Raw genomic sequence first — 115,343 nt, 5'->3', positions numbered from 1 at the left:
CATCCGGTCTTTCGCTTCCTATTATTAAAATATGCAACTGGAGTGTTAAATGAGCTTTTTCATCTCTTCCGCTTTCGCGGATGCGGCTGCCCCTGCCGCTGCAGGCCCTATGGGCGGCGGTTTCGAGTGGATTTTCCTGGTCGGCTTTCTGGTCATCTTCTATCTGATGATCTGGCGTCCACAGGCCAAGCGCGCCAAAGAGCAAAAGAACTTGCTGGGCAACTTGCAGAAGGGTGATGAAGTCGTCACTACCGGCGGTATCGCAGGCAAGATCAACAAAGTGACTGATGACTTCGTTGTTATCGAAGTGTCCGACACCGTAGAGCTGAAGATCCAGAAGGGCGCAATCGCTGCCACCCTGCCCAAGGGCACTCTGAAAGCCATCTGATTCCAGTCTTTTACCAATCGACGGGGCGCGCAAGGCGCCCCGCGTTATAAGCAGGCGGCGTGATGTTGAACAAATACCCTCTGTGGAAATACATCCTGATCCTGGCAGTGCTGGTGATCGGTTTTATTTATTCCGCACCCAATCTCTACCCTGATGACCCGGCTATCCAAGTCACGGGCGCAAGCACTGCGCTGCAGGTCAATCAGGCTGATCTGGATCGCGTAAGCAAGGCGCTTACCGATGCTGGCATCGCGGTCAAGGGCGCTTCTCTGGCCGAGAATGGCAAGGGCGGTTTGTTGCGTCTGACCAAACAGGAAGACCAGCTGCCAGCCAAAGATGTCGCACGCAAGGCGCTGGGCGACGATTACGTTGTCGCGCTCAACCTGGCTCAGACCACGCCAAAATGGCTGCGCAGCATTGGCGCTACGCCGATGAAGCTGGGTCTCGACCTGTCCGGTGGCGTGCACTTCCTGCTTGAAGTCGACATGGACAAAGCGCTTAGTGCGCGTCTGAATGTCTACGAAGGCGAAGTGAAGAGCCTGCTGCGCAAGGAAAAAGTGCGTTATCGCAGCCTGCCGCAGGACAACGGCGCCATCCAGCTGGGCTTCAGCGATGCTGATACCCGCGAACAGGCCCGTGCGCTGATCCGCAAGGACTACACCGATTTCGATATCACCACGAGCGATCGCGGCGAGATGCCGATCCTGCGTCTGGCCATGACGCCAGCCAAGATCGCTGAAATCCGCGAATACTCGATCAAGCAAAACCTGACCACCGTGCGTAACCGGGTCAACGAGCTGGGCGTCGCCGAGCCGCTGGTTCAGCGTCAGGGCGCCAACCGCATCGTGGTCGAGCTGCCAGGTGTTCAGGACACCGCCGAAGCCAAGCGTATCCTCGGCAAGACGGCCAACCTTGAGTTCCGTCTGGGCGCAGGCCCCGACGACAGCAAAGCCACCACCGAGATGTTCGAATTCCGCGAAGGCGGTCGTCCTGCGGCGCCGGTCGAGCGTGGTCTGATCATCACCGGTGACCAGGTAACCGACGCCAAGGCTGGCTTTGACGAGCACGGCCGTCCTCAGGTGAACATCAAGCTGGACGGCCATGGTGGCGATCTGATGAGCCGCGCAACCCGCGCGAACGTCGGTCGCAGCATGGCGGTGATCTTCATCGAGCAGAAGCCGACCACCACCTACACCAAGCAAATGGTCAACGGCGTCGAAAAAGACGTGCCGGTCCAGACGTTCAAGGAAGAGAAGAAGATCATCAGCCTGGCGACCATTCAGTCGCCGCTGGGTGCTCAATTCCGCATCACCGGCCTGAACGGCGCAGGTGAGTCGTCCGAGCTGGCGCTGCTGCTGCGTGCCGGTGGTCTGGCTGCACCCATGTACTTCGCTGAAGAGCGCACCATCGGCCCGAGCCTGGGTGCCGACAACATCACCAAGGGTATCGATGCATCCCTCTGGGGCATGCTGTTCGTCTCGCTGTTCATCCTCGCCATCTACCGTTTCTTCGGTCTGATCGCGACCGTGGCCCTGGCCTTCAACATGGTCATGCTGCTGGCGCTGATGTCGCTGCTGGGTGCAACGCTGACCCTGCCAGGCATCGCCGGTATCGTCTTGACGATGGGTATGGCGGTCGATGCCAACGTGCTGATCTTCTCGCGGATTCGTGAAGAGATCGGCAATGGCATGACGGTTCAGCGTGCAATCAACGAGGGCTTCGACCGCGCGTATACCGCGATCCTCGACGCCAACCTGACGACGCTGCTGGTCGGCGGCATTCTCTTCGCGATGGGCACCGGCCCGGTGAAGGGTTTTGCGGTCACCATGTCCCTCGGGATCTTTACCTCGATGTTCACAGCCATCATGGTGACCCGCGCAATGGTCAACCTGATCTTTGGCGGTCGTGACTTCAAGAAGTTGTGGATTTAAGGGGCTGCCATGAAACGTACGATCAACTTCATGGGCGTTCGCAACATTGCGTTCGCCATTACCATGCTTCTTACCGTTCTGGCGTTGTTCAGCTGGTTCTATAAAGGGCTGAACTTCGGTCTGGATTTCACCGGCGGTACGCTGATCGAGCTGACCTACGAGCGCCCTGCCGATCTGCACAAAGTGCGCGAAGAGCTGGTTACGTCGGGTTATACCGAAGCGGTCGTGCAAAGCTTCGGTGCGACCACCGATCTGCTCGTTCGTATGCCGGGTGAAGACCCGCAGCTGGGCACTCAGGTTGCTGAAGCGCTGCGCAAGACAGGCGCCGATAACCCGGTGACCGTCAAACGCGTCGAGTTCGTCGGTCCGCAGGTGGGTGAAGAGCTACGCGACCAGGGTGGCCTCGGCATGCTGTTGGCACTGGGCGGCGTTCTCGTCTACCTGGCTTTCCGTTTCCAGTGGAAGTTCGCGGTGGGGGCGATCATCTCGCTGATCCACGACGTGGTGGTGACGATGGGCATTCTGTCGTTCTTCCAGGTGACCTTCGACCTGACCGTTCTGGCCGCTGTATTGGCGATCATTGGTTACTCGCTCAACGACACCATCGTGGTATTCGACCGGGTTCGCGAGAACTTCCGTCTGCTGCGCAAGGCTTCGCTGATCGAGAATATCAACATCTCCACCACGCAGACCTTGCTGCGGACCATGGCCACCTCGATCTCCACATTGCTGGCGATCGTCGCGCTGTGGATCTTTGGCGGCGATAGCCTGCACGGGTTCTCGGTGGCACTGTTCATCGGTGTTCTGGCAGGTACGTACTCGTCGATCTACATCGCCAACGTGGTGCTGATCTGGCTGAACCTGCGCAGCGAAGACTTGCTGCCACCGGTCACGGTCGACAAGGTGGATGACCGTCCGTAACCAGTAATGGTAACCGGCCATCACCTGAAAAGGCGCGAGGGTGAACTCGCGCCTTTTTTTGTGCTCCAAGGCTGGGAGTAGCGCGAGCAATCGCGCTGAATATCGTCAGGAGGTTCACGTGAACAAGTCGTTGCTTATTGGTGCAGTATTGGGTGCCGTCGGTGTTACCGCCGGTGGTGCTTTGGCCACCTATAGCCTCGTAAAACAAAGCGGCCCAGAGTACGCAGACGTACTTGCCGTCGAGCCTGTTAAAGAACAAATCAAAACCCCGCGTCAAGTCTGCAAAGACGTTGCAGTCACTCACCGAGCGCCGGTGAAGGACGAGCATCAGATCGTGGGGAGTGTCATCGGTGCCGTAGCGGGTGGCCTGCTCGGCAACCAGGTGGGTGGCGGTAATGGCAAGAAGATTGCCACGGTCGCCGGTGCGGTCGGCGGGGGTTACGCCGGTAACAAGGTTCAGGAAGGCATGCAGAACCGCGACACTTACACCACCACCGAGTCGCGCTGCAATACCGTCAATGACATCAGCGATAAAGTCGTCGGCTACAACGTGAAGTACAAGCTCAACGACAAAGTCGGGCAGGTGCGTATGGATCGCGATCCGGGCAGTCAGATCCCTGTCAACAAGGAAGGTCAGCTGGAGTTGAGCCAAGCGGGCCAGTGATAGCACTAACCGTTCCTCAAAAAAGCACCTTCGGGTGCTTTTTTGTTGCCGGTGTCATGGAACTCAAGGGTACAAAAAAACCGGCACATGGCCGGTTCTCTTGTACAGCGTGCTTGGCTTAACGCTTCAGCGAAGTCGGCACAAATGGAGCGATCGACGTCAGCACTGCTTTGAAGCATTTGGTGTTGCCAGCAACGATGTGACCTTTTTCAAGGAAGTCGTGACCGCCGTTGAAATCGCTGACCAGTCCGCCTGCTTCCTGAATGAGCAGGGCGCCTGCGGCCATGTCCCATTCCGACAGACCCGATTCCCAGAACGCGTCGAAACGGCCCGCAGCCACGTAAGCCAGGTCCAGGCTTGCGGCGCCGGCGCGACGGATACCGGCCGTCTGGCCCACCAGCGAACGGAACATGTTCATGTAGTTATCGAGGTTATCGAGCTGGTTTTCGCGGAACGGAAAACCTGTCCCGAGCAGCGCGCCCTCAAGGCTCTTGCGCGGACTGACGCGCAGACGGCGGCCGTTCAGGGCAGCGCCACGACCACGGCTGGCGGTGAATTCTTCCTGGCGGACCGGGTCCAGAACAACGGCGTGTTCCAGGCGACCGCGGTATTTGCACGCGATGCTGACGGCGAAGTGAGGAACGCCACGCACGAAGTTGGTGGTGCCGTCGAGTGGATCGATGATCCAGAGGTAGTCGGTACCTTCGCCGCTGCCTTCATGCAGGCCGCTTTCTTCGCCAAGGATGCCGTGGGTTGGATACGCCTTGCGCAGTGCGGTGATGATGCTCTGCTCGGCGGCGCGATCGATTTCGGTCACGTAATCTTTCGCGTCTTTTTCGTCGACCTTGATGGTATCCAGGCGCTCGATGGAGCGGAAAATCAATTCGCTGGCGCTGCGGGCGGCGCGCAGCGCGATATTCAGCATGGGCTGCATGGATGGATCACCTAGGTCGTTAAAGAGAGCCGGCCATTCTATTGGTTCTCTTGGATGATTTCCAGCGCGAGTGCAGACTTTGCCGCGCGGCCGGTCGGCATGGCGCGAGGAAGTCGGGGGTGCCCTGTCTCCTTTTAGTGGCGTATCCGGCGCGTGAGGCGCAAGGTTCGTGGCGTTGCAGCAAGTGCTTCTGTAACATTCGTCCCCCTTTTCACCTGCTAGCGAGACTTCACCAGTGCTGCAAAAAATTCGTGTCGTCCTGGTCGGTACCAGCCATCCCGGAAATATCGGTGGCGCCGCACGTGCCATGAAAAACATGGGCCTTTCACGTCTGGTGCTGGTTGATCCCGCCATGTTTCCCCACCATGAGGCCGATGCACGGGCGTCTGGCGCGGGCGATATTCTGGAAGGCGCGCAGGTCGTGGCGACGCTGGAAGATGCGCTGGTAGGCTGCAATCTGGTGTTGGGCACCAGCGCCCGGGATCGCCGCATTCCCTGGCCGCTGCTCGACCCTCGTGAAGCGGGCGTCAAAACCGTTGAGCACGCCGCGCTGGGCGAGGAGATCGCACTGGTGTTCGGTCGTGAATACGCCGGCCTCACCAATGAAGAGTTGCAGCGCTGCCATTACCACGTACACATCCCATCAGACCCGGAATTCAGCTCGTTGAATCTGGCCGCCGCTGTGCAGGTGTTGAGTTACGAAACCCGCATGGCCTGGCTCGCGGCCGACGGTCAAGCGAGTAAGGTGGAGAAGTTCGAAGTCAATTCGGTGCGAAGTACCGAGCTGGCGACCATGGATGAGATGGAAAAATTCTATGAGCATCTCCAGTCCACGCTGGTTGCCATTGGCTTCCTTGATCCCGAGAAGCCTCGTCACCTGATGGCGCGGTTACGTCGTCTGTACGGCCGCTCTGCGGTCAATCGATCCGAGATGAGCATCTTGCGCGGCATCCTCACCGAGACCCAGAAAGCGGCCACCGGTGAACCCTATAAGCGGAAGGATCAGTAATGTTCGAGCGTTTGCGGGAAGACATCCAAAGCGTGTTTCATCGTGACCCGGCGGCTCGAAATGCCTTTGAAGTGCTGACCTGCTACCCCGGCATGCACGCGATCTGGCTGCATCGGCTGTCTGGCTGGTTGTGGCGCAACGAACTGAAATGGCCGGCGCGCATGGTCTCCAACTTCGGTCGCTGGCTGACGGGCATCGAAATTCACCCGGGTGCGAAAGTCGGTAGGCGCTTTTTCATCGATCACGGCATGGGCATTGTGATCGGCGAGACCGCTGAGATTGGCGATGACGTGACGCTTTATCAGGGTGTGACCCTGGGCGGTACCAGCTGGAACAAGGGCAAGCGCCATCCTACTTTGGAGTCCGGCGTGGTTGTCGGCGCGGGCGCCAAGGTGCTCGGACCGTTCACCGTGGGCGCCGGGGCAAAGGTCGGCTCCAACGCGGTGGTGACCAAGCCTGTGCCGGCGGGTGCAACGGTGGTGGGCATTCCGGGGCGGATCATCGTCAAGTCTGACGACGAGGCCGAAGCGAAGCGCAAGGCGATCGCCGAAAAGCTCGGCTTCGATGCGTATGGCGTTGGTGAGGACATGCCTGATCCGGTGGCACGCGCGATCGGCCAGTTGCTCGATCACCTGCAAGCGATGGACGTGCGCGTGGAGGACATGGGCAAGGCATTGAAGAGCCTGGGCGGCGAGTATCGCGAAAAAGAACTGCCCGAGCTGCGTCAGGAGGTCTTCGACTGCATGAAAGAGCGTTGCGAGGTTAATGCGCCCCGGGAATAAATCAGCGCGCCCCCCTCAGGTCGAGCATGTGCCAATCCCGGCGTGTTTTGCTATGATGCCGCCGCGCTTTTGCGGGTAATCCCGACTGTTCCGCTAGGTCTTATAGTTGACTTAAATACTCGGGAATAGCATACTCGCCCTCATTCCGAACCTCCGCGGTACACGTCATGCGACTGACTACAAAAGGCCGATACGCTGTCACTGCCATGCTCGACCTGGCATTGCATGCGCAGCATGGGCCAGTGTCCCTGGCCGATATCTCCGAGCGGCAAGGGATTTCCCTTTCCTACCTGGAGCAACTGTTCGCCAAGCTGCGCCGCGGCAATCTGGTCTCCAGCGTGCGTGGGCCCGGCGGCGGTTATCAGCTAGCCCGTCAAATGCAGGGCATTCAGGTGGCGCAGGTGATCGACGCGGTCAACGAATCGGTTGACGCGACGCGCTGCCAGGGGCTCGGTGATTGCCATGCCGGTGACACCTGTCTGACCCACCACTTGTGGTGTGACCTCAGTCAGCAAATTCACGAGTTTCTAAGCGGTATCAGCCTGGCCGACCTTGTCACTCGCCGTGAAGTGCAAGAAGTCGCCCAACGTCAGGATCTGCGCCGTTGCGGTAGCAAGACGCAGCCACTGGACAAGATTGAAACATCCGCCGTTGAGTGAACGCAGATGAACGCGCGGCGCGCCTGCCCGATAGGAGATATTCAATGAAATTGCCAATTTACCTCGATTATTCCGCGACGACCCCGGTCGACCCGCGTGTTGCGCAGAAAATGAGCGACTGCCTTCTGGTTGATGGCAACTTCGGTAACCCGGCGTCGCGCTCCCACGTGTTTGGCTGGAAGGCCGAAGAAGCGGTCGAGAACGCCCGCCGTCAGGTTGCCGATCTGGTCAATGCCGACCCACGCGAAATCGTCTGGACTTCCGGTGCTACCGAGTCCAACAACCTCGCGATCAAAGGCGCTGCGCATTTCTATGCCTCTAAAGGCAAGCACCTGATCACCAGCAAAATCGAACACAAAGCCGTGCTCGACACCATGCGTCAGCTTGAGCGTGAAGGCTTTGAAGTCACCTACCTCGAACCGACCGAAGATGGCCTGATCACGCCGGCCATGATCGAAGCAGTCATGCGCGACGACACCGTTCTGGTCTCGATCATGCACGTCAACAACGAAATTGGTACGGTCAACGACATCGCTGCCATTGGCGATATGACCCGCTCCCGCGGTGTGCTCTTCCACGTCGATGCAGCGCAGGCCACCGGCAAGGTTGAAATCAACCTGGCCAACCTTAAAGTTGATCTGATGTCGTTCTCGGCCCACAAGACCTACGGTCCTAAGGGTATTGGCGCATTGTGGGTCAGCCGCAAGCCACGTGTTCGCATCGAAGCCGAAATGCACGGTGGCGGTCACGAGCGTGGTATGCGTTCCGGTACGCTGGCGACGCACCAGATCGTCGGTATGGGTGAAGCCTTCCGCGTGGCCAAAGAAGACATGGCTGCCGAGAACGTTCGCATCAAAGCCTTGAGCGATCGCTTCTATCAGCAGGTTGCGCACCTGGAAGAGTTGTACATCAACGGCAGCATGACTGCCCGTGTGCCGCACAACCTCAACCTGAGCTTCAACTATGTAGAGGGCGAGTCGCTGATCATGGCGCTCAAGGACCTGGCGGTTTCGTCCGGTTCCGCGTGCACCTCGGCTTCCCTGGAACCTTCCTACGTGCTGCGCGCCCTGGGCCGTAACGACGAGCTGGCACACAGCTCGATCCGTTTCACCTTCGGTCGCTTCACCACTGAGGAAGAGATCGACTACGCCGCGCAGAAAGTCTGCGAGGCAGTGACCAAGCTGCGCGCCTTGTCGCCGCTGTGGGACATGTTCAAAGATGGCGTCGACATCTCCAAAATCGAGTGGGCGGCGCATTAATTCAAAGTCGCCACACCTGCGGCACTTTGAAAACAGCTTCCGAGTGCCGCGAGAGCGACGTGTTGTAACTGATGAGGAATTGCACCATGGCTTACAGCGAAAAGGTCATTGACCACTACGAGAATCCCCGCAACGTCGGCAAGATGAACGCGGAAGATCCTGATGTCGGCACCGGCATGGTCGGCGCGCCGGCTTGCGGCGACGTTATGCGTCTGCAGATCAAGGTGAACGAGCAGGGCATCATTGAAGACGCCAAGTTCAAAACCTACGGCTGCGGCTCTGCCATCGCGTCGAGCTCCCTGGCCACCGAGTGGATGAAGGGCAAGACTCTGGATGAAGCAGAGACCATCAAAAACACTCAGCTGGCTGAAGAACTGGCCCTGCCGCCAGTGAAGATCCACTGCTCCGTGCTCGCTGAAGACGCCATCAAGGCGGCCGTTCGCGACTACAAGCAGAAGAAAGGCCTGCTCTGAGCAGAGTCTGTTCCGCTGCGTTAAGTAACTTGCGTGAGGTAAGGAGTTCCGATGGCTATCAGCATGACCGAAGCGGCCGCCAACCATGTACGCCGCTCCCTCGATGGGCGCGGCAAGGGTGACGGCATTCGTCTGGGCGTTCGCACGACCGGTTGTTCCGGGCTTGCCTACGTGCTCGAGTTCGTCGATGAGCCGGAAAGCGAAGACACGGTGTTCGAGTATCACGGCGTCAAGGTGATCATCGATCCCAAGAGCCTGGTCTACCTTGACGGCACCGAGCTCGATTTCGTCAAGGAAGGGTTGAACGAAGGCTTCAAGTTCAACAATCCCAACTCGCGCGGTGAATGTGGCTGCGGCGAAAGCTTCAACGTCTGAGGCTTATTGTGGGTACTCCTTGTCACTTTGCTTTATTCGACCTGCAGCCGGGCTTCGATCTGGACCTCGACCTGTTGGCGACGCGTTACCGTGAGCTTGCCCGGAGCGTGCACCCCGACCGTTTTGCCGATGCCCCTGAGGCTGAGCAACGGGTTGCGCTGGAGCGCTCCGCCAGTCTGAACGACGCCTACCAAACGCTCAAGAATGCGCCGAAAAGGGCGCGTTACCTGTTGGCGCTGAAGGGCGAAGTTCCGCTGGAAGTCACTGTGCAGGATGCCGAGTTTCTGATGCAGCAGATGCAATGGCGCGAAGAGCTCGAAGATTTGCAGGGCGACGCGGATCTGGCGGGCGTTGCGGTATTCAAACGCCGGCTGAAGGTTGCCCAGGAAGAACTGAACGAAAGCTTCGCGGCCTGTTGGGACGATGCTGCACAGCGTGATCAGGCTGAACGGCTGATGCGCCGCATGCAGTTCCTCGACAAGCTCTCCTACGAAGTGCGCCAGCTCGAAGAGCGCCTCGACGATTAACCCCGCGCCGTCCTTCTGGGGCGGCTCGCCAGTGATATCAGAAAAGCAATGGCTCTACTGCAGATCGCCGAACCCGGCCAAGCTCCAAAACCTCATCAGCGTCGCCTGGCTGTCGGGATTGACCTCGGCACCACCAACTCGCTGGTGGCTGCCCTGCGCAGCGGCATCAGTGAGCCGCTCCCCGACGCCAACGGTCAGGTCATCCTGCCGTCCGCCGTTCGCTATCACGCCGATCGTGTCGAAGTAGGCCAGTCTGCCAAGGGTGCGGCCGCGACAGATCCTCTGAATACCATTATTTCCGTCAAGCGCCTCATGGGGCGCGGGATCTCCGACGTGAAGCATTTGGGTGGGCAGTTGCCTTACCGCTTCACCGGTGGGGAATCCCACATGCCGTTCATTGAAACCGTGCAGGGCCCTAAGAGCCCGGTCGAAGTGTCGGCCGACATTCTTAAGGTGCTGCGCCAGCGCGCCGAAGAAACACTGGGTGGCGAACTGGTCGGTGCGGTCATCACCGTTCCCGCCTATTTCGATGACGCTCAGCGTCAGGCCACCAAAGACGCCGCGAAGCTGGCGGGTCTCACCGTCCTGCGCCTGCTCAACGAGCCCACTGCGGCTGCCGTGGCATACGGGCTGGACCAGAACGCAGAGGGCGTGGTCGCGATTTACGATCTGGGCGGCGGCACCTTCGACATCTCGATCCTGCGCCTCACCGGCGGCGTATTTGAAGTCATGGCCACCGGTGGCGACAGCGCGCTGGGAGGTGATGATTTCGATCACGCCATCGCAACCTGGATCATTGCTGAAGCCGGCCTGTCCGACGACCTCGATCCTGCTGCCCAGCGCCGCTTGATGCAGGCGGCATGTGCGGCGAAGGAATCCCTGACTGACGCCGATTCGGTGGAAGTAGTCCATGGCGAATGGCAGGGCGTTCTGACCCGCGCCGCATTCGATGCCCTCATTGAGCCGATGATCGCCCGCAGTCTCAAAGCTTGCCGTCGTGCCGTTCGTGATTGCGGCATTGAGCTGGATGAAGTCGAAGCCGTGGTCATGGTGGGTGGTTCCACCCGCGTCCCGCGAGTGCGCGAAGCGGTGGCCGAACTGTTCGGCCGCCAGCCGTTGACCGAGATCGACCCCGATCAGGTAGTCGCCATCGGCGCTGCGATTCAGGCCGATACCCTGGCAGGTAACAAGCGCGATGGCGGCGAGCTGTTGCTGCTCGACGTGATCCCGTTGTCCCTGGGGCTGGAGACCATGGGCGGACTGATGGAGAAGGTCATTCCGCGCAACACCACGATCCCGGTGGCCCGCGCCCAGGAATTCACCACTTACAAAGACGGCCAGTCGGCCATGATGATCCACGTGCTGCAAGGCGAGCGTGAGCTGATCAGCGACTGCCGTTCTCTGGCGCGTTTCGACCTGCGCGGCATTCCCGCGATGGTCGCCGGCGCTGCGAAAATCCGAGTGACCTTCCAGGTCGACGCCGACGGCCTGCTCAGCGTGTCCGCCCGCGAGCTGGCGTCGGGCGTTGAGTCGAGCATTCAGGTCAAGCCTTCTTATGGCCTGACTGACGGTGAAATCACCCGCATGCTGAAGGATTCGTTCCAGTACGCCAGTGACGACATGGTGGCTCGCGCGCTGCGAGAGCAGCAGGTCGACGCGCAGCGTTTGCTCGAAGCGGTCGAAGGTGCGTTGCAGGCCGATGGCGAACGCTTGCTCGATGCCGAAGAGCGCATGGTGATCGACATGCAGATGGAAGAACTTCGTGAATTGATGAAGGGCGATGACGGTCCGGCCATCGAGCAGCAGACCAAGCGTCTGTCGCAGGTGACCGATGCGTTCGCCGCCCGCCGCCTGGACTCGACGGTGAAAGCCGCGCTGTCAGGGCGCAACCTGAATGAGATTGAGGAATAACTGATGCCGCAGGTTACATTTCTGCCACACGCCGAGCATTGCCCGGACGGGATGGTTGTCGAGGCCGAAGTCGGCAAGTCGATTCTGGAACTCGCCCACGACCACCACATCGAGATCGAAAGCGCATGCGGCGGCGTCTGCGCCTGCACCACCTGCCACTGCATCATTCGTGCGGGCTTCAACTCCCTCGAAGAAGCGGACGAGCTGGAAGAGGACTATCTTGACCGTGCGTGGGGGCTGGAAGCGCAGTCCCGTCTGGCCTGTCAGGCCAAGGTCGGCACCGAAGACCTCACCGTCGAGATCCCGAAATATTCGCTTAACCACGCTGCCGAAGCGCCGCACTGATCGAGAAGCTGTCATGAGTTACGGTTGGAATGACGTACAACGCATCGCTGAAGAACTCGCCGAGACTCACCCCGGCGTTGACCCTTATTCGGTAGGGTTCACCAAGCTGCAACTGATGATCAAGCAGCTCCCGGATTTCGACGACACCTCTGGCCGCGTCGGCGAGAAAGTGCTCGAGGCGGTCCAGACGCTCTGGGCCGGCGAAATCGACTGATCAGATTTGCACGTTAGGCAATAACATCAAACCCGCGTATAATTCGCGGGTTTAATTTTTCGCAATAATCACTGCTTCTGGAGTTACACCATGGCTGTTCAACGTACTTTCTCGATCATCAAGCCTGATGCTGTTGCCAAAAACGTCATCGGCGAAATCACCACCCGTTTCGAAAAAGCCGGTCTGCGCGTTGTCGCTTCGAAACTGAAGCAACTGTCCAAGGCCGAAGCAGAAGGTTTCTACGCTGAGCACAGCGCCCGTGGCTTCTTCGGTGATCTGGTTGCATTCATGATCTCCGGCCCGGTTGTCGTGCAGGTTCTGGAAGGCGAAAACGCTATCGCTCTGAACCGCGAGCTGATGGGCGCTACCAACCCTAAAGAAGCTGCTGCCGGCACCATCCGCGCTGACTTCGCTGATTCCATCGACGCCAACGCTGTTCACGGCTCCGACTCCGAAGCCGCTGCTGCTCGTGAAATCTCGTACTTCTTCGCTGCTACCGAGGTAACCACTCGCTAAGCTATTGCTGCGAGTGAGGGTGAATCCATGACTGAATCAACTGGCAAAATCAACCTGTTGGGTCTGACCCGGCTGGAAATGGAAAAATTCTTCGAGTCTATCGGGGAGAAACGCTTCCGTGCCGGTCAGGTCATGAAGTGGATTCACCACTTTGGCGTCGATAACTTCGACGCCATGACGAATGTCGGCAAGGCCCTGCGCGAAAAGCTGCAGAGCCGTGCCGAAATTCGCGGTCCAGAAGTCGTCAGCGAGGACATCTCCACCGACGGCACCCGTAAATGGGTCGTCCGTGTCGAGTCCGGCAGCTGCGTCGAGACCGTCTATATTCCGCAAGGCAAACGCGGCACGCTGTGTGTCTCGTCCCAGGCGGGCTGTGCGCTGGACTGCAGCTTCTGCTCCACCGGCAAACAAGGCTTCAACAGCAACCTCACCGCCGCCGAAGTCATTGGCCAGGTGTGGATTGCCAACAAATCTTTTGGCAGTGTCCCGGCTACCGTCGACCGCGCCATCACCAACGTGGTGATGATGGGGATGGGCGAGCCATTGCTGAACTTCGACAATGTCATTGCCGCCATGCATCTGATGATGGATGACCTGGGGTATGGCATTTCCAAGCGCCGGGTGACGCTGTCCACCTCCGGCGTGGTGCCAATGATCGATGAGCTGTCCAAGCACATCGACGTCTCGCTGGCCCTTTCGCTGCACGCGCCCAATGACGCGCTGCGAAACCAGCTGGTGCCGATCAATAAAAAATACCCTCTGAAGATGCTCCTCGAGTCCTGCCGCAACTACATGGCGGCGCTGGGCGAAAAGCGCGTGCTGACCATCGAGTACACGCTGCTCAAGGACATCAACGACAGGCCTGAGCACGCGATCGAGATGATCGAGCTGCTCAAGGACACGCCGTGCAAGGTCAACCTGATCCCGTTCAACCCGTTTCCGCATTCCGGCTACGAACGCCCCAGCAACAACGCAATCCGTCGTTTCCAGGATCTGCTGCATCAAGCCGGCTTCAACGTCACCGTGCGTACCACGCGCGGTGAGGACATCGATGCTGCCTGCGGCCAGTTGGTCGGGCAGGTCATGGACCGCACCCGTCGCAGCGAGCGCTATATCGCTGTGCGAGAGCTCAGTGCCGATGCCGACGTGGTGCAGGCCGCTTCCGCTCGCAATTGAATGCGAATTTGACTGAGAGGATCTCTATGTCCCTGCGCGTTGCGCTGCTGCTCTGTTTTGCCACGCTGCTGGTCGGTTGTGTGTCTACCGGCAACGTCGATCCGCTGAGCACCAGCAAGGGACGTGAGGAAGCTCGTCAGGCTTACGTGCAATTGGGTTTGGGCTATCTTCAGCAAGGTCAGATGGAGCGTGCGAAGGCGCCTCTGAAAAAAGCGCTTGAGCTGAACGGCTCCGATGCGGATGCCAATGCTGCGCTGGCGCTGGTGTTCCAGGCCGAGATGGAACCGGAACTGGCGAACCAGTATTACGAAAAAGCGTTGTCGGCACGTTCCAAAGACGCGCGAATCCTCAACAATTACGGCAGCTTTCTTTACCAGCAGAAACGTTACAAGGAAGCCTACGAGCGCTTCGAGCAGGCCGCCGAGGATAATCTCTACGCCGAGCGCGCCCGAGTGTTCGAAAACCTCGGCATGACGGCTGTGATGCTTGGGGATCGCGACACCGCCCGTGAGCATTTCGACAAAGCCCTGCGCCTCGATCGTCAGCAGCCACGCGCGTTGCTGGAAATGGCTGAGTTGTCGTACGAAGACAGGCATTATGTGCCGGCACGCGATTACTACGAGCGTTTCAGCCAGTTGAGCGAGCAGAATGCGCGGAGCCTGTTGCTCGGCACGCGGCTGGCGAAGGTGTTTGATGATCGCAACAAGGCAGCCAGCTATGGGCTGCTTCTAAAAAGACTCTATCCCGGTACGCCGGAATATCAGCAATACCTGTCGGAGCAATGATGAAAGCGGCGCATCCCGAAGTTGTAGCAGCCACTCGCACGAACCCAGGCGAAACATTGCGACAGGCCCGCGAGAGCAAGAACTGGTCGCTGCCAGATGTGGCGTTGAGGCTCAACCTCACCGTGACTTCCCTGACTCATCTGGAAGTGGGCGATTTCGACAAGCTCCCCGGCCATACCTTTGCCCGCGGCTATGTCCGCGCCTACGCCAAGCTGCTTGACCTTGATCAAGCTGCATTGGTCAGCGCGTTCGATCAGTACACGGGCACCGACGGCAAGGGCAGCAGCGTTCATGCGCTGGGCCGAATCGAAGAGCCAGTACGGCTGTCTCACAATATCCTGCGCATCGTCAGCCTCTTGCTGCTCATTGCCTTGATCGGGGGCGGCTTCGTGTGGTGGCAGGATCAAGCCACGCTGCGTGGCAAGGAACCGACCAATCTGGGCATGGAGCACGTCGAAGTCGAAAGCGCCGACGGCACCACCCAGATCCATCCGCTCGACGAGCCGGAAGATCAAGCTGTCGCTCAAGGCCAGACCGCGCTGCCGTTGAACAACGCCGAGCCTGCGTCCGCGCCTGAAGCCCCTGCTGCATCCAGCAGTGCATCCACCAACACGGGCACGGTCACAGGCGCTGCTGTTCCACACAGCACATCGACTACCGCGCCGGTAGCACCCGCACATACCACGTCGACCCCAACCGCGCCGGTCACCACCGTGGCGCCAACGCCTGCGACCACCGCACCCGTCAATACCGCAACGAGTGCAGCGGCTGACGCAGCGCCCGTACCGGCAGGTGCCGGCCGCGTTCAGGTTCAGTTTGTCAACGATTGCTGGACCCAGGTCACCGATGGCAACGGCAAAGTGCTGATGAGCGGACTCAAGAAAAAAGGCGACAGCCTCGACGTCAATGGCAAGCCGCCGCTGACCCTGCGCCTGGGCTTTGCTCGCGGCGCGCAAGTGAGCTACAACGGTCAGCCGGTTGATGTGGCACCTTTCACCAGTGGCGAAACTGCTCGCCTGAAGCTAGGGCAATAAGTCATGCACGGCGAATCTCCGATCAAACGTCGCGAATCTCGTAAAATCTGGGTCGGCTCGGTGCCGGTCGGTGGCGATGCCCCGATCGCAGTGCAGAGCATGACCAACAGCGACACCAATGACGTCGCGGCTACCGTGGCACAGATCAACCGTCTGGAAGCCGCCGGCGTGGACATCGTTCGCGTCTCGGTGCCGGACATGGACGCTGCCGAGGCCTTCGGCCGTATCAAGCAGTTGGTCAAGGTCCCGCTGGTCGCTGACATCCATTTCGATTATCGAATCGCCCTGCGCGTTGCCGAGCTGGGCGTCGATTGCCTGCGGATCAACCCGGGCAACATCGGCCGCGAAGACCGCGTCCGCGCGGTGGTCGAGGCGGCCCGCGATCGCGGCATTCCGATCCGTATCGGCGTCAACGCCGGTTCGCTGGAAAAAGACCTGCAGAAGAAGTACGGCGAGCCAACGCCGGCGGCCCTCGTCGAGTCCGCGCTGCGTCACGTCGAGCATCTGGACCGTCTGGATTTCCAGGACTTCAAGGTCAGCGTCAAGGCCTCCGATGTGTTCATGGCAGTCGAGGCTTATCGGCTTCTTGCCAGGCAAATCATCCAGCCGTTGCACTTGGGCATCACTGAAGCGGGCGGTTTGCGCTCAGGCACAGTGAAATCAGCCGTCGGCCTAGGTATGCTGCTGGCCGAAGGGATCGGCGATACCATTCGGATTTCGCTCGCAGCCGATCCGGTTGAAGAAGTGAAGGTCGGTTACGACATCCTCAAGTCGCTGCGCCTGCGTTCCCGTGGCATCAACTTCATCGCCTGCCCGAGCTGCTCGCGGCAGAACTTCGATGTGGTCAAGACCATGAACGAGCTGGAAGGGCGCCTTGAAGATTTGCTCGTGCCGCTGGATGTTGCGGTGATCGGTTGCGTGGTGAACGGTCCCGGCGAGGCGAAAGAAGCCCATGTCGGTCTGACCGGAGGCACGCCGAACCTGATCTACATTGATGGCAAGCCGGCGCAAAAGCTGACAAATGACAATCTGGTGGAACAGCTTGAACGCTTGATCCGTCAGAGAGCGGCCGAAAAGGTCGAGGCCGACGCAGCGCTGATCGCGCGCGGCTAACCCAGTTTCCAAGGAATATTTGTGAGTAAGTCTCTGCAAGCCATTCGTGGCATGAACGACATCCTGCCGGATCAGACGCCGCTGTGGCGCTACTTCGAGGGTACGGTCTCGCGTTTGCTGGATAACTACGGTTATCGCCAGATCCGCATGCCGATCGTCGAGTTCACCGACCTGTTCAAACGCTCCATCGGCGAAGTCACGGACATCGTCGAGAAAGAGATGTACACCTTCGCTGACCGCAATGGCGATTCGCTGACCCTGCGCCCTGAAGGCACGGCGGCCTGCGTGCGTGCGGTCCTCGAACACGGCATCACCGGTGGCGGTCAGGTGCAGAAACTCTGGTACATCGGTCCGATGTTTCGCCACGAGCGTCCGCAAAAAGGCCGTTATCGTCAGTTTCACCAGATCGGTGTCGAGGTGTTCAACCTTGATGGTCCGGACATCGACGCCGAGCTGATCGTTCTGACCTGGCGTCTGTGGGGCCTGCTGGGTATTCGCAATGCCGTCAAACTGGAACTCAACAGCCTGGGCACCAGTGAAGCCCGCGGCCGTTATCGTGAAGCGCTGGTCGAGTATCTCTCGGCGCGTCACGAGCAACTGGACGAAGACAGTCAGCGCCGTCTGAAGAGCAATCCGCTGCGCGTGCTTGATACCAAACACCCTGAAACCCAGGCGGTGCTGGTTGATGCACCCAAGCTGGCAGATTACCTGGACGACGAATCCCGGGTTCACTTCGAAGGCCTGAAGGCGCGTCTCGACGCGGCGGGCATTCCGTACGTGATCAACCCGAAGCTGGTTCGTGGCCTGGATTACTACAGCAAAACCGTATTCGAGTGGGTCACTGACCAGCTCGGCGCTCAGGGGACTGTCTGCGCGGGTGGCCGTTACGACGGTCTGGTCGAGCAGATGGGCGGCAAACCGACGTCAGGCGTGGGCTTTGCCATGGGCATCGAACGTCTGGTGCTGCTGCTGGAAACCCTCGAGCAGATTCCCGAAGAGATCGCCCGTACGGTCGACGTTTACGTTTGCGCATTCGGCGAGGCCGCCGAGCTGGCAGCGCTGACCCTGTCCGAGCGCTTGCGCGATCAGGCGCCAAATCTGCGTCTGCAAGTCAATGCCGGAGCTGGCAGCTTCAAGAGCCAGTTCAAGAAGGCCGACAAGAGCGGTGCGCTGTACGCGCTGATCCTTGGCGACGAAGAGCTGGCGCGCAAGGAAGTGGGCGTCAAGCCGCTGCGTGGTCAGGGCGAGCAACAAAATATTGCCTGGGATGCTCTGTCCGAGCACCTGGCCACCTGCATTTCGCAGGGTTGAAGCAGATAAAAGCCGATTTAGCGAATAGGAGTATTGGGGTGTCGAGTACCGATGATGATGAGCTGGTTGCCGTAAAGGACTGGTGGCAGCGTAACGGCAAGCCTCTGCTGACCGGCGGCCTGCTCGCGGTGATCGTGGTGTTGGGCTGGCAAGGCTGGCAGCGCTATCAGAACAACCAGGCGCAGGGTGGTTCGGCGCTGTACCAGCAATTGCTGGAAACCGCACTGACGCCAAGCGGCCAGGCTGATGCAGGCCGTGTGGCCGAGATCGCCGGCAAGCTGAAGAGCGAATTCGGTGGCACCGCGTACGCCCAGTACGGCAGCCTGTTCGTGGCCAAAGTGGCTGTGGACACCGGCAAGCTGGATGACGCTGCGAACGAACTGAAATCCGTGACCGACAAGCCGGCCAACGCGACCCTGGGTGAAATCGCCCGTCAGCGTCTGGCTCGTGTCCTCGCTGCACAGAACAAGGCCGAAGACGCGCTGAAGCTGCTCGACGGTCAGGCCGACCAGTCTTTCGCGGCCAGCCGTGAAGAGCTGCGTGGCGACCTGCTGGTTCAGCTGGGTCGCACCGATGATGCTTATGCTGCATACAAAAAGGCCAAGGCGGCGCTTTCCGAAGAAGCGGCTGTTGGCGGTCTGCAAATGAAGCTCGACGATCTGGCGAAAGGGGATGCGTGACGTGATTCGTTGGAAACATGCAGCATTGCTGGCTCTGGCCATTCTGGCCGCGGGTTGCAGCAGCAACAGCAAAAAAGAGCTGCCACCGGCAGAACTCGTCGACTTCAAGCAAGAAGTGACCCTGCAGAAGTTGTGGAGCCGTTCCGTCGGTGACGGTCAGGGCGACATCTACAACATGCTGGTTCCGGCCATCGACGGCGAGAACATCTACGCTGCCGATGCGAACGGCCTGGTCATGGCGATCAACCGCAGCAACGGCGACGTGGTCTGGAAAAAAGAGCTTGAGCAACCGGTATCCGGCGCCGTCGGCGTAGGTTTCGGTCTGGTCATGCTGGGCACGTTGCGCGGCGAAGTCATCGTCCTCGACGAAGCCACTGGCGAGCAGAAGTGGAAAGCCAAGGCGACCAGCGAAGTGCTGTCCGCTCCGGCCACCAACGGCAGTGTCGTGGTTGCCCAGACTCAGGATGACCGGGTTATCGGTTATGACGCCATCACTGGTGATCAGCGCTGGATCTACGAGAGCAGTCCTGCGGTTCTGACATTGCGGGGCACCGGCGCACCGATTGCCACCAGTTCGTTGGCCATCGCTGGGCTGTCGACCGGCAAGGTTGTGGCGCTGGACATCAACAACGGCGTCCCGGCCTGGGAGCAGCGCGTTGCCGTTCCGACAGGTCGTTCCGAGCTGGATCGTGTGGTCGACATCGACGGCGGTTTGCTGCTTTCCGGCAACACGCTGTATGTCGCGACCTATCAGGGCCGCGTAGCCGGCCTGGAACTGCAGAGCGGTCGTGTGCTGTGGCAGCGTGATGCCTCGAGTTATTCGGGTGTGGCGCAGGGCTTCGGCAGCGTTTACGTTTCGCTTGCCAACGGCACCGTGGAAGGCATCGATGAGCGCTCTTCCACCGGTCTGTGGAGCAACGACTCGCTGGCCCGTCGCCAACTCGGCGCGCCGGAAGTGTTCTCCAGCTACGTCGCGGTCGGTGACATGGAAGGCTATCTGCACCTGCTGAGCCAGGTCGATGGCCATTTCGTCGCCCGTGAAAAGATCGACAGCGATGGCCTGCGTGCTCGCCCGCTGGTCTCCGGCAGCACCATTTACGTCTTCGGCAACAGCGGCAAGCTGGAAGCGCTGACGATCAAGTAGTGGCTGTCTATGCTTGAGGCGGTCGAGTATCGGCTTCTTCAGGCGGCCCCGCTTCCATGGGGCCTGCGGCGCTTCGGCGTCGCTCCGAACTCCGGCCGCTGCCTTGCAGCGGCTTTTGTATTTTCTGAAATAACGAAGTGGAGAGCCGCATGGTTCCCGTAATCGCCCTGGTGGGTCGACCGAACGTCGGCAAGTCCACCTTGTTCAACCGCCTGACCAGGACTCGTGACGCCATCGTCGGCGACTTGTCCGGTCTGACCCGTGATCGCCAATACGGTGAGGCCAAGTGGCAAGGGCGCTCCTACATCCTGATCGACACCGGCGGTATCTCCGGTGACGAACACGGCATGGACGAAAAAATGGCCGAGCAGTCGCTGCTGGCCATCGAAGAGGCCGATGTCGTGTTGTTCCTCGTTGACGCCAAAGCAGGCTTCACTGCCGCCGACCAGATGATTGGCGAGCACCTGCGCAAGCGCAACAAGACGTCCTACGTGGTCGCCAACAAAGTCGACAACATCGACCCTGACATGGCCCGCGCCGAGTTCGCACCGCTGGGCATGGGTGACGCGATTCCGGTCGCCGGCGCTCACGGTCGAGGCATCACGCAGATGCTCGAGATCGCCCTGCGCGATTTCCCGAAAGACGCTGACGAAGTCGAAGAAGGCGAAGAAGAGGAAGTCGTTGCCGAAGGTCAGGAAGCCAAGCGCATTCCCGGCCCGAGCGAGAAGGACGGCATCAAGATCGCAATCATCGGTCGCCCCAACGTCGGCAAGTCGACGCTGGTCAACCGCATGCTCGGTGAAGACCGGGTCATCGTCTACGACGAGCCGGGCACTACCCGCGACAGCATTTACATCCCGTTCGAACGCAACGAAGAAAAGTACACGCTGATCGACACCGCCGGTGTGCGCAAGCGCGGCAAGATCCACGAAGAAGTCGAAAAGTTCTCCGTGGTGAAAACCCTGCAGGCAATCAAAGACGCCAACGTGGTGATCTTCGTGATGGACGCCCGCGAAGGCGTCGTCGACCACGACCTCAACCTGCTGGGCTTTGCCCTTGAATCCGGTCGGGCTCTGGTCATCGCGCTGAACAAGTGGGATGGCATGGTGCCGAGCGAGCGCGACTACGTGAAGGTTGAGCTGGAGCGCCGGTTGTTCTTCGTCGACTTCGCCGACATCCACTTCATCTCGGCGCTGCACGGCACCGGCGTAGGTAACCTGTATCAGTCGGTGCAGAACTCGTTCAAATCCGCTGTGACCCGTTGGCCGACCAGCCGTTTGACCCAGATTCTGGAAGACGCAGTCAGCGAGCACGCTCCGCCGATGGTGGGCAGCCGCCGCATCAAGCTGCGTTACGCTCACTTGGGTGGCGCGAACCCGCCGTTGATCGTGATCCACGGTAACCAGGTCGAGAAAGTGCCGAAGTCGTACGTCCGGTATCTCGAGAACACCTATCGCCGCGTGCTCAAGCTGGTCGGTACGCCGATCCGCATCGAGTTCAAGGGTGGCGAGAACCCGTATGAAGGCAACAAGAACACGCTGACCGACCGCCAGGTCAACAAGAAGCGTCGGATGATGTCGCACCACAAGAAGGCCGACAAGAAGCGCCGCGACAAGCGCTGATCGTGTAGAGGTCTTTCTCGGAAAAGGCGCCAGTGGCGCCTTTTTTTGTGCGCGACATCTGGGCTATCCTGCGGGTCCCCGAGCCCTTCAGGTGTCGGGAGTGGAGCAGGAAAACCCCCATGATCACCAGCAAACTGCCGAACGTTGGCACCACCATTTTTACTGTGATGTCTCAGCTTGCCGCCGAAACCGGGGCGATCAATCTGTCTCAGGGTTTTCCCGATTTCGATGGGCCCGACGCACTGCGTGAAGCTCTTTGCCGCCGCGTCATGGACGGCAACAATCAATACGCGCCGATGGCCGGCCTGCCGGTATTGCGCGAGCAAGTCGCGGCCAAGATTGCGCGGTGCTACGGCCGTCAGGTCGGCGTCGACAGCGAAATCACCATCACCCCCGGCGCCACCCACGCCATTTTCTGCGCCATCCAAACTGTTGTGAGCGCCGGCGATGAAGTCATCGTCTTCGACCCGTGCTACGACAGTTATGCCCCTTCGGTAGAACTGGCCGGCGGGCGCACGGTGCATGTGCAGCTCAAGGATGGCGATTTCGCCATCGACTGGGAAAAACTCAGCGCAGCGCTGAGCCCTCGCACTCGTATGATCGTCATCAACACGCCGCACAACCCGAGCGGCGCGTTGATCACCCGCGAGGAACTGGATCGCCTGGCGGCGTTGATCCGGGACCGGGACATCTACGTGCTCAGCGATGAAGTCTACGAACACCTGGTGTTTGACGGCCTGCAGCACGCCAGCGTGCTGGCCCATGACGAACTCTACCAGCGCGCGTTTGTGGTCAGTTCGTTCGGCAAGACCTACCACGTCACTGGCTGGAAAACCGGCTACCTCGTTGCGCCGCCGGCACTGACCGCCGAAGCGCGGAAGATCCATCAGTTCGTCGCGTTCTGCGGGGTGACACCGCTGCAATGGGCGCTGGCCGATTTCATGGCGGCGCACCCTGAACATGTCGACGAACTGCCGGCGTTCTATCAGGCCAAGCGCGACTATTTCTGCGATCGCCTGGAAGCCTCGCGCTTCACCTTCACGCGCGCCAGCGGCACGTACTTTCAGCTGGTTGATTATTCGCAGATCCGCCCGGACCTCAATGACGTCGACATGTCGCTGTGGATGACCCGCGAGCACGGTGTGGCCAGCATTCCGATTTCGGTGTTCTATCAGAATCCGCCCGAAGGCCAGCGCCTGATCCGGCTGTGCTTCCCCAAACGTGAGGAGACGCTGCGTCTGGCGGCGGAGAAGCTATGCGCGATCTGAGTACGCTGCCCAATCTGAATATCGCGTTGGTTCAGACCACGTTGGTCTGGCACGACGCCCCGGCGAACCACGCCCACTTCGAAGAGCTGCTGGCCCAGGCCAAAGGCGCGGATCTGGTGATCCTGCCGGAGATGTTCACCACTGGCTTTACCATGGCGTCCGAAACTCAGGCCGAACCTGAAGACGGCCCGACTGCCCAGTGGATACTGGCGCAGGCCAGGCAACTTGATGCCGTGGTGACCGGCAGCGTGATCATTCGCGCTGCTGACGGCAGCCATCGCAATCGCTTGCTGTGGGCGCGGCCGGACGGCGAGCTGCTGCATTACGACAAGCGCCATCTGTTCCGGATGGCCGGCGAGCACGAGCATTACAGTCCGGGCGAGCGCCAGGTGCAGTTCGAGCTCAAGGGCTGGCGGATTCGTCCGCTGATCTGCTACGACCTGCGTTTTCCGGTGTGGAGCCGTGACGCCCACAACACCGATCTGCTGCTCTATACCGCCAATTGGCCGGGTGCTCGCCGTCTGCACTGGAACCGCTTGCTGCCGGCGCGCGCCATCGAGAACCTGTGTTACGTCGCTGCGGTGAATCGTGTGGGGATTGATGGCAAGGGCTTCGCCTACACGGGCGACAGCCAGGTGCTGGATTTTCAGGGCGAGAGCCTGCTCAACATCGGCGAGGCGGACGGGGTGTTTCAGGTCAGCCTGTCAGCGCAGAGCCTGGCGGCCTACCGCGAGAAATTCCCGGCCTGTCTCGACGCTGATACATTCGAGATACAGTAACGTCATAGAGTTAGTGGGCGAGTGGTCGATAGCGGTTGTACCCAGACAGGAGATCGGTATGACCACCATCAGCACATCCTCATTGAGTTCGTATTCCACCAGCTTCACGGTCGCGGTCAAGAAAGACGCCGCGACAACGGCGGCTGACAGCGACGCCTCCACCACCGACGCCACTGCGGCTTCTGCCTCAACGACAACCACTGCAGCCGGTGGCGCTGGCGGTGCCGGTGGGGCCGGTGGGGCAGGCGGCGCGTCTGATTCTTCCAGCACCAGCGAGCAGGCCATCGAGAAGCTGGAAGAGCAGATCAAGGAAACCCAGAAGCGCCTGCAGGAGCAGCAACAGCAACTCGCTGCCGCTCAGGCAAGTTCGGGTTCCGATGAGGAGAAATCGGCAAGGGTGATGGCCATTCAGGGACAGATATCGTCGACGACCGCCAGCCTGTCCACGGAGCAGGCGGCGCTTCTACAACTGCAGAAGTCCGGCAGCATCAACACCACCGCCTGATTCACTGATTCAAACATAAACCGCTCCATGACCTCGGTCGTGGGGCGTATTTGCGTCTGCAATAAATCCGACTTCAGATGTTTGTACGCTGGCCGATACAAAGTGCACCTCATAAGGAGTTCATCATGACCACCATCAACACCAGTTCGTTGGGCGCTTACTCCAGCGTGTTCACGGCTGCCGTCAAAACTGACGACTCCACCAAGAGCGATGCCAAGACCGCCAGCGTCGAGCTGCGTGGTAACGTCTATGGCGACACCAAGGCGGCCGGAGCCACTGAGTCGGGCGACGCGCCGAGCATGAAGGAGGAGATGATCAAGCAGTTGCAGGAGCAGATTGAGCGAACGCAGAAAATGCTTCAGCAGCAGCAGGCTCAGTTGGCCGCTGTACAGGGCAGCAAGACGCCGGATGAGCTGAAGGCCACGCAGGTCATGGCGATCCAGCAGCAGATTTCCGGGACCATGGCGCAGCTGGGCGCATTGCAGGCCTCTCTGTTGAACTTGATGAAAGTCAAAGTCGACACCACGGCCTGATAATCCGGCGCTCAAACAAAAGGCCCTGAAGCTTGCACTTCAGGGCCTTTTTTATCGTGGGAATGATTGCCGGCAGTTATGCCGCTTTTGTCCCGTCAGCCTGCAGCAAGCCACGATTGAGAGCGCTAAACAGCGCCTTGAAGCTGGCCGTGGTGATGTTTTCGTCGATGCCGACGCCATGCACCGCCCGGTCACCGTTCACACGCAATTCGATGTAAGCAGCGGCCTTCGCCGTGGTGCCTGCGCCGATGGCGTGTTCGTTGTAGTCCATGATCTCGGCCGACACCGGGAGACCAGCGACCAGCGCTTCCAGGGCGCCGTTGCCGGTGCCTTTCCAGCGCAGATTGCTTTCGCTGTCGCTCATTCCGGTCACGACCACTTCGACTGCGCTGTTGCCGTTTTCTTCTTGCAAACGATGGCTGACCAGCGCGTACGGCTTGTTGGCCTGCAGGTATTCACGCTTGAACAGCGAGTAGATCTGCTGAGCGGTCATCTCCAGGCCCAGTCGATCGGTCTCGCCCTGAACCACTTGGCTGAACTCGATCTGCATGCGACGCGGCAGGGAAATACCGTATTCCTGTTCCAGCAGGTAAGTAATCCCGCCCTTGCCCGACTGGCTGTTGACGCGGATCACCGCCTCGTAGCTGCGGCCAATGTCGGCCGGGTCGATTGGCAAGTACGGCACTTCCCACATCGTGCCTTCTTTCTGCTGGGTGAGGCCCTTGCGGATCGCATCCTGGTGGGAGCCGGAGAACGCGGTATGCACCAGATCGCCGACATACGGGTGACGCGGGTGCACCGGAATCTGGTTGCACTCCTCGACGACCTTGCGCACGCCGTCGATGTCGGAAAAGTCCAACTGTGGATTCAGGCCCTGGGTGTACATGTTCAGCGCGACCGTCACCAGGTCGACGTTGCCGGTGCGCTCGCCGTTGCCGAACAGGCAGCCTTCAACGCGATCCGCGCCGGCCATCAGGCCCAGCTCGGTCGCCGCCACGCCGGTGCCTCGGTCGTTGTGGGTATGCAGGCTGATGATCACGCTGTCACGGCGTGAAATGTTGCGGCAGAACCATTCGATCTGGTCGGCGTAGATGTTCGGGGTGGCGACTTCGACGGTTGCCGGCAGATTGAGGATCACCTTGTTCTGCGGCGTCGCGTTCCACACTTCGATGACGGCGTCGCAGACTTCCTTGGCGAACTCCAGCTCGGTGGCGCTGAACGTCTCAGGCGAGTACTCGAACTGCCATTGGGTTTCTGGCTGCAGGGCGGCGTATTTGACGAACAGCTGAGCAGCATTCACGGCGATGGCTTTCACGCCCGCTTTGTCCTGGTTGAAGACGATGCGGCGGAAGGACGGGCAGGTGGCGTTGTACAGGTGGACGATGGCTTTTTTGGCGCCGCGCAGGGATTCGAACGTCCGTGCGATGAGGTCTTCGCGGGCCTGAGTCAGGACCTGAATGGTGGTGTCGTCCGGGATGTGGCCGTCTTCGATGAGCGTGCGCACGAAGTCGAAATCCGTTTGCGACGCAGAAGGGAAGGAGGCTTCGATTTCCTTCACACCGACTTGCACGAGGGTCTTCCAGAAACGCAGCTTCTTGACCGCATCCATGGGCTCGATCAGGGACTGGTTACCGTCACGCAAGTCGGAGCTGCACCAGATCGGCGCCGCAGTGATGGTCTTGGAAGGCCAGGTGCGGTCAGGCAGGTCGATGACAGGAAAGGCGCGGTACTTGGTCGAGGGATCTTTGAGCATGGTCATGTGAATAATCCTTGTTGTACTCAGGGCCGAAAGGAGGCGGCCAGCCGGTTGATGCGAGAGTAGCACTGCGGGAAGAGCGTCGAGGCACCGCGTTCAGCTTTGCAGTCGTGCGCTCACGAGGCAGAGGCAGCGATGTTGACGCATCAGAATGAGGGTGTGAGAGGTTTTCATGTCGCCAAACGTAACTAATGGGGTGAAAGCTGGCAAGCGGTTGGGAAAAATTGAGAGAAGTAACCGGTAAAAGCTTCAGGTTGAGATTCTATTGCCAGATTTTGATGCTGTGCGCGATTTAATTGCTGGTGCGATTCGGTCTGAACGTACCGGCCGCTCCAATGGTAGGACCGGCTTCAGCCTGGAAGGGGCCAGAATTTGCACCACCAGATTTGCGGTGTTGCGCCTGACGCCTTCCCGGATAAAGCGGGTTCTACAGGGGGCCTACAGAGCTACTCAGCCCTCTAGAGCGTTACGGCTGAAACGCATTGATGAAAATGGCCGGATCCACCCGCGCGTCATTCAGGCTGACGTTCCAGTGCATGTGCGGTCCCGTCGCGCGACCGGTCGAACCCACACGCCCGACCACGCCACCACGCGGCACGGCATCGCCGACTTTCACGTCGATCTTCGACATATGGCAGAACATGCTGATAAAGCCCTGCCCATGATCGACGAACACCGTATTGCCGTTGAAGAAGTAGTTACCGATCAAAATCACCTTGCCCGCCGCCGGCGACTTGATAGGCGTACCGGCCGGAACCGCGAAGTCCAGTCCGGCGTGAGGATTACGCTCCTCGCCGTTGAAGAAACGTCGCACGCCGAATTTGCTCGAGAGCGGCCCGTCCACCGGTTTGTCCAGCAGAAGGTTGCTCGGGGTCACGGGACTGAACGTACGGTAGGCGCGGACCTGCACATCGAGTTCCTGCTCAATGCGCTTTAGGTCGTCCGGGTTGGGATTGACCTGGCGCTGGTTTTTCAGGGTAATCCGCTGCTCCGGGTACTTCTTGTTGCCCACCACGAAAGGCAGGTTACGGCCGCCGCTGCTGACCTGCTGCGACGTGCCTGGCTTGACGCTCAGCGGAATGCCGACAATGGCCAGCCAGCGGGCGTCCTGATCCTTGACCACCAGCACCGGCTTGCCCTGCCACGTGGCCTTGGGTGCTTGCGCGGCGGGACCAAGATCGACCACCGCCACGCCGCCCGGCACCGGCTTGTTGAGCAAACGGGAAATGTAGCTGTCAGCGTAGGCGGGCAGGGCAGCGCAAAAGACCAAGGCGGCAGTGGCCAACGAGCGGGATAGAAGAGGGAGCATTGATCAATCCAGAAGTGAAAGGGTGACAGGCGTCAGATGGTTGTCTTCGACGCGCACTTGCAGCTCGCCATCCGCCAGCTTCGCCGTCAGGCGCTGACCCTGATGCGTCTGCTCGGCAGCGCGAATGGCCCTGCCGCGCTCATCCAGCAAAATACTGTAACCACGGCCGAGGGTCGCCAGCGGGCTGACCACGTTGAGCGTCTGCACCTGACTTTGCAGCTGCAGGCGACGGCTCTTGATGTTTTCCTTGATCGCACGGGGCAGCCGCTCGGCCAGTACCGCCAGGCGCTGACGCAGAAACATCAGCGTGCGTCCCGGATGTTGCGCGGCCAGGCGGCTTTCCAGGTGGCTCATGCGCACCTGGCGCTTGTGCATCTGCTGCTCAAAGGCACGACGCATGCGCATGTCCAGATCGTCGAGGCGCTGGGCGCGCTGGCGCAGACGCTCGCCAGGGTGACGCAAGCGGCGGGAGATCCCGTCCAGACGCAACTGCTCACGCATCAGCCGGTCCTGCATGCGGCTGATCAGTCGGCGCTCCAGGCTGTCGACGCGGCGCTGCAAGTCGCTTGAATCCGGCGCCAGCAGTTCTGCAGCGGCGGAGGGGGTCGGGGCACGCACGTCGGCGACGAAGTCACTGATCGAGACATCGGTTTCGTGACCGACCGCGCTGACGATCGGCGTTACGCATGCGTCGATGGCCCGGGCCACGGCCTCTTCGTTGAAGCACCACAGGTCCTCCAGCGAGCCGCCGCCCCGGGCGAGGATCAACGCATCGAAGCCGCGATCGTCAGCAAGTTTCAGGGCGCGCACGATCTGGCCGATGGCCTCGCGGCCCTGCACAGCGGTGGGGATCAGAGTGAGTTCGACCTGGGGGGCGCGACGGCGAAACACGCTGATGATGTCGCGAATCACCGCGCCGGTCGGGGAGCTGATGATGCCGATGCGCTTGGGGTGCAGGGGCAGGGCGACCTTGCGCTCGGCGCTGAACATCCCTTCGGCGCTGAGCTTCTCTTTCAGCGCATCGAAAGCCAGACGCAGCGCGCCATCGCCAGCAGGCTCTACGGTGTCGAGAATCAGCTGATAGTCGCCGCGGCCTTCAAACAGCGAAACCTTGCCGCGCACCTTGACCGCCAGGCCGTCCTTCAACGCCTGACGCACCCGCGCCGCGTTGCTGCGAAACAACGCGCAACGCACCTGGGCGCCGGAGTCCTTCAGCGTGAAGTAAACGTGCCCGGAGGCCGGACGCGAGAGGTTGGAAATCTCGCCCTCGACCCAGATGCTGGAAAAAACATCTTCCAGCAGCACGCGTGCGCGGCCGTTGAGCTGGCTGACAGTGAGGACGTCCCGGTCAAGGCCGAGTCTTGCGAAGGGGTCTTTGATCATGGCGGCATCATAAAGGCATTGGGGCACGGGTCACCAGATGAGATCGCTGACGGCGCGCGCCCCGACGGCCATACTTGACGTCACCGACAGCGCGATTAAGCTGCCGCCCCCGATTACTCGTCAGACAGGCCCGTCATGGACACCCAAAGCATCATCGTCCCGCAAATCTCCAGCTTTCCTGCGCACGAAGCGAAGGCGCGGGCGATCCTGCGCTGGCTGGTGAAGCTGAACGTCGTCGAAGAATCGCTGACCACCTGTGGGCGCAGCTTCAACCGCATGGCCTACGCGGTTGCCCCGGGCGCGCGACGCTTCGTCGAAAACCCGGACGCCTTGCCATTCGGTCAACCGGTCAACGGTCTGGAAATCGTCCTCAAGCGCTGCATCTATACGCCGCAGCAGGGCTTCAAGGAGGAGGCCGGTTGCCCGGAATGCCGGCGCGAGATCGGCGAAGCCCTGTTCGACAGCCTGGAAGACTGGATGCCGGGCCACACCGACAACTTCATGTGCCCCGAATGCCGCCACGAAGACGACATCAACGGGTTTCTGTTTCTTGAGCCGTGCGGGTTCTCGAATCTGGGGTTCATCTTCAACAACTGGCTGGATGCCGGCTTCAAAAGCAGTTTTGTCGAGGCGTTTGCCGAGCGAATGGACCGGCCGGTGTCCCATGTCAACGTCAGGATGTAGATCTGCGCGGCTGTCATTGGGCGCCGTAATCCGGCTCATGCGTAAATAGCCTGATCTTTACATTGAGATAGTGCAGGTGTCTGGGTACAATGGCGCGCTTCCATTTTCCCGCTCGGGAGCCCAGCGATGCTGCGTATCAGCCAAGAAGCCCTTACATTCGACGACATTCTCCTTGTGCCCGGTTATTCCGAGGTGCTTCCCAACGAAGTCAGTCTTAAAACACGCCTGACCCGTGGCATCGAACTCAACATCCCCCTCGTTTCCGCCGCTATGGACACCGTCACTGAAGCCCGTCTGGCAATCGCCATGGCTCAGGAAGGCGGCATCGGCATCATCCACAAGAACATGACCGTCGAGCAGCAAGCTGCCGAAGTGCGCAAGGTCAAGAAGTTCGAAGCGGGTGTGGTCAAGGATCCGATCACCATCGAGGCTGACGCCACCGTTCGCGATCTGTTCGAACTGACCCGTCAACACAACATCTCCGGCGTTCCGGTCCTGCATGACGGCGAGCTCGTCGGCATCGTGACCTCCCGCGACGTCCGTTTTGAAACCCGCCTTGATGTGCCTGTTCGCGAAGTGATGACGCCGAAAGAGCGTCTGGTCACCGTCCGCGAAGGCGCCGACAAGTACGAAGTGCGCGATCTGCTGCACAAGCACCGTCTGGAAAAAGTCCTGATCGTCGACGACAAGTTCGCGCTCAAGGGCATGATGACCGTCAAGGACATCGAGAAATCCAAAGCCTGGCCGCTGGCGAGCAAAGACGACCAGGGTCGCCTGCGTGTCGGCGCTGCGGTCGGCACCGGTAAAGACACCGGCGAACGTGTCAGCGCACTGGTTGCTGCGGGCGTGGACGTTATCGTTGTCGACACCGCCCACGGCCACTCCAAAGGTGTGATCGACCGCGTTCGCTGGGTCAAACAGAACTTCCCTGACGTGCAGGTCATCGGCGGCAACATCGCCACCGGCGCCGCTGCACTCGCACTGGTCGAAGCTGGCGCTGACGGCGTCAAGGTCGGCATCGGTCCTGGCTCCATCTGCACCACCCGTATCGTGGCTGGCGTGGGCGTCCCGCAAATCAGCGCCATCGCCAACGTGGCTTCGGCACTGGAAGGCACCGACGTTCCGCTGATCGCCGACGGCGGCATCCGTTTCTCGGGTGACCTTTCCAAGGCCATCGTTGCCGGTGCCTACTGCGTGATGATGGGTTCGATGTTTGCCGGTACTGAAGAAGCACCGGGCGAGATCGAGCTGTTCCAGGGCCGTTCGTACAAGGCCTATCGCGGCATGGGTTCGCTGGGCGCAATGTCCCAGGCTCAAGGCTCGTCGGACCGTTACTTCCAGGACTCGTCCGATGGCGCGGAAAAACTCGTACCGGAAGGTATCGAAGGCCGCGTTGCGTACAAGGGTTCACTGACTGCCATCGTTCACCAGTTGATGGGCGGCTTGCGCTCTTCGATGGGGTACACCGGCAGCGCCGACATCCACGAAATGCGCACCAAGCCTGAATTCGTGCGCATCACCGGTGCCGGCATGGCTGAGTCCCACGTTCACGACGTGCAGATTACGAAGGAAGCGCCGAACTACCGCGTAGGTTGATCGGAACGCGCCTGATGACTCAGGCGCGTTTCACGAATTGTGTACCGGGGCTGTTCATGACAGCCCCGTCTTGTTTCTGATTTTCGACGAGAATGACTATGGCCCTCGACATTCACGCCCACCGCATCCTGATCCTGGACTTCGGTTCCCAGTACACCCAGCTGATCGCCCGTCGCGTTCGCGAAATCGGCGTGTACTGCGAACTGCACCCGTTCGACATGTCGGACGAAGCGATCCGCGAATTCGCCCCGAAAGGCATCATCCTCGCCGGCGGCCCCGAGTCCGTCCACGTCGCTGACAGCCCGCGCGCGCCGCAGGCCGTGTTCGACCTGAATGTGCCGATCTTCGGTATCTGCTACGGCATGCAGACCATGGCCGAGCAGCTCGGTGGCCGCGTGGCCGGCTCCGAAATGCGTGAGTTCGGTTACGCCCGCGTCGATATCGTTGGCAAGAGCCGCGTGCTGGATGGCATCGAAGACCACGTCGACGCCGATGGCGTTTTCGGCCTCGACGTGTGGATGAGCCACGGCGACAAGGTTACCGAGATCCCGGAAGGCTTCCACGTACTGGCCAGCACCCCAAGCTGTCCGATCGCCGGCATGGCCGACGACACCCGCGGCTACTACGGCGTGCAGTTCCACCCGGAAGTGACCCACACCAAGCAGGGCGGTCGCATCCTGTCGCGCTTCATCCTCGACATCTGCGGCTGCGAAGCATTGTGGACCCCGTCGAAGATCGCTGAAGACGCCATCGCCCAGGTTCGCGCCCAAGTCGGTACCGACAACGTGCTGCTGGGCCTGTCCGGCGGTGTTGACTCCTCGGTGGTCGCAGCGCTGCTGCACAAAGCCATCGGCGACCAACTGACCTGCGTCTTCGTCGACAACGGCCTGCTGCGCCTGCACGAAGGCGAGCAAGTCATGGCCATGTTCGCCGAGAACATGGGCGTGAAGGTCATTCGCGCCAACGCCGAAGACCAGTTCCTCAACAACCTGGCCGGCGAGAGCGATCCAGAGAAGAAGCGCAAGATCATCGGGCGCACCTTCATCGACGTGTTCGACGCCGAGTCGACCAAGCTCGACAACATCAAGTTCCTGGCCCAGGGCACCATCTACCCTGACGTGATCGAGTCCGCTGGCGCCAAAAGCGGCAAGGCGCACGTCATCAAGTCGCACCACAACGTGGGCGGCCTGCCGGAAGAGATGAACCTGAAACTGGTCGAGCCACTGCGCGAACTGTTCAAAGACGAAGTCCGTCGTCTGGGTCTCGAACTCGGCCTGCCGTACGACATGGTCTACCGCCACCCATTCCCGGGCCCGGGCCTGGGCGTGCGTATCCTCGGTGAAGTGAAGAAGGAATACGCCGACCTGCTGCGTCGCGCCGACCACATCTTCATCGAAGAACTGCGCAAAGCCGACTGGTACCACAAAGTCAGCCAGGCCTTCGTCGTGTTCCAGCCGGTGAAATCGGTTGGCGTCGTCGGCGACGGTCGTCGTTACGCCTGGGTCGTCGCCCTGCGTGCCGTCGAGACCATCGACTTCATGACCGCACGTTGGGCGCACCTGCCTTACGAGCTGCTGGAAACGGTGAGCGGCCGAATCATCAATGAGATCGAAGGTATTTCGCGCGTGACTTATGACGTGTCGAGCAAGCCGCCTGCGACGATTGAGTGGGAATGATGGGGTGGCCGGCATTGTCCGGCACGATCTAGCAAGAAATGCCCTGGAGCCCGCGTAACTGCGGGCTTTTGGGTTTTTGGGTGTGGCACGTTCTGACAGGTTAGTGCATCGCCAGGCAAGGTGCTTGTGCGGCATTTGGGGGTACTGGCTGAGGTAACTGCCGACTTGACAGGGAAGGGCATGGTGTTAGATCCCATTACCGCCACTGGCTTGAACTCGACGACATAACACTAGACAGCTTTTATGAGTGAATCCGGGCATGCCCTTTTTTGAATCCAAACACCAAAACCCTGGATTTGTCTCATTGCTTTGCTTCGACCAGGGCGGGTGCCACGAGCGGAGTATTGGTGTGGAAAGCATCGATACCCAGCGACCGTTGAACCGCGATACTGTCTTTGACCTGGCCTCCGTTTCCAAACAATTCACTGCGTTTTGTTTGCTGCTGCTGGAGCAGGGGGGGCTTTTGGCTTTAAGCGATCCGATAGGCCGCTTCGTACCAGAGGTCAGTGGCTACTCATCTCAAATCAGCTTGCAGGATCTTGTTTATCACATTGGTGGAATGCCTGATTTCATAGAGATTGCATTGTCGCAAGGCATCGATTTTGGCGATGAGCTCGGTGCTGCCGATATCCTTGCTCTTTTAAGAGAGCAGACCCGTCCTGATTTTCCGACAGGAGAGCGATTTGAGTACAGTAATACAGGTTATTTTTTGCTGGGGATCGTTATAGAGCGTGTGAGTGGGCTCTGCTTATCCGACTATGCCCAAACCCATATTTTTGCGCCCTTGGCCATGGAGCACACTTTTATTCTAGATGGATTGAGCCGGGATGATCGAGTTGCCAGCGGCTATGCAAGAGGTGACGGGCAAACTTACGCTCTTTCGCGTAGCCCCTGGAATTCCTTGGGGGCGAGCCTGGTACATTCTTCCGCTGCAGATCTCATGAAGTGGGGCGAGAATTTTCTCACCGCCAAGGTGGGAGGACATGCTGTTATAGGAAAAATGTTGACGCCCCTGGCGCCAGTAAACCACAGGGGAGAAGCGATCATTGAGCATTCGAGTTATTGCTTCGGGATATCCATGGAGAAAGATGGCAAGGGGGTGAAGTTCTGCCATGAGGGTGTTACGGCAGGCTTCAGCAGCTATTTCGAACGCTCGCTGGAGAAGGGCTATACGCTTGCTATTTTATCGAACGTCGAAGATTACGAAGTAGAGCAACTGGCTGCTGAGCTTTGTGCAGAGCATGGCCTTTAGGCTTGTGTTTTCCCGCACAGAGCTCCCTTTTTAATTCCCATGGTTTAAGCTGAATGGCTGGTTATGAAGCCTGTGCTTCATAAGTCCCGCCAAGCGCTTTCGTGTAAGAGGCTGCCGCTGTAACGAACAACGCCGTCCTTCGCCCACCGCAAATGACCTCATTTGAAATTGGCTTGAAGTTCGAGGAAAATCCTTACGAAGAAGTCTTTGGGGGGCGCCTTAAGCCTCGATATCAGCAAAAGGATTCGATGCTCGCATCCGCCATAATCAAGGAACCCGTTCATGAAATCCCGATTTTCTTTCAATTCATCCTTTCTGATTATGTTGTCGCTGACAGGGTGCGCAGCGACTATGGATGCTGCAAAGCACGATCAGCTTCGAGAAAACGCGCTTTACGGCAGTTGGCACGTAGCAGGTGTAGCGGTATCAGACTCGGGCGTGCAGGCACTGGAAGATAATGACCCAAGCTTCATGGGCCGACGTCTCAGTTTCAATCACGATCAACTTGCATGGAAAGCTTCAGCAGACTCAACGGAAGACGTGTGCAACGGGCCTGTTTTTCATAAGCTTCCGGCAATGAGTGGAGCTGAACTGAAGCCACAACTCCATAAGCTGGGCATCGAAAAAGCCGTACCCTACGGCGTTGAATGCAAAACTGGAAGCTGGGGGCCTCTTGATAAAGAAAGCCCTGCATTTTTCCTGGCGCAAGATGGGACGTTAGCTCTTTCCTGGTATGACGGCGGACTGCTGAAACTTATACGAGACTGAACACGGGAAGGTCACGCTACCGGCCAAGACGTGAACCCAAGAGGGCGAGACCTTAGAAGGGCGTCATGTTCGCGTCTATGCACGCACGGAAGGTAACCGTTGGCCGCCGTATTTGATCGAAGCGTCGGCCAGCGTATTGGGCAGAAAACAGCCGAGTGGATCCCTTAGCGCGCCACTCGGCTGTTTAAATATGACGCCTCAACGCACCCACGTCATCCCCATCAGCTCCAGCGCCGTCGTCAAATCCGCCAACGTCTCAAACCGACGTCCGCTCACCCGCTGCCATTTCGGCCGATCGATATAGACGCGCTTGCCCTCTCGTTTGATCTCGGTACGAACCGCAATGCCTTCGTTGCTGCGGTGGACGATTGCGAGGTGACCATCACTGTCATCGAGGGTGAACATGCCCGCTCGTAGCAGTTTGTTCTCCAGGCTGAGCTCAATCCGGGGCGGGGCGACGAGCACTTGCAGACGCAGATCACTCTGTACGCGTCCCGCACGACGGCCCACCGTATCGGTCATTTCAACGCCGGGGTCTGGCGTTATTCCAGCCGATTCAGCCACACGAACGTCTTCAATGCGCAGCCCTACCGCACCTTCCAGTTCCGCGAGACCCGGGACGCCCTGATACGTATTGGCGTGGGAATTACCCACCAGTGCTACCCAGTGGCCGCCGCTTCTCGCCCCTTGGTCTGCGTCGATCACGCCCTTGGCGTAGTAATTCATCACCTTCTGCCGCAGCCCTTGCTCCGCGCCGTCCATGCCGTCGACGCGGTAACTCGCCATGCAGTCGATGGCGCGGATGCGCACGCGGTTTTCTTGCGCGGCTTTGAAAACAGCCATGAAGGTGTATTTGCCGTTTGGATCAGTTCGATGGCCTTTGTCCAGCGCCTTGATGTAGTCCTCAAGCTGAGGCGACAGAGTGCCCGTTCTCGAAAACGTATCGAGATCCACCTGATGGAAGTCGGTGAGCACGTGCTCCATGTACAGGGTTTTAACCTTGAGCTTGGTGAGCAGCGGCATCTGTTCGATCAGAAACTGTTTGCTGCCGATCCCTGCATGGCTCTCGCCGATGACCAGGCCCGATGAACGTTTGAATACGATCTTGAGCGCACGTTTGAGCGGCGCGTTGGCACTCAGCTCTGGCATGTCTGGACGCTTTGGCAGTTCGAGCGTGTTGAAGAAGGCGTTGGCGTCATCGCGCAGATTGCGACGGATGCGCTTGAAGTCGTCATAGGGATCAGGTTTGTCAAAATCGGGGCTGTGATAGCGATCGTCGACAAAGCGGCCGCCATATTGCGCGCCCTCCATGACTTCAGTCCTCAGCGCCGCTGGCACTTCGTATGGGCTGGGGAGGGTGGTCGTCTGGGGAGAAACGCCGACCCCACGACCGGGCCCCATCTTGCCGAGCACCTTCCCGCCGCCTGACAGGTGCAAGGGAGTGACGGGCTCCCAGGTGCCAGCAGCGTTAAGGCGCACAGGCATGTTTCGGTAAAACGAGTAGGGGTTTGCAGGGTCGATGATGGCCCAGCATTTCAGCTCGTTGATGTAGCGAACGGCGTAGGCGAAGCCATCGATCTCGATGAAGGTTTCGCCCTGATCGGTCAGGTAGATGCCCTTCATGCGACCTTCTTCACGCACGGGTTCGAAGGCATCCAGCAGCATGTTGGTCTCGAAGTAGGCCAGGGCATCGTCGCGCTCAAAGGGGTAAACGGATTCTGGTTTCAGGCCCGGCATCTGAACTAACCCATCGGTGGGCTCATCGACTTCCGGTGCCAGCTCTCCCTCGGGTTCAGGCTGCAGCAACTCGCCTTCCGGCATCGCCTCCCCGCCGATAAGAAAGGTGCTGTTGAACAAGACGTCGATGCTGGCCGTCACAGCCCCGATGACCCCTGCCTTGCGCTGCGCCGTGCTCGCGCCATTCACGGCCTGATCAATGTTGAGGCCCATGTCGGCGATGCCGGCACCCACGGCTGCCAGCGCAATCGGCCAGTCAATCGCCGCCAGCGCACCGGAAAGCTGGGAGAACGACCGCAGATAGCCGATCCACATCTGTTTGCGCAGGTCGCCGTTGGAATGCAGCGCCAGGTCTGCGTCGGCAAACATCCGAGCTCGGATCGCGTCGCGCAAATGGCTGAACGGGTCTCCCGACACGGGCCGACTGTGTTGATTGATCAGACCGGGATGAGCGGATCCCCATGAGGTATAGAGCACATCCAGGCCATGGAACAGCCCGATGTTGTTGTCAGCCGCTCCGTGTGCCGACAACGGGAAATGGCCCATGAAACGCGCGCGGCGTTCTGGGCGGTTGTTCTGCGACAGCAGCCACCCATGCAGCTCTTCGGGCGTGGCGAAGGCATGAAACGCCTGCACTTCGCCGGGGGTGTAGAGAATTTGCCGGCCTTCTGCGGTCACGATGCGCAAGACGTCGCTGGCTTCGTAGCCGATCACGTCGAAGGTCCAGACTTTCGCGTCAGCGCTGGCCGGAGCGCTGGTTCGCAGAGTTTGCCGGCTCGGTGCCTCGGACGGTTCTACGTTCGCCGCACGTAAGACGCTTCGCAGATCTTCTTCACTGAGCCAGCCGGCCTGTTGGTCTTCGAAGGCGCTGGCGATGAAGTTGGCTTTGGCCATGGTGCGAAAATCGTCAGCGAAGTCGCGCCAGAACGCCTTCAGCTTTTCCTGATAGCGCGATTTGAAGTCCACTGACCAAAACTCAGTCATGACCTGGGCGGGCAACATCCTGACCTCGTTTCGTTCATCGAACGCTTCTGCATCGGGGCCTGCGGCGTAGAACCCGCTAAGCATCTGCAGGGTGTCGGCGTTGTCCTGATCGTGGGGATTGAAGCGGTGCATGACCAGTTGCGGGAGGGTCATCGATTGATAGGGCGCTTCGCGGTGCTCCCAGCCATTGAATGACCGCGGACTGCTGACTGCCGTGTGGAAGCGGTGCCAGTAAACGGTATCCGGCTCGATGTCGCGACCGGTCTGGCGCAGGAGGACTTCTCGGGCGATGCTGCGGGCCATTTCGCGCATGTCCGGGCAGGCCTCGACCATGCGCTCACTCATGGTGATGAGGGCGTTTCGGTCCTGGCTAAGGGATGCAGCGGGCGGGTGAGCGGGTGCAACGGTCATATTCGTCTTCCTTGATGAATGGGAAGACAAGCTTGGCGTGATTGCTGACTCATTTGGCACTAAATATGTATTGCGTACGCCGTCGCCTTAAATTTCTGTAAGGGCAGGTGTATCGTGTCCGCCCCTCGCATCGTTCACGGATGCGACCCGTCGTTTGAGGTTTTTTCGTACATGTCTTTTACCCGTCGACAGATACTCGGAGGTCTGGCCGGTCTTGCGGTGGTCGGGCTTGGCGCGGGCGGCGCCTCAAGGTATTGGCTGGGCAAACGGGGGCCGGGAGAAGGGCACGATTATGAACTGATCGCCGCGCCGCTGGACGTTGAACTGGTGGCCGGGCACCAGACGCCCGCCTGGGCATTCGGCGGGTCGGCTCCGGGCACTGAATTGCGCGTCAGGCAGGGCGAGTGGCTACGGGTGCGCTTCATCAATCATCTGCCCGTGGAAACCACGATTCATTGGCACGGCATTCGGCTCCCGCTGGAGATGGACGGCGTGCCTTACGTCTCGCAATTGCCGGTCAAGCCGGGCGAGTACTTCGACTATAAATTCCGAGTGCCGGACGCCGGCAGCTATTGGTATCACCCCCATGTGAGCAGCAGTGAAGAGCTGGGCCGCGGGCTGGTGGGGCCGCTGATCGTCGAGGAGCGCGAGCCGACCGGATTTGCACACGAGCGCGTCGTCAGCCTCAAGAGCTGGCACGTGGACGAAAAGGGCGCTTTCACTGATTTCAGCGTCATTCGCGAGGCTGCCCGCGAGGGCACGGCCGGGCGATTGTCGACGATCAATGGCGTGCCACAGGGCGTCGTCGAGCTGCCTGCCGGGCAAATCACTCGGGTGCGCATTCTCAATCTCGACAACACGGTGACCTATCGCCTGAATCTGCCAGGCGCCGAGGCGATGATCTACGCCCTCGACGGCAACCCGGTCAAACCGCGCCCGCTGGGCAAGGATTACTGGCTGGGGCCGGGCATGCGCATCTGTCTGGCGATCAAGGCGCCTGCGGTCGGTGAAGAGATTTCCCTGCGCAACGGCCCGGTGCGGCTGGGCACCTTCCGTTCGGTCGCCAGCACCGATACGCCGGGCGAGTGGCCCCCTGAGCTGCCGGCGAATCCGGTTGCCGAGCCTGATTTGACCAACGCCGAGAAGCTCAATTTCAATTTCGAGTGGGTGGGTTCGGTGTCGGTGAATGTCGACAACGGCAAGCCGCCCAGCTTGTGGCAGATCAATGGCCAGGCGTGGGACATCACCGACAAGACCTGCGCGGACCGGCCGATCGCCAAGCTCGAACAAGGCAAGAGTTACATCTTCGAGCTGAAGAACATGACGCAGTATCAGCATCCCATTCACTTGCACGGCATGAGCTTCAAGGTCATCGCTTCCAATCGCAAGAAGGTGGTTCCGTATTTCACGGACACCTATCTGCTGGGCCGCAACGAGCGTGCGCGCGTCGCGTTGGTGGCGGATAATCCCGGCGTCTGGATGTTTCACTGCCATGTGATCGATCACATGGAAACCGGTCTCATGGCCGCTATCGAGGTCTCCTGATGCGTCAGCCGCCCATCATCGATCGCAGTCGCGATCAGCATTTCATGCGCGAAGCCCTGGCGCTGGCGGCGGCGGGTGCGTTGCTGGGCGAGGTGCCGGTCGGCGCGGTGGTGGTGCAGAACGGCGAAATCGTGGGCCGCGGTTTCAACTGCCCCATCAGCGGCAGCGACCCCAGCGCCCACGCCGAGATGGTCGCCATTCGCGCGGCGGCGCAGTCACTCAGCAATTATCGCCTGCCCGGCAGCACGCTGTACGTGACGCTGGAACCCTGCAGCATGTGCGCGGGGTTGATCGTTCACTCGCGCATCAGCCGCGTGGTGTATGGCGCGACCGAGCCCAAAGCGGGGGTGGTGCAGAGTCAGGGGCAGTTCTTCATGCAGCCGTTTCTCAATCATCGCGTGCTGTTCGAAGGCGGGATGCTGGGGGAGGAATGCGGGACGATGCTGAGCGAGTTTTTCAGGATGAGGCGGGCGAAGGGTTAGTTCAGTGCGACGGCGAGCGGATTCTGGCGCTGACTACAGCGGCGCTTTCTCTTCCGACGGCTTGGTCTTGTCGACCCCAGGCACATGCAACGAGCCTTCCGCGACCTGGCCTCCTTCCATCTGCGGCTGCGTCACCCACGTCAGAATGTCGTAGTAACGGCGGATGTTGGCGACGAAACTGACCGGTTCGCCGCCCCGGGCGTAGCCGTAGCGGGTCTTGCTGTACCACTTCTTCTGCGACAGACGCGGCAGCATCTTCTTTACGTCCAGCCACTTGTTCGGGTTCAGGCCTTCGCTTTCGGCCAGCTTGCGCGCGTCATCCAGGTGGCCGCTGCCGATGTTGTAGGACGCCAGCGCCAGCCAGGTGCGATCCGGCTCCTGAATCGAGTCGTCGAGCTGTTCTTTGACGTAGGCGAAATACTTGGCGCCGCCCTGAATACTCTGTTTGGCGTCGAGCCGATTGGACACACCCATGGCCTGGGCCGTGCTCTGGGTGAGCATCATCAAGCCGCGCACGCCGGTCTTCGACGTCACGCCCGGCTGCCACAACGATTCCTGATAACCGATCGCCGCGAGCAGGCGCCAGTCCACCTGTTCTGCTTTGGCGGCGGTCTGGAAGTGCTTCTCGTACTTGGGCAGGCGCTCCTGCAAATGCTGGGCGAAGGTGTAGGCGCCGACATAACCGAGGACGTCGACATGCCCGTAGTAGCGGTCTTTGAGTCGCTGCAGCATGCCGTTCTTCTGCATCTTGTCGAGATAGGCGTTGATCTCGTTGAGCAGGCTGTTGTCATCCCCCAGCGCCACGGCCCAACGCTGATCGCGGCCATCGCCGAGGTCGAAGCCGACGCGCACGTTGGGGAAATACACCTGATTCATCGCCAGTTCGTTGGAATCCACCAGGGTCAGGTCGATCTGACCCTCGTCCACCATGCGCAGCAGGTCAACGACTTCGACCTGATCGGATTCTTCATAGTTGATGCCGGGGTACTTGACCTTCAGCGCCGCCAGCTGCTCGGCGTGGCTGCTGCCTTTAAGGACGAGGATACGCTTGCCGACCAGATCGCCCGGATCGGTGGGGCGCGACTGGCCGTTGCGGTAAACGACCTGCGGGGTGACTTCAAGATAGGAGTGAGAAAAACGCACCTGTTTCGCGCGGTTTTCGCTGCTCACCAGGCCCGCTGCTGCCAGCACCGGCCCGCCGGGCTTGCCCATCTGATCGAACAGGTCGTCTAGGTTGTCGGCGGCTTCGATTTTCAGTTCAACGCCCAAATCGTCGGCGAAACGCTTCACCAGTTCGTACTCGAAACCGGTTTCACCGTTGCGGTCCTGAAAATAGGTCGCCGGGCTGTTGCGGGTGACGACGCGCAGAACGCCATCCTCCTTGACTCGTTCCAGCGTGTTGGGTTTCTCCACACACGCGCCGAGCAGCAGGAAGATTCCGGTTGCGATGAGCCACTTGGCACAGCGTGGGCGGAAATCTGATAGGGAAAACATCGGTGCAGTATACGCAAAGGAGCCATACCGCCATATCTCGACAGCGCGGGTCCCGTCTGATAGAGCCGAGGAATTTTTACCTTCCGGCGCAGGCAAGCGCCCGGAGCCGACATTCGGGTGCATCCCATGCCGTGGTTTCGGGTGCCGACGCAGACTGATTAGGCTAGAATGCACGGCCTCAAAGCACACCCCCTTCCCGAGGCTGTCCCGACGATGTTGATCCTGCGTGGTGCTCCCGCCCTTTCCGCCTTCCGCCACAAGAAATTACTTGCGCAGCTGAACGATAAAGTTCCGGCTGTCAGTGGCCTGTACGCTGAATTCGCCCACTTCGCTGAGGTCAATGGCGTCCTGACCGAAGACGAGCAGCAAGTCCTTGCCCGCCTGCTGAAATACGGTCCGAGCGTGCCGGTTCAGGAGCCGGCGGGCCGCTTGTTCCTGGTACTCCCGCGTTTCGGCACCATTTCGCCATGGTCGAGCAAGGCCACCGACATCGCGCGCAATTGCAGCCTGACCAAGATCCAGCGCCTTGAGCGCGGCATCGCGTTTTATGTAGAAGGCCAGTTCAGCGACGCTGATGCGCAACTGATCGCCGACACGCTGCACGACCGCATGACCCAGATCGTACTGGGCGCGCTGGAAGAGGCCGCCAGCCTGTTCAGCCACGCCGAGCCCAAGCCGCTGATCGCCATCGACGTGCTGGGCGGCGGCCGTGCGGCGCTGGAAAAAGCCAACGTTGAACTGGGTCTGGCCCTGGCCGAAGACGAAATCGACTACCTGGTGAACGCGTTCACCGGCCTCAAGCGCAACCCACACGACATCGAGCTGATGATGTTCGCGCAGGCCAACTCCGAGCACTGCCGTCACAAGATCTTCAACGCCAGTTGGGACATCGACGGCCAGAGCCAGGACAAAAGCCTGTTCGGCATGATCAAGAATACCTACCAAATGCACAACGAAGGCGTGCTGTCCGCTTACAAGGACAACGCCTCGGTGATCGTCGGCAGCGTGGCCGGTCGCTTCTTCCCGAATCCTGAAAGCCGCGAGTACGGTGCGGTTCAGGAGCCGGTGCACATTTTGATGAAGGTCGAAACCCACAACCACCCGACGGCAATTGCCCCGTTCCCTGGCGCAGCCACCGGTTCCGGCGGCGAGATTCGTGACGAGGGCGCGACCGGACGTGGCGCCAAGCCGAAAGCCGGCCTGACCGGTTTCACGGTGTCCAATCTGAACATTCCGGGTTTCGAGCAGCCCTGGGAAAAGCCGTACGGCAAACCCGAGCGCATCGTGACACCACTGGACATCATGATCGAAGGCCCGCTGGGTGGCGCGGCGTTCAACAATGAGTTCGGTCGCCCGGCGCTGACCGGTTATTTCCGTACCTTCGAGCAGTCGATCAGCACGCCACATGGCGACGAAGTTCGCGGCTACCACAAGCCGATCATGCTCGCAGGCGGCATGGGCAACATCCGCGAAGGGCACGTGCAGAAAGCCGAAATCACCGTCGGCGCCAAGCTGATCGTGCTCGGCGGCCCGGCGATGCTGATTGGTCTGGGTGGCGGCGCGGCTTCCTCCATGGCCACCGGCACCAGCTCGGCTGACCTGGATTTCGCCTCGGTGCAGCGTGAAAACCCGGAAATGGAACGCCGTTGCCAGGAGGTCATCGACCGCTGCTGGCAGCTGGGTGAAGCCAATCCGATCGCGTTCATCCATGACGTCGGCGCGGGTGGTCTGTCCAACGCCTTCCCTGAACTGGTCAACGACGGCGGTCGCGGCGGCCGCTTCGAACTGCGCAACGTGCCAAACGACGAGCCAGGCATGGCCCCGCTGGAAATCTGGAGCAACGAGTCCCAGGAGCGTTACGTTCTGGCGGTCAGCGCTCCTGACTTCGAACGCTTCAAAGCCATCTGCGAACGTGAGCGTTGCCCGTTCGCGGTGGTCGGTGAGGCCACTGAAGAGCCGCAACTGACCGTCACTGACAGCCATTTCGGCAACAACCCTGTCGACATGCCGCTGGAAGTGCTGCTGGGCAAAGCCCCGCGCATGCACCGTTCGGCCGAGCGTGAGACAGAGCTGGGTGACGACTTCGACCCGAGCGCGCTCGACATCGAAGAAAGCGTGCAGCGCGTGCTGCATCACCCGGCCGTGGCAAGCAAGAGCTTCCTTATTACCATTGGCGACCGCAGCATCACCGGTATGGTCAATCGCGACCAGATGGTCGGCCCGTGGCAAGTGCCGGTGGCGGACGTCGCCGTCACCGCAACCAGCTTTGACGTGTACACCGGCGAAGCCATGGCGATGGGCGAGCGCACGCCGCTGGCCTTGCTGGATGCCCCGGCGTCCGGCCGCATGGCGATTGGCGAGACCCTGACCAACATCGCTGCTTCGAGCATCGGCAAGCTTTCCGACATCAAGCTGTCCGCCAACTGGATGTCCGCTGCCGGTCACCCGGGTGAAGACGCGCGTCTGTACGACACCGTGAAAGCCGTCGGCATGGAGCTGTGCCCCGAGCTGGGCATTACCATCCCAGTGGGCAAGGACTCGATGTCCATGAAGACCCGCTGGAGCGACGAGGGCACCGAAAAAACCGTGACCTCGCCGCTGTCGCTGATCGTCACCGGTTTCGCCCCGGTCACCGACATCCGCAAGACCTTGACCCCGCAATTGCGCATGGACAAGGGCCTGACCGATCTGATCCTGATCGACCTGGGCCGTGGCCAGAACCGCATGGGCGCGTCGATCCTCGCGCAGACCCACGGCAAGCTCGGCAGTGTTGCACCGGACGTCGATGACGCCGAAGACCTGAAAGCCTTCTTCGCCGTCATTCAGGGCCTCAACGCCGACGACCACCTGCTGGCCTACCACGACCGTTCCGACGGTGGCTTGATGGCGACCGTGCTCGAGATGGCGTTCGCTGGGCACTGTGGCCTGAACCTCGAACTCGACACGCTGACCGGCACCCGCGAAAAAATCGCGGCCATTCTGTTCAACGAAGAGCTGGGTGCAGTGATCCAGGTTCGCCAGGACGCCACGCCGCTGGTGCTCGCGCAGTTCAGCGCTGCCGGTCTGGGCGAGGACTGCGTCGCCGTGATCGGCAAGCCGATCAACAACAGCGATGTGATCATCAGCCTGAGCGGCGACACCGTGTTCAAGGGTGATCGCCGTCTGCTGCAGCGCCAGTGGAGCGAAACCAGCTACCAGATCCAGCGCCTGCGTGATAACGCCGATTGCGCCGATCAGGAATTCGATGCGCTGCTGGAAGAAGACAATCCAGGCCTGAGCGTGAAGCTGGGCTATGACGTCAACGACGACATCGCTGCGCCTTACATCAAGAAGGGCGTTCGCCCACAAGTGGCAGTGCTGCGTGAGCAGGGCGTCAACGGTCAGGTTGAAATGGCGGCTGCGTTCGATCGCGCCGGTTTCGCCTCGGTTGACGTGCACATGAGCGACATCCTCGCCGGTCGCGTCGACCTCAACGACTTCAAAGGTCTGGTGGCGTGCGGTGGTTTCTCCTACGGCGACGTGTTGGGTGCCGGCGAAGGCTGGGCCAAGTCCGCGCTGTTCAACAGCCGTGCACGGGATGCGTTCCAGGGCTTCTTCGCCCGCAGCGACAGCTTCGCGCTGGGCGTTTGCAACGGTTGCCAGATGATGTCCAACCTCAGCGAGCTGATCCCGGGCAGCGAATTCTGGCCGCACTTCGTGCGCAACCGCTCGGAGCAGTTCGAAGCGCGCGTGGCGATGGTCGAAATCCAGAAGTCGGCGTCGATCTTCCTGCAAGGCATGGCCGGCTCGCACATGCCGATCGCCATTGCCCACGGTGAAGGCCACGCCGAGTTCAAGACCCCTGAGTCGTTGATTGAAACCGATCTGTCCGGCACCGTTGCCGTGCGTTTCGTCGACAATCACGGCAAGGTCACTGAAACCTATCCGGCCAACCCGAACGGTTCGCCCCGCGGCATCGCGGGTCTCACCACACTCGACGGTCGCGTCACCATCATGATGCCGCACCCTGAGCGGGTGTTCCGCGCCGTGACCAACTCGTGGCGACCGGATGAGTGGGCTGAAGACGGCGCGTGGATGCGCATGTTCCGCAACGCCCGCGTCTGGGTTGACTGATCGCTGATGTACAAGCTGGCTTTCTTTGTGCCGCAGAGCCATGTGGAACAGGTCAAAAACGCGTTGTTCGCCGCCGGTGCGGGGCGAATCGGCGCGTATGACCGCTGCTCATGGCAAGTGCTTGGCCACGGCCAGTTTCGCCCGCTGGATGGCAGTCAGCCATTCATCGGGCAAGCCGGCGAGGTCGAGCAGGTTCAGGAATGGAAGGTCGAGCTTGTCGTGTCAGATGAGCTGATCAGGCAGGCGGTTGCTGCGCTGAAGGACAGCCATCCCTACGAAGTACCGGCTTATGACGTGTGGAAGCTGGAAGATATCTAGCTTCCCTGCAGCATGGCTCGAGATTGAAGCAATCCGCATTACCCCGGCAAAATCTTACGGCCGAATCTCTATCATCGTGCCGTCTTTCACCAGATCCCACACCTCACGAATATCGCTGTTGCGCATGGCGATGCAGCCGTTCGTCCAGTCCAGCGTGTGGAAATACCACTCCGGGTAATCGTCGTTGATCGGCGTGCCGTGAATCATGATCATGCTGCCCGGTTTCACGCCTTCGCGTCGGGCGCGTGCGGCATCGGAAATGTTGGGGTAGGAAATGTGCATCGACAGGTTGTAGGCGTCGCTGGTCTTGCGCCAGTCGAGCCAGTAGAAACCCTCCGGTGTGCGCTGGTCTCCCTCTTGCAGCTTCGGTCCGGTGGGCGCTTTGCCCAGTGAGATCCGGTACGTCTTCAGCGCCTCGCCACGGCTGATCAGCTGCAATTGATGCGCGGATTTGAGCACCAGCACTTTATCGACAGTCCGGTCCGCGATGTTCTGAGTGTCGACGACCTTTCCGCCAACGAACTTCTGTTCGCTGCCTTTGGGCACGATGGTCTGGGTGAACGCAGCCTGGGACAGCGGCACAACCGACAGGCATAAAACGGCAAGCAACCAACGCATGAAAAGGGTATCCCTGAAGCCTGCGCGGCAATCGCGCATCATCGTTTCGATCAAGTGGTCTTGAGCGGCGGTGTGACAGACAGACAATCGGTGCGTACCTGGAAATCTTGATGCCGCCGGTCGCGGAAAAAACACTCCAGGGTACGCCTGACCGTATTGAACGCCAGCTCAGACCACGGAATATCCGCTTCGTCGAAGAGCTTCACTTCAAGGCTTTCGATACCGGCCGCGAACTCCGGTTTGACCAGATTCGAGCGGTAGAAGATATGCACCTGATTGATGTGCGGCACATCGATCATCGAGTACAACTGCAGGTCCTCGACCTCTGCGCAGGCTTCTTCCAGCGTTTCGCGGCGGGCCGCCTGCTCGACGCTTTCGCCGTTTTCCATGAACCCGGCGGGCAGCGTCCAGTAGCCCAGTCGCGGCTCGATGGCCCGACGGCACAGCAAGACCTTGTCGCCCCACACCGGCACGACGCCGGCCACGATGTTGGGGTTCTGGTAGTGAATGGTGTCGCAATGTTCACACACGTAACGCGGGCGGCTGTCGCCCTCGGGAATACGCTGGATGACCTGTTCGCCGCAGTTGCTGCAGAATTTCATGATCGAATCGGGTTCCTGTTGGCAGCGGCTATCTTGAGCCGTAGCGCGGGTGGACGGCAAGAGGCGTCTTGCACGCGCGGGTTGTCCTACAAGACTTGGGCGCGTCGCCGCTTTGGTGCATGATGCCGGGCAGGCAACCGATCGAGAATTCCCATGCTGGATGAGCTACTTCACCGTATGAGCAGCCACACGCCGGTGATGCTGGAAACGGACGCGCGCTTTCCCGAGGCCGCCGTGCTTCTCCCCATTACCCGCAATGCAGAGCCTGAACTGGTGCTGACCCTGCGCGCCAGCGGCCTGTCGACCCACGGCGGCGAAGTGGCCTTCCCGGGCGGACGGCGTGACCCGGAGGATCCGGACCTCATCTTCACGGCGCTGCGCGAAGCCCAGGAGGAGATCGGTTTGCCACCGGGTCTCGTTGAGGTCATCGGCCCGCTGAGTCCGTTGATCTCCAAGCACGGCATAAGAGTGACGCCCTACGTCGGCATCATTCCGGATTTCGTCGAGTACACACCCAATGATGGCGAAATCGCAGCCGTCTTCAGCGTGCCGCTGGACTTCTTCCGTCAGGATGTCCGCGAACACACCCACCGCATCGACTATCAAGGGCGCAGCTGGTACGTGCCGAGTTACCGCTTCGGCGAGTACAAGATCTGGGGCCTGACCGCGATCATGATCGTCGAGTTGATGAACCTGTTGTTCGACAGCGCCATCGACCTCAACGAGCCGCCAAAGCGATCCATCATCCACACGCTGAAATCCTGACTCGCGGCCGCCGCGCCTTGCATCAGGAATGAGCCATGAGGGCCGAGCCGTGAGGAATACGTCATGAGGAATACGCCATGAAATACCGCTTGGGCGATGCCCGCGTCGATGCGCACGCCAGCAGCTGGATCGCGCCGACAGCCACCGTCATCGGCAACGTGCGTTTGCAGGCCAACGCCAGCGTCTGGTTCGGCGCGGTGTTGCGTGGCGACAACGAGCTCATCGACATCGGCGAGAACAGCAACGTGCAGGACGGCACCGTGATGCACACCGACATGGGCTCGCCGCTGACCATCGGACGGAACGTGACCATCGGCCACAACGCGATGCTGCACGGTTGCAGCGTGGGTGACAGCACGCTGATCGGCATCAACGCGGTCATTCTCAATGGCGCGAAGATTGGCAAGCATTGCATCATCGGCGCGAACTCGTTGATCGGCGAAGGCAAAGTCATTCCTGACGGTTCGCTGGTCATGGGCTCGCCCGGCAAGATCGTCCGCGAGCTGACTGACGCACAGAAGCAGATGCTCGACGCCAGCGCCGCCCATTACGTCCACAACGCTCACCGCTACGCGCGTGACCTGGCCCCGCAGGAAGATTGATGTCCAGCGCCATACCCCCGATCCATGAAGCAACCGTTCATGACAAGCCGATTCATGAAAAGCCCGTCCGCTCGCCCTGCGTGAGCATTTGTGCCCTGGACGACGCCGACATCTGCACCGGTTGCCAGCGCACCGTGGCCGAGATCACCGGCTGGAGCCGCATGGACAACCAGGCACGTCGCGCGGTGTTGATCGCCTGCGAGGAGCGGGCGAGAGCCAGCGGGATGATGTTTCTACTGGGTGGCGACAACCCTCAAGGTTGAATCAACCCTGCGCCGCTGCATCCCATTCCCCGGCCTTCATGGTAAATTGCGCGCCTTTCTACCTGCGGTTGCTTGCACACGGCGAGCAACCCTCGACCTGCTCCACGAGGACCTGAGATGACTCAAATCGGAACTCCACTGTCGCCGACCGCGACCCGCGTTTTGCTCTGCGGTTGTGGCGAGCTTGGCAAGGAAGTAGTGATCGAGCTTCAGCGCCTGGGCGTTGAAGTGATCGCCGTCGACCGCTACGTCAATGCTCCGGCGATGCAGGTCGCACACCGCAGCCACGTGATCAATATGCTCGATGGCGCCGCCTTGCGTGCGGTGATCGAGTCCGAGAAACCGCATTACATCGTCCCGGAAATCGAAGCCATCGCCACCGCGACCCTGGTGGAGCTGGAGTCCGAAGGCTTCACGGTCATTCCGACGGCCCGCGCTGCGCAGCTGACCATGAACCGCGAAGGTATTCGTCGTCTGGCCGCTGAAGAGCTGGACCTCCCCACCTCGCCATATCACTTTGCCGACACCTTCGAAGACTACAAAAAAGCCGTCGAAGACCTGGGCTTCCCGTGTGTGGTCAAGCCGGTGATGAGCTCGTCGGGCAAGGGTCAAAGCTTGCTGAAAACCGACGCGGACATCCAGAAGGCCTGGGACTATGCGCAAGAAGGCGGTCGTGCCGGCAAAGGCCGTGTGATCATCGAAGGCTTCATCGATTTCGATTACGAAATTACCTTGCTGACCGTGCGTCACGTCGGCGGCACGACCTTCTGTTCGCCGGTCGGTCATCGTCAGGAGAAGGGCGACTATCAGGAATCGTGGCAGCCCCAGGCCATGAGCCCGGTGGCATTGGCCGAGTCCGAGCGCGTCGCCAAAGCGGTAACCGAGGCGCTGGGTGGCCGTGGTCTGTTTGGCGTCGAGTTGTTCATCAAGGGCGATCAGGTCTGGTTCAGCGAAGTCTCGCCGCGCCCCCACGACACAGGTCTGGTCACGCTGATCTCCCAGGACCTTTCGCAGTTCGCGCTTCACGCGCGGGCCATTCTCGGTCTGCCGATCCCGTTGATTCGCCAGTTCGGCCCATCAGCATCGGCCGTGATTCTGGTTGAAGGCCAGTCGACCCAGACGGCGTTCGCCAACCTGGAGCAAGCCTTGAGCGAACCGGACACCGCGCTGCGCCTGTTCGGCAAGCCTGAGGTCAATGGTCAGCGCCGGATGGGCGTGGCACTGGCGCGCGACGAGTCGATCGAAGCGGCCCGTCGCAAAGCCACCCGCGCGTCGATGGCGGTGAAGGTTCAGCTGTAAGCATCACGCTGAATGAAAAACGGCGCCCTCAGGGGCGCCGTTTTTGTTTGGCGATCACGCACCGTCGATACCCGGTTTGCTCAGGCAATCGTATCCAGGTCCGCGTGCCGGGTTTCTTTCAGGCACAGCACAGCGATCACGCTGATCAACGCCGCCGCCGAGACATAGCCACCGACCCAGCTCAAACCGCCCATCTCCACCAGCTTCTGCGCGAAGAAAGGCGCCACCGAGGCACCAACAATGCCGCCGATGTTGTAGGCCGCCGACGCGCCGGTATATCGCACCCGCGTAGGAAACAGCTCCGGCAACATCGCCCCCATCGGCGCGAATGTAACGCCCATCAGAAACAGCTCGATCGACAGGAACAGCGTCACCGCCCAGGTCGTGCCGTGGGTCAGCAAGGGCTCCATCAGAAACCCCGACAGGATCGCCAGCACGCCGCCGATGACCAGCACCGGCTTGCGACCAAATCGATCGCTCGCCAACGCGGAAAGCGGTGTCGCCATGGCCATGAACAGCACCGCAAAGCACAACATCGCGAGGAACGATTCGCGGCTGTAACCCAGGGTTTTCACGCCATAGCTCAGCGAGAAGACGGTGGAGATATAGAACAGCGCGTAGCACACCACCATCGACGCGGCCCCTAGCAGCATTGGCTTCCAGTACTGACCGAACAGCTCGGCAATCGGCAGTTTCACACGCTCATGGCGGGCGATGGCCTTGGCGAACACGGGCGTTTCCTCAAGCTTGAGGCGCACATACAGCCCGATGATGACCAGCACGGCACTGAGCAGAAACGGCACGCGCCAGCCCCAGGAGCGGAATTGCTCGTCATCCAGCGTCATCGCCAGCGTCAGAAACAGCCCGTTTGCCGCGAGGAAGCCGATGGATGGGCCCAACTGCGGAAACATGCCAAACCACGCACGCTTGCCCTTGGGCGCATTTTCGGTCGCCAGCAACGCCGCGCCGCCCCATTCGCCGCCCAATCCGAGGCCTTGGCCGAAGCGCAGCACGCAGAGCAGGATCGGCGCCCATGATCCGATGGCGTCGTAACCCGGCAACACGCCGATGAGCGTGGTGCAGACCCCCATGAGCAGCAGCGAGGCCACCAGTGTCGATTTGCGCCCCACACGATCACCGAAGTGACCGAACAGCGCCGAGCCCAGCGGACGTGCGAGAAAGGCGATCCCGAACGTCAGAAACGCCGACAGCATCTGTGCGGTGCTGGAGGTTTGCGGAAAGAACACCGGCCCGATCACCAGCGCGGCGGCGGTGGCGTACACGTAGAAATCGTAGAACTCGATGGCGGTGCCGATGAAGCTGGCGGTGGCGACGCGGGCCGCGGAATTGGCGGGGCGGGCCTCGCTCTCGTCGCTGCTCGGAAAGGCAGAAGTCGTGGTCATGGGGAATCCCTGGCAGTCGTATCGCCTGTCAGCGGGTGACGAAAATTCGTACGCGCGCTGCGGCAATCGTTAATTGTTTTTTTGGTCCAGCGCTGAACAGACTAGCCCGGATGCGGGCAAAGATGCGTGGCGTGCTCGGGATGGGAGCGAAGGCCAGGGTGTCGCGTGAGCGGTCAGGCTGTGTGACTGGCCAGATCGCGCATCGTGCGGGTAGCACGCGGATCGGCGGGGCTGGGTAAGCGGATCGATTATAGGAAGGGGATCGGCGCGGAAACAAGTGCCTCAGGGCGCCGCCCGACTTTTCAGATCACGTCTTTGGTGCGGGTGTTCAACCACATCAGCACGCGGCTGACGCGGTTGTCTTCGGTCTCGAGGATTTCCAGGCGGTAAGGGCCGATCTTAAGGCAGACCGCGCTGTTGGGAATGGTCTCCAGCGCTTCGGTGATCAGACCGTTGAGGGTTTTGGGCCCGTCGGAAGGGAGGTGCCAGCCGAGGCTTTTATTCAAATCACGAATCGACGCCGCGCCGTCAATCACCAGGCGCCCGTCAGGCTGCGGCTGAATATGCGGATTGTCGAGGGCTTGCTCGCTTTCGAATTCGCCGACGATCTCTTCCAGAATGTCCTCGAGGCTGACGATGCCCAGCACCTCGCCGTATTCATCGACCACCACGCCCATGCGCCGCTGCTGTTTGTGGAAGTTGAGCAGTTGCATCTGCAGCGGCGTGCTTTCCGGCACGAAGTAGGGTTCGTAGCAGGCGGCCCGCAGCGCCTCTTTGGTCAGCTCGTTGCGCGGCAGCAGGTGGCTGATCATCCGCGTGTTGAGCACGCCTTCCACCTGATTGATGTCGTTGTAGTAGACCGGCAGGCGGGTGTGGCGAGAGATGATCAGCTTGTCGATGATCTCCTCGATGGTGTCGTCGAGGTTGATGCCGTCGACTTCGCTGCGCGGCACCAGAATGTCATTCACGGTCATGCGGTCCAGCGCGTAAATCCCGGAGATGACGTGGGCACGGCCATATTGGCTTTCGTTGTCCTGATAGACCGTCGGGCGCGTGTCGTCTTCGTCATCGATGGTGTCTGGCCGGCGCTTCGACAGAAAAGGGCGCAACAGCGTTTTGGCGATGTTCTTGTAGAGCCAGGTCAGCGGCTGCAGCAGCCGAACCGGGATGCGCAGCACGTTGTTGCCCAGCAGCAGGATTGACTCGGGACGACGCGCCGCCAGCTTTCGCGGAATGAACTCGGTCACCACCACCAGCACGCTGGCGACACCTAGCCAAGCAATCAGCGGGCCGTGGAAATACCAGTGCCCGATGGCCAGCAACGTGGCGAGCACGGTGATCAGCGCCTTGAGCAGCGTGTTGCCGAGGATAAGGCTGTTGAGGTTGAACGCCAGAACCGGCTTCGGTGGCTCGTTGGAACGGTGATTGACCGGCATCGCCCGCAGATTATGGTGCGCCGCCTCGACCGCGCTGAACAGCCCGGACCACAAGGTAAGCAGGGCAAGCAGCGTGAGCATTGTGCCGACCGGCAGATTATCCATGATCAACGCCCGTCAGATGTGCAGGATGTATTCACGAACGAGCTTGCTGCCGAAGTAGGCCAGCATCAGGAGCAGGAATCCGCCCAGCGTCCAGCGGATCGCCTTGTGGCCGCGCCAGCCCAGATGGTGGCGTCCCCACAGCAGCACACTGAAGACGATCCACGCGAGGATCGACAGCAGGGTTTTGTGTACCAGATGCTGGGCAAACAGGTTTTCGACGAACAGCCAGCCGGAGATCAGCGACATCGACAGCAAGACCCACCCGGCCCAGAGGAAGCCGAAGAGCAGGCTTTCCATGGTCTGCAACGGGGGGAAGCTTCTGATCAGGCCAAGGCGGTGCTTGTTCTTCAGCTGATGATCCTGCAGCAGCAGGAGCAGGGACTGGAACACCGCGATGGTGAACATGCCGTAGGCGAGGATCGACAGCAGGATATGGCTGATGATGCCGTGTTCTTCGATGATCGGTTGCTGGGTACCGGAAGGCGCGAACTGCGCCATCAGGCTCGTCAGCAGCCCCAGCGGGAACAGGAGGATCAGCAGGATTTCGACCGGGAGGCGAATGCACGCGAGCATGGTCACGATGATGACGGCAACAGCAATCAGGCTGGCGGCACTGAAAAAGTCCAGACCCAGGCCGATAGGGCGCACCAGTTGGCCGAACAGCGCACTGGCCTGGCAAGCGACGGCAAGGGTGCCGATCAGGCACAGCAGCCATTTGTCGGCCTTTTGGCCCTGACGCAGGCGCATACCCTGGTAGACAGTCGCAGCGGCATAAAACACGGCGGCGGCGAGGCTGAAGAGCAAACTCGGTGACAAGGGGGACATAGATCCTGTTGGGCGTGCTCGAAAGCCGGTGAGTTTGGCATAAAACGCGCATTTCACGAAAGACTACAGAAGGAGACGCCGTGGTGTCCGTGCGCTGGAGTCTTCGCTATAATCCGCGACCTGCTCAATCCACAGGCTAGCCGATCGCTGTTTCAGCCGCCTTTATAGCGTCCCTATTTCAATAGCGACTCTCTGAAGAGCAGGCGTCGCGATCTCGCCAGCCGACTGAAAAAGGCCGCTACGGGCCTGGCCGCATCAATCGGGGTTCAGCACGAACCCAAAGGATCACGCATGTTTGAAAATCTGACAGATCGTCTCTCGCAGACGCTGCGCCAGGTCACTGGTAAAGCCAAGCTGACCGAGGACAACATCAAGGACACACTGCGTGAAGTGCGTATGGCGCTGCTTGAAGCCGACGTCGCCTTGCCGGTTGTCAAAGACTTCGTCAATCGCATCAAGGAGCGCGCCGTCGGCACCGAGGTGTCGCGCAGCCTGACGCCGGGCCAGGCGTTCGTGAAGATTGTCCAGGCCGAGCTGGAAGAGATGATGGGGGCGGCCAACGAAGAGCTGACCCTCAACGTCACGCCGCCGGCGGTCATCCTGATGGCGGGTCTGCAAGGTGCGGGCAAGACCACCACTGCCGGCAAGCTCGCCCGATTCCTGAAAGAACGCAAAAAGAAAACCGTGATGCTGGTGTCGGCGGACGTCTATCGTCCGGCCGCGATCAAGCAACTGGAAACCCTGGCCAACGACATCGGCGTGACGTTCTTCCCGTCCGACATCAGCCAGAAGCCGGTCGACATTGCCGAAGCGGCTATTAAAGAAGCCAAGCTCAAGTTCATTGATGTCGTGATCCTCGACACCGCCGGTCGTCTGCACATCGACGCCGAGATGATGGGCGAGATCCAGGCGCTGCACGCGGCGGTCAAGCCGGCCGAGACGCTGTTCGTCGTCGACGCGATGACCGGCCAGGATGCTGCGAACACCGCCAAGGCGTTTGGTGATGCGCTGCCGCTGACCGGTGTGATCCTGACCAAGGTCGACGGCGATGCCCGTGGCGGTGCTGCACTGTCGGTGCGCGCCATTACGGGCAAGCCGATCAAGTTCATCGGCATGGGCGAGAAGAGCGAGGCGCTGGAGCCTTTCCATCCGGACCGTATCGCATCGCGCATCCTCGGTATGGGTGATGTGCTCAGCCTGATCGAGCAGGCCGAACAGACCCTCGACAAGGACAAGGCCGACAAGCTGGCCAAGAAGCTGAAGAAGGGCAAGGGCTTCGACCTCGAGGACTTCCGCGATCAGCTGCAACAAATGAAGAACATGGGCGGCCTGGGCGGGCTCATGGACAAGCTGCCAAGCATCGGTGGCGTGAACCTGTCGCAGATGGGTAACGCACAAGGCGCCGCCGAAAAGCAGTTCAAGCAAATGGAAGCCATCATCAATTCGATGACCCCGGCCGAGCGTCGCGACCCTGAGCTGATCAGCGGTTCACGCAAACGCCGTATCGCCATGGGTTCGGGCACCCAGGTGCAGGACATCGGTCGTCTGATCAAGCAGCACAAACAGATGCAGAAGATGATGAAAAAGTTTTCGACCAAGGGCGGCATGGCGAAAATGATGCGCGGCATGGGCGGAATGTTGCCCGGCGGCGGTATGCCCAAAATGTAAATTGCATCGCGCGGGAGTGATTCCCGCGCGTCATTCATGGGGGCAACCGTCCCGATGGCCTGCTCAGGCAGGCGCTCACCGCCGTCCCTCGCTGACGGCTCCACGGCAGATCTAAGTGGCCTGACGGCGTACGCCGGAAAAAGTCATTTGCAAAAATCCGGATATTCCTTAGAATATGCGGCCTTTCGGGCACCCATGCCCGCTGTGCATCTTAGATTTGCAGCACCGACTACAGGAAAATTGTTCAATGCTAACAATCCGTCTTGCCCTTGGCGGCTCTAAAAAGCGCCCGTTCTACCACCTGACTGTCACCGACAGCCGCAACCCACGTGACGGTTCCCACAAGGAACAAATCGGTTTCTTCAACCCGGTTGCCCGTGGTCAGGAAATCCGTCTGTCCGTGAACCAAGAGCGTCTGGCCTACTGGCTGAGCGTTGGTGCACAACCTTCTGAGCGTGTTGCTTCGCTGTTGAAGGAATCTGCCAAGGCTGCGGCCTGAGCAATATGAACGCGACGCCAGCTTCCGCCGACGATCTGATCGTCATCGGCAAGATTTACTCGGTACACGGCGTTCGCGGCGAAGTGAAGGTGTATTCCTTTACTGATCCGACTGAAAACCTGTTGCAGTACAAAACCTGGACGCTCAAGCGCGAAGGCAATGTGAAACAGGTCGAGCTGGTCAGTGGACGCGGGAACGACAAGTTCCTGGTCGCCAAGCTCAAGGGTCTTGATGATCGTGAAGAAGCTCGTCTTCTGGCCGGTTATGAGATCTGCGTGCCGCGCAACCTGTTCCCTGAATTGACCGACGGCGAGTACTACTGGTACCAGCTTGAAGGTCTGAAGGTCATTGACGGTCTTGGGCAATTGCTCGGGAAGGTCGATCATCTTCTGGAAACCGGCGCAAACGATGTAATGGTGGTCAAACCCTGCGCAGGCAGTCTGGATGATCGCGAACGCCTTTTGCCCTATACGGAGCAATGCGTGTTGGCAGTTGATCTGGTTGCAGGCGAGATGAAGGTGGAATGGGACGCGGATTTCTAAGCAATGGCCAGCCTGCGCATAGAAGTCATCACGCTGTTTCCCGAGATGTTTTCCGCCATCAGCGAATACGGCATTACCAGCCGTGCGGTGAAACAGGAGCTGTTGCAGCTGACCTGTTGGAATCCGCGGGATTACACCACTGATCGACATCACACTGTGGACGATCGCCCGTTTGGCGGTGGCCCTGGCATGGTGATGAAGATCAAGCCCCTCGAAGATGCTCTGGCTCAGGCCAGGCAGGCGGCGGGGGATGCGGCGAAGGTGATTTACCTGTCGCCACAAGGCCGCAAGCTGGATCAGTCTGCGGTACGCGAACTGGCGCAGGAAGAAGCACTTATCCTGATTGCCGGTCGTTATGAAGGCGTCGACGAGCGTTTCATTGAAGCTCATGTCGATGAAGAGTGGTCGATTGGCGACTATGTGTTATCTGGCGGTGAGCTGCCGGCCATGGTCCTGATAGATGCGGTTACGCGACTGCTGCCTGGAGCTTTAGGGCATGTAGATTCCGCGGAGGAAGATTCCTTCACGGATGGTCTGCTGGATTGCCCGCACTACACCCGACCGGAGGTGTATGCGGATCAGCGTGTTCCCGACGTATTGCTTAGTGGCAATCACGCACACATCCGGCGTTGGCGTTTACAGCAGTCCCTTGGGCGGACCTATGAACGACGCGCCGATCTTCTGGAAAGCCGCTCGCTTTCTGGAGAAGAGAAGAAGCTGCTGGCGGAATACCTCCGCGAGCGGGACGATAGTTAACGTATCGATGGTAGATCGAACCGATTTACCTTAGGAGCACAGCATGACTAACAAAATCATCCTTGCACTCGAAGCAGAGCAGATGACCAAAGAGATCCCTCCCTTTGCCCCGGGCGACACCATTGTCGTTCAGGTGAAAGTGAAGGAAGGCGACCGCGCTCGTCTGCAGGCGTTCGAAGGCGTTGTTATCGCCAAGCGTAACCGTGGTGTGAACAGTGCTTTCACTGTTCGTAAAATCTCCAACGGTGTTGGCGTTGAACGTACTTTCCAGACCTACAGCCCGCAAATCGACAGCATGGCTGTGAAACGTCGCGGCGACGTTCGCAAGGCCAAGCTGTACTACCTGCGTGACCTGTCCGGTAAAGCAGCTCGCATCAAGGAAAAACTGGTTTAATCCCAGTCTTCCCATGCGAATGAAAAAGCAGCCTACGGGCTGCTTTTTTGCTTTCTGGCATTCGGTTTTGTCCCGCCTTCGCAAGTATGAAAAACTGCCACCGGTTTCCACACCCCAAGTGAGAACCCATGCCCGCCATTGACCATCCCATGATCGACCGCTTCCTTGACGCTCTGTGGCTGGAGAAAGGGCTGTCGGACAACACGCGCCATGCCTATCGCAGTGACCTCGCACTGTTCAACGGCCGGTTGCAGGAGCAGGGCGTGGACCTGATGAGTGTCAGTCGGGAGGCGATTCTCGATCACCTCGGATGGCGGGTCGACAACGGCTACAAGCCTCGCTCGACAGCGCGACTGCTTTCCGGCGTGCGTGGCTTCTATCGCTACCTGCTCAGAGAAAAGCTGATCGCGGTCGACCCTACGTTGCAGGTCGACATGCCACAGTTGGGTAAGCCACTTCCCAAATCCTTGTCCGAAGCCGACGTCGAAGCGTTGCTGGCTGCGCCCGACCTGAGCGAAGCCATCGGCCAGCGTGACCGGGCGATGCTTGAAGTGCTCTACGCCTGCGGACTGCGGGTGACTGAGCTGATCAGCCTGACGCTTGAACAGGTCAACTTGCGCCAGGGCGTGCTGCGCATCATGGGCAAGGGCAGCAAAGAGCGGCTGGTGCCGATGGGGGAGGAAGCCATCGTCTGGGTCGAGCGCTACATGCGCGACGCCCGCCACGAATTGCTCAACGGCCGCCCCAGCGACGTGCTGTTTCCCAGCCAGCGCGGCGAGCAGATGACCCGCCAGACCTTCTGGCACCGCATCAAGCACCAGGCCAAAGTCGCCGGCATCGGTAAGTCCCTCTCGCCACACACCCTACGTCACGCCTTTGCCACGCACTTGCTCAACCACGGCGCCGATCTTCGCGTCGTGCAGATGCTCCTCGGTCACAGTGATCTGTCGACGACGCAAATCTACACCCACGTCGCCCGCGCGCGGTTGCAGGAAATGCATGCGAAGCACCACCCGAGGGGGTAGATGACTTCAGTAATTTGCGACCTGTCTTACATCGGCGGGCGTCGGCCTTGCGAGCCTTATGTGATAGGCTTTGCCGGTTTCGCAGATCAAGGCCCTGAAAACATCCTGGTGCGGTTTCGCCACCCGTTTTCAGCCCGGCCCGTCTGCTCACCGCTCGAGGAGTTTTCATGCGCGTCACTCGTTTTCTCGGTGCTGCCGTTGTAGCGCTGGCCAGCTCTTTCAGCCTGTTTGCCCACGCCGATGAGGCGTCCGACAAAGCCATTCGCAAGACCCTGGAATCGCTCAATCTGGAAATCCCCATCGAGAGCATTTCCAGCAGCCCGTTGAACGGCCTCTATGAGGTCAATCTGAAAGGCGGTCGCGTGCTGTACGCCAGTGCGGACGGCCAGTTCGTGATGCAGGGCAACCTGTATCAGATGCAGGCCGGCAAGCCGGTCAACCTGACCGAGAAAGTCGAGCGTCAGGCGATTTCCAAGACCATCAACGGCATCCCTGCCGCTGAGATGGTCGTCTACCCAGCCGTGGGCGAGACCAAATCCCACATCACGGTATTCACCGACACCACCTGCCCGTACTGCCACAAGCTGCACGCCGAAGTGCCGGAGCTGAACAAGCGCGGCATCGAAGTGCGCTATGTAGCGTTCCCGCGTCAGGGCCTCGGTTCGTCGGGTGACGAGCAACTCCAGGCAGTGTGGTGCTCCAAGGACCGCCGCGGTGCAATGGACCGCATGGTCGACGGCAAGAATATTCAGGCGCCCAAGTGCGATAACCCGGTCACCAAACAGTTCGAGATCGGCCAGTCCATCGGCGTGAACGGCACACCGGCCATCGTGTTGGCCGACGGTCAGCTGATTCCGGGCTACCAGCCGGCGCCGCAAGTGGCCAAACTGGCGCTGGGCGCCAAGTAATTTCGTTTATCGCAGCCTCCTGCGGTAAACATTGAAGCGGCCTGTGTGCAGCGCTTCATCAATAGCGAGCCGTGTTGAATGCGGCTGATTCCACGGCCGGCCTCGCGTCGGCCGTTTTATGGGGAGTTCATAGTGAAACCGGTCAAAGTAGGCATCTGTGGGCTGGGTACTGTCGGTGGCGGTACCTTCAATGTGCTAAAGCGTAACGCCGAGGAAATTGCCCGCCGTGCCGGGCGTGGAATCGAAGTGGCGCAGATTGCCATGCGTACACCAAACCCCAATTGCCAGATTACCGGTACCCCGACCACGACCGACGTGTTCGACGTGGCGAGCAACCCTGAAATCGACATCGTCATCGAGCTGATCGGTGGCTACACCATCGCCCGTGAACTGGTGCTCAAGGCCATCGAAAACGGCAAGCACGTGGTCACCGCCAACAAGGCGCTGATCGCCGTGCACGGCAACGAAATTTTCGCCAAGGCCCGGGAGAAGGGCGTCATCGTCGCCTTCGAAGCGGCAGTGGCGGGCGGCATTCCGGTGATCAAGGCCATTCGTGAAGGCCTGTCGGCCAACCGCATCAACTGGGTGGCTGGCATCATCAACGGCACCGGCAACTTCATCCTCACCGAGATGCGCGAAAAAGGCCGTACTTTCCCGGACGTCCTCGCTGAAGCGCAGGCGCTGGGTTACGCAGAAGCCGATCCGACCTTCGACGTCGAAGGCATCGACGCGGCGCACAAGCTGACCATTCTGGCGTCCATCGCTTTTGGCATCCCGCTGCAATTCGACAAGGCCTACACCGAGGGCATCACCAGGCTGACCACCGCCGACGTCAATTACGCCGAAGCGCTGGGCTACCGGATCAAGCACCTGGGCGTCGCCCGCAGCACGCCGAGCGGTATCGAACTGCGCGTCCACCCGACCCTGATCCCGGCCGATCGCCTGATCGCCAACGTCAACGGTGTGATGAACGCCGTGATGGTCAACGGCGATGCAGCCGGATCGACTCTGTTCTACGGCGCAGGTGCCGGCATGGAGCCGACCGCTTCGTCCGTCGTGGCGGATCTGGTCGACGTCGTCCGTGCCCTGACCACCGATCCGGAAAACCGTGTCCCGCATCTGGCCTTTCAGCCCGACTCGCTGTCGGCCCACCCGATCCTGCCGATCGACGCGTGCGAAAGTGCCTACTACCTGCGCATCCAGGCCAAGGATCATCCCGGCGTGCTGGCGCAGGTGGCGAGCATCCTGTCCGAGCGCGGCATCAACATCGAATCGATCATGCAGAAAGAAGTCGAAGAACATGACGGCCTGGTGCCGATGATTCTGCTGACCCACCGCGTGGTCGAGAAACGCATGAACGATGCGATCAAAGCGCTGGAAGCGCTGGAAGATGTCGCCGGGCCGGTTGTCCGCATCCGCGTTGAGCATTTGAACTGAGATCAGCCGCAAGCGTTAAGCGGCAAGTAACAGCAAAATCATATCGCGGTGAGCTTTGGGTCCCGGGCTGGAGTTGAAGGTTAAGCACTTTGACTTGCAGCCCGCCACTCGAAGCTTGCCGCCCAAACCGAAGGTTTGAACAATGCGCTATATCAGTACCCGCGGCCAGGCACCGGCCCTGAATTTCGAAGACGTGCTGCTGACCGGTCTGGCGAGCGATGGCGGTCTGTACGTTCCGGAAAACCTGCCGCGTTTCACCCAGGAAGAAATCGCGTCCTGGGCCGGCCTGCCTTACCACGAGTTGGCTTTTCGTGTGATGCGTCCGTTTGTAACGGGCAGCATCCCGGACGCGGATTTCAAGAAGATCCTCGAAGAAACCTACGGCGTGTTCTCCCACGCTGCGGTTGCGCCCCTGCGTCAGCTCAACGGCAACGAGTGGGTGCTGGAGCTGTTCCATGGCCCGACCCTGGCGTTCAAGGATTTCGCACTGCAACTGCTGGGTCGTCTGCTGGACTACGTGCTCGAGAAGCGCGGCGAACGTGTGGTCATCATCGGCGCCACTTCCGGTGACACTGGCTCGGCCGCCATCGAAGGCTGCCGTCGTTGCGACAACGTCGATATCTTCATCCTGCACCCGAACAATCGCGTGTCCGATGTTCAGCGCCGCCAGATGACCACCATCTTCGGCGAGAACATCCATAACATCGCGATCGAAGGCAACTTCGACGACTGCCAGGAAATGGTCAAGAACAGCTTCGCCGACCAGAGCTTCCTCAAAGGCACGCGTCTGGTGGCGGTGAACTCGATCAACTGGGCGCGGATCATGGCCCAGATCGTCTACTACTTTCACGCGTCGCTGCAGTTGGGCGGCCCGGCACGTTCGGTGGCGTTCTCCGTGCCGACCGGCAATTTCGGTGACATCTTCGCCGGTTACCTGGCCCGCAACATGGGCCTGCCGATCAGCCAACTGGTGGTCGCGACCAACCGCAACGACATCCTGCACCGCTTCATGAGCGGCAATCAGTACGTCAAGGAAACCCTGCACGCGACGTTGACCCCTTCGATGGACATCATGGTGTCGTCCAACTTCGAGCGTCTGCTGTTCGACATGCACGGTCGCAACGGCGGCGCGATTGCCAAGCTGATGGACACCTTCAGGCAAGGCGGCGGTTTCAGCGTGGATGAAGAACGCTGGACCGAAACCCGCAAGCTGTTTGATTCGCTGGCGGTCAGTGACGAAGACACCTGCAAAACCATCGCCGAAGTATTCGCCAGCACTGGCGAGCTGCTCGATCCGCACACCGCGATCGGCGTGAAAGCCGCACGGGACTGCCGCCGCAGCCTCGATACGCCGATGGTGATTCTGGGAACGGCGCATCCGGTCAAGTTCCCGGATGCCGTGCTGAAGGCCGGTGTAGGAAAAGCGCTCGAGCTGCCTGCACATTTGTCTGATTTGTTTGAGCGAGACGAACGCTGCACCGTCCTGCCAAATGACCTCAAGGCCGTACAGGCCTTTGTCAGCCAGCATGGCAATCGTGGCAAACCTCTCTGACCGTATCGCCGTGTAACAACTAAGGCCCGCCTCGCAGCGGGCCTTGTTTTTTCCGCGTGCCACACTTCCGAAGAATCTTAATTTCTCGGATAAGCCTGTGGTTGTTAAACATTTTTACTCAACGGCATTCAATGGCCGTCACCTTGATCTCCGACCGGCGCTATGGGCATTGCTGCTGCTCGTCTGCCTCTACAGTCCCATGGGTCACTCCAGTGAAAACCTGCCGTTCGCCCTGGGTGCGCCTTTCCTTGCGCAACAGCCCATCGCCCTCAATGACGCGGACCGTCAGTGGCTGGACGCACGAAAAACGCTCCGGGTGGGCATTTCCGTCGCCGATCACGAGCCCGTCGACATCACCACTGACCGCAATCGCTATCAGGGCATCAGCGCGGATTACCTCAGCGTAGTCAGCGCCCGGTTGGCAATTCCCGTTCAAGTGCGAGGGTTCGCTAAACGAGAGAAGGCGGTGGAGGCACTCCTGGCCGGTGACATCGACGTGCTGACCAGCGCCAGCGGATTTGAGCGAAACAAAGCCGGACTGTCGATGACGCGCGACTACCTGGCGGACCGCGCGGTGGTGTTCGGCCGGGCCAACGACACCAGCCTCAAGCCTACGCTGGAAGGCAAACGCGTGGTGCTGCTGGACGGCTATGCCGACGCTGCGGTTGTGCAGCGCATCTACCCCGAAAGCAACATCGTGCTTGCGCCCACGCTCTACAGCGCCATGGAGGCGTTGGCCCACGACGACGCCGACGCGCTGATTGCCAACGAGCTCGTGGTGCAGTCCTACAGCCTTTTGCGCCCGTACCTGGGGCTGCACAGCAAGTTCGACAGCCTGTTGCCCCCCATGGGTTTTTCGTTCGCCCTTCGCGATAAAGACGCGAGGCTTCACGCACTGTTCGATCGCGTGCTGGCAGACATGGACGAGTCTTTGCACCGGGAAATCCTGGGGCGATGGACCGTCGGGCTTGGCGCTGACCCTGCGCGTCGGCAAGTCAGTATCAACCCCGTTGAACAGTTGTGGATCCGCAAACATCCGCGGGTGGTGGTGGCGTCAACTCAGCACCCTCCCTACATCTACAAAGACGCTCGTGGTCAATGGGTGGGGCTGAATGTCGATGTGCTGGCGCGCATTTCGCGCCTGACCGGGTTGCAGTTTGTCTATCAGGAAGCGCCTTCCACCTATTCTCTGCTTGAGACCCTGGCAGACGGCGGCGCGCACATGAATACCACCCTGGCCGAAAACCCCGAGCGCAAGAAAATGCTGTATTTCACATATGCATTTGGAGGCAACAGCTGGGTATTTCTGGAACGCGCCGACAGCAATGTCTCCCTTCAGCTGGCGAACATGGCCGGCAAGGTGCTCGCACTCCCCGCGCGACATGCGTTGCTGGAGTTTATTCAGACACGCTACCCGCAGATCCGCCTGCTGCTCGTGCCCACCTACGCCGAAGCCCGCCAGCTCGTCGAGGAGGGGGAGGCGGACGCCACTATTCAGAACGAGGCGGGCGCCTGGCTGTATCCGCCCGGCGGGCTGAAAGTGGGCCGCAGCGTCGAAGGGTTGTGGTCTCCGGACCGGTTTTCCGTGGTCAAGGCCCATCCCGAATTGCTCGGCATTCTGAACAAGGCCCTTGAGGAATTTTCCGTGACGGAAATGCGCGCTATTCGCCTCAAATGGCTCGGCGCGGCAGCCGCTCCGCCTTCGGTGTGGAACCGCATCCCCAACTGGATTTATGGGGTTACGGGCGCCTCACTGTTGCTGGGTCTGGTGTCGCTGGTCTGGAGTAGCCGCCTGAGGTATCAGATCCATCAACGGCAGCGCGCCGAAGCACAGCTGGGTGATCAGCTCGCCTTCAAACGGACATTGCTCGATGCTTTCCCCAACCCTGTTTATGTGCGTGATCTGCAAGGCCGGCTCGTCGCCTGCAACCGCAGTTATGAGGAGAGCTTCGGGATCGGTTACGAACAGATGCAAGGCCGACGCCTGACCGATGTCGATCTCGTTGACCGCGATATGGCCGAGCAACTGCACGCCGATTACATGAAGCTGCTGGAGACGCAGGAGCCGGTGTTTGCCGAGCGCGTCCTTACGCTGGCCGGGCGACGGGTCTACGCCTGGCAATGGGCGGTGCCCTATCATCGCGCCGACGGTCAGATGCAGGGATTGCTCGGCGGCTGGATGGACATCAGCGAGCGTAAGCGCCTGGAGAGCGAGTTGCGCGAAGCACGTCAGGCCGCGGAGCGGGCGGCAGGGCAGTTGAAGGCGCTGCTCGACGAATTGGGGCGAGCGAAGGCATCAGGGGTGTAAATTTTGCCTGTCACATTCGGCAGGCATGCTCCGGAGTCAAGCTGTTGCAGTCAGTGCGCATGTGTCAAAGCGCCACACTGCTCAGAACTTTCCGCTGCTGCCAATGGTCATTGGTTAGCACCTTTGCATTCAAACTGTTGAGTGGTGATCCGGATGGAAAATATCAGCTTGCTACTGAGCGAAGCGCTGTCTCCTTATCAGGCGATTATCGGCCCGGCCGGTATTCTGGGCGAACGCCTGGTGACGCTGAAAAATCCAGCGGGTGCGATGGTGATTGAACGGGTTTTTTCTGCATCGCAGTTGGGCGACAAGCGTCAGCTGACTGACGTGGTAGATGGTCTTCACCGTGATTTGATGGTGGCAGAAGGGCGCATCGAGCCTTGTGTCATCGCTGCCATGCGCAATGTGTCCCAGTCTGCCACTTATGCTGCCTCCCGACCTTTCGTCTGAGTCGCAGGGAACCTTCTCCATTCGGTAGGCTCCTATCAGTTACGGCAGGCGCAGGCATTGTGCTCCGATGTTCATGCTGCCTGCCGTACGGGTCCAAGATGGACCACGGTTGACCCCGAGTAGTCTCCCCGCTGCTCGGGGTTTCTTTTGTCTGACATTCAGGGCTTCAACGCCAGGCGCGGATTTCACCCGGCGTCAATTCGTTTCCTCATCGAAAAATGTCTGGGCGTCGCGCAGGTATTCCTCCTTCTTCATCATCCACTCCGCGTAAAACCCGATCAGTCGCGTCACGCGCAGCACACGCATTTCCCGGTTGATGATCTCCATCGCCGCACGGCCCTTCTCGGTCTTCGAACAGGCAATGTGAGCGAACTGGTATTTGGGCACGTCTTTGACCGGCAAGAACTCCAGCTCTGTTAGCGGAATGCCCTGTTCCTGCGCGTGAAAGCGCGCTTCCGGCCAGTAACTGATGATCGCCTGGAAGCGATCCAGCCGTTCCATTTCCAGCATGCTGCCCACCGCTGTATTGCCGTAGTGCAGGATCAGACGTTCGGGGTGCGGGGTCTCGCGCAACACTTTATCGATGACGGGGCCGTAGCTGCGTTCGCCGACGATGCCGACATCGACGCTGTCGCTGGCCAGTAAGGCGGCAAGGTCGAGGCGGCCGTCGGCGTTGATGAACGGTGCGAACAGTGCGTGGCGTCTGCGCTCGATCGTGACGCCGTTACTGGGCGTGGCGTAGGACGGGATGGAAAACAGAATGGTTTTGTCGCGCTCGGGCGTCCACAGCAGGGTCGGGTCGCAGGCGAACACGTCGGGGTCATTGAGCATCTGGGTTCCGCGCGCGCGGTTGACGTGCATGACCTGGTGATCGTACTCCGGCATCCGGGCAGTCAGCTCGGGCATCAGCTTGTCGATGGCACCCTGGCCCGCCAATGGTCCGGAAAATATGGTCAGGGGCGGGAAGTCGCGCAGCAGCCAGATCAGCGTTTCACGTGCCGACGCCGTACCGGGCAGGCAGGCGAACAGGCCTGCGATCAGCAAGGCGCGCATTCGGGAACCGGTGACATGCATGGAAGCGTTGACCCTCATCGACAGCGTCTCGCAGCAAGGAATCGGTGATGTGCCTCATTTATTTAACACATGTCATGGGGGCATGAGTAACGCCTCGCGAACGTTGTGCCCCGTCTCCCATTTGAGAGACGAGCCGCATCGCTCATCGAGTTCGGTCGTTCAACGGGGCTGCATCGGGTAGACTTGCCGCCTTTCCCGTCTCTCTAGAAGCCCGTTCATGGCCCAGCCGTCCACGACCTACAAGTTCGAACTCAACCTCACCGACCTTGATCGCGGGGTCTATGAAACCGTCAAGCAGACCATCGCCCGTCATCCTTCGGAAACCGAAGAGCGCATGACCGTGCGCCTGCTGGCCTACGCCTTCTGGTACAACGAGCACCTGTCGTTTGGCCGGGGTCTGTCAGACGTCGATGAACCGGCGCTGTGGGAAAAGAGTCTGGACGATCGCGTCCTGCACTGGATCGAAGTCGGACAGCCCGACGCCGACCGTTTGACCTGGTGCTCGCGCCGTACCGAACGCACCAGCCTGCTGGCCTACGGCAGTCTGCGGGTGTGGGAAGGCAAGGTCATACCGGCGATCAAGACGCTGAAGAACGTCAACATCGCTTCGGTACCCCAAGAGGCGCTCGAAGTCTTGTCCAAGGACATGCCACGGGTGATCAAGTGGGACGTAATGATCAGCGAAGGCACGATCTTCGTCACAGATGATCGCGGCCAGCACGAAGTGCAATTGCAGTGGCTGGCAGGCGAGCGGGGCTGATTCACGCCTGCACCGCGACGGCCTCGCGATGCTGTTGCCAAGCCATCGCGACGTCATCGCTGCCTCCTGCCAGTCCCAACGAGAATCCCAGCGGAACCTGAATGCGCATCGAACCACGCGAGTTACCTGACACCCTGCCTTTTCTTGGCGACCTGCCACCCTTGCTCACCCGGCTGTACGCGGCCCGCGGTGTCGCCTCGGAGGCAGAACTCGACAAGGGCCTTGCCCGATTGATTCCGTATCAACAGCTCAAGGGCATCGACGCCGCCGTCGAGCTGCTGGTGACGGCGTTGCAGCAGCGCCATCGCATTCTCATCGTGGGCGACTTCGATGCCGACGGCGCGACGGCCAGCACCGTCGGCGTGATGGGCCTGCGCTTGCTCGGTGCCGCGCACGTGGACTACCTGGTGCCGAACCGTTTCGAATTCGGTTACGGCCTGACACCTGAAATCGTCCAGGTCGCCCTTGAACGTCAGCCCGATTTGCTGATGACCGTGGACAACGGCATTTCCAGCGTCGAAGGCGTTGCGGCAGCGAAAGCGGCGGGCTTGCAGGTGTTGGTCACCGATCACCACTTGCCCGGCCACGAATTGCCGGCGGCTGATGCCATCGTTAACCCGAACCAGCCCGGCTGCACCTTCCCGAGCAAGTCGCTGGCCGGTGTCGGCGTCATTTTTTATGTGTTGATGGCCTTGCGCGCGCGACTGCGGGACATCGGCTGGTTCGAGGGCCGCGCTCAACCCAATCTGGGCGAATTGCTGGATCTGGTGGCGCTGGGCAGCGTCGCTGACGTGGTGCCGCTGGATGCCAACAACCGGATTCTGGTGCACCAGGGGCTGATGCGCATCCGCGCCGGGCGTGCACGTCCGGGTTTGCGCGCCATTCTGGAGGTCGCCCGTCGCGAGGCGTCGCGCATCACCTCCACCGATCTGGGGTTCATCATCGGCCCGCGCCTGAATGCGGCCGGGCGTCTGGATGACATGAGCCTGGGCATCGAATGCCTGCTGTGTGATGACGAGACCGAGGCGCGGGAAATGGCGGTGCGTCTGGACGAGCTCAATCAGGACCGCAAATCCATCGAGCAGGGCATGCAGCGCGAGGCGCTCGCCCAGCTCAAGGACCTGCCGCTGGAGTCGATGCCGTTTGGGCTGTGCCTGTTCGAACCCGAGTGGCACCAGGGCGTGATCGGCATTCTGGCTTCGCGCCTGAAAGAGCGTTATCACCGCCCGACCATTGCGTTCGCCAGCGCCGGCGAGGGTGTGCTGAAGGGGTCGGCGCGTTCGGTACCCGGCTTTCACATCCGCGACGCACTGGACGCCGTGGCGGCGAAACATCCCGAGCTGATCAGCAAGTTCGGCGGCCACGCGATGGCGGCCGGGCTGTCGCTGCCGGAAGGCAACTTCCCGGCATTCGCCGAGGCCTTCGACACCGAGGTTCGCCGCCAGCTCAAGGAAGAAGACCTGACCGGCCGGCTGTTGTCCGACGGCACCTTGGCGGTGGAAGAATTTCATCTGGAACTGGCCCGTGCCCTGCGCAATGCCGGCCCGTGGGGGCAGCACTTTCCCGAACCGTTGTTCCATGGCGTGTTCCAGCTGGTGGAGCAGCGGGTGGTCGGCGAGCGCCATCTGAAGATGGTACTCAAGACCGAGTGCGGCAGCGTGAAGCTTGACGGCATCGCCTTCAGCGTCGACCGCGACGTATGGCCCAACCCGACTGTGCGCTGGGTCGAGCTGGCCTACAAGCTGGACCTGAACGAATTTCGCGGCAACGAAACCGTGCAACTGATGGTGGTTCATCTTTCACCGCGTTGATTCATTGGGTTCGGCTAAAGCCAACCTACGAGTGTACGCGCTAGTAGGACCGGCTTTAGCCGGGAGTGGGCCTGCGTGGGCACCCTCAATCTCGCGGTGTGCCTGCTGACGCCTTCCCGGCTAAAGCCAGTCCTACGGACGTACGCGGTGTCTCGGTAGGACCGGCTTCAGCCGGGAAATGACTGAACCCTCACTTCGCTCGGGTTGTCGACTAGGCTCAAGGTTCGCACGTAAGGAACCTGCCACACGATCTGAGAGGTCCCCCATGAGCCTGCTGCTTGAACCCTATACCCTTCGCGAACTGACACTGCGCAATCGCATCGTGGTTTCGCCAATGTGTCAGTACTGCTGCGCCGACGGCCTGGCCAATGACTGGCATTTGGTCCATCTGGGCAGCCGCGCGGTCGGCGGCGCAGGGCTGATTTTCACTGAAGCGGCGGCGGTGACCCAGGATGGGCGCATTACGCCGGAAGACCTCGGCATCTGGAACGACGAGCACATCGAGCCGCTGCAACGCATCACTCGATTCATCAAAGCACAGGGCGTGGTTGCCGGCATTCAGCTGTCCCATGCCGGACGCAAGGCCAGTACATGGCGGCCATGGGTGAGCCAGAGTGGCGCCATCCCTGCCGACCAGGGTGGCTGGGCGACCTGGGGGCCCTCGAAGATCCCATTCGACCCGACCTACACCGTGCCCACCCCGCTGGATGAAGCCCAGATTCAGGACGTGATCAAGGCGTTCGTCGACGCCGCCAAACGTGCCTTGACCGCAGGTTTCGAAGTCGTCGAAATTCACGCTGCCCACGGTTATCTGCTGCATCAGTTCCTGTCGCCGCTGAGCAACCAGCGTCAGGATCAATACGGTGGCTCGTTCGAAAACCGCATTCGTCTGACGCTTGAAATCACCAAAGCCGTGCGCGACGTCTGGCCTGCAGGCCTGCCGTTGTTCGTGCGCGTCTCGGCCACCGACTGGGTGGAAGGCGGCTGGACTGCGGACGAAACCGTTGAGCTGGCAAAGCGCTTGAAAGAGTTGGACGTTGATCTTGTTGACGTGTCCTCCGGCGGCACTGCGGCGAAAGCCGAGATCCCCGTGGGCCCGGGCTATCAAACCGAGTTCGCCGCTCGCGTGCGCAACGAGTCCGGCATTGCCACCGGCACCGTCGGCATGATCACCGAACCCACCCAGGCCGACACCATTCTGCGTACCGGCCAGGCAGACCTGATTTTCCTCGCCCGCGAACTGCTGCGCGATCCGTACTGGCCGCTGCAAGCCGACGAGGCGCTCGGTGGACGCCAGGCCACATGGCCTGCGCAATACCAGCGAGCAACGCACCGCGATCAGCCGATTCATGAGTCGGATTTGCGGGATTGATCACACCGCTGAATAGCTGATCTGCACTGCTCCAGCATCTCTGGCTCTGTGATGCTGGTTCTATTGGAGAAGATTCATGTGGGAGTGAGCTTGCTCGCGAAGACGGTATTCCAGCCGCTGAAGATTTGGCGAATGTACCGACCTCTTCGCGAGCAAGCTCGCTCCCACATTTGTCCTGCGTCGGCCTCCGGAATGAAGATAGCCCTTCACTTCCCCCCACTCCCCGCCACGCTTTCCCCGCCCCGAGTCAGGTAATACGCGCCGAGGATCGGCAGCAGGGTCACCATCATCACGAGCATCGCCACGACGTTGGTCACCGGCACGTCGCGCGGGCGGCTGAGTTGGTTGAGCAGCCAGATGGGCAGGGTGCGTTCGTGCCCGGCGGTGAAGGTGGTGACAATGATTTCGTCGAACGACAGGGCAAACGCCAGCATGCCGCCAGCTAATAGCGCCGAGCCAAGGTTAGGCATGATGATGTAGCGGAAGGTCTGCCAGCCGTCGGCACCGAGGTCCATCGACGCTTCGATCAGGCTGTGGGAGGTGCGGCGCAGGCGGGCGATGACGTTGTTGTAGACGATCACCACGCAGAAGGTCGCGTGGCCGACAATGATGGTGAACATCCCTGGCTCGATCCCCAGGGTCTTGAACGCTGACAACAAGGCCAGCCCGGTGATGATGCCGGGCAGGGCGATGGGCAGAATCAGCATCAGTGAAATCCCGTCCTTGCCGAAGAAGTCCCGCCTGTACAGCGCCGCCGAGGCTAGCGTGCCGATCACCAGGGCGATCAGTGTGGCAATGCAGGCGATTTGCAGCGACAGCTTGATCGACTCCAGGACGTCGGGCCGCGCGAACGCCACGCCGATCCACTTCAGGGTGAAACCCTTCGGCGGGAAGCTGAAGGCGGCGTCTTCGGTGTTGAAGGCGTAGACGAAGATGATCAGGATCGGAAAGTGCAGGAATACCAGCCCGCCCCAGGCGGCGATCTTCAGGCCCCACGACGCTCTTTCAGAGTGCATCGAAAGCCCCCAGTCGTTTGACAATAGCCAGATAAACCGCGATCAGCACGATTGGCACCAGCGTGAACGCCGCGGCCATGGGCATGTTGCCGATGGCGCCTTGCTGCGCGTAGACCATGCTGCCAATGAAGTAGCCCGGCGGGCCGATCAGCTGCGGCACGATGAAATCCCCCAGCGTCAGCGAAAACGTGAAGATCGAGCCCGCCGCAATCCCTGGCACCGACAGCGGCAGAATCACCTGCATGAACGTTTGCCGCGGCGTGGCACCGAGGTCGGCGGAGGCGTGCAGCAAAGAGGGCGGCAGGCGTTCGAGGGAGGCCTGAATCGGCAGGATCATGAACGGCAGCCAGATGTAGACGAACACCATGAAACGCCCAAGGTGCGAGGTCGACAATGTGCTGCCACCAATGCCGGGCACGCTCAACAGCCACTGCAACACCGGCGCCAGCCCCAGATGCTGCACGAACCATTGCGCCACGCCGCCCTTGGCCAGCAGCAGCGTCCATGCGTAGGCCTTGACGATGTAGCTGGCCCACATGGGCATCATCACCGCAATGTAGAAGAACGCCTTGGTTTTGCCGGTGGTGTAGCGCGCCATGTAATAGGCGATGGGGAAGGCGACGATGGCGCTGGCGATGGACACTGCAACCGCCATGACCAGGGTGCGCCGGATGACGTCGAAATTGGCCGGGTTGAACAGCGCGCCGAAGTTCGCCAGGGTCAGGTCCGGCGTCACAGTCATGCTGAAGTCGTCGAAGGTATAGAAGCCCTGCCACAACAGGCCCAGCAGCGAGCCGAGGTAAATCGCGCCGAACCACAGCAGCGGCGGGATCAGCAGCAGCGACAGGCACAGATTCGGGCGTCGATACAGCAAGTTGGAAAAGCGCCGGAGTGGCGATGGCCGTTGCGTCGGTGCCGGGCCTGTGAAGGTCTGACCCATCTCACTGCGCCTCAACCGGCGTGTCATGCAACGTAATCATCGCTTCCCGCGCCCAGCGAACGGTGACGGGTTGCCCCGGTCGATGATGCGCGCCGGCGTCCAGCCACTGATCGTTGGCCTGGCTGACCGTGAGCGTCTGGCCGTTGTCCAGTCTGACCTCGTAGCGGGTGGCACTGCCCTGGTATTGAATGTCGTGCAGCACGCCGCTGACCTGAACCTCGTGGCTCGCCCCGACGCCCTCGGCGAAACGAATGTGCTCCGGTCGAATCGAAAACGCGCCCGGATTGCCGCTCAAGATCTGCGCCAGTTCACCACGCACGACGTTGGAGGTGCCCACGAACTCTGCCACGAAGGTCGTCGCCGGTTTCATGTAAAGATTGCGTGGCGCATCGACCTGCTCGATGCGGCCCTTGTTGAACACCGCGACCCGGTCCGACATCGACAGCGCTTCAGTCTGGTCGTGGGTGACGAAAATGAACGTGATGCCCAGTTGGCGCTGCAGTTTCTTCAGTTCGCTTTGCATCTGTTCGCGCAGCTTCAGGTCGAGGGCGCCGAGGGGTTCGTCGAGCAGCAACACCCGCGGGCGATTGACCAGTGCCCGCGCCAGGGCTACACGCTGGCGCTGGCCGCCGGACAGTTGCGCGGGTTTGCGTGCGCCGTAGCCATCAAGGGCGACCATGTTCAGTGCCTCGTCGGCGCGCTTGATCCGTTCGGCCTTGCCGACGCCTTTTACTTTCAGGCCGTAGGCGACGTTGTCCCGCACGTTCATGTGAGGGAACAGCGCGTAGTCCTGAAACACGGTGTTGACGTCGCGCTGGTAGGGCGGCAGGCCGGCGGCCTCCTGACCATGAATGCGGATCGAGCCGGCGCTGGGTTGCTCGAAGCCTGCGATCAGGCGCAGGCAGGTGGTTTTGCCGGAACCCGAAGGGCCGAGCATGGAAAAGAACTCGCCTTCCTGGATGTCGATGGACACCCGGTCCACGGCTTTCACCTCGCCGAACAGCCGCGAGACCTGGGTGAACTGGACAGCGTGGGTCATGGCGTTTGATTCCGGAAATCAAGTCGATGGACAGCCCCTGCCGTCACAGCAACGGGGCTGGATGCATCTGGGTGAACACGGTCCTTGTAGGGGCGGGCGATGCAGGCGTTTAACGCCCACCCATGATCGCAATGTAATCCTGCGTCCAGCGGCTGTACGGCACGTACTTGCCGCCCTCAGCTTGTGGGGTTTTCCAGAAGGCGATTTTCTCGAACAGGTCAAATCCGTTGGTTTCGCAGCCCTCGGCGCCGAGCAGTGCGTTGCCCTTGCAGGCGTCCGGCACCACCGGCAGGGAGCCGAACCAGGCGGCAACGTCACCCTGAACTTTCGGTTGCAGCGACCAGTTCATCCATTTGTAGGCACAGTTCGGGTGTTTGGCTTCGGCGTGCAACATCGTCGTGTCGGCCCAGCCGGTGGCGCCTTCCTGGGGGATGGTCGAGGCCACGGGCTGTTTCTCGGCAACCAGCCCGTTGACCATGTAGCCCCACGAACTCGACGCCGCCACGCCTTCGTTTTTCACGTCGCTCATCTGCACCGTCGCGTCATGCCAGTAGCGATGAACCAGCGGCTGCTGGGCGCGTAGCAGATCGAGCACGGCCTTGTACTGGATCTCGGTGAGCTGATAGGGATCGACGATGTTCAGTTCCGGCTTGGCCGTCTTTAAATACAGCGCGGCGTCGGCGATGTAGATCGGCCCGTCGTAGGCCTGGACCCGGCCCTTGTTCGGCTTGCCATCGGGCAAATCCTGCGGCTCGAACACCACGCTCCAGCTCACCGGCGGCGTCTTGAACACGTTGGTGCTGTACATCAGCACGTTCGGGCCCCACTGGTACGGCGTGCCGTACGTTTTGTTTTCAACCGTGTACCACGGACCATCTTTCAGGCGCGGGTCGAGGGTTTTCCAGTTCGGGATCAGCGTGGGGTCGATGGGCTGCACGCGCTTGCCGGCGATCAGCCGCAACGACGCGTCGCCCGACGCAGTGACCAGGTCATAGCCGCCCTTGGTCATCAGGCTGACCATCTCGTCGGAGGTTGCAGCGGTCTTGACGTTGACCTTGCAGCCGGTCTCCTGCTCGAAGCCGGTCACCCAGTCGTAGGCCTTGTCGCTTTCGCCTCGCTCGATGTAACCCGGCCACGCCACGATATCCAGCTGCCCCTCGCCATCGCCCACCGCCGTGAGTGCTTCAGCGGCCTGCACCGCGCCGCTGGTGAATAGTGCGGTAATCACGGCGCTCAGAATCGCGGTCTTGTGCACGGACATGGTGGGTTTGCCTCATGGTGGTGGTTTGGGCAGAGATCGGTGGTGCAGAGCGTAGTGCCCCGTTCGATCCCCGACAAACTTCACGCAGCAAATACCGAGCCCATTCCTGCAGGCGGATGCGATTGAGTGAAAACCCGTCCTGACTCTGGACGCTCAGTCGCCGCAACATTCAGAAGCAAACCCGCCCGACGTGCGTCGGTGCCTTCGCCTTAACCTGCGGGTCGAATCGTCTGTCCCCATTTCTGAAGGTGAAGTCATGAACACGCGCGGTTTACTTGATCAATTGTTGAAATCCGGTCAGGACCTGCTGCAAAACAAGGCCGGCGCTCACGACAAGAGCGGCAAAAGCGGGCAAAACGGGCAGGGCGGGCTTGGCGATCTGCTTGGCAAGGTCGGCGGCAGCGGTCTGGGAGGCAAGCTGGGCGGCAGCCTTGGCGGGCTGCTCTCCGGTGCTGGCGGCGGTGCGTTGGCGGCGGGCGCGATGGGCTTGCTGATGGGCAACAAAGGCGCACGCAAAATGGGCGGCAAAGCGCTGACCTACGGCGGGCTCGCAGCGTTGGGCGTGCTGGCGTACAAGGCCTATGGCAACTGGCAGGCGAGTCAGGGGGTGGCGCAACCGGTTGAGCCGCAAACCGTTGACCGCGTGCCACCGGCCCAGGTTGAACAGCACAGCGAGGCCATCCTGCGGGCGCTGGTGGCCGCGGCCAAGGCTGACGGCCACGTCGACGACCGTGAACGCGAACTCATCGAAGGCGAGTTCACCCGCATCACCGGCGACAATGAACTGCAGCAGTGGCTCCATGCCGAGCTGAACAAACCACTGGACCCTGTCGATGTCGCCCGTGCGGCGCAAACCCCGGAAATCGCTGCCGAGATGTACCTGGCCAGCGTAATGATGGTCGACGAAGAGCACTTCATGGAGCGCGCTTACCTGGACGAACTCGCCAAGCAACTGAAACTCGATCCGGCGTTGAAGACCGAGCTTGAGCAGCAGGTGCGTCAGGCCCAGCCGTAAACCGTCATTCCGCCCTGCGATCCGGCACGGATACGACGGCCAATAGCCGCAAACCTGTTGGGTCAGGCCCCACAATCACTGGGGCCTGACCCGCATTCTTATTCCTCGCTACAGAAGTCCCGCCCAGACATCCGCCCGCGGCGCATTCGTACCATCAAGCAACGCCACATCGAGCCGATAGCGTGTAAGACATTTCCGATATGGCTGTGTGTTATGGCGTTTTCCTCGTCAGAAACACCCCAAGTGTCGGTAAGGCACTAGGCTATACTCCCGCTCGCTTTGGACCGTCTGTCGGTCCGCTTCTTGAACCCGGTCATGCCGGCGTTGAACCCTTGAGGGCTGACTGTGAAGAACTGGACGTTGCGTCAACGGATTTTGGCGAGCTTCGCTGTCATCATCGCCATCATGCTGTTGATGGTGGTTGCGGCATTCAATCGCTTGTTGGTGATCGAGAGCAGTGGCGATGCCGTACGGCTGGACGCGCTGCCCGGCGTTTTTTACAGCAGCACCGTGCGCGGCGCCTGGGTTGAAAGCTACGTAGCCACTCAGCATTTACTCAGTGAGGGCGCCGGACGCGACCTCACCAGCGCTGAAGAAGACCAGTACAAAGACTTCGAAGACCGCCTGCAGGCGCAGATCGTCAATTACCAGAAAAGCATCTTCGACGAATCCGATCGCAATGACTTCGCCCAGTTTCTGCAGTTGCGCGAGCGCTATCAGCTAGTGCTCAACGGTGTGCTAGCGGCCTATCAGGGCGATAACTATGCGCTGTCCCAACGGATGTTTGCCGAGCAACTCACGCCCGCATGGTTTGAGGGTCGCAAGGAACTCAATGCACTCGGCGCCAAGAACAAGGTGGTCGCCGACAAGGCGTCCGACGCCATCCAGGCCGCAGTTTCCAGCGCCAAGATCACCCTCGGCATCTCGCTGATCATCGCTCTGCTGGCAGCAGCTGCGTGCGGCCTGTTGCTGATGCGCGCAATTCTGGCGCCGATGAACCGCATCGTGCAGATCCTCGACATCATGCGCACTGGCGACCTGAGCACGCGGCTGGCACTGGACCGCAACGATGAGTTCGGATCGGTGCAAACCGGCTTTAACGACATGGTCGCCGAGCTCGCCGCACTGGTGTCCCAGGCCCAGCGCTCGTCGATTCAGGTGACCACCTCGGTGACCGAGATCGCCGCGACCTCCAAACAGCAACAAGCCACGGCCACCGAGACCGCTGCGACCACCACGGAAATCGGCGCGACGTCGCGGGAAATTGCCGCAACATCCCGGGATCTGGTGCGCACCATGACCGAAGTGACCTCGGCGGCGGACCAGGCTTCGATCCTGGCGGGCTCCGGCCAGCAAGGCCTGGCGCGCATGGAAGAAACCATGCACTCGGTCATGGGCGCGGCCGATCTGGTCAACTCCAAGCTGGCGATCCTCAATGAGAAGGCCGGCAACATCAATCAGGTGGTGGTGACCATCGTCAAAGTCGCCGACCAGACCAACCTGCTGTCGCTCAACGCCGCCATCGAAGCCGAAAAAGCCGGCGAATATGGCCGTGGTTTCGCCGTGGTGGCGACCGAGGTCCGGCGCCTGGCCGACCAGACCGCCGTGGCCACCTACGACATCGAGCAGATGGTTCGGGAGATCCAGTCGGCGGTGTCGGCGGGCGTCATGGGCATGGACAAATTCTCCGAAGAAGTGCGTCGCGGCATGTACGAAGTGACTCAGGTCGGCGAGCAGCTTTCGCAGATAATTCATCAGGTGCAGGCCCTCGCGCCGCGTGTCTTGATGGTCAACGAAGGCATGCAGGCCCAGGCCACCGGCGCCGAACAGATCAACCAGGCGCTGGTGCAGTTGGGTGACGCCAGCAGCCAGACCGTTGAATCCCTGCGTCAGGCCAGCTTTGCCATTGATGAGCTGAGCCAGGTGGCGGTGGGGCTGCGTAGCGGCGTTTCGCGTTTCAAGGTCTGAGTCAGGCCCATGATCGAGCATTCAGCCAAGCGCAGCGCTGCGGTATTGCCGAAGAGCAAGCTGTTTCTGCTGTTCCGTATCGGTGCGGAACGTTATGCGCTGCAAGCGACAGAAGTCGCCGAAGTGCTGCCACGGCTGGTGCTCAAGCCCATCGCGCAAGCGCCGCACTGGGTCGCCGGTGTATTCGCCCACCGGGGTGCAATCGTCCCTGTCATCGACCTCAGCGCGCTGACCTTCGGCCATCCGTCCCAGCTGCGCACCAGCACGCGGCTGGTGCTGGTGCACTATCGCCTCGGCGGCGATCGTCCCCCGCGTGAGCTGGGGTTGATCCTCGAACAGGCAACCGACACGCTGCGCTGCTCGCCCCATGAATTCAAAGCCTACGGCCTGGACAACGCCCAAGCGCCGTATCTGGGGCCGGTGCGCGAAGACGAACACGGCCTGCTGCAGTGGATACGCGTGGAAGACTTGCTCAGCGACGCTGTGCGCGAACTGTTGTTTCCCGAACAGCCCATGAGCCTGGATGCCTTCGAGGCCACGCCATGAGCAGCGATGCGCGTTTCTTCGCTTTTCTAAAGGACCGCATCGGGCTGGACGTCGCGTCGGTGGGCGAGGCGATCATTGAGCGCGCCGTGCGTCAGCGCTGCACGCTGTCCAAGGCGCGGGACCACGACGATTACTGGCAGACGCTGCTGGTTTCGGCGGACGAGCAACAGGCGCTGATCGAAGCGGTGATCGTCCCCGAAACGTGGTTTTTCCGTTACCCGGAATCCTTCGTCACCCTCGGCAAGCTGGCCAATGCCCGACTGGCGCAGCTCAATGGCGTGCGTCCGCTGCGGATTCTCAGCCTGCCGTGCTCCACCGGCGAGGAGCCTTATTCCATCGCCATGGCGCTGTTCGACGCCGGTTTGCGAGGCCCGCAGTTCAGCGTCGAGGCGGTGGACATCAGCCCGCTTTCGATCCAGCGCGCGCGCCAGGGCGTGTATGGCAAGAACTCCTTTCGCGGGGATCAACTGGGTTTTCGGGAGCGTTTCTTCAACGCGGCCGAAGAGGGCTATCGTCTGGAGATGCGCGTACGTGATCAGGTCCGCTTTCAGTCCGGCAACCTGCTCGATCCCGCCATGCCGGTGGCGCAGTCGGCCTACGATTTCGTGTTCTGCCGCAACCTGCTGATCTACTTCGACGTCGAGACTCAGCGTCAGGGCTTCGAGGCGCTCAAACGCATGACCCGCGACGACGGCGTGCTGTTTATCGGCCCCGCCGAGGGCAGCCTGCTCGGGCGCATGGGCATGGTGTCGATCGGCATTCCCCAATCCTTTGCCTTTCGTCGGCGTGACGAGGCCGTTTCCGAACCCCACGGCGGGCTGACTGCCCCAGCCATGCCGCCGTCGCGAAACGATGCTTTGCCTGCTTACTCAACGTCTGCTCGCTCGGCCCCGTCGCGCGGCACCCTTAAACCCCAGGCCTTTGCGCCGAGGTTGTTGGGTGATCCTGCGCTGGCTGAAGAACGCAGGGCTGCGCTCAGACCGGACATCAAGCCTGCGGCGCCGGGCGCTGGCAGCGGCGAAGCAGCCGAGTTGCTGCGCAGCATCGCCGTCCTTGCCAACGAAGGCCGCAGTGGCGAGGCGAAGGTGGCGTGCGAGCAGTACCTCAAGCGCTTCGACCCCGTGGCGCCGGTGTTTTACTGGCTGGGCCTGCTCAGCGAAGTGGCGGGGGAGACGAGCGCGGCACAAGGGTTTTATCGCAAGGCGTTGTATCTGCAACCACAGCATCCGGAAACCCTGGCGCAACTGGCCGCGCTCCTCGCCGCCCAGGGCGACAGCGCAGGGGCCCGGCGGCTGCAGGAGCGCGCGGCACGGGGTGTCACTAAAGAAGGACACAGTGGATGAGTCGCGTACACACAGAGCTGGTCAGCGACGACGCCGAGGCGATCGACGACTGCTGGAACCGCATTGGCATCCATGGCGACCGCTCCTGTCCGCTGCTTGCCGATCATATTCATTGCCGTAACTGCTCCGTCTACTCGGCCGCAGCCACGCGCTTGCTCGACCGCTATTCGCTGGCGCAGGAGCAGCGCGTGTCGATGCACACCGATGCGCTGGCCGTCGACGTCGAAACCCGCTCGACCGTGGTGTTTCGTCTGGGCGAAGAGTGGCTCGGTCTGCCGACCCGGTGTCTGGTGGAAGTGTCGCCGGTGCAAGCCATTCATTCCCTTCCGCACCAGCGTTCCCGCGCCTTGCTGGGGGTTGCCAATGTGCGCGGCGCCCTGGTGGCGTGCCTGTCGTTCGTCGAACTGCTCGGGCTGGACCCTTCAGTCGCGCCGGTGGGTGACGCCCGAACATTGCCGCGCATGCTGATCGTTTCGGCAGACGGCGGTCCGGTGGTGGTGCCAGTGGACGAAGTCGACGGCATTCATGCCATTGAGGCGCGTCTGCTGGACAGTGCCTCGGCGTCGACGCAGAACAGCAACGCGCGCTTCACCCGAGGCGTCGTGCAATGGAAAAACCGCAGCTTGCGCCTGCTCGATGAAGACCACCTGTTGTCGGCTGTGAACCGGAGCCTGACATGACGCCCGATCAAATGCGCGATGCGTCGCTGTTCGAACTCTTCACCCTGGAGGCGGAAGCGCAGACCCACGTGTTGAGCGCAGGCCTGTTGGCCCTTGAGCGCAATCCGACCCAGGCCGATCAACTGGAAGCGTGCATGCGCGCGGCCCATTCGCTGAAAGGCGCGGCGCGTATTGTCGGGGTCAACGCCGGCGTCAGCGTTTCCCACGTCATGGAAGATTGCCTGGTCAGTGCCCAGGAAGGGCGATTGCACCTGCTGCCCGAGCACATCGACGCTCTGCTGATGGGCACCGATTTGCTGATGCGCATCGCCACGCCTGGCGCCACCGTGCCTCAGGCAGATGTCGACGGCTATGTGGCGCTGATGAACAACATGGTCAGCGACGATCCGGCGATGAAAGCCATGCTGGTGCCGACCGCGCCGCCTTCCCTCGAAGACATCCTGCTGGCCAACGCGCAGTCGCTGGTCACCTCGCTTCAGTCGGCGCAGGATTCGGCGGCTGAAGAGCTGGCAGCTTCCACTGTCGAACCCGTTCCGGACCCTGCGTTCAAAGCGGAGGGTCCCGGTGAACGACGTGTGGTCGAGACCGGCGAACGGGTCCTGCGCGTCACCGCCGAACGCTTGAACAACCTGCTGGACCTGTCGAGCAAGTCGCTGGTCGAGACCCAACGGCTGAAGCCGTATCTGGCCGCGATGCAACGGGTCAAACGCACCCAGACCGGTGCGACCCGAGCGCTGGACAGTCTCGAAGCCTTGCTCGGCGCCAACACCGATCCCGACGCGCAGAAGGCGCTGGACGAAGCGCGGCGGCTGCTCGGCGAAGCGCAGCATTTGCTGATTCAACAAACGGCGGACCTCGACGAGTTCGGCTGGCAGGCCTCGCAACGCGCGCAACTGCTCTACGACACGGCGCTGGCCTGCCGCATGCGACCGTTTGCCGACGTGCTGGCGGGGCAGGCGCGCATGGTCCGTGATCTGGGCCGCTCGCTGGGCAAGCAGGTGCGGCTTGAGATCGACGGCGAAAAGACTCAGGTCGATCGCGACGTGCTGGAAAAACTTGAAGCGCCATTGACCCACTTGCTGCGCAACGCCGTCGACCATGGCATCGAGCTGCCCGAGCAGCGCGTCGCCATCGGTAAGCCAGCCGAGGGGCTGATTAAGCTGAAGGCCTCTCACCAGGCCGGTTTGCTGGTGGTCGAGCTGATCGACGACGGCGCCGGGGTGGATCTTGAGCGTCTGCGCCAAAGCATCATCGATCGCAAACTCTCGCCCGCCGAAACCGCTGCGCAGTTGAGCGAGGAGGAACTGCTGAGCTTCCTGTTCCTGCCCGGGTTCAGCATGCGCGACAAGGTCACTGAAGTGTCCGGTCGAGGCGTCGGTCTGGATGCGGTTCAGCACATGGTCCGGCAGCTGCGTGGCGGCGTCGAACTGGACCAGCGCGCGGGGAAGGGCAGCCGTTTCCATCTCGAAGTGCCGCTGACCTTGTCGGTGGTGCGCAGTCTGGTGGTGGACGTCGGCGGCGAAGCGTATGCCTTTCCGCTGGCGCACATCGAGCGCATGCGTGACGTGCGCGCCGACGAAATCGTACAGCTGGAAGGGCGTCAGCATTTCTGGCATGAAGAGCGCCACGTCGGGCTGGTAGCCGCCACTCAGCTGCTCAACCGTCCGGCCAGCCAGCACAGTGAAGACGTGCTCAAAGTGGTGGTGATTCGCGAGCGCGATGCGGTGTATGGGGTTGCCGTGGAGCATTTCATCGGCGAACGCACCCTGGTGGTGTTGCCGCTGGATCCGCGCCTGGGCAAGGTTCAGGACATCTCCGCCGGCGCGTTGCTCGACGACGGCTCGGCGGTGCTGATCATCGACGTTGAAGACATGCTGCGTTCGGTGGAGAAACTGCTCAATACCGGACGCCTGGAACGCATCGACCGGCGCAGTCGTCAGGCTGACGCACGGGTGCGCAAGCGCGTGCTGGTGGTCGATGACTCCCTGACCGTGCGCGAACTGGAACGCAAACTGTTGCTCAGTCGTGGCTATGAAGTGGCGGTGGCCGTGGACGGCATGGACGGCTGGAACGCCCTGCGCGGTGAGGATTTCGACCTCCTCATCACCGACATCGACATGCCGCGCATGGACGGCATCGAGCTGGTGACGCTGGTGCGTCGCGACAGCCGCCTGCAATCGCTGCCGGTGATGGTGGTGTCGTACAAGGACCGTGAAGAAGATCGCCGTCGCGGCCTGGACGCCGGCGCCGATTACTATCTGGCCAAGGCCAGTTTCCACGACGACGCGTTGCTCGATGCGGTCGTTGAGTTGATAGGAGATGCGCAGGGATGAAGATCGCCATCGTCAACGACATGCCCATGGCGGTGGAGGCGCTGCGTCGCGCGCTGGCTTTCGAGCCGGCGCACCAGATTGTCTGGGTGGCCAGTAACGGCGCCGAGGCTGTCGAGCGTTGCGTCCAGCAAAAGCCCGATCTGATACTGATGGACCTGATCATGCCGGTGATGGACGGCGTGGAGGCGACTCGACGTATTATGGCGGCGACGCCGTGTGCCATCGTCATCGTCACCGTGGATCGCGAGCAGAATGTGCATCGGGTGTTCGAAGCCATGGGCCATGGCGCGCTGGACGTGGTCGACACGCCTGCGCTGGGGGCCGGCAACCCCAGGGATGCCGCCGCGCCTTTGTTGCGCAAGATACTTAATATAGGCTGGCTCATTGGCGAGCGGGACACGCGGGTGCGCCCCGTGCCGCCCCCGCTGCGCGAGTCGGCACAGCGTCAGCGGTTGATCGCGATCGGCTCATCGGCTGGCGGGCCCGCCGCGCTGGAAATACTGCTCAAGGCGCTGCCGAATGACTTTCCGGCCGCCATCGTGCTGGTGCAGCACGTGGATCAGGTATTCGCCGAAGGGATGGCGCAATGGCTGAGCGGCTCTTCGGGGCTTGAGGTCAGGCTGGCGCGCGATGGCGAGCCGCCGCAAGTGGGCACGGTGCTGCTGGCGGGCACCAACCACCATATTCGTCTGCTCAGGAACGGCACGCTGGCGTACACCGCAGAGCCGGTTAACGAAATTTACAGGCCCTCCATCGACGTGTTTTTCGAAAGTGTGGCCAGCTATTGGAATGGTGACGCAGTGGGTGTTTTGTTGACCGGCATGGGCCGTGATGGTGCGCAGGGACTCAAGCTGATGCGTCAGCGGGGCTTTCTCACCATCGCCCAGAATCAGGAAAGCTGTGCGGTGTACGGCATGCCTAAAGCGGCTGCGGCGATCGACGCCGCCATGGAAATTCGCTCACTGGACTCGATCGCACCTCGCTTGAAGGAGGTATTCACCCAATGAATTTCCAGGTGATTTCACAGCCCGCCTGTGACCAGGAGACCCCGCATGCATGATTTGCAACTGGACGATCTGAACGCCACGGATGAAAACGCTGCGATGGTGCTGCTGGTCGACGATCAGGCCATGATCGGCGAGGCTGTCCGCCGCGGGCTGGCGCACGAAGACAACATCGACTTCCATTTCTGCGCAGACCCGCATCAGGCGATAGCCCAAGCGATCCTCATCAAGCCGACCGTGATTCTTCAGGACCTGGTCATGCCCGGCCTGGACGGCCTGACCCTGGTGCGCGAGTACCGCGCCAATCCGAAGACCCGTGACATTCCGATCATTGTGCTCTCGACCAAGGAAGACCCGCTGATCAAGAGTGCCGCCTTTGCCGCCGGGGCCAATGATTACCTGGTCAAACTGCCCGACAACATTGAACTGGTCGCGCGCATTCGCTACCACTCGCGCTCCTACATGACGCTGCTGCAGCGCGACGAAGCCTATCGTGCGTTGCGGGTCAGTCAGCAACAGCTGCTCGACACCAACCTGGTGCTGCAACGGCTGATGAACTCCGACGGTTTGACCGGCCTGTCCAATCGCCGCCACTTCGACGAGTACCTGGAACTGGAATGGCGCCGTTCCACCCGGGAGCAAACCCAGATCTCGCTCTTGATGATCGACGTCGACTACTTCAAGGCTTACAACGATGCCTTCGGCCATCTCGAAGGTGACGAGGCATTGCGTCAGGTCGCCAAAGCCATCCGCGCCAACTCCAGCCGTCCTTCCGACCTGCCGGCGCGTTACGGTGGCGAAGAATTTGCGCTGGTACTGCCCAGCACCTCCCCGGGCGGCGCGCGTTTGCTGGCTGAAAAACTGCGTCAGACCATCGCCGGCATGAACATCCCCCACGTCGCCCCGACCCAGGGCTCCAGCCTGACGGTCAGCATTGGTCTGGCCACTGTCGTCCCGCAAGTGGGCAGCCACAGTCGCCAGTTGATTCAAAGTGCGGATCAGGGGCTGTATGCGGCTAAGCACAATGGTCGCAATCAGGTGGCGGTGGGGTAAACGACTTATTATTGATCAAGAGTGTGGGCGAGCCACTCTTGATTGAACCGGTATGAAGGGTTTCAAGGTTTGGTGGGGTCGGGATCACAGCTAGTATTTACGCAGAGTCGAATCGAGTAAACTGCAGAGCCCAATGAATTATGGAGCGTCAAGTAGCCGTGGCTTCCGTCGCACTTGTTAATCTCGCTAATGGGGAGCAGGAACTCTGCCAGCCGAGAGTCTGAAGTAAGAGGGGCTAGCTCCCATAAAAGTTCGCTGGTTGAGTTGCTCCACGTTACTCTTGCTGGCTGAGCTGTCATGTTTTCCCATTTGGCAAAGATGTGGGCCCCCTCACCGAGAGCGGATGTTCTCACTTCCACATTAACAATCGTAGGATACAGGCCTTCGTGTTGTTTTATTGTCTCTCGCACCGCGATGCTCCCGACGCTTCCAATTGGAGGAGGCCCTGAACCAGCGGAGGTAGCTTCGAATTCCAATGGCTCCGAATCAACAGATGGTCCATTTTCGATGGATACGCTGTACCAGACTTTAATCAAGCCCATGCGTGACAGCGTGTTGGAATAATAATGCCGTGGCGTCCTTTGGAAGTGCGAGTCTTCGCCCGGTGATTGTTGTTGAAGCTCGCAGCAGTATATCCAATGCTGCTCCTTGCCGTAGATTTCCCACATGACGCTTACTGAGTGCGCCTTGTCGAGGGTTGGGTAATTAACTTCGATAATCGGTAGATCGGTTTCTACCAAATCCAAAATGCCGTCAGTGACGCCTGTAACGCTAGGGGCGGGATAATGACTTTTCATGTTTGGTGACTCGTTGTTGTGGAGAGATTGGTCTTGATGATCATAGCCTTTCAGGTTGAGGCTTCCAGCGGGTTTAAATATTGATTGGATGTTGATGTTATCGCCATTGGGTCTAAGCAATTAATGGACAACGGCATTAAAGGTTTCCCAGATACTTAGCGTTCGTTCGTGAACCACGTCGCTCTGGTTCCCGATGGTTATAGATACGCCCCGCCATCGAAAACGGGTGTATGAGGTGGCATTTATGCGCGCAACGGACTGCCGTGCGGGTTCACCAGCGCCATACCCCGAATAGCCATTCGCGATTGCGCCCCGTCGGCCATTACCCGATAAGGGGCAGCGCTAATTGCTGTCATTCCGGACGCTCAGGCGTGCCCTGCCTCCATGACTGCGATATACTCGCCGGCTTTGTGAAAATCGCCTGCGAGTGCTGCCTACCATGGAAATCAACCCGATCCTAAACAGCATCAAGGACCTGTCCGAGCGCTCCGAAACCATTCGGGGGTATCTTTGACTACGATCACAAACATGATCGTCTGACCGAAGTTAACCGCGAGCTCGAAGATCCAAACGTCTGGAACAACCCGTCGTACGCCCAGGAACTGGGCCGCGAGCGTTCGCTGCTGGCGCAGATCGTCGACACCCTCGACGAAATGAGCACCGGCCTGGTGGACGCCAAGGACCTGTTGCTGATGTCCGCCGAAGAAGAAGACCAGGCCGCCGTCGACGACGTTGCCGCTGAAGTCGAGCGCCTGCGTGAGGCGCTGGAAAAACTGGAATTCCGTCGCATGTTCAGCGGCGAGATGGACCAGAACAACGCCTATCTGGACATCCAGGCCGGTTCCGGCGGCACCGAAGCCCAGGACTGGGCGAACATCCTGTTGCGCATGTACCTGCGCTGGGCCGACAAGCGCGGCTTCGACGCGACCATCATGGAGCTGTCGGCCGGTGAAGTCGCCGGTATCAAAGGCGCCACGGTGCACATCAAGGGCGAGTACGCATTCGGCTGGCTGCGCACCGAAATCGGCGTCCACCGTCTGGTCCGCAAGAGCCCGTTCGATTCCGGCAACCGCCGTCACACCTCGTTCTCGGCCGTGTTCGTGTCGCCGGAAATCGATGACAACATCGAAATCGACATCAACCCGTCTGACCTGCGCATCGACACCTACCGCTCCTCGGGCGCCGGTGGTCAGCACGTCAACACCACTGACTCGGCGGTCCGGATTACCCACGTGCCGACCAACACCGTGGTCAGCTGCCAGAACGAACGTTCCCAGCATGCCAACAAAGACACCGCGATGAAGATGCTGCGGGCGCGCTTGTACGAGCAGGAAGTGCAGAAGCGCAACGCGGCCTCGCAAGCGCTGGAAGACACCAAGTCGGATATCGGCTGGGGTCACCAGATCCGTTCGTACGTACTCGATGCCTCGCGCATCAAAGACCTGCGCACCAGCGTCGAACGCAGCGATTGCGACAAGGTGCTCGATGGCGACATCGACGAATACCTGATCGCGAGCCTCAAACAGGGCCTGTAATCGCCACACCACTGTTGCGGGTCGGGCGCGTCATCATGACGTCGCCGCCCGCGATCCTTCGTCGCGCTTCCCGGCCAGACGAAGGGCCACGAACCTGTGATGGATAATCAAGACATGAGCGACCAACAACTCGACCCGCAAGCCCAGCAACAGGAAGAAAACAGCCTGATCGCCCTGCGCAAGGAAAAACTTGCGGCCGAGCGCGCCAAGGGCAATGCCTTCCCGAACGACTTCCGTCGCGAAAACTACTGCAACGACCTGCAGAAACAGTACGCGGACAAGACCAAGGAAGAGCTGGCTGAAGCGGCGATTCCGGTCAAGGTTGCCGGGCGCATCATGCTCAACCGTGGCTCGTTCATGGTGATTCAGGACATGACCGGTCGCATCCAGGTCTATGTCAACCGCAAGACCCTGCCGGAAGAAACCCTGGCCTCGGTGAAAACCTGGGACATGGGCGACATCATCGCAGCCGAAGGCACCCTGGCCCGTTCCGGCAAGGGCGACCTGTACGTCGAAATGACCAACGTGCGCCTGCTGACCAAGTCCCTGCGTCCGCTGCCCGACAAGCACCATGGCCTGGTCGATACCGAGCAGCGTTATCGCCAGCGTTACGTCGACCTGATCGTCAATGATGACGTGCGTGAAACCTTCCGCGTTCGCTCGAAAGTCATCGCCCACATCCGCAGCTTCCTGATGCAGCGCGACTTCCTCGAAGTCGAAACGCCGATGCTGCAGACCATTCCGGGTGGCGCTGCCGCCAAGCCGTTCGAGACGCACCACAACGCGCTGGACCTGGAAATGTTCCTGCGCATCGCGCCGGAGCTGTACCTCAAGCGTCTGGTGGTTGGCGGGTTCGAGAAGGTGTTCGAGATCAATCGCAACTTCCGTAACGAAGGCGTCTCGACCCGTCACAACCCCGAGTTCACGATGCTTGAGTTCTATCAGGCGTACGCGGACTACGAAGACAACATGGACCTGACCGAGGAGCTGTTCCGCGAGCTGGCCCAACTGGTGCTCGGTAGCACCGACGTGCCGTACGGCGACAAGGTGTTCCACTTCGGCGAGCCGTTTGCGCGTCTGTCGGTGTTCGACTCGATCCTCAAGTACAACCCCGAGCTGACCGCCGATGACCTGAACGACATCGACAAGGCCCGCGCCATCGCCAAGAAAGCCGGCGCCAAGGTGCTGGGTTTCGAAGGTCTGGGCAAGCTGCAGGTGATGATTTTCGAAGAGCTGGTCGAGCACAAGCTGGAGCAGCCGCACTTCATCACCCAGTACCCGTTCGAAGTGTCGCCTCTGGCCCGTCGCAACGATGACAACCCCAACGTCACCGACCGCTTCGAGCTGTTCATTGGCGGCCGTGAAATCGCCAACGCCTATTCCGAGTTGAACGACGCGGAAGACCAGGCCGAGCGCTTCATGGCCCAGGTGGCGGACAAGGACGCGGGCGATGATGAAGCCATGCACTACGACGCAGACTTCGTCCGGGCGCTGGAATACGGCATGCCGCCGACAGCGGGCGAGGGCATCGGCATCGACCGTCTGGTCATGCTGCTGACCAACTCGCCGTCCATACGAGACGTCATCCTGTTCCCGCACATGCGGCCGCAAGCCTAAGCGTCAAAACAAGCCGCCTGCGCAGGGCGGCTTTTTTTTGTCTGTAAAGTCACGCAGGCCACGCTCCTGCAGACACCGCGCCTGCTACTCAATGAAAAGGAAATCCAGTTGTGAACCGCACGATCGCTCAAAAGGGAGCCGCTGGCCTGGCCACGGCAGTCGCACAGAGTGTTCAGTACCAGGGCCGCAAGGCGAGTCGACAGGGAAGTGAACAGCGTCGGCAACAGATTCTCGATGCGGCCATGCGCATCCTCATTCGTGACGGCGTTAGGGCCGTGCGTCACCGCGCAGTCGCTGCCGAAGCGCAAGTGCCGCTCTCCGCCACCACTTACTATTTCAAGGACATCGATGACCTGCTCACCGATGCCTTCGCGCAATACGTTGAACGCAGCGCGGCGTACATGGCCAAGCTGTGGACCAACACCGAGGCGCTGCTCCGCGAGATGGTTGCCCGTAACGACGGCAGCGCCGAAGCCCACGCCCGGCTGGCCGATGAGATCGCGCGGATGACCATGGAGTACGTACGCCATCAACTGCTGACCCGTCGTGACCAGCTCATTGCCGAGCACGCCTTTCATCTCGAAGCGCTGATCAACCCGCGACTGGCGCCACTTGTGAGCGCCCACCAGCAGATCCTGTTGCAGGGCAGCGCCCAGTTTCTCGAAGTCATGGGCTCGGTTCAGCCGCAACTGGATGCCCAAGTGTTGACGGGGCTCATCTGCCGGATGGAATATCAGGGGCTGCTCAACGGGCCCCGCCCCGGCGCAGACGAAGAAATGCTCGCTATTCTTACTCGCCAGATGCATCTGGTACTGGGCACTGCCAAGCCGATGGCTGGCTGATACCTCAAGGAGAACCTGATGAAAGTCTGGCGCGTATTGCTCGCCCTGTCGTTCGCGCTGTTGAGCGGATGCCTGGTGACGTTCAAGGACCCGATTCCGGTCAGCAACACCGCCCCGCCCAGATTGCTCGGCACCTGGAGCAGCAAAAATGCCTGGGGCGAGCCGCTCGAACTGGAAATTAGCCGCGCCGGCCCCGACCGTTACAAAGCGGTCAGCTACCGCAAAGGCGATCGTAAGAACCGTGACGAGTACGCCTTCACCGTGTCGCGGCACGGCAGTCGCTGGTACGTATCCGCCGCGCTGCCTGACAAATACGGCGGCAATTACGTCATCGCCGGTTTCGACTTGATGGATAACGAGAACGGCGCCGACGAACTGGTGGTCTATGACCTGGACCTGGAGCGGTTTCAGCAGTTGGTCGAGCAGAAGCTTATCGACGGGGAGCGGGTCGATACGGTCAAGGGCGACGGCATGTTGATCTCAAGTTCCATGGACAAGGTCTTTGCCTACCTCGACGACCCGGCCAATTCCGACGTCTTTCTCAAGGCAGCTCAATATCAGCGCATGACCAAATAGCGCAAACGGTTCAATAAGGGGTACCGGGTGGACGAATACCAGCAGACTATTCGCACGTTGTCCGATCGTATCGTGGTGGCGCAGACGCCGATCCGCGTCCTTGATGCCGTGAAGTGGGATGACAACATCCGCAAGACCTTCCTCGACGGCAAAGGCAAAAACCTGCCGGAGGTGGATCGCGCCTACTACGAGAATCGCCCGCTGGGCTTTGATTCCGGCGCGGTGAAGCTGGAGTTCCAGAACATCGAGCGTGACATCACCCGGCAGCTGGGCCAGTTCAACCCGGTCGGGCAGATCATGCGCCGCATGTGCAAGGAGTACCGGATGGTCATCCGCATGCTCGAAGCACGCGGCACCCCCGACTTCGGCCTGATCTCTCAGGAGCTGTACGGCGCGGCGTCCGATGCGTTCCACGCCGGCGACCCGACCCTGTCCGACCTCGGCATGATGCTCTCCGATTACCTGAACAACATTGCCGGCCGCGGCGATCTCAAGGATGAACCGAAAATTCTGACGGCCAAAGACGCCGTCGCCATGCTGCAAACCCGGCTCAATCGCACGTTCGGTGAGGCTGAAGAGACGATCCGGGTGTTCGAATCCGACGGCATCGTGGCGGACGCTGCGGCCGGGGCCGATTACATCAAGATCCGCAGCGACGCGATGTTCAACGAACGCGACGTGCGCGCGCTGGAAGTTCACGAGGGCCTGGTGCACGTCGGCACCACGCTCAATGGGCAGAATCAGCCGATCTGCACCTTCCTGTCCAAAGGCCCGCCCTCGTCGACAGTGACCCAGGAAGGCCTGGCGATTCTGATGGAGATCATCGGCTTCGCGTCCTACCCGAGCCGCCTGCGCAAGCTGACCAATCGCACCCGTGCCATTCACATGGCCGAGGAGGGCGCCGACTTTTTGCAGGTGTTCGAGTTCTATCGCGAGCAAGGCTTCGGCATGTCGGAAAGCTACGGCAACGCCAGTCGGGTATTCCGGGGCTCGGTGCCGAATGGCCTGCCATTCACCAAGGATCTGTCCTACCTCAAGGGCTTCATCATGGTCTACAACTACATCCAGTTGGCCGTGAGAAAGGGCAAGCTGGAGCAGGTGCCGCTGCTGTTCTGCGGCAAGACCACGCTGGAAGACATGCGCACGCTGCGCCAGTTGGTGGACGAAGGCTTGGTGGTGCCGCCTAAATACCTGCCCGATCAGTTCCGTGACATGAATGCGCTGTCGGCGTGGATGTGTTTCTCCAACTTCCTCAATCACTTGAGCCTGGACCGGATCGAAGCGGACTATTCGAATATTCTGTGAGTCTGTGAGTCTGTGAGTCTGTGAGTCTGTGAGTCTGTGAGTCTGTGGGCGCTGATACATCGGCGCCTTTGTCAGGTTTCCCGTCGTCCGCCCATCCAGAATTGAAGGACATCGCTTGAAGCTTCTTCTTACCTTGCTCCTGGTCATTTCCCTCAGTGGCTGCAGCGAATTGCTGTTCTACCCGGAACGCGGTTTGCCGCTGACGCCGGACAAGGCCCACCTCGCCTGGCGCGATGTCACCCTTACAGCGGCCGACGGCACCAAACTCAACGCGTGGTTTCTGCCGGCCAAGCCCGGCGTACCGGTAAAGGGCACGGTGCTGCACCTGCATGGCAACGGCGGCAACATGGCGTGGCATCTGGCGGGGAGCTGGTGGTTGCCGGAGCAGGGCTATCAAGTGCTGCTGGTGGATTATCGCGGCTATGGTCGGTCGGAAGGTGAGCCGAGTCTGCCGGCCATTTATCAGGACATCGACGCGGCGTTTGACTGGCTGAACGCGGCGCCTGAAGTGCAGGGCAAACCGCTCGTGGTGCTCGGCCAAAGCATCGGCGGCGCGCTGGCGGTGCATTACCTGTCCGAACATCCGCAGCAGCGCGCGCGGGTCAAGGCGCTGGTCCTCGATGGGGTGCCGGCGAGCTATCGTGAGGTCGCCCGCTATACCCTCAGCACGTCGTGGCTGACGTGGCCCATCAAACGGCCGCTATCGTGGGTGATCCCCGACGGCGACAGCGCCATCAACGGCATGCCGCAACTCAAGGGCACGCCCATGCTGCTGTTCCAGAGTCTGGACGACATGCAAGTGCCGCTGCACAACGGCATCAGCCTGTATCAGGCCGCGCCACCGCCGCGCGTGCTGCAACTCACGCGCGGGCCTCACGTGCAGACCTTCGGCGACCCCACTTAGCGCGAGGTGATGGTTCGCTATCTGGACGATCCGCAGCACTTCAACGGGCTGCGCAGGCTGGGGGAAATTCCGAATTATCCTGATCCTCAAACGGGCAAGGCGGCACCGGCTCCTCAACCGTGAGCAGAGCAGAGTGCACAAGGGGACTTGCATAAGGGGACTGATTTATTTACAACGCTTCACCGTAAATTAATCTGTCCCCGGCGGTTGAACTAGCGGTTTAAAAGGCCGGGCGTTTTTCACTCCTACTCAGACCAAAGATTAAAGAGCTCGCCGCCAAAAATCTTTAGGCCGTCCTCCCTGTGCATAAGGGGACTCATAAGGGGACTGATTTATTTACAACGCTTGACCGTAAATTAATCTGTCCCCGGTGGTTGAGCTAGCGGTTCAAAGGGCAGTGCCTTTCTACTTATCCTCACGCTAGTTCAAGGGGGCCGTCCCAATAAGCTACTGTAAGCTGTCCGCCTTAACGCGAAAGAACTCAAAGGGAATTACTCCCTGCTTCTATTCTTATTTTTATTTTTTGTCTCTTTAAGTTTGTATTCTGCCGCGCGAGCAACATGCTTGTTTTGATCATTAAGTAGTCTTTCCAATATTGTAATTGGTGCTTCTTTGTTGGCGGCCACTGCTATGCGTACAACATAACTCTCATCCCAAGATAGAATTTCGAAGAGCGCCGGTGACAGCTTTCTTTTTGCTGCAATGAACTGCCGGACGGTGCTATCAAACTGGCATAGTTCTTCTAAGATCTCTAATGGGACACTTTTATTATGCGAATCCCATCGCCTGGAGTTCGGGTATTTTTTTATTACATCGCGCCATACCGAAATCGGGGCCTCCTCAGTTGCAGCTCTATCGTATTCACTTATGATGGAGCTATTCCGTAGCGCTACAAACTCCTCAGCAGATGTAATCATTTTTAACCTTACACTTAAAAAATCTGAAATTTATATTCTTTCTGACTCCGCTTTTATGCTTGCTCTTATGGCCTCCGTAAATATCAGCATTCACGAGCCACACGCTAGATTCATCTTAGACTTTCAAGCGTTTCCCCGTGGCCTGTTTTATTTACTGTCCACTATTGTTACTTTTTTGGGTCAAGATTGTATTTCGCATAACCCACCTGGAACTAAAGGGGGCCGTCCCCACTAGTCCTAGCCTGTTTGCTCTCCAACTCTTCAATTCTACGCTCGTAGTTTTCCGTCGCCACACAAGCAACGTCTTCGTTCACATCCTGACGCAGTCGGTCAAGGATTTCCAATGGAGTCTTTTTATTGGTACATATTGCGACCCGGACGTCAGAATCCTCATCTTGTGAGAGACGCTCAAACAACGCAGCAGAGAGCTTTCTTTTACGTGCCACGAACCATCTGGTGCTAACATCGAACACACATAGCATTTCAAGAATCTCCACCGGCACGGTTTTATTGTGCGCAACCCATCGCCTGTGATCGGGAAATTTTTCTATCACATCCCGCCATACGGCAATTGGCGCTTCCTCCATGGCGGATCTGTCGTATTCGGCCTTTATCTCACTGTCGCGCAGCGCTACAAATTCTTCGGCAGAATTAATCATTTTATATCCTTACACTTTAGCGATTTGAAATTTACGAATTAAAGGGGTCCGTCCCCTTTTGTCCCCCTCTGGTCTTAAGCACGGTTGCTTTTAAGGGCTATTCTTTTTCTAGCGGCCGCCGAGACAATCGGATCTTCATCTCCTGCTAGCTGAACTAGGATGTCTTCTGGCGCTTTGGGATTGCAGGCAATTCTGTGCCGGATGATGATGCTTTTATCACGAGCTAGCTGCTCGAAAATCGCTCGGTTTATCCTTCTTTTGATGGCAATTTCCCAGCGCACGTGCATATCGTCGCATAGGCATAGCCGTTCCAATACGTCCACCGAGATCGTGTGATTATAAACAACATCTCGGCTTAGTTCAGGGTACTTTAGCAGTACGTCGAACCAGACCTCATCAGGCGCTGGATCAAACGCCTTCGCGTTTTCATCCTCGATTTCGCTCTCTACGTACCGCTTAAATTCTTCAGCGCTCGTGATCATCATCAGATTCCTTTGGCATCCCGACATTTCATGCCTTTCATAGGCATGACTTTTCCCGTTTTTCCTTTATGTTTATTCATGAAGTCCCCATAAATATTCACATCACGAATATGGATTAAATGGTTGCTATCTTGCTCCATCAATTTCCACGCTGTACCACCGTGACCTTCAGTGTCAGCGGACCACCACATCTCTGTCCCCGTTGCACGATAATATTTAACTAAGGTGCCGTTGAGTTTCGCTTCACAAATGCGATCAAAGCGATTGACCTCCCATTTTTTTCTGCATGCGCGTTTACAGTTTTGATTAGGCTTATCAGATTTTGGTTTCCGCCCTAGTCCGACGGTCGAACTTGCCAGGCCTAACGGATCGACCCAACTGATTGAGTTGGGCCCGTATTGGTAGATGTTCAGTCCACCCAGATACCCAATCGGGTCTTCGCTGATGAAGCGCCCGACCCTTGGATCATAGTACCGATGCCGGTTGTAGTGCAGGCCGGTTTCGTGGTCGTGGTACTGGCCCTGGAAACGGATCGGGTTGGTTAGGCCAGTCTGTTGGGCGAATTCAGAGCGCTGTTCGGTTGCCTCTCCCCACGCTTTGTATTGGGCGCTCCAGGCGGTGTTGCCGGTCTGGTCGGTGATTTCCTGGGGCGTGCCGAGGTGGTCGCATTGGTACCAGGCGAGTGCGTCAATCGGCAGCGCGACGGGTTTGTAGTTCCAAAGCGGGTCTTCTTTGAAGTTGTAGCGACCTTCGTACGTAGGCTGGCTTACGAGACGGATGGTTTCGTGGCGGATGGCCTGGGCCACCGGGACGAAAGTGCCGGGCTCGTGGATGTAGTGGACGGTTCGGCCCAGGGCACCGGCGTATGGCGGAGGACTGCTTTCCCACGCCAGGTTGTCGCCGTCCCAGCCACACAGGGTGAAGCCGCAGCCGAGCTCGCGCTCTTTACGGGCGTGTTCGTTTTCGTTCCAGCCGGTACCGGCTTCGGGGCTCGGTCGGTAGTGGGCTTTTGAGAGTTTGTAGAGGCGACGTCCCAGTGGGTCGTAGCCGAAGTCGACAGTCAGGCGCGAATCTCGGAAATGCGCGAGGCGATCGAAGAGATCCCAGTGAAGTTCGCTGCGCAAGCCGTTGGTCCAGCGCTCGGTCTGGTTCCCGCGTTCGTCGTATTCGTAGTGGCCGCCGGCGTAGTCGCGCAGCAGGTTGTCCACGAGTTTGTTTTGAATTGGTTCTGGGTCGAGTGGGCGGCGGACGGGCGCGGCGGTTTCGTTGCGCAGGTTGCTCGCAGGGTCGAAGGCGAAGGTTTCCACACCCAAGCGACTAGTCGCATTGATTAGCCGGCTGACGGGATCGTAGCGGTAGCTGAGCGGCCCGCGGCGGCTGTCATTGATGTCGGTGAGTTGGCCGGCGGCGTCGTAGGTGTAGGCGCGTTTGATGAGCGTGGATTTGTCGTCTGCTCGTCCTAGCAGTTGTTCTTGGAGGCGTCCCGCCGGGTCCCAGCTTTGGGTTTGCAGGAGTTGGTTGCCTTGGTGGCGGGCGACTTCGCGATGCAGGTCGTCACGCTCGTAACTGAGCAGTTCGTGCTCGTCGAGCTTCATACCCAGCAAATGACCGCTGCCGTAGGTCAGCCAGCTGACGCGATGTCCGTCCGGTCTGATAGTCGCGACGCGGTGGTTAAGCGCGTCGTACTCGTGCTGCCAGACCGCAACCATGGGTTTATCCAGATTCGAGTAATGCTGATGCTCGCGCAGCAGGTTGCCAGCCGGGTCGTGAAACCATTGCAAGCGACTCACGGCGTTGGTTGCCATGACCAGATGGCCATTGCCGTCGTAGGCAAAGGTTTCGCTCTGGGACTGTTCGCCGAGGGTGGCGCGGCGCTCCGTCAAGCGGCCCATCGGGTCGAAGGTCAGTGCGATAGTGCGTTGGCCGTTAACCGTTTGAGCCAGGCGCCCCGTTTCTGGGGCGTATTGATAGCGAGTCGAGCGACCGTCGAAACCGCTCTCTTCCAACAGCCTGCCCACAGGGTCGTAATGAAAGTGCGCGCGGCGTTCGTTTTCGTTTTCCAGCGCAACGAGACGGCCGAGTTTGTCCCAGCGATAGCGCAGGGTTTGCTCGGCGGCGTCCACGCGTTCGGCGATAAATCCCGCAGCGCTGTAACGCCAGGTGGTGCAGCGTTCAAGGCCGTCCGAGTGGGCCAGCAAACGACCTTCGGCGTCGCGACTAAAGCGTTCTTCGGTCTTGTCCGGGTGCTTGATCAGCACTAACTGGCCGGCTTTGTACTCATACGTCGTGCTGTAGCCAGCGGGGTCGGTAAAGCGAACCATCTGGCCGCGTTCGTTGTACTCCCAGCTACTCACCTTGCCCGAGCAGTCGGTGTACTTAACCAGTTGTCCGGCGTCGTTGTAGGCCAGCGCCTTGGTATTCCCGTTGGCATCCTTGATCGCTGTAGGAAGGCCGAACGAGTTGTAGGCGTATTCGGTAACGTTCTCTAGCGGATCGGTCGCCTCGACCAGATTGCCGCGAAGGTCGTAGTTCCGTTTCCAAAGACCACCCTCGCCATCGCTGATCTTGATCAGATGGCTTTTATCGTCGTACGCATAATTCATCACGCTGTGATCAGCGCGAGTGTGCTCGGTCAGATTGCTGAGCTTGTCGTAGCTATACCGGTCGGTGCTGCCGTCGGTGTGGACGTGGCGGATGATGTTCTTGGCGGAATCACGGAAGAACCATTCCGATCGCCCATCGGCGTGGCAAATGCGGTAGGTGTAACCCAGGCTGTCGTAGTAATGCCGGGTTTCATGACCGAGAGCATCCGTGACATAGGTCAGGCGGATGTTTTCATCCCACGCCAACCGAGTATCAAAGCTGCCGTCGTCAGCCCATTCACGGACAGCTTTCGCGTCGGGGCCTGTTCCTTGCCACTGCAAATTCAAACCACGATTGGTGCGGTCGGTGTAGCGAGTAATCAGGTGGTTCTGATACTCGTAGCGCCACGCGGCGCCATTCTCATCCTGAGCCAGAACAAGATCGCAATAATCATCGTACTGATACGCGCACAGTTGGCGTTTGACGTCGCCATCACGTACTTCCCAAACACCCGTCAACCGCCCCTGATCATCGATCAACGTACCCAGGCGCAGATGGACTTTGTTGAGATCCTTCTCCGAGTAAGTTACCAACTCTGAGAGCACCAACCGCCCATCATGCTGATGCTCATGATGGAGCATGACCCCAGCGCCGTTGGGCAGCATCTTGTTGATCAGAACAAACCGTTTGCCCCGCCGAACATAGGTTTCCCTGTGCTCAAGCCCCCGCATCAGCAACAGCCGATCCTTGCTGAGGCGAACGACGGTCAGATTTTCGATGGCATTGAAGTGGAACAGCTTGACCTTGGGCAGAGGGAATTCCTGGCTGCGGCCATCGGCGTCGTGGAAGACCAAGCCATCGCCGACGAGATCAAACCGCGTGGTAAACGGCGTAATCCAGCGTGCGCCAACAACATCCTCATCAAACGCATCCAGACTTGAGCAATAAGTCCGCGTCCATTCGATGGGAAACGGCCCCGGCAAACTGAAATCGGTATGACTGACCGACTCCGAGCCCATTGCAAAACTGATGCTTCCGATTGTAGTAGCGCAGGCACAATCCTTCAGGTCGTTAGGCAGGGCGTTGGCAGGTTTCTCGAACTGAACAGCCTCAAGTTTGCCTTCGCCGCCGCGGCGCTTGGCCTGATTAGTAACTCCCGGCTTGATGTTGAAAGATTGACCATGCCCATTGCGCGCACGCCAACTGACAACCGCACCCTCCAACGTAACCAGTAACGCAGCGATAGAATGCTGAGCTCCGGGATCCGCCAGCCCCGTAATTTGGGTGCGAAGCTGAGGAGCCAGATCACGCAATAACTTGGCCTGCCTGCCCACCTCTTTTTTAACCGCTTCAGGCACAAGGTATTCAGCAGCGCCATTCACCGCGCCCTTGCCGGCAGCAACACAAACCGCCGCAGCCGCAACGAAGATATTGCCGATCGCAGCCTTTGGATCGTAGGCCCACAGATCCCCAGTGGCATGGACCCGCTGCTCCGCTTCAAGCAAATCAGCCTTAGCGTTCAGCTTCGGGTCGACCAGGCTCTCCAGGCCGTCGGCAATCTGAAACAAGACGCCTTCGCCCAGCGCCCCCGCATCTTCAAGAATCCCGGGTAGCTTGCCCTGCGCCTGGCTCACAAAGTCATCAAGTGTCCCGACAATCGTGGCATTCAGGTGCCCGATCAAAATCTCGATCAGCGCATCCCCCAGCACCATCTTCCCCGCCTGACGCATCTCCTGACGCACCAGAAACAGCATCGGCCGCAGCGTCATTCGCGCTGCCGCCATGCCCGGCGGGATGGGGATCATCCCAATCAGATTGATGCCCAAACTCACCCAATCCAGCGGATCGCGCTTCTCACTGGTCGCCAGTCGTGCAATGTCATTCAGCGCATCAACCAGCGCCATGATGTTGCCGACCACCGGCAGCCCGCCGGCGAAAGTCTTGATTCGCTCAAGCGTGACGACCCCGCCGCTGATCTCCTGCAGCCAGGCATCGAAATTGGCCGCACCAAGACCAACGTCTTCGACCTGAATCAGATCAAGCGGAACAACCGCCACTTGAGGTTCGCGTTTCTCGCCACCAACGGGCGGATTTAGGGGGGGCGCCAAAGATGCTCTCCGTGCTCAAAAAACCATCCGGAACGGCGTAAATGCCAGTCCGGGGGCCACGGAGATATCAAGGGCTGTGCCAGCTATTAATTAGCCATTCAAAATCAATAACTTAAGAAATAAAACGGCGGGTTTCAGCGAGCGCCAACCCGGATAACACAGCAAAAGTGCGCAAGAAGTTGCGCACCCCTGCGCAACTTCTTGCGCACTCGCCTACAGGCCAAGAACAACGTGGCCTGTAGAGCATCAGTCACCCTATTTTCAGCAAGGGAGTGCGCAACTTCTTGCGCAGCCCCCAAAAACACGGGGCCCCATCATTGCTCCCTAAAAGCACCTCATCCCAATCCCATCCGGAGAAAAACGCAGCCCACAAAAAAGCCCCGCCTGTCTCTCAACAGGCGGGGCTTTTTATGTGCCGCTACAACCGCATTACTTCATCGAAGAGCGCGGTGCTACTGGCTGGTTGTCGTTGGAAATGGTCACTTCCACGCGACGGTTCATGGCACGGCCCGAGGCGCTGGCATTGTCAGCAACCGGGTATTCCTTGCCGTAACCCTGAGCAACGATACGCTCCGGGCCTACGCCCATCTTGATCAGTGCCATGCGCACGGATTGGGCGCGGCGCTCGGACAGCGAGTCGTTGTAAGCAGCGGAACCGGTGCTGTCGGTGTAGCCCTCAACGATGACCTTGCGATCAGGGTTTTCGGACAGGAACTGGGCCAGCTTGTTGACGTTGACGAGACCGGACGACTTCAGCTCAGCCTTGTTCAGGTCAAACAGGACGTCGCCGAACGTTACCAGCGTACCGCGCTCGGTCTGCTTGGCGTTCAGGCTGTTCTGCAAGGCCTTGATCTGAGCATCACGAGCATCCAGACGCGCCTGTGCACGTTGGGCTGCAGCACCTTTCAGATCGTTTTCAGCGGTCTTCAGGTTGATGGTCTGCTTGGCCAGCTCCACGCGCTGGTTGGTCAGATAGGCCAGCTGATCGACCTTCTTCTGGTCATCGTTGTTGCGGTACGCGGCGTCTGCCTTGTCCAGCCACTCGCTGGCGTCTTTGGTTTCCAGCGCAGCCAGTTCAGTGGCTTTAGGGTTGCTTTGCAGCGCGGAATAGTTGGTGCGGGCTTGTTCCAGGTTCACGTTCGGCTGCGACGAGCACGCCGCCAGACCAACGCTCAGAGCCAGCAGGGCAGGAATAAGTACTTGTTTACGCATAATATTTTCGTCCTTTAACTCAATGGCCAATGCTTGAACTGCGAAGCGTTACTGTGTGACAGGCTGAACCTGACGCATGCCTTCTTCACGCAGCTCATTGACGCCCTGACGAGCATCCTGCACCGCTTTCTGTGCCTTCGCGGCCTGAGCCTTACGCTCGGCTACACGGGCATCCCACTCGGCCTGCTCGGCGTATTTACGAGCTTCGTCGTATTTCTTGTCCTGCATGGCCAGTTCGGCTTGCTTGAACTTGTCCTGAGCGGACTTCATCTCAACGGCAGCGTACTCGGTAGCGCCAGCGGTGACGGCGGCGTTGACGGCCGACTGGGTCACGGCGTACTGCTCGCTTGGAGGATTGCCCGCGCAACCAGCCAGAAGAACGCTGGTGCCCAGCGCCAGTGCAGCCATCTTCAGCCCGCGCAGGCGATTGAACGTTGGTTTGGCAGTGCTGGTGTTCATGGTGGTCAACTCCATTTCTTAACTCCTGAAAACTGGTTGTTCCATTTCAGCAGCAGCCCACGCGGATGGATGGTGTTACGTCACTTCCGCTGTCATCTGACGGCTTTTACTGGAATGGCTAACTGCTCGGACCGCTGCTTTTTTTGAATAGTTCAGACATTTTTCTTAACTTCCGGTCAGCTTTCGTTACGTGTTGTAAAATTGACGCTCGAAAAATGGCGGGGTTTTGCCCGCCAGATTACTGGCCCGGTGCGGCCTGTGGAGCATTTTGCCGGGCCAAAAACGACGTCGTAGTTGCAACCGTCACAGGTCTTCACGATCGGAGATTTCCTGGAGATGGTGTCGAGAAAGCTCGAGAAACCTGGGCGTCGGGCCAACGTCTTCGTAAAGCGGATTGCCTTCCTCGTCGGTGGCGACGACCTGCTGACCGCGCACGTACGGAAAACTCGCCTCCAGTTCTTCCAGCGCGGCGCCGATCAGCTCGCCCAGCAACTCCTCAGGCGTGCGCTTGGGGTACATCTCGGCGATCGCCGCAAGCCGCGCGGCAGCCTCCACGTCCAAATGAATGGCGTAGGCGGTCTCGGTCAGACGGCCTTTGGCGTTCTGTTCCCACTGTTCGGCGAGTTCTCGGATTTTCATACATACCTCATCGGTTCCCGCGCGAGGGCGGGCATTGGACGTGGAGAGCCACGGTGAAGCGTGACTGAGACGGGCTTCACCGGCGGTGAAAGTGCGTCGAGGGTTGCGTAGGGACATCAATTTGTCGCTCTATACACACCAATAGAAACGAAACCCCGCAGGGCGTTCCGTTCGGCAGCAGCGAATGGACCCCCGCAAGGACTCGCCGGTAAAAACAACAAGGCTTAAGGAGAGGGCTGGATGGCTGATATCGATGCACGATTGCGCGAGAATGTTCACCTGCTGGGTGAGCTGTTGGGCAACACCATTCGTGATCAGCACGGCGCTGATTTTCTCGAGAAGATCGAGCGCATCCGCAAAAGCGCAAAGGCTGATCGCCATGCGTCGACCCAAGGCACCGAGCAGCTTAGCTCCAGTCTTGAAGGTCTGGGTGAGGATGAATTGCTGCCGGTGGCACGTGCGTTCAACCAGTTTCTCAACCTGGCGAACATCGCCGAGCAATATCAGCTGATCCATCGTCGCGATGACGGCAAGCCGCAGCCGTTTGAGTCCCGCGTGTTGCCCGAGCTGCTGGAACGCCTGAAGCAGGCCGGGCAGACACCCGAAGCGCTGGCGCAGCAATTGACCACGCTGGAAATCGAACTGGTGCTGACCGCCCACCCGACCGAAGTCGCGCGGCGCACGCTGATCCAGAAGTACGACGCTATCGCTGCGCAACTGGCCGCGCTCGATCATCGCGACTTGAATCGCCACGAGCGGGAGCAGATCACCGAGCGTCTGCAGCGACTGATTGCCGAAGCGTGGCACACCGAAGAAATCCGCCGCGTCCGTCCCACGCCTGTCGACGAGGCGAAGTGGGGGTTTGCGGTCATCGAAAATTCCCTGTGGCAAGCAATCCCCAACTACCTGCGCAAGGCCGATCAGGCGCTGCACGCCGCGACCGGTCTGCACCTGCCGCTGGAGTCGGCGCCGATTCGCTTCGCTTCCTGGATGGGCGGTGACCGCGACGGCAACCCCAACGTGACAGCTGCCGTCACCCGCGAGGTGCTGTTGCTGGCGCGCTGGATGGCCGCTGATTTGTACCTGCGCGACGTCGATCAACTGGCCGCCGAACTGTCGATGCAGCAGGCCAGCCCGGCGCTGATGGAAGCAGCGGGTGACAGCGCCGAGCCTTACCGCAGTGTGCTCAAGCAACTGCGTGAGCGGCTTCGGGCCACGCGCAATTGGGCCCACGCCTCACTGAGTGTCACCCAGGTCGCACCGGAAGACGTGCTGCACGAAAACCGCGAGCTCGTTGAGCCGCTGAAGCTGTGTTTCGACTCGCTGCACCAATGCGGCATGGGCGTCATCGCCGATGGCCCGTTGCTCGATTGTTTGCGTCGCGCGGTGACCTTCGGGCTGTTCCTGGTGAAGCTCGACGTACGCCAGGACTCCACGCGGCACAGTTCGGCCATGAGCGAGATCACCGAATACCTGGGGCTCGGCCGCTACGACGAGTGGGATGAGCCGACGCGCGTCGACTTCCTGCTGCGAGAACTGGACAACAAGCGGCCGCTACTGCCTGCGCATTTCAGCCCTGAAGCGGACACCGCCGAAGTGTTGGCGACCTGCCGTGAGGTCGCGGCTGCGCCGGCGGCTTCGCTGGGTTCCTACGTGATCTCCATGGCCGGCGCGGCCTCCGATGTGCTCACCGTTCAACTGTTATTGAAAGAAGCCGGGCTGCAGCGATCCATGCGTGTGGTGCCGCTGTTTGAAACCCTTGCCGATCTGGATAACGCCGGACCGGTGATCGAGCAGCTGTTGAGCATTCCTGCCTACCGCCGAAGCCTGGAAGGTCCGCAGGAGGTCATGATCGGTTACTCGGATTCGGCCAAGGACGCCGGCACCACGGCTGCGGCCTGGGCGCAGTACCGGGCGCAGGAAAAACTGGTTGAGATCTGCCGCGCCCAAGAGGTCGAGTTGCTGTTGTTCCACGGTCGCGGCGGTACGGTCGGTCGTGGCGGCGGCCCCGCCCATGCGGCGATTCTGTCGCAGCCACCGGGCTCGGTGGCGGGGCGTTTCCGCACCACCGAGCAGGGTGAGATGATCCGCTTCAAGTTCGGCCTGCCGGACATCGCCGAGCAGAACCTCAACCTTTATCTCGCTGCAGTGCTGGAAGCCACGTTGCAACCGCCACCGATGCCGCAACCGACGTGGCGTCAGGTGATGGATGAACTGGCGGCAGATGGCGTGAAAGCCTACCGCGCCGTGGTTCGGGAAGACCCGGAGTTCGTCGAGTACTTCCGTCAGGCCACGCCGGAACAGGAGCTGGGCCGCTTGCCATTGGGCAGCCGTCCAGCCAAGCGCCGCGAAGGCGGGGTGGAAAGCCTGCGCGCGATTCCGTGGATTTTCGCCTGGACCCAGACGCGCCTCATGCTGCCCGCCTGGCTGGGCTGGGAAAACGCGTTGAGCAAGGCGCTGGAACGCGGTCAGGGTGATCTGCTCGCCGAGATGCGTGAGCAATGGCCGTTCTTCCGCACCCGCATCGACATGCTGGAAATGGTGCTGGCCAAGGCCGACAGCGACATCGCCCAGCTCTACGACGAGCGCCTGGTTGAGCCGAAACTGCTGCATTTGGGGACGCATTTGCGCGGCCTATTGTCGCAGGCGTGTGACGTCGTGCTGGGCCTGACAGGTCAGTCCCGACTATTGGCCCACAGCCCCGAAACGCTGAAGTTCATCAGCCTGCGCAATACCTACCTCGATCCTCTTCATTTATTGCAGGCAGAGTTGCTGGCGCGTTCGCGTCAGCAGGAGGCGAGTCTGGACAGTCCGCTGGTGCAGGCGCTGCTGGTGTCTGTCGCAGGCATCGCCGCCGGGTTGCGCAACACCGGCTGACGGGCAGGCAGGCCGGCCGAATGAACACGACCCCTTTCATTCGGCCGGACCTGTGGCGTCGTGGCCGCTGCGGCGTCACCCCGTTGCACGAGGTCTCACCCTTGCGCAGATCGATGCCAAGCTACTGGTTTTTCGCGGGTTACTGCGACTTTCGGCGTCTTGTGCGCCATGAATCGGCTGTGTATCTTGATCAGCCTTTGGCCGTTGGGTCAGTAAAATTTTGCGATTGGCCCCATTTAGGCGAATCCGACGATATCTCTATAAAAATTTGAGGAGCACAACAATGCGCGTGATTCTGCTGGGAGCTCCCGGGGCCGGCAAAGGTACTCAGGCAAAGTTCATCACTGAGAAATTCAACATTCCGCAGATTTCCACCGGCGACATGCTGCGCGCTGCGGTCAAGGCGGGTACTGAACTGGGCCTGCAAGCCAAAAGCGTCATGGACAGCGGCGGCCTGGTCTCCGATGACCTGATCATCGGCCTGATCAAGGATCGCCTGTCCGAGCCTGATTGCGCTGGCGGTTGCCTGTTCGACGGCTTCCCGCGCACCATTCCTCAGGCTGAAGCCCTGAAGAAAGCCGGCCTGGCCATCGATCACGTCATCGAGATCAAGGTCGACGACGAAGAGATCGTCAAGCGCATCTCCGGTCGCCGCGTTCACGAAGGCTCCGGTCGCGTTTACCACACCTTGTACAACCCGCCTAAGGTTGAAGGCGTGGATGACGTCACTGGCGAGCCACTGGTTCAGCGCAAGGACGACGTAGAAGCCACCGTTCGCCATCGCCTGTCGGTCTACCATTCGCAGACCAAGCCTCTGGTGGAGTTCTACACCAAGCTGCAGGCTCAGGACGGGACGCCGAAGTGCAGTCACATCGAAGGCGTGGGCTCGGTCGAACAGATCACCGCCAAGGTGCTTGAAGCCCTGAGCTGATTCGTACTCAAGGCATTGAACAACGGCCCGCTTGCGGGCCGTTGTTGTTTATAATGCGGCACTTTTTTCGCACAACGATGGAAACCTCGATGACCACCTTGCTGGCCCTGGACACCGCCACTGAAGCCTGCTCAGTCGCTTTGCTGCATGACGGCAAAGTGCTGACTCACTACGAGGTGATCCCGCGCCTGCACGCGCAAAAGCTCCTGCCGATGATCAAGGACCTGCTGGCCGAGGCGGGCATCGGCCTGTCGGCGCTGGACGCCATCGCTTTTGGGCGTGGGCCGGGTGCGTTCACCGGCGTGCGCATCGCCATCGGTGTGGTTCAGGGGCTGGCCTTTGGTCTGGATCGCCCGGTGCTGCCGGTCTCCAACCTCGCGGCGTTAGCGCAGCGGGCCTTTCGCGAGCGGGGCGCCACTCAGGTCGCGGCCGCCATCGACGCGCGGATGGACGAAGTCTATTGGGGCTGCTACCGCGAAGTGGTAGGGGAGATGAGGCTGACCGGTGAAGAGGCCGTCATGCCACCCGAAATGGCCACTTTGCCGAGCGGTGCGACGGGCGACTGGTTCGGGGCGGGCACCGGCTGGGGTTATGCCGAGCGCATTGCCGCCGGTGTCAGTGCCCATGACGCCACGCTGTTGCCCCACGCGCAGGACCTGCTCACCCTCGGCACCTTCGCCTGGCACCGGGGCGAAGCCATTGTTGCCGACGACGCCCAGCCGGTTTACCTTCGGGATAAAGTCGCCACACCCAAGGCGCGGTGAGGGCGATACCCTGTCTCACAGGCAGTCGTGAATAAGTCGCACCACGCCCGATCTGCGACCCAGGTCACACTGTTCATGACCGTTCAGCGATAAAACCGCATAAAATTCAGGCTGCTTTAAACAATTCGCAATAAGTGTGGTCTAGTTATCGTTCGCATGTTTGCTTAATAGCCAGCTGCGAGATTAAATTGCCACTATCAAACGCCGAGTAAGCATGATGCGAATCACCGGTCCTTCACCACGTACCTACCCGATCAAGCGCAAGCTTCGCAAGGATTCTGCGGCGCTGGAAGGCTCGTTCGAGGAAGTGAACGAGGAGATCGAGGTGAACCCGCAAGTGGCCCGTCGCCAGACCGGGACCACAGCCAACGTGCCCGCGCGTCAGCAAGACATTATCTTCCCCCGTGCCATGAGCACCCGCGTCGCCCACGCGCTGAGCAGCTACCTGATGACCTCGACCTTCGTCGACTGGGACCTCGAGGTTGCCGGGCTCGATCTTCACGTTTGAACCTCGCTCATCCGCCTTACTACATTGGTTGTCCGTCCTGGAGCGAAAAAGCCTGGCGTGAATCGCTGTATCCGCCGGATGCCCCTGACCTGGAATTACTCGGGTTGTATGCGCAGGTCTTCAATGCCGTCGAGGGCAACACCACGTTCTACGCACGCCCCAAGCCTGAAATCGTTCAGCGCTGGGCGGACGCTTTGCCTGAGCATTTCCGCTTCTCTGCAAAAATCCCCCGCGACATCAGCCATGCTGGCGACCTGCGTGAGCACCTGGTCGCGGTAGAGGATTTCCTGCAACTGCTTGCGCCGCTGGGGTCGAGGCTTGAACCGCTGTGGCTGCAGCTGTCGGCCAGTTTCGGTCCCCATCGGCTGAATGAGCTGGGCGCCTTCATTGATGCACTGGAAGGCCGGCCATTGGCGGTGGAAGTGCGCAACATGGCGTTTTTCACCAAAGGCGAGGACGAACGTCAGCTCAACCGCCTGTTGCTCGACCGCGGCGTCGAGCGTATCTGCCTGGATTCCCGGCCGCTGTTCAGCTGCGTTTCCAGTGAGCCTGCCGTTCTTCATGCACAGTCGAAAAAGCCCAAGGTGCCACCGCGTCCGGCGGCGCTGACGTCCTTCCCCCAGGTGCGCTTCATTGGCGGGCCGGATGAGGCGATCAACGAAGGCTTCATTGTGCAGTGGGCGGAAAAGGTGGCCGGCTGGATCGAGGAGGGGCGCACGCCTTCGGTGTTCCTGCACACGCCTGACAACATCGCCTCGCCCCAACTGGCCCGTCGTTTTCACCATCAGCTCATGACCCTGCTGCCGGGGCTGCCCGACCTGCCGGAGCTGGATCGCGGTCGACAAGTGGAGCAACTCGGGCTGCTCTGAGGTCGAGATAGGGTGGACTTATCCCTCCGTCACACGAGAACCTTCCGGCATGCGCGGCTCGACCCTCTTTCTTCTACTGATTTTGATGAGCGCAGCGGTTGCGGTGTCGATCTGGCGTGGCTGGTTGCCTGTCGCCGACCGCTGGAACCCGTGGGCCCCGCTGAATGTGCGGGACGAGCCCAACCTCCTTACACCTTTCAAACTCTGGCGATTGCAGGAGGATCCGGCATTGTGCGACGCCGCGCTGCAAACGTCGACCCTGCGCTACACGCACCAGGCCGACAGCGCCGCCGACGCCAAATGCCCGCTCACCAACACCCTGCGTATCCAGGGCGGCGACATCGCGCTGAGCAGCAGCTTTCTGTCCAGTTGTCGTCTGGCAGTGGCGTATGCGCTGTTCGATATTCATCAATTACAGCCAGCGGCCCAGGCGGTATTCGGGCAAAAGGTCGCCCGGATCGATCACCTTGGCAGTTTCGCCTGCCGCAACATCTACAACCGCAGTGAAGGCCGACTGAGCCAGCACGCTACCGCCAACGCGCTGGACATCGCCGGGTTTCGACTGGAAGACGGGCGCAGGATTTCGGTGCTCAAGGACTGGAAAGGCGAGGGCGAGGAGGGGCGTTTTCTGCGATTGGTGAGGGATGGCGCCTGCCAGCAGTTCAATACGGTGCTGAGCCCGGAGTACAACGCTGCGCACCGAAACCACTTTCACCTGGACATGGGACGCTGGCGGGTGTGTCGCTAGGGGAGGCGAGCGAGGTTGTGTGCTGCGCTGGGTTGCGGCCTGGCGTCAGGCAGCGATACGAAGGTTTTGAAGCACAATCGGCCGCGCCCAGCCGTTATCGAAGGCCAGATGACGCTGCTGCTCGGTCATCTCTTCAGCGCTGAAGGGTGTGGCGGGCTTGTCGGCCAAGTCCCATTCAAACTCGGCAATCGGCAGGAACAGTGGGCGAGGCTGAGGGCCCGGGCCGGGTTCAACGCTGTCATCGTAGGGGTTGAGCACGGTTGGGCGAACCCAGGTGTCATCGAATTCGAGGTTGCGCTGCTGCTCGATCATTTCCATCGCGGTGAACGGCTTGGCCGGCTTGTCGGCCAGATCCCATTCGAACTCGGCGATCGGCAGGAACAAAGGCTCCGGCGGCGCGATTTCCTTGTCCTGAACCGGGCACTCACGCTGCTCGACGATCTTGTCCAGTGCGGTGGCGCCGGCCACCGGCTCGCCGGTCAGACTGTCATTCGTGGCAACGGCGCTGTATTCGGGCGCTGTGCCGGCGTTGTCATCGACCTGTTGAGCCATCGCACGGGCAAACGCATCCTGCCAGAGCTGCGTAACGCCGCTCAGGGTTTGGGTATTGCGTACGCTGTAGTCGCCTGCGTACGTCAAATAGCCTATCGAGGAGGTTTGCTGAATGTCTGACATAAGCGCTCAGTACAGCCCGTGGGTCTGGCAAAATGCCGGATACTTTTGTTATCGGCAGATGTTGCCAATCATTAAGAATATCTGAGCGCGTAGAGACAATGACTGAGCAGCACGCGGGCAGCCGCATTCGGGTCGACAGCCTGACCCCCGACGGGCAGGACACCGCAGCGCAGTGGGCGCGGCGACTGGGTTTGCCGCTGGACGACGCCGACGCGGATTTTGCCCTGCAAGTAGCCGAAGATGGCCTGCAATTGCAGCAACTGGGTAACGATGCACCGGGCCCGGTCCGAGTGGATTTCATCGAAGGCAAGGCGGCCCATCGGCGTCTGTTTGGCGGCGGCAGCGGGCAGATGATCGCCAAGGCCGTGGGTATTCAGCCGGGCGTACGGCCTCGGGTGCTGGATGCCACGGCAGGGCTGGGCAAGGATGCGTTCGTGCTGGCGAGTCTGGGCTGTGAAGTAAGCCTGATCGAGCGGCAGCCGATTATCGCCGCGCTGCTCGAAGACGGCCTGGCGCGCGGTGCGAGGGATCTGGACGTGGGTGGGATCATCGCGCAGATGCGCCTGTTGACCGGCAACTCCATCGAGCTGATTCGGCAATGGGAAGGCGAGCCGCCCCAGGTCATCTACCTTGATCCGATGTTTCCCCACCGGGAAAAGACCGCATTGGTGAAGAAGGAAATGCGCCTGTTCCGGCCGCTGGTGGGCGACGACATGGACGCCCCGGCACTGTTGGCCGCAGCGCTGGCGCTGGCCAGCCATCGCGTTGTCGTCAAACGCCCGCGCAAGGCGCCGTGCATCGAAGGGGCCAAGCCGTCTTACGCGCTGGACGGCAAATCCAGCCGCTACGACATTTACCCGATAAAGGCGCTGAAGAACGCGCGGCCGTGAAATTCATGCGATTCGATGAACCCGGCAATCATCGGCGCAGTCATCTGCTGTGCCGATGCCAGAAAAGCCACCCTATGAGTGTGCGCTCATCGGAGCCAAACCTGACCTGATCCGTAGCCGGAGATAACCGATGAGCGCTTCCACGTTGTCCGTGACCCCCTTGCCGTTCGAGCCGCAGTTCGAGCAGATACCCGATGACGAGGCTCAGACGAGCAAAGAGCTGGCTGAGGCCATGCACAGTATTCTGGAAACCACCTACGAAGATGGCGGCCATGCCATACGCAGCGTGCATGCCAAAGCCCACGGCTTGCTGCATGGGCAAATCCGCATTCTGGATAATCTGCCGCCCGAGCTGGCCCAGGGTGTCTTTGCGCATCCCGGCACGCTGGACGTGAAGATGCGCTTTTCCACCAATCCAGGTGATCTGCTCGACGACAAGGTGTCGACGCCACGCGGTCTGGCCATCAAGCTGGTCGGTGTGCAGGGCGCACGCTTGCCGGGGAGTGAAGGCCAGGTCACCCAGGACTTCGTGATGCAGAACGCCAAGGCGTTCACGGCCGCCACGCCCAAGGATTTTCTCAAGACGCTGAAGCTGTTGGCCAAGACCACCGACAAAGTGCCCAACATGAAGAAAGCGCTGTCGGCCTTCTTCCGCGGTCTGGAGTCGGTGGTTGAAGCTGTGGGCGGGGAGAGTGGAACGCTCAGGTCACTGGGCGGGCACCCGATGACCCACCTGCTCGGGGAGACCTATAACAGCATCGTGCCGTTTCTCTATGGCCGCTACTACGCCAAGCTGAGCGTGGTGCCTGTGTCCCCTGAACTCACCGCGTTGACCGACCAGAAGGTGGACCTGAATGGCCATCCGGACGGCTTGCGGGAAGCGGTGCGCAGTCACTTTGCGAGCAAGGGAGGGGTCTGGGACGTGCGTATCCAACTCGCCACCGACCTTGAAAAAATGCCGATTGAAGATGCTTCGGTGGAATGGTCCGAGGAGCTGAGCCCCTTCGTGACCGTTGCCCGTATCGAGGTGCCGCTTCAGGACAGCTGGTCAGACGAACGCCAGCAGGAAATCGACGAGGGTATGGCCTTCAGCCCTTGGCACGGCGTGGTTGAACACCGTCCACTGGGCGGCGTCATGCGGGTGCGCAAGCCGTCCTACGAGCTGTCCTCAGGCTTCCGCGCCAGCCACAACGGCTGCCCGATGCACGAGCCTCGTTGACAGAACCCAAACCGGTCCCACAGGCGCGCGCGGCCTGTAGGACCGACGCCAGTATCCGCGGATGCACGCTCTGCGTTCAGTGGGACCGGCTTCAGCCGGGAATAGGCCGGTGTGATCACCATCAGATTTGTGGTGTGACGCCTGAGGCATTCCCGGCTAAAGCCGGTCCCACAATATTGGCCGGGCGCCAGTATCCGCGGATGCACGCTCTGCGTTCAGTGGGACCGGCTTCAGCCGGGAAGAGGCCGGTGCGCGCGCCATCGAATCTACAGCCTTAAACCCGATACGCCTTCAAGAACAGCGCCACCACGTCCCTGGCGTGGTGGTCGGCAGCTCGCTCGTCCGGTATTTCCCCGGTGCCGATGAGAAGCCTGAAATGGTGCACGCCTTTGATCAAACTCAAAAAATGCCCCGCCGCATCAAGCGGCGATTCGAAATGCAGGCCGTTTTTACCGCTCAGCTTGCGAAGGAACCGCTCCAGCTCGCGCAGGACTCGCTGCGGTCCTGCTTCGAAGAACACCTGTGTCAGCGATGATGCCTGAGGCCCCAACGCGATGATCAAACGGTTCAGGTCGATGGACTCCGGGCTGTTGATCAGCGTTTGAAACCCTCTGGCAATACCCAGCAATACTGTTTCAACGGGCTCATCAACCGGCACATCCACGAACAACCCCGGCACCTGTTCCTCGCAGCGAGCAACCACGGCGCAGGAGAACAAAGTCTCCTTGTCGGTGAAGTGGCTGTAGACCGTGAGCTTGGAGACCCCGGCCTCAGCGGCGACGGCGTCCATGCTGGTGTTGGCGTAACCGTTGCGGATGAACAGGGTTTTGGCGGCTTCGAGAATGGCCTGGCGCTTGGCCAGATCCTTGGGGCGGCCGGGTCCGGCGGGGGCGCTTGCCTTCACAGCGCGCCGAACACTTTCTTCGCCAGACCGGTCGCCGCCGCTGCCGGGTTGGCGCGGATGCTTTCTTCCTGTTTGGCGATCATTTCGAACAGGCCGTTCAACGCCTTCTCGGTGACGTAGCCTTCGATGTTCGAGCTCTTCGCGTCCAGCACGCCCAGCGTCGCGGCCTGACCGGCGAAGGCGTTGTATTTCTGCGCCAGCCCGACTTTGTCAGTGGCCTGCTTGACGATGGGCAGAAATTTGGCGCGGATCTGTTCGCGGCTGGAAGTGCTCAGGTACTGGGTGGCCGAGTCCTTGCCGCCGCTGAGGATGGCTTTGGCGTCGGACACACTCATCTTCTTCACGGCATCGACCAGCAACGTCTGCGCCTGGGGCATCGCCGCTTCCGCCGCCTGGTTCATGCTGGTTTCCAGCTGGTCGACCTGCGCGCCCATGCCGAACTGTTTCATCTTCTTGGCGACCTTGCCCAGGCTGCCCGGCAGCTCGATGCGCACATCCTTGTTATTGGAAAATCCGCCGGGCACGCCCAGTTGCTTGACGGCGACCTGGGCGCTCTGGGTGAGGGCATCCTTCAATCCGCCTGTGGCGTCCGATTGCGACAGATCATTGAGCGACAGCGCGAAGGCACTGGCCGATAACAGCAGGCCGGCGCATATACCAGTGAACGAGAGGGAGCGATGCAGCATGGGTAATGTCCTTTTCAACGGTCTATGATCCACGCCCGATTAACGGGCCGGGCTCAAGCGAATTTTGACGGGCGGTTTTTCGTCCAGCGTCAGGTCCACCGTGTAGCGCTCGGTGCTGATCATCAGCAACTTGCCGTCCACCTCGATGCGCGCGCTGACCGAGTAAGTGTGACCCGGCTGGACCTGCTTCTGATCGTAGGTCAGCTGAAACGGCAGCGGCACCTGGCCTTTGATCGGGCCGTTCTGGCTGGCGAGGATCTGCGCGGGCGCGTCTGCCAGCGTCACGTCCTGCAGCGAGACCTTCAGCGTAGCGGTTGGCGGAAGCGCCATGCGCTGCAGGTAAAACACTTCGCCGTCCACCGAGCCCGGCAGGTTGTCCGGCGTATGGGCGCAAGCGGCCAGCACAGTGGTCATGAGGGTGAGCAGGATGTGTTTCATGTGATGTTCCTTGTCAGGTGAAACAGGTGAGAGGGCGTGCGTCGTCGCTCAGGCGATCGGCGCGTCCCCAATGACTTCATCACTGCGATGCAACGCCACCTGGCGGATCGACAGCCTGATTTCCGCTGGCAATACGCGCTTGGCGGCGCCTTCGGCCAGATCTCCCAACATATCGTGATAGCTCAACTTGCCTGCCGCTTCGGTGCGCAGAACGCCCTGATCCAGCAGCGTCTGAATGAAATGCCGGAACAGGCTCTTGTCGAAAAACTCCGGCGCATTCAGGCCGTGCAGGATCGACAGCCGCTGGGCCATCGTCGTGCACAACTCCTCGAGCCCTTCGGCGGTGAGCGTGTGCTGACCGCTGTTGAGCAGCAGGGAAATCGCCATGTAGAAACGCTGCAGGGTCTGGGCAATCGCCCGCGACAGCACCGTCAGCATCACAAAAGCGCGGGAGCTCGGCGCCGGGCGCAGGTACACGCCGTTCTCGAATCGCAGCAGGCCCTGTTCGACAAACGCCGCCAGCCACTGATCGATGACCTCATCCAGGTCCTCCAGCGACCAGCGGATGAACAGCTCCGATTGCAGGTACGGGTACAGCGCCCGTGTATACCGCAGAATCTGTTCGCGGCTCATGCGTGACGAGCTCTGGAAGAAGCAGGCCAGCAACGAGGGCAGCGCAAAGATGTGCAGCACGTTGTTGCGGTAGTACGTCATCAGGACGGCATTCTGCTCGTCCAGATACAGAATCTTGCCCAGCGCATCGCTGAGTTCCGAGAGCAGGTTCATGCCTTTGACGTGCGCGATGAGCGCCCGTCCATCGCCGTCCGGCAGCGTGGTATGGGGCGAGTAGGGCACGGTGCGCAACAGCGTCAGGTACAGATCCAGCACCCGCGCCAGGGCTTGATCGTCCAGCGCGTGTTTGGCTGTCGACAGCAACGCCAGCGCCACCAGATTCACCGGATTGATCGCCGCCGCTTCGTTCAGATGGCGTGCCACGCGTTCGCCCAGACGGTGGGTGGTCTCGTTGAGCCAGGCCGGTTTGAACACCGGGCCCAGTTCCTGGGTGCGCCAGTCCGGTTGCTCATGGTCGAGAAACTCGGTCAGCTTGATCGGCTCACCGAAGTTGACCGAGACCTGGCCGAAGCGCTGCTTCAGCGCGCCAATGACTTTGAAGATGTCGAAGATCGACTCTTTCTTCTTTGCCGCACCGCGCAGTTCGCCCAGGTAAGTCCGGCCTTCCAGCACGCGTTCGTAGCCGATGTACACCGGCACGAACACAATGGGCATGCGCGAGTTGCGCAGGAAACTGCGCAGGGTGATCGCCAGCATCCCGGTCTTCGGCTGCAACATGCGCCCTGTGCGCGAACGTCCGCCTTCGACGAAGTACTCCACCGGGAAACCTTTGGTGAACAGCGTGTGCAGGTATTCGTTGAACACCGCGGTGTACAGCGGATTACCCTTGAACGTGCGGCGCATGAAAAACGCGCCGCCGCGCCGCAACAGGCCGCCGATCACCGGCATGTTCAGGTTGATGCCGGCGGCAATGTGCGGCGGGGTCAGGCCGTTCCGAAACAGCAGGTACGACAGCAGCAGGTAGTCGATGTGGCTGCGGTGGCACGGCACATAAATGATCTCGTTGCCCTGGGCGACGTTCTGCACGCCCTCCAGGTGACTGACCTTGATGCCGTCGTAAATCTTGTTCCAGAACCAGCTCAGCACCACTTCCAGAAAACGGATGGCGGTGTAGGTGTAGTCCGAGGCGATTTCGTTGCCGTAGTGCAGGGCTTTTTCCCGGGCCTTGGCTTCGGTGATTTTCTCCCGGGCGGCCTCGTCGAGAATGGCCTGCCTGACCAGCGGATCCGCCACCAGCCCTTTGACCAGATGGCGACGGTGCGAAAGGTCCGGTCCGATGACGGAGGTCTTCAGGTTGCGGAAATGCACACGCAGCAAGCGTTGAGCCATGCGCACCGTCCGCTCGTAACCCTTGTTCTGATCGACCAGCTCACGCAGATGAACCGGCGCCGAGAACTGCACGCGGGTTTTGCGGCCCAGGATCAGAATGGTCACGAAGCGACGCAGACGCCCGGTCACCTTCCAGCTATCGGCAAACAGCAGTTTCCACGGGCTGTCTTCCTTGTCCGGGGACTGGCCCCAGAACACG

General features: G+C 60.4%; 103 protein-coding genes and 2 pseudogenes (1 of these 105 only partly in view). 76 read left to right on the top strand and 29 right to left on the bottom strand.

The features are described from left to right. The first annotated feature begins 49 nt into the window (after positions 1-49). The 4 genes from yajC to M1E04_RS19870 all read left to right on the top strand — a co-directional run bounded on the left by yajC (position 50) and on the right by M1E04_RS19870 (position 3,904). Positions 50-388 carry a preprotein translocase subunit YajC gene (gene yajC, locus M1E04_RS19885; protein WP_037012510.1) on the top strand — a complete coding sequence of 113 codons (339 nt, stop codon included), beginning with the start codon at positions 50-52 and terminating at the stop codon, positions 386-388. Positions 389-450: 62 nt separating this feature from the next. Next, on the top strand, positions 451-2,319 hold the full coding sequence (secD, locus tag M1E04_RS19880; protein WP_369318863.1) for a protein translocase subunit SecD: 1,869 nt from the start codon (positions 451-453) through the stop codon (positions 2,317-2,319). Positions 2,320-2,328: 9 nt separating this feature from the next. Next, positions 2,329-3,240: a protein translocase subunit SecF gene (gene secF / locus M1E04_RS19875; protein WP_296308330.1), complete on the top strand. Its 912-nt coding sequence runs from the start codon at positions 2,329-2,331 to the stop codon at positions 3,238-3,240. Positions 3,241-3,358: 118 nt separating this feature from the next. Further along, positions 3,359-3,904, top strand: coding sequence for a glycine zipper 2TM domain-containing protein (locus tag M1E04_RS19870; protein ID WP_065990034.1), 546 nt, complete (start codon positions 3,359-3,361; stop codon positions 3,902-3,904). Between the two features lie 118 nt (positions 3,905-4,022). Here the strand turns inward: M1E04_RS19870 and suhB are convergent, their stop codons facing one another. Further along, positions 4,023-4,838 carry a type III secretion system regulator SuhB gene (gene suhB / locus M1E04_RS19865; protein ID WP_065990032.1) on the bottom strand — a complete coding sequence of 272 codons (816 nt, stop codon included), beginning with the start codon at positions 4,836-4,838 and terminating at the stop codon, positions 4,023-4,025. Positions 4,839-5,073: 235 nt separating this feature from the next. On the opposite strand from suhB, the gene trmJ reads away from it, so the two are divergent. The 23 genes from trmJ to M1E04_RS19750 all read left to right on the top strand — a co-directional run bounded on the left by trmJ (position 5,074) and on the right by M1E04_RS19750 (position 24,858). Further along, positions 5,074-5,847 (top strand): tRNA (cytosine(32)/uridine(32)-2'-O)-methyltransferase TrmJ, encoded by a 774-nt coding sequence (gene trmJ / locus M1E04_RS19860; protein WP_065990030.1) that lies wholly within the window; start codon positions 5,074-5,076, stop codon positions 5,845-5,847. After that, a complete protein-coding gene (gene cysE, locus M1E04_RS19855) occupies positions 5,847-6,629 on the top strand; it encodes a serine O-acetyltransferase (RefSeq protein WP_192132323.1) in 783 nt (260 codons plus the stop codon). Before trmJ ends, cysE begins: the two co-directional genes overlap by 1 nt. A 167-nt stretch (positions 6,630-6,796) precedes the next feature. After that, complete coding sequence (iscR, locus tag M1E04_RS19850) at positions 6,797-7,288, top strand: Fe-S cluster assembly transcriptional regulator IscR (RefSeq protein ID WP_065990026.1); 492 nt, start codon at positions 6,797-6,799, stop codon at positions 7,286-7,288. A gap of 44 nt (positions 7,289-7,332) precedes the next feature. Next, positions 7,333-8,547 (top strand): IscS subfamily cysteine desulfurase, encoded by a 1,215-nt coding sequence (locus M1E04_RS19845; protein WP_456291906.1) that lies wholly within the window; start codon positions 7,333-7,335, stop codon positions 8,545-8,547. A gap of 86 nt (positions 8,548-8,633) precedes the next feature. Further along, a complete protein-coding gene (gene iscU / locus M1E04_RS19840; RefSeq protein WP_062383507.1) occupies positions 8,634-9,020 on the top strand; it encodes a Fe-S cluster assembly scaffold IscU in 387 nt (128 codons plus the stop codon). A gap of 51 nt (positions 9,021-9,071) precedes the next feature. Beyond that, positions 9,072-9,395 (top strand): iron-sulfur cluster assembly protein IscA, encoded by a 324-nt coding sequence (gene iscA / locus M1E04_RS19835; protein WP_065990022.1) that lies wholly within the window; start codon positions 9,072-9,074, stop codon positions 9,393-9,395. A gap of 8 nt (positions 9,396-9,403) precedes the next feature. Further along, a complete protein-coding gene (hscB, locus tag M1E04_RS19830; RefSeq protein WP_456291905.1) occupies positions 9,404-9,922 on the top strand; it encodes a co-chaperone HscB in 519 nt (172 codons plus the stop codon). Between the two features lie 48 nt (positions 9,923-9,970). Then, positions 9,971-11,833: a Fe-S protein assembly chaperone HscA gene (hscA, locus tag M1E04_RS19825; protein WP_410934435.1), complete on the top strand. Its 1,863-nt coding sequence runs from the start codon at positions 9,971-9,973 to the stop codon at positions 11,831-11,833. A 3-nt stretch (positions 11,834-11,836) separates the two neighbouring features. Further along, positions 11,837-12,178, top strand: a complete 342-nt coding sequence (gene fdx, locus M1E04_RS19820) for an ISC system 2Fe-2S type ferredoxin (RefSeq protein WP_065990018.1) — start codon at positions 11,837-11,839, stop codon at positions 12,176-12,178. Between the two features lie 13 nt (positions 12,179-12,191). Then, positions 12,192-12,392 carry a Fe-S cluster assembly protein IscX gene (iscX, locus tag M1E04_RS19815; RefSeq protein ID WP_192132319.1) on the top strand — a complete coding sequence of 67 codons (201 nt, stop codon included), beginning with the start codon at positions 12,192-12,194 and terminating at the stop codon, positions 12,390-12,392. A gap of 90 nt (positions 12,393-12,482) precedes the next feature. Further along, the gene (gene ndk, locus M1E04_RS19810) at positions 12,483-12,908 is read left to right on the top strand and encodes a nucleoside-diphosphate kinase (RefSeq protein ID WP_007916882.1); all 426 of its coding nucleotides are present in this window, start codon (positions 12,483-12,485) and stop codon (positions 12,906-12,908) included. A 27-nt stretch (positions 12,909-12,935) separates the two neighbouring features. After that, positions 12,936-14,084, top strand: a complete 1,149-nt coding sequence (gene rlmN, locus M1E04_RS19805) for a 23S rRNA (adenine(2503)-C(2))-methyltransferase RlmN (RefSeq protein ID WP_192132317.1) — start codon at positions 12,936-12,938, stop codon at positions 14,082-14,084. Positions 14,085-14,110: 26 nt separating this feature from the next. Then, a complete protein-coding gene (gene pilW, locus M1E04_RS19800) occupies positions 14,111-14,869 on the top strand; it encodes a type IV pilus biogenesis/stability protein PilW (RefSeq protein WP_065990012.1) in 759 nt (252 codons plus the stop codon). Further along, positions 14,869-15,903, top strand: a complete 1,035-nt coding sequence (locus tag M1E04_RS19795) for a RodZ domain-containing protein (protein ID WP_456291904.1) — start codon at positions 14,869-14,871, stop codon at positions 15,901-15,903. The genes pilW and M1E04_RS19795 overlap by 1 nt, the downstream gene beginning before the upstream one ends. A gap of 3 nt (positions 15,904-15,906) precedes the next feature. Then, positions 15,907-17,016 carry a flavodoxin-dependent (E)-4-hydroxy-3-methylbut-2-enyl-diphosphate synthase gene (gene ispG / locus M1E04_RS19790; RefSeq protein ID WP_410927851.1) on the top strand — a complete coding sequence of 370 codons (1,110 nt, stop codon included), beginning with the start codon at positions 15,907-15,909 and terminating at the stop codon, positions 17,014-17,016. 21 nt (positions 17,017-17,037) lie between these two features. Further along, positions 17,038-18,327, top strand: a complete 1,290-nt coding sequence (gene hisS, locus M1E04_RS19785) for a histidine--tRNA ligase (RefSeq protein WP_369318866.1) — start codon at positions 17,038-17,040, stop codon at positions 18,325-18,327. Between the two features lie 38 nt (positions 18,328-18,365). Next, positions 18,366-19,007: a tetratricopeptide repeat protein gene (locus M1E04_RS19780; RefSeq protein WP_065990005.1), complete on the top strand. Its 642-nt coding sequence runs from the start codon at positions 18,366-18,368 to the stop codon at positions 19,005-19,007. Further along, entirely contained in the window at positions 19,000-20,151 is a 1,152-nt protein-coding gene (bamB, locus tag M1E04_RS19775; RefSeq protein WP_065990004.1) for an outer membrane protein assembly factor BamB, read from the top strand. The genes M1E04_RS19780 and bamB overlap by 8 nt, the downstream gene beginning before the upstream one ends. Positions 20,152-20,300: 149 nt before the next feature. Beyond that, the gene (gene der / locus M1E04_RS19770) at positions 20,301-21,773 is read left to right on the top strand and encodes a ribosome biogenesis GTPase Der (RefSeq protein WP_065990003.1); all 1,473 of its coding nucleotides are present in this window, start codon (positions 20,301-20,303) and stop codon (positions 21,771-21,773) included. Between the two features lie 119 nt (positions 21,774-21,892). After that, entirely contained in the window at positions 21,893-23,041 is a 1,149-nt protein-coding gene (locus M1E04_RS19765) for a pyridoxal phosphate-dependent aminotransferase (protein ID WP_456291903.1), read from the top strand. Then, positions 23,029-23,820 carry an amidohydrolase gene (locus tag M1E04_RS19760; RefSeq protein WP_065990001.1) on the top strand — a complete coding sequence of 264 codons (792 nt, stop codon included), beginning with the start codon at positions 23,029-23,031 and terminating at the stop codon, positions 23,818-23,820. Before M1E04_RS19765 ends, M1E04_RS19760 begins: the two co-directional genes overlap by 13 nt. Before the next feature lie 58 nt (positions 23,821-23,878). Further along, positions 23,879-24,325, top strand: coding sequence for a hypothetical protein (locus M1E04_RS19755; RefSeq protein WP_456291902.1), 447 nt, complete (start codon positions 23,879-23,881; stop codon positions 24,323-24,325). A 125-nt stretch (positions 24,326-24,450) separates the two neighbouring features. Then, positions 24,451-24,858, top strand: coding sequence for a hypothetical protein (locus tag M1E04_RS19750; protein ID WP_074886306.1), 408 nt, complete (start codon positions 24,451-24,453; stop codon positions 24,856-24,858). 76 nt (positions 24,859-24,934) lie between these two features. Here the strand turns inward: M1E04_RS19750 and leuA are convergent, their stop codons facing one another. From leuA to xseA, 3 genes are all read right to left on the bottom strand, one after another. Then, the gene (gene leuA / locus M1E04_RS19745; RefSeq protein ID WP_456291901.1) at positions 24,935-26,617 is read right to left on the bottom strand and encodes a 2-isopropylmalate synthase; all 1,683 of its coding nucleotides are present in this window, start codon (positions 26,615-26,617) and stop codon (positions 24,935-24,937) included. Between the two features lie 463 nt (positions 26,618-27,080). Then, a complete protein-coding gene (locus M1E04_RS19740) occupies positions 27,081-27,923 on the bottom strand; it encodes a peptidoglycan DD-metalloendopeptidase family protein (RefSeq protein WP_410934440.1) in 843 nt (280 codons plus the stop codon). Positions 27,924-27,926: 3 nt separating this feature from the next. Further along, the gene (xseA, locus tag M1E04_RS19735) at positions 27,927-29,306 is read right to left on the bottom strand and encodes an exodeoxyribonuclease VII large subunit (RefSeq protein WP_456291900.1); all 1,380 of its coding nucleotides are present in this window, start codon (positions 29,304-29,306) and stop codon (positions 27,927-27,929) included. Positions 29,307-29,441: 135 nt separating this feature from the next. Between xseA and M1E04_RS19730 the strand changes: the two genes are divergently transcribed. From M1E04_RS19730 to M1E04_RS19710, 5 genes are all read left to right on the top strand, one after another. Continuing rightward, complete coding sequence (locus M1E04_RS19730; protein ID WP_065989993.1) at positions 29,442-29,990, top strand: sugar ABC transporter ATPase; 549 nt, start codon at positions 29,442-29,444, stop codon at positions 29,988-29,990. A gap of 126 nt (positions 29,991-30,116) precedes the next feature. Then, positions 30,117-31,586 (top strand): IMP dehydrogenase, encoded by a 1,470-nt coding sequence (gene guaB, locus M1E04_RS19725; RefSeq protein WP_065989989.1) that lies wholly within the window; start codon positions 30,117-30,119, stop codon positions 31,584-31,586. Between the two features lie 98 nt (positions 31,587-31,684). Then, a complete protein-coding gene (gene guaA / locus M1E04_RS19720; protein ID WP_065989987.1) occupies positions 31,685-33,262 on the top strand; it encodes a glutamine-hydrolyzing GMP synthase in 1,578 nt (525 codons plus the stop codon). A gap of 259 nt (positions 33,263-33,521) precedes the next feature. Beyond that, complete coding sequence (locus M1E04_RS19715) at positions 33,522-34,514, top strand: serine hydrolase domain-containing protein (protein WP_456291899.1); 993 nt, start codon at positions 33,522-33,524, stop codon at positions 34,512-34,514. 282 nt (positions 34,515-34,796) lie between these two features. Further along, on the top strand, positions 34,797-35,282 hold the full coding sequence (locus M1E04_RS19710; protein WP_065989984.1) for a hypothetical protein: 486 nt from the start codon (positions 34,797-34,799) through the stop codon (positions 35,280-35,282). Between the two features lie 198 nt (positions 35,283-35,480). Here M1E04_RS19710 and M1E04_RS19705 read toward each other — a convergent pair whose 3' ends face one another. Then, positions 35,481-38,414: a dermonecrotic toxin domain-containing protein gene (locus M1E04_RS19705; RefSeq protein ID WP_456291898.1), complete on the bottom strand. Its 2,934-nt coding sequence runs from the start codon at positions 38,412-38,414 to the stop codon at positions 35,481-35,483. Between the two features lie 171 nt (positions 38,415-38,585). Between M1E04_RS19705 and M1E04_RS19700 the strand changes: the two genes are divergently transcribed. Both M1E04_RS19700 and tadA read left to right on the top strand, forming a co-directional pair. Next, positions 38,586-39,959: a multicopper oxidase family protein gene (locus tag M1E04_RS19700; RefSeq protein WP_456291897.1), complete on the top strand. Its 1,374-nt coding sequence runs from the start codon at positions 38,586-38,588 to the stop codon at positions 39,957-39,959. Then, a complete protein-coding gene (gene tadA, locus M1E04_RS19695; protein ID WP_456291896.1) occupies positions 39,959-40,441 on the top strand; it encodes a tRNA adenosine(34) deaminase TadA in 483 nt (160 codons plus the stop codon). The genes M1E04_RS19700 and tadA overlap by 1 nt, the downstream gene beginning before the upstream one ends. Positions 40,442-40,474: 33 nt before the next feature. Here the strand turns inward: tadA and mltF are convergent, their stop codons facing one another. After that, complete coding sequence (mltF, locus tag M1E04_RS19690) at positions 40,475-41,935, bottom strand: membrane-bound lytic murein transglycosylase MltF (protein ID WP_065989976.1); 1,461 nt, start codon at positions 41,933-41,935, stop codon at positions 40,475-40,477. A 213-nt stretch (positions 41,936-42,148) separates the two neighbouring features. Here mltF and purL point away from each other — a divergent pair, with 213 nt between their 5' ends. Further along, positions 42,149-46,048, top strand: a complete 3,900-nt coding sequence (purL, locus tag M1E04_RS19685) for a phosphoribosylformylglycinamidine synthase (RefSeq protein WP_456291895.1) — start codon at positions 42,149-42,151, stop codon at positions 46,046-46,048. 6 nt (positions 46,049-46,054) lie between these two features. Then, positions 46,055-46,366, top strand: coding sequence for a Nif3-like dinuclear metal center hexameric protein (locus M1E04_RS19680; protein ID WP_296306139.1), 312 nt, complete (start codon positions 46,055-46,057; stop codon positions 46,364-46,366). A gap of 54 nt (positions 46,367-46,420) precedes the next feature. Here the strand turns inward: M1E04_RS19680 and M1E04_RS19675 are convergent, their stop codons facing one another. Then, complete coding sequence (locus M1E04_RS19675) at positions 46,421-46,984, bottom strand: L,D-transpeptidase family protein (protein WP_192132287.1); 564 nt, start codon at positions 46,982-46,984, stop codon at positions 46,421-46,423. A gap of 50 nt (positions 46,985-47,034) precedes the next feature. After that, positions 47,035-47,586 carry an NUDIX hydrolase gene (locus M1E04_RS19670; protein WP_065989972.1) on the bottom strand — a complete coding sequence of 184 codons (552 nt, stop codon included), beginning with the start codon at positions 47,584-47,586 and terminating at the stop codon, positions 47,035-47,037. A gap of 153 nt (positions 47,587-47,739) precedes the next feature. Between M1E04_RS19670 and M1E04_RS19665 the strand changes: the two genes are divergently transcribed. The 4 genes from M1E04_RS19665 to purT all read left to right on the top strand — a co-directional run bounded on the left by M1E04_RS19665 (position 47,740) and on the right by purT (position 50,515). Continuing rightward, the gene (locus tag M1E04_RS19665) at positions 47,740-48,351 is read left to right on the top strand and encodes a CoA pyrophosphatase (protein ID WP_192132285.1); all 612 of its coding nucleotides are present in this window, start codon (positions 47,740-47,742) and stop codon (positions 48,349-48,351) included. Positions 48,352-48,428: 77 nt separating this feature from the next. Next, on the top strand, positions 48,429-48,953 hold the full coding sequence (locus tag M1E04_RS19660; protein ID WP_065989968.1) for a gamma carbonic anhydrase family protein: 525 nt from the start codon (positions 48,429-48,431) through the stop codon (positions 48,951-48,953). After that, on the top strand, positions 48,953-49,216 hold the full coding sequence (locus M1E04_RS19655) for a DUF1289 domain-containing protein (RefSeq protein ID WP_192132283.1): 264 nt from the start codon (positions 48,953-48,955) through the stop codon (positions 49,214-49,216). The genes M1E04_RS19660 and M1E04_RS19655 overlap by 1 nt, the downstream gene beginning before the upstream one ends. A 117-nt stretch (positions 49,217-49,333) precedes the next feature. Next, positions 49,334-50,515 carry a formate-dependent phosphoribosylglycinamide formyltransferase gene (purT, locus tag M1E04_RS19650; protein ID WP_192132281.1) on the top strand — a complete coding sequence of 394 codons (1,182 nt, stop codon included), beginning with the start codon at positions 49,334-49,336 and terminating at the stop codon, positions 50,513-50,515. A gap of 80 nt (positions 50,516-50,595) precedes the next feature. Here the strand turns inward: purT and M1E04_RS19645 are convergent, their stop codons facing one another. The 3 genes from M1E04_RS19645 to M1E04_RS19635 all read right to left on the bottom strand — a co-directional run bounded on the left by M1E04_RS19645 (position 50,596) and on the right by M1E04_RS19635 (position 54,284). Further along, positions 50,596-51,918 (bottom strand): MFS transporter, encoded by a 1,323-nt coding sequence (locus M1E04_RS19645; RefSeq protein WP_065989963.1) that lies wholly within the window; start codon positions 51,916-51,918, stop codon positions 50,596-50,598. Between the two features lie 302 nt (positions 51,919-52,220). Continuing rightward, positions 52,221-53,459 (bottom strand): CNNM domain-containing protein, encoded by a 1,239-nt coding sequence (locus M1E04_RS19640; protein WP_192132277.1) that lies wholly within the window; start codon positions 53,457-53,459, stop codon positions 52,221-52,223. Between the two features lie 12 nt (positions 53,460-53,471). Continuing rightward, on the bottom strand, positions 53,472-54,284 hold the full coding sequence (locus M1E04_RS19635; RefSeq protein ID WP_065989961.1) for a cytochrome C assembly family protein: 813 nt from the start codon (positions 54,282-54,284) through the stop codon (positions 53,472-53,474). A 291-nt stretch (positions 54,285-54,575) separates the two neighbouring features. Here M1E04_RS19635 and ffh point away from each other — a divergent pair, with 291 nt between their 5' ends. The 11 genes and pseudogenes from ffh to M1E04_RS19580 all read left to right on the top strand — a co-directional run bounded on the left by ffh (position 54,576) and on the right by M1E04_RS19580 (position 65,823). Continuing rightward, positions 54,576-55,952 (top strand): signal recognition particle protein, encoded by a 1,377-nt coding sequence (ffh, locus tag M1E04_RS19630; RefSeq protein ID WP_065989960.1) that lies wholly within the window; start codon positions 54,576-54,578, stop codon positions 55,950-55,952. Positions 55,953-56,199: 247 nt separating this feature from the next. After that, on the top strand, positions 56,200-56,451 hold the full coding sequence (rpsP, locus tag M1E04_RS19625; RefSeq protein ID WP_037012442.1) for a 30S ribosomal protein S16: 252 nt from the start codon (positions 56,200-56,202) through the stop codon (positions 56,449-56,451). Positions 56,452-56,456: 5 nt separating this feature from the next. Then, complete coding sequence (gene rimM / locus M1E04_RS19620) at positions 56,457-56,993, top strand: ribosome maturation factor RimM (RefSeq protein ID WP_037012440.1); 537 nt, start codon at positions 56,457-56,459, stop codon at positions 56,991-56,993. Positions 56,994-56,996: 3 nt separating this feature from the next. Further along, a complete protein-coding gene (gene trmD / locus M1E04_RS19615; RefSeq protein ID WP_065989956.1) occupies positions 56,997-57,749 on the top strand; it encodes a tRNA (guanosine(37)-N1)-methyltransferase TrmD in 753 nt (250 codons plus the stop codon). Positions 57,750-57,792: 43 nt separating this feature from the next. Then, positions 57,793-58,143: a 50S ribosomal protein L19 gene (rplS, locus tag M1E04_RS19610; RefSeq protein WP_037012438.1), complete on the top strand. Its 351-nt coding sequence runs from the start codon at positions 57,793-57,795 to the stop codon at positions 58,141-58,143. A 128-nt stretch (positions 58,144-58,271) separates the two neighbouring features. After that, the gene (xerD, locus tag M1E04_RS19605; RefSeq protein ID WP_192132272.1) at positions 58,272-59,168 is read left to right on the top strand and encodes a site-specific tyrosine recombinase XerD; all 897 of its coding nucleotides are present in this window, start codon (positions 58,272-58,274) and stop codon (positions 59,166-59,168) included. Between the two features lie 167 nt (positions 59,169-59,335). Next, positions 59,336-60,076, top strand: a complete 741-nt coding sequence (dsbC, locus tag M1E04_RS19600; protein WP_369318874.1) for a bifunctional protein-disulfide isomerase/oxidoreductase DsbC — start codon at positions 59,336-59,338, stop codon at positions 60,074-60,076. A 132-nt stretch (positions 60,077-60,208) separates the two neighbouring features. Continuing rightward, complete coding sequence (locus M1E04_RS19595; protein WP_369318875.1) at positions 60,209-61,513, top strand: homoserine dehydrogenase; 1,305 nt, start codon at positions 60,209-60,211, stop codon at positions 61,511-61,513. Between the two features lie 142 nt (positions 61,514-61,655). Then, positions 61,656-63,065, top strand: a complete 1,410-nt coding sequence (thrC, locus tag M1E04_RS19590; RefSeq protein ID WP_065989950.1) for a threonine synthase — start codon at positions 61,656-61,658, stop codon at positions 63,063-63,065. A gap of 199 nt (positions 63,066-63,264) precedes the next feature. Further along, positions 63,265-65,313 (top strand): annotated as a pseudogene (locus M1E04_RS19585) (transporter substrate-binding domain-containing protein); the annotation flags it as partial. A 213-nt stretch (positions 65,314-65,526) separates the two neighbouring features. Next, positions 65,527-65,823 carry a DUF3509 domain-containing protein gene (locus M1E04_RS19580; protein WP_192132263.1) on the top strand — a complete coding sequence of 99 codons (297 nt, stop codon included), beginning with the start codon at positions 65,527-65,529 and terminating at the stop codon, positions 65,821-65,823. Between the two features lie 195 nt (positions 65,824-66,018). Here M1E04_RS19580 and M1E04_RS19575 read toward each other — a convergent pair whose 3' ends face one another. Then, a complete protein-coding gene (locus tag M1E04_RS19575) occupies positions 66,019-66,864 on the bottom strand; it encodes a TIGR02285 family protein (RefSeq protein WP_432213753.1) in 846 nt (281 codons plus the stop codon). 250 nt (positions 66,865-67,114) lie between these two features. Here M1E04_RS19575 and M1E04_RS19570 point away from each other — a divergent pair, with 250 nt between their 5' ends. From M1E04_RS19570 to M1E04_RS19560, 3 genes are all read left to right on the top strand, one after another. Continuing rightward, entirely contained in the window at positions 67,115-67,657 is a 543-nt protein-coding gene (locus tag M1E04_RS19570; protein WP_065989944.1) for a YaeQ family protein, read from the top strand. Between the two features lie 101 nt (positions 67,658-67,758). Further along, positions 67,759-69,468 carry a single-stranded-DNA-specific exonuclease RecJ gene (gene recJ, locus M1E04_RS19565; RefSeq protein ID WP_065989941.1) on the top strand — a complete coding sequence of 570 codons (1,710 nt, stop codon included), beginning with the start codon at positions 67,759-67,761 and terminating at the stop codon, positions 69,466-69,468. Between the two features lie 265 nt (positions 69,469-69,733). Continuing rightward, complete coding sequence (locus M1E04_RS19560; RefSeq protein WP_192132257.1) at positions 69,734-70,840, top strand: NADH:flavin oxidoreductase/NADH oxidase; 1,107 nt, start codon at positions 69,734-69,736, stop codon at positions 70,838-70,840. Positions 70,841-71,046: 206 nt separating this feature from the next. Here M1E04_RS19560 and M1E04_RS19555 read toward each other — a convergent pair whose 3' ends face one another. The 4 genes from M1E04_RS19555 to ydcS form a co-directional block, all read right to left on the bottom strand. After that, complete coding sequence (locus M1E04_RS19555; RefSeq protein ID WP_192132255.1) at positions 71,047-71,856, bottom strand: ABC transporter permease; 810 nt, start codon at positions 71,854-71,856, stop codon at positions 71,047-71,049. Then, positions 71,846-72,796: an ABC transporter permease gene (locus M1E04_RS19550; RefSeq protein WP_456291894.1), complete on the bottom strand. Its 951-nt coding sequence runs from the start codon at positions 72,794-72,796 to the stop codon at positions 71,846-71,848. Before M1E04_RS19550 ends, M1E04_RS19555 begins: the two co-directional genes overlap by 11 nt. A 1-nt stretch (position 72,797) precedes the next feature. Next, positions 72,798-73,835: an ABC transporter ATP-binding protein gene (locus M1E04_RS19545; RefSeq protein WP_456291893.1), complete on the bottom strand. Its 1,038-nt coding sequence runs from the start codon at positions 73,833-73,835 to the stop codon at positions 72,798-72,800. A gap of 109 nt (positions 73,836-73,944) precedes the next feature. After that, positions 73,945-75,096 (bottom strand): putative ABC transporter substrate-binding protein YdcS, encoded by a 1,152-nt coding sequence (gene ydcS / locus M1E04_RS19540; protein WP_456291892.1) that lies wholly within the window; start codon positions 75,094-75,096, stop codon positions 73,945-73,947. A 256-nt stretch (positions 75,097-75,352) separates the two neighbouring features. Here ydcS and M1E04_RS19535 point away from each other — a divergent pair, with 256 nt between their 5' ends. The 8 genes from M1E04_RS19535 (at position 75,353) to M1E04_RS19500 (ending at position 85,038) form a co-directional block, all read left to right on the top strand. Further along, positions 75,353-76,111: a tellurite resistance TerB family protein gene (locus tag M1E04_RS19535; protein WP_065989930.1), complete on the top strand. Its 759-nt coding sequence runs from the start codon at positions 75,353-75,355 to the stop codon at positions 76,109-76,111. A gap of 345 nt (positions 76,112-76,456) precedes the next feature. Then, a complete protein-coding gene (locus tag M1E04_RS19530; RefSeq protein WP_192132247.1) occupies positions 76,457-78,079 on the top strand; it encodes a methyl-accepting chemotaxis protein in 1,623 nt (540 codons plus the stop codon). Positions 78,080-78,088: 9 nt separating this feature from the next. Continuing rightward, on the top strand, positions 78,089-78,625 hold the full coding sequence (locus M1E04_RS19525) for a chemotaxis protein CheW (RefSeq protein WP_065989927.1): 537 nt from the start codon (positions 78,089-78,091) through the stop codon (positions 78,623-78,625). Then, the gene (locus tag M1E04_RS19520) at positions 78,622-79,968 is read left to right on the top strand and encodes a CheR family methyltransferase (protein WP_456291891.1); all 1,347 of its coding nucleotides are present in this window, start codon (positions 78,622-78,624) and stop codon (positions 79,966-79,968) included. Before M1E04_RS19525 ends, M1E04_RS19520 begins: the two co-directional genes overlap by 4 nt. Continuing rightward, positions 79,965-80,648, top strand: coding sequence for a chemotaxis protein CheW (locus M1E04_RS19515; RefSeq protein WP_065989925.1), 684 nt, complete (start codon positions 79,965-79,967; stop codon positions 80,646-80,648). Before M1E04_RS19520 ends, M1E04_RS19515 begins: the two co-directional genes overlap by 4 nt. Next, positions 80,645-82,981 (top strand): response regulator, encoded by a 2,337-nt coding sequence (locus M1E04_RS19510; protein ID WP_456291890.1) that lies wholly within the window; start codon positions 80,645-80,647, stop codon positions 82,979-82,981. The genes M1E04_RS19515 and M1E04_RS19510 overlap by 4 nt, the downstream gene beginning before the upstream one ends. Then, positions 82,978-83,988 carry a chemotaxis response regulator protein-glutamate methylesterase gene (gene cheB, locus M1E04_RS19505; protein WP_065989922.1) on the top strand — a complete coding sequence of 337 codons (1,011 nt, stop codon included), beginning with the start codon at positions 82,978-82,980 and terminating at the stop codon, positions 83,986-83,988. The genes M1E04_RS19510 and cheB overlap by 4 nt, the downstream gene beginning before the upstream one ends. A gap of 45 nt (positions 83,989-84,033) precedes the next feature. Next, on the top strand, positions 84,034-85,038 hold the full coding sequence (locus M1E04_RS19500) for a response regulator (protein ID WP_065989920.1): 1,005 nt from the start codon (positions 84,034-84,036) through the stop codon (positions 85,036-85,038). Positions 85,039-85,100: 62 nt separating this feature from the next. On the opposite strand, the gene M1E04_RS19495 is transcribed toward M1E04_RS19500, so the two are convergent. Continuing rightward, positions 85,101-85,835, bottom strand: coding sequence for a hypothetical protein (locus M1E04_RS19495; RefSeq protein WP_456291889.1), 735 nt, complete (start codon positions 85,833-85,835; stop codon positions 85,101-85,103). A 439-nt stretch (positions 85,836-86,274) separates the two neighbouring features. Here M1E04_RS19495 and prfB point away from each other — a divergent pair. The 6 genes and pseudogenes from prfB (at position 86,275) to M1E04_RS19465 (ending at position 92,737) form a co-directional block, all read left to right on the top strand. Next, a protein-coding gene (gene prfB / locus M1E04_RS19490; RefSeq protein WP_108120905.1) for a peptide chain release factor 2 occupies positions 86,275-87,370 on the top strand; the annotation gives its coding sequence in 2 pieces (ribosomal slippage) (positions 86,275-86,346 and positions 86,348-87,370; 1,095 coding nt in all). Positions 87,371-87,484: 114 nt separating this feature from the next. After that, positions 87,485-88,987, top strand: coding sequence for a lysine--tRNA ligase (gene lysS, locus M1E04_RS19485; protein WP_065990265.1), 1,503 nt, complete (start codon positions 87,485-87,487; stop codon positions 88,985-88,987). A gap of 110 nt (positions 88,988-89,097) precedes the next feature. Further along, positions 89,098-89,829: a TetR/AcrR family transcriptional regulator gene (locus tag M1E04_RS19480; RefSeq protein WP_456291888.1), complete on the top strand. Its 732-nt coding sequence runs from the start codon at positions 89,098-89,100 to the stop codon at positions 89,827-89,829. Between the two features lie 18 nt (positions 89,830-89,847). After that, on the top strand, positions 89,848-90,405 hold the full coding sequence (locus tag M1E04_RS19475) for a hypothetical protein (RefSeq protein ID WP_410934457.1): 558 nt from the start codon (positions 89,848-89,850) through the stop codon (positions 90,403-90,405). Positions 90,406-90,432: 27 nt separating this feature from the next. Further along, on the top strand, positions 90,433-91,710 hold the full coding sequence (locus tag M1E04_RS19470) for a flavohemoglobin expression-modulating QEGLA motif protein (protein WP_065989910.1): 1,278 nt from the start codon (positions 90,433-90,435) through the stop codon (positions 91,708-91,710). A 115-nt stretch (positions 91,711-91,825) separates the two neighbouring features. Beyond that, positions 91,826-92,737: pseudogene (locus tag M1E04_RS19465) on the top strand (alpha/beta hydrolase). Between the two features lie 368 nt (positions 92,738-93,105). Here M1E04_RS19465 and M1E04_RS19460 read toward each other — a convergent pair. The 7 genes from M1E04_RS19460 to M1E04_RS19430 all read right to left on the bottom strand — a co-directional run bounded on the left by M1E04_RS19460 (position 93,106) and on the right by M1E04_RS19430 (position 101,673). Next, positions 93,106-93,531: a hypothetical protein gene (locus M1E04_RS19460; RefSeq protein ID WP_192132230.1), complete on the bottom strand. Its 426-nt coding sequence runs from the start codon at positions 93,529-93,531 to the stop codon at positions 93,106-93,108. A gap of 212 nt (positions 93,532-93,743) precedes the next feature. After that, on the bottom strand, positions 93,744-94,190 hold the full coding sequence (locus M1E04_RS19455; protein ID WP_192132228.1) for a hypothetical protein: 447 nt from the start codon (positions 94,188-94,190) through the stop codon (positions 93,744-93,746). A 74-nt stretch (positions 94,191-94,264) separates the two neighbouring features. Next, positions 94,265-94,675, bottom strand: coding sequence for a hypothetical protein (locus M1E04_RS19450; RefSeq protein WP_192132226.1), 411 nt, complete (start codon positions 94,673-94,675; stop codon positions 94,265-94,267). Continuing rightward, positions 94,675-99,363: an RHS repeat-associated core domain-containing protein gene (locus tag M1E04_RS19445; protein WP_456291887.1), complete on the bottom strand. Its 4,689-nt coding sequence runs from the start codon at positions 99,361-99,363 to the stop codon at positions 94,675-94,677. The genes M1E04_RS19450 and M1E04_RS19445 overlap by 1 nt, the downstream gene beginning before the upstream one ends. A gap of 429 nt (positions 99,364-99,792) precedes the next feature. Then, entirely contained in the window at positions 99,793-100,575 is a 783-nt protein-coding gene (locus M1E04_RS19440) for an OmpA family protein (RefSeq protein WP_065989904.1), read from the bottom strand. A gap of 48 nt (positions 100,576-100,623) precedes the next feature. Then, entirely contained in the window at positions 100,624-101,049 is a 426-nt protein-coding gene (locus tag M1E04_RS19435) for a DUF4398 domain-containing protein (protein ID WP_192132220.1), read from the bottom strand. A gap of 288 nt (positions 101,050-101,337) precedes the next feature. Continuing rightward, positions 101,338-101,673, bottom strand: coding sequence for a pilin assembly protein (locus tag M1E04_RS19430; RefSeq protein ID WP_065989900.1), 336 nt, complete (start codon positions 101,671-101,673; stop codon positions 101,338-101,340). A 240-nt stretch (positions 101,674-101,913) separates the two neighbouring features. Between M1E04_RS19430 and ppc the strand changes: the two genes are divergently transcribed. The 6 genes from ppc to M1E04_RS19400 all read left to right on the top strand — a co-directional run bounded on the left by ppc (position 101,914) and on the right by M1E04_RS19400 (position 108,370). Beyond that, positions 101,914-104,550 (top strand): phosphoenolpyruvate carboxylase, encoded by a 2,637-nt coding sequence (ppc, locus tag M1E04_RS19425; RefSeq protein WP_456291886.1) that lies wholly within the window; start codon positions 101,914-101,916, stop codon positions 104,548-104,550. 283 nt (positions 104,551-104,833) lie between these two features. Next, a complete protein-coding gene (adk, locus tag M1E04_RS19420; protein WP_065989893.1) occupies positions 104,834-105,481 on the top strand; it encodes an adenylate kinase in 648 nt (215 codons plus the stop codon). Between the two features lie 89 nt (positions 105,482-105,570). Then, positions 105,571-106,245, top strand: coding sequence for a tRNA (adenosine(37)-N6)-threonylcarbamoyltransferase complex dimerization subunit type 1 TsaB (gene tsaB / locus M1E04_RS19415; protein WP_192132214.1), 675 nt, complete (start codon positions 105,571-105,573; stop codon positions 106,243-106,245). 217 nt (positions 106,246-106,462) lie between these two features. Next, entirely contained in the window at positions 106,463-106,753 is a 291-nt protein-coding gene (locus M1E04_RS19410) for a hypothetical protein (protein ID WP_065990261.1), read from the top strand. Then, positions 106,750-107,622 (top strand): DUF72 domain-containing protein, encoded by an 873-nt coding sequence (locus M1E04_RS19405; RefSeq protein ID WP_296309779.1) that lies wholly within the window; start codon positions 106,750-106,752, stop codon positions 107,620-107,622. The genes M1E04_RS19410 and M1E04_RS19405 overlap by 4 nt, the downstream gene beginning before the upstream one ends. 49 nt (positions 107,623-107,671) lie before the next feature. After that, positions 107,672-108,370, top strand: a complete 699-nt coding sequence (locus M1E04_RS19400) for an extensin-like domain-containing protein (protein ID WP_456291885.1) — start codon at positions 107,672-107,674, stop codon at positions 108,368-108,370. A 45-nt stretch (positions 108,371-108,415) separates the two neighbouring features. On the opposite strand, the gene M1E04_RS19395 is transcribed toward M1E04_RS19400, so the two are convergent. Next, positions 108,416-109,045 carry an energy transducer TonB gene (locus M1E04_RS19395; RefSeq protein WP_192132208.1) on the bottom strand — a complete coding sequence of 210 codons (630 nt, stop codon included), beginning with the start codon at positions 109,043-109,045 and terminating at the stop codon, positions 108,416-108,418. A 98-nt stretch (positions 109,046-109,143) separates the two neighbouring features. Between M1E04_RS19395 and M1E04_RS19390 the strand changes: the two genes are divergently transcribed. Together M1E04_RS19390 and M1E04_RS19385 are read left to right on the top strand one after the other, a co-directional pair. After that, positions 109,144-109,935, top strand: a complete 792-nt coding sequence (locus M1E04_RS19390) for a class I SAM-dependent methyltransferase (protein WP_192132206.1) — start codon at positions 109,144-109,146, stop codon at positions 109,933-109,935. Positions 109,936-110,065: 130 nt separating this feature from the next. Then, positions 110,066-111,154 carry a catalase family protein gene (locus M1E04_RS19385; RefSeq protein ID WP_065989880.1) on the top strand — a complete coding sequence of 363 codons (1,089 nt, stop codon included), beginning with the start codon at positions 110,066-110,068 and terminating at the stop codon, positions 111,152-111,154. A gap of 274 nt (positions 111,155-111,428) precedes the next feature. Here M1E04_RS19385 and M1E04_RS19380 read toward each other — a convergent pair whose 3' ends face one another. The 4 genes in view from M1E04_RS19380 to plsB are tightly spaced (at most 48 nt apart) and all read right to left on the bottom strand, a layout consistent with a single transcriptional unit that may run on beyond the window. Beyond that, a complete protein-coding gene (locus tag M1E04_RS19380) occupies positions 111,429-112,058 on the bottom strand; it encodes a TetR/AcrR family transcriptional regulator (protein ID WP_456291884.1) in 630 nt (209 codons plus the stop codon). After that, complete coding sequence (locus M1E04_RS19375; RefSeq protein ID WP_456291883.1) at positions 112,055-112,744, bottom strand: DUF4197 domain-containing protein; 690 nt, start codon at positions 112,742-112,744, stop codon at positions 112,055-112,057. The genes M1E04_RS19380 and M1E04_RS19375 overlap by 4 nt, the downstream gene beginning before the upstream one ends. A gap of 39 nt (positions 112,745-112,783) precedes the next feature. Next, a complete protein-coding gene (locus M1E04_RS19370; protein WP_192132199.1) occupies positions 112,784-113,182 on the bottom strand; it encodes a YbaY family lipoprotein in 399 nt (132 codons plus the stop codon). Positions 113,183-113,230: 48 nt separating this feature from the next. Beyond that, on the bottom strand, positions 113,231-115,343 hold the 3' portion of the coding sequence (plsB, locus tag M1E04_RS19365) for a glycerol-3-phosphate 1-O-acyltransferase PlsB (protein WP_456291882.1). It continues 380 nt past the right edge of the window; 2,113 of the gene's 2,493 nt are visible here — the last part of the coding sequence; its start codon lies beyond the right edge, outside the window — the gene reads right to left on this strand; the stop codon is at positions 113,231-113,233.

It is taken from the genome of Pseudomonas sp. AK106, from assembly GCF_053903055.1.
The sequence above is the reverse complement of the archived record's forward strand: the minus strand, read 5'-3'. Positions and strand labels throughout refer to the sequence as shown.

Excerpts from the sequence above, each read along its gene's own strand:
- yajC (WP_037012510.1), top strand. The coding sequence starts at position 50 with ATGAGCTTTTTCATCTCTTCCGCTTTCGCGGATGCGGCTGCCCCTGCC.
- secD (WP_369318863.1), top strand. The coding sequence starts at position 451 with ATGTTGAACAAATACCCTCTGTGGAAATACATCCTGATCCTGGCAGTG.
- secF (WP_296308330.1), top strand. The coding sequence starts at position 2,329 with ATGAAACGTACGATCAACTTCATGGGCGTTCGCAACATTGCGTTCGCC.
- suhB (WP_065990032.1), bottom strand. The coding sequence starts at position 4,838 with ATGCAGCCCATGCTGAATATCGCGCTGCGCGCCGCCCGCAGCGCCAGC.
- cysE (WP_192132323.1), top strand. The coding sequence starts at position 5,847 with ATGTTCGAGCGTTTGCGGGAAGACATCCAAAGCGTGTTTCATCGTGAC.
- iscR (WP_065990026.1), top strand. The coding sequence starts at position 6,797 with ATGCGACTGACTACAAAAGGCCGATACGCTGTCACTGCCATGCTCGAC.
- M1E04_RS19845 (WP_456291906.1), top strand. The coding sequence starts at position 7,333 with ATGAAATTGCCAATTTACCTCGATTATTCCGCGACGACCCCGGTCGAC.
- iscU (WP_062383507.1), top strand. The coding sequence starts at position 8,634 with ATGGCTTACAGCGAAAAGGTCATTGACCACTACGAGAATCCCCGCAAC.
- iscA (WP_065990022.1), top strand. The coding sequence starts at position 9,072 with ATGGCTATCAGCATGACCGAAGCGGCCGCCAACCATGTACGCCGCTCC.
- hscA (WP_410934435.1), top strand. The coding sequence starts at position 9,971 with ATGGCTCTACTGCAGATCGCCGAACCCGGCCAAGCTCCAAAACCTCAT.
- fdx (WP_065990018.1), top strand. The coding sequence starts at position 11,837 with ATGCCGCAGGTTACATTTCTGCCACACGCCGAGCATTGCCCGGACGGG.
- iscX (WP_192132319.1), top strand. The coding sequence starts at position 12,192 with ATGAGTTACGGTTGGAATGACGTACAACGCATCGCTGAAGAACTCGCC.
- ndk (WP_007916882.1), top strand. The coding sequence starts at position 12,483 with ATGGCTGTTCAACGTACTTTCTCGATCATCAAGCCTGATGCTGTTGCC.
- rlmN (WP_192132317.1), top strand. The coding sequence starts at position 12,936 with ATGACTGAATCAACTGGCAAAATCAACCTGTTGGGTCTGACCCGGCTG.
- pilW (WP_065990012.1), top strand. The coding sequence starts at position 14,111 with ATGTCCCTGCGCGTTGCGCTGCTGCTCTGTTTTGCCACGCTGCTGGTC.
- M1E04_RS19795 (WP_456291904.1), top strand. The coding sequence starts at position 14,869 with ATGAAAGCGGCGCATCCCGAAGTTGTAGCAGCCACTCGCACGAACCCA.
- ispG (WP_410927851.1), top strand. The coding sequence starts at position 15,907 with ATGCACGGCGAATCTCCGATCAAACGTCGCGAATCTCGTAAAATCTGG.
- bamB (WP_065990004.1), top strand. The coding sequence starts at position 19,000 with ATGCGTGACGTGATTCGTTGGAAACATGCAGCATTGCTGGCTCTGGCC.
- der (WP_065990003.1), top strand. The coding sequence starts at position 20,301 with ATGGTTCCCGTAATCGCCCTGGTGGGTCGACCGAACGTCGGCAAGTCC.
- M1E04_RS19765 (WP_456291903.1), top strand. The coding sequence starts at position 21,893 with ATGATCACCAGCAAACTGCCGAACGTTGGCACCACCATTTTTACTGTG.
- M1E04_RS19760 (WP_065990001.1), top strand. The coding sequence starts at position 23,029 with ATGCGCGATCTGAGTACGCTGCCCAATCTGAATATCGCGTTGGTTCAG.
- M1E04_RS19755 (WP_456291902.1), top strand. The coding sequence starts at position 23,879 with ATGACCACCATCAGCACATCCTCATTGAGTTCGTATTCCACCAGCTTC.
- M1E04_RS19750 (WP_074886306.1), top strand. The coding sequence starts at position 24,451 with ATGACCACCATCAACACCAGTTCGTTGGGCGCTTACTCCAGCGTGTTC.
- leuA (WP_456291901.1), bottom strand. The coding sequence starts at position 26,617 with ATGACCATGCTCAAAGATCCCTCGACCAAGTACCGCGCCTTTCCTGTC.
- M1E04_RS19740 (WP_410934440.1), bottom strand. The coding sequence starts at position 27,923 with ATGCTCCCTCTTCTATCCCGCTCGTTGGCCACTGCCGCCTTGGTCTTT.
- xseA (WP_456291900.1), bottom strand. The coding sequence starts at position 29,306 with ATGATCAAAGACCCCTTCGCAAGACTCGGCCTTGACCGGGACGTCCTC.
- M1E04_RS19730 (WP_065989993.1), top strand. The coding sequence starts at position 29,442 with ATGGACACCCAAAGCATCATCGTCCCGCAAATCTCCAGCTTTCCTGCG.
- guaB (WP_065989989.1), top strand. The coding sequence starts at position 30,117 with ATGCTGCGTATCAGCCAAGAAGCCCTTACATTCGACGACATTCTCCTT.
- guaA (WP_065989987.1), top strand. The coding sequence starts at position 31,685 with ATGGCCCTCGACATTCACGCCCACCGCATCCTGATCCTGGACTTCGGT.
- M1E04_RS19715 (WP_456291899.1), top strand. The coding sequence starts at position 33,522 with ATGCCCTTTTTTGAATCCAAACACCAAAACCCTGGATTTGTCTCATTG.
- M1E04_RS19710 (WP_065989984.1), top strand. The coding sequence starts at position 34,797 with ATGAAATCCCGATTTTCTTTCAATTCATCCTTTCTGATTATGTTGTCG.
- M1E04_RS19705 (WP_456291898.1), bottom strand. The coding sequence starts at position 38,414 with ATGACCGTTGCACCCGCTCACCCGCCCGCTGCATCCCTTAGCCAGGAC.
- M1E04_RS19700 (WP_456291897.1), top strand. The coding sequence starts at position 38,586 with ATGTCTTTTACCCGTCGACAGATACTCGGAGGTCTGGCCGGTCTTGCG.
- tadA (WP_456291896.1), top strand. The coding sequence starts at position 39,959 with ATGCGTCAGCCGCCCATCATCGATCGCAGTCGCGATCAGCATTTCATG.
- mltF (WP_065989976.1), bottom strand. The coding sequence starts at position 41,935 with ATGTTTTCCCTATCAGATTTCCGCCCACGCTGTGCCAAGTGGCTCATC.
- purL (WP_456291895.1), top strand. The coding sequence starts at position 42,149 with ATGTTGATCCTGCGTGGTGCTCCCGCCCTTTCCGCCTTCCGCCACAAG.
- M1E04_RS19680 (WP_296306139.1), top strand. The coding sequence starts at position 46,055 with ATGTACAAGCTGGCTTTCTTTGTGCCGCAGAGCCATGTGGAACAGGTC.
- M1E04_RS19675 (WP_192132287.1), bottom strand. The coding sequence starts at position 46,984 with ATGCGTTGGTTGCTTGCCGTTTTATGCCTGTCGGTTGTGCCGCTGTCC.
- M1E04_RS19670 (WP_065989972.1), bottom strand. The coding sequence starts at position 47,586 with ATGAAATTCTGCAGCAACTGCGGCGAACAGGTCATCCAGCGTATTCCC.
- M1E04_RS19665 (WP_192132285.1), top strand. The coding sequence starts at position 47,740 with ATGCTGGATGAGCTACTTCACCGTATGAGCAGCCACACGCCGGTGATG.
- M1E04_RS19660 (WP_065989968.1), top strand. The coding sequence starts at position 48,429 with ATGAAATACCGCTTGGGCGATGCCCGCGTCGATGCGCACGCCAGCAGC.
- M1E04_RS19655 (WP_192132283.1), top strand. The coding sequence starts at position 48,953 with ATGTCCAGCGCCATACCCCCGATCCATGAAGCAACCGTTCATGACAAG.
- purT (WP_192132281.1), top strand. The coding sequence starts at position 49,334 with ATGACTCAAATCGGAACTCCACTGTCGCCGACCGCGACCCGCGTTTTG.
- M1E04_RS19645 (WP_065989963.1), bottom strand. The coding sequence starts at position 51,918 with ATGACCACGACTTCTGCCTTTCCGAGCAGCGACGAGAGCGAGGCCCGC.
- M1E04_RS19640 (WP_192132277.1), bottom strand. The coding sequence starts at position 53,459 with ATGGATAATCTGCCGGTCGGCACAATGCTCACGCTGCTTGCCCTGCTT.
- M1E04_RS19635 (WP_065989961.1), bottom strand. The coding sequence starts at position 54,284 with ATGTCCCCCTTGTCACCGAGTTTGCTCTTCAGCCTCGCCGCCGCCGTG.
- ffh (WP_065989960.1), top strand. The coding sequence starts at position 54,576 with ATGTTTGAAAATCTGACAGATCGTCTCTCGCAGACGCTGCGCCAGGTC.
- rpsP (WP_037012442.1), top strand. The coding sequence starts at position 56,200 with ATGCTAACAATCCGTCTTGCCCTTGGCGGCTCTAAAAAGCGCCCGTTC.
- rimM (WP_037012440.1), top strand. The coding sequence starts at position 56,457 with ATGAACGCGACGCCAGCTTCCGCCGACGATCTGATCGTCATCGGCAAG.
- trmD (WP_065989956.1), top strand. The coding sequence starts at position 56,997 with ATGGCCAGCCTGCGCATAGAAGTCATCACGCTGTTTCCCGAGATGTTT.
- rplS (WP_037012438.1), top strand. The coding sequence starts at position 57,793 with ATGACTAACAAAATCATCCTTGCACTCGAAGCAGAGCAGATGACCAAA.
- xerD (WP_192132272.1), top strand. The coding sequence starts at position 58,272 with ATGCCCGCCATTGACCATCCCATGATCGACCGCTTCCTTGACGCTCTG.
- dsbC (WP_369318874.1), top strand. The coding sequence starts at position 59,336 with ATGCGCGTCACTCGTTTTCTCGGTGCTGCCGTTGTAGCGCTGGCCAGC.
- thrC (WP_065989950.1), top strand. The coding sequence starts at position 61,656 with ATGCGCTATATCAGTACCCGCGGCCAGGCACCGGCCCTGAATTTCGAA.
- M1E04_RS19580 (WP_192132263.1), top strand. The coding sequence starts at position 65,527 with ATGGAAAATATCAGCTTGCTACTGAGCGAAGCGCTGTCTCCTTATCAG.
- M1E04_RS19570 (WP_065989944.1), top strand. The coding sequence starts at position 67,115 with ATGGCCCAGCCGTCCACGACCTACAAGTTCGAACTCAACCTCACCGAC.
- recJ (WP_065989941.1), top strand. The coding sequence starts at position 67,759 with ATGCGCATCGAACCACGCGAGTTACCTGACACCCTGCCTTTTCTTGGC.
- M1E04_RS19560 (WP_192132257.1), top strand. The coding sequence starts at position 69,734 with ATGAGCCTGCTGCTTGAACCCTATACCCTTCGCGAACTGACACTGCGC.
- M1E04_RS19555 (WP_192132255.1), bottom strand. The coding sequence starts at position 71,856 with ATGCACTCTGAAAGAGCGTCGTGGGGCCTGAAGATCGCCGCCTGGGGC.
- M1E04_RS19550 (WP_456291894.1), bottom strand. The coding sequence starts at position 72,796 with ATGGGTCAGACCTTCACAGGCCCGGCACCGACGCAACGGCCATCGCCA.
- M1E04_RS19545 (WP_456291893.1), bottom strand. The coding sequence starts at position 73,835 with ATGACCCACGCTGTCCAGTTCACCCAGGTCTCGCGGCTGTTCGGCGAG.
- ydcS (WP_456291892.1), bottom strand. The coding sequence starts at position 75,096 with ATGTCCGTGCACAAGACCGCGATTCTGAGCGCCGTGATTACCGCACTA.
- M1E04_RS19535 (WP_065989930.1), top strand. The coding sequence starts at position 75,353 with ATGAACACGCGCGGTTTACTTGATCAATTGTTGAAATCCGGTCAGGAC.
- M1E04_RS19525 (WP_065989927.1), top strand. The coding sequence starts at position 78,089 with ATGATCGAGCATTCAGCCAAGCGCAGCGCTGCGGTATTGCCGAAGAGC.
- M1E04_RS19520 (WP_456291891.1), top strand. The coding sequence starts at position 78,622 with ATGAGCAGCGATGCGCGTTTCTTCGCTTTTCTAAAGGACCGCATCGGG.
- M1E04_RS19515 (WP_065989925.1), top strand. The coding sequence starts at position 79,965 with ATGAGTCGCGTACACACAGAGCTGGTCAGCGACGACGCCGAGGCGATC.
- M1E04_RS19510 (WP_456291890.1), top strand. The coding sequence starts at position 80,645 with ATGACGCCCGATCAAATGCGCGATGCGTCGCTGTTCGAACTCTTCACC.
- cheB (WP_065989922.1), top strand. The coding sequence starts at position 82,978 with ATGAAGATCGCCATCGTCAACGACATGCCCATGGCGGTGGAGGCGCTG.
- M1E04_RS19500 (WP_065989920.1), top strand. The coding sequence starts at position 84,034 with ATGCATGATTTGCAACTGGACGATCTGAACGCCACGGATGAAAACGCT.
- M1E04_RS19495 (WP_456291889.1), bottom strand. The coding sequence starts at position 85,835 with ATGAAAAGTCATTATCCCGCCCCTAGCGTTACAGGCGTCACTGACGGC.
- lysS (WP_065990265.1), top strand. The coding sequence starts at position 87,485 with ATGAGCGACCAACAACTCGACCCGCAAGCCCAGCAACAGGAAGAAAAC.
- M1E04_RS19475 (WP_410934457.1), top strand. The coding sequence starts at position 89,848 with ATGAAAGTCTGGCGCGTATTGCTCGCCCTGTCGTTCGCGCTGTTGAGC.
- M1E04_RS19460 (WP_192132230.1), bottom strand. The coding sequence starts at position 93,531 with ATGATTACATCTGCTGAGGAGTTTGTAGCGCTACGGAATAGCTCCATC.
- M1E04_RS19455 (WP_192132228.1), bottom strand. The coding sequence starts at position 94,190 with ATGATTAATTCTGCCGAAGAATTTGTAGCGCTGCGCGACAGTGAGATA.
- M1E04_RS19450 (WP_192132226.1), bottom strand. The coding sequence starts at position 94,675 with ATGATGATCACGAGCGCTGAAGAATTTAAGCGGTACGTAGAGAGCGAA.
- M1E04_RS19440 (WP_065989904.1), bottom strand. The coding sequence starts at position 100,575 with ATGCGTAAACAAGTACTTATTCCTGCCCTGCTGGCTCTGAGCGTTGGT.
- M1E04_RS19435 (WP_192132220.1), bottom strand. The coding sequence starts at position 101,049 with ATGGAGTTGACCACCATGAACACCAGCACTGCCAAACCAACGTTCAAT.
- M1E04_RS19430 (WP_065989900.1), bottom strand. The coding sequence starts at position 101,673 with ATGAAAATCCGAGAACTCGCCGAACAGTGGGAACAGAACGCCAAAGGC.
- ppc (WP_456291886.1), top strand. The coding sequence starts at position 101,914 with ATGGCTGATATCGATGCACGATTGCGCGAGAATGTTCACCTGCTGGGT.
- adk (WP_065989893.1), top strand. The coding sequence starts at position 104,834 with ATGCGCGTGATTCTGCTGGGAGCTCCCGGGGCCGGCAAAGGTACTCAG.
- tsaB (WP_192132214.1), top strand. The coding sequence starts at position 105,571 with ATGACCACCTTGCTGGCCCTGGACACCGCCACTGAAGCCTGCTCAGTC.
- M1E04_RS19410 (WP_065990261.1), top strand. The coding sequence starts at position 106,463 with ATGCGAATCACCGGTCCTTCACCACGTACCTACCCGATCAAGCGCAAG.
- M1E04_RS19400 (WP_456291885.1), top strand. The coding sequence starts at position 107,672 with ATGCGCGGCTCGACCCTCTTTCTTCTACTGATTTTGATGAGCGCAGCG.
- M1E04_RS19395 (WP_192132208.1), bottom strand. The coding sequence starts at position 109,045 with ATGTCAGACATTCAGCAAACCTCCTCGATAGGCTATTTGACGTACGCA.
- M1E04_RS19390 (WP_192132206.1), top strand. The coding sequence starts at position 109,144 with ATGACTGAGCAGCACGCGGGCAGCCGCATTCGGGTCGACAGCCTGACC.
- M1E04_RS19385 (WP_065989880.1), top strand. The coding sequence starts at position 110,066 with ATGAGCGCTTCCACGTTGTCCGTGACCCCCTTGCCGTTCGAGCCGCAG.
- M1E04_RS19375 (WP_456291883.1), bottom strand. The coding sequence starts at position 112,744 with ATGCTGCATCGCTCCCTCTCGTTCACTGGTATATGCGCCGGCCTGCTG.
- M1E04_RS19370 (WP_192132199.1), bottom strand. The coding sequence starts at position 113,182 with ATGAAACACATCCTGCTCACCCTCATGACCACTGTGCTGGCCGCTTGC.